The sequence below is a fragment of the Janibacter limosus genome, from assembly GCF_004295485.1.
GTDB lineage: Bacteria > Actinomycetota > Actinomycetes > Actinomycetales > Dermatophilaceae > Janibacter > Janibacter limosus_A.
Genome location: NZ_CP036164.1, coordinates 2,446,563 through 2,555,969, shown reverse-complemented (window position 1 = coordinate 2,555,969; position 109,407 = coordinate 2,446,563). Strand labels below are relative to the sequence as shown.

Annotated in this window: 125 protein-coding genes and 1 riboswitch (2 of these 126 running past the window's edge); of the genes, 90 read left to right on the top strand and 35 right to left on the bottom strand. The window is 69.8% G+C overall.

The features are described 5' to 3' along the window. The 3 genes from rplA to rplL form a co-directional block, all read left to right on the top strand. Positions 1 to 645, top strand: the 3' portion of a protein-coding gene (rplA, locus tag EXU32_RS12185) for a 50S ribosomal protein L1 (protein ID WP_130630147.1). 96 nt of this gene lie to the left of the window's left edge; the window shows 645 of its 741 coding nt (coding positions 97-741); its start codon lies beyond the left edge, outside the window; its stop codon occupies positions 643 to 645. A 334-nt stretch (positions 646 to 979) separates the two neighbouring features. Next, entirely contained in the window at positions 980 to 1,585 is a 606-nt protein-coding gene (gene rplJ / locus EXU32_RS12180) for a 50S ribosomal protein L10 (protein ID WP_130630146.1), read from the top strand. 70 nt (positions 1,586 to 1,655) lie between these two features. After that, entirely contained in the window at positions 1,656 to 2,042 is a 387-nt protein-coding gene (gene rplL / locus EXU32_RS12175; RefSeq protein ID WP_130630145.1) for a 50S ribosomal protein L7/L12, read from the top strand. A 130-nt stretch (positions 2,043 to 2,172) separates the two neighbouring features. On the opposite strand, the gene EXU32_RS12170 is transcribed toward rplL, so the two are convergent. After that, the gene (locus EXU32_RS12170) at positions 2,173 to 3,429 is read right to left on the bottom strand and encodes a phospholipase D-like domain-containing protein (protein ID WP_130630144.1); all 1,257 of its coding nucleotides are present in this window, start codon (positions 3,427 to 3,429) and stop codon (positions 2,173 to 2,175) included. A 358-nt stretch (positions 3,430 to 3,787) separates the two neighbouring features. Between EXU32_RS12170 and rpoB the strand changes: the two genes are divergently transcribed. From rpoB to tuf, 9 genes are all read left to right on the top strand, one after another. Continuing rightward, complete coding sequence (gene rpoB, locus EXU32_RS12165) at positions 3,788 to 7,270, top strand: DNA-directed RNA polymerase subunit beta (RefSeq protein ID WP_130630143.1); 3,483 nt, start codon at positions 3,788 to 3,790, stop codon at positions 7,268 to 7,270. A 138-nt stretch (positions 7,271 to 7,408) separates the two neighbouring features. Continuing rightward, on the top strand, positions 7,409 to 11,287 hold the full coding sequence (locus EXU32_RS12160) for a DNA-directed RNA polymerase subunit beta' (RefSeq protein ID WP_130630142.1): 3,879 nt from the start codon (positions 7,409 to 7,411) through the stop codon (positions 11,285 to 11,287). A 228-nt stretch (positions 11,288 to 11,515) separates the two neighbouring features. Beyond that, positions 11,516 to 11,791, top strand: coding sequence for an HU family DNA-binding protein (locus EXU32_RS12155; RefSeq protein ID WP_130630141.1), 276 nt, complete (start codon positions 11,516 to 11,518; stop codon positions 11,789 to 11,791). Positions 11,792 to 11,887: 96 nt separating this feature from the next. Further along, positions 11,888 to 12,169, top strand: a complete 282-nt coding sequence (locus EXU32_RS12150) for a hypothetical protein (RefSeq protein WP_130630140.1) — start codon at positions 11,888 to 11,890, stop codon at positions 12,167 to 12,169. Beyond that, positions 12,169 to 12,699 carry a GNAT family N-acetyltransferase gene (locus EXU32_RS12145; protein ID WP_130630139.1) on the top strand — a complete coding sequence of 177 codons (531 nt, stop codon included), beginning with the start codon at positions 12,169 to 12,171 and terminating at the stop codon, positions 12,697 to 12,699. The genes EXU32_RS12150 and EXU32_RS12145 overlap by 1 nt, the downstream gene beginning before the upstream one ends. 311 nt (positions 12,700 to 13,010) lie before the next feature. Beyond that, positions 13,011 to 13,385 carry a 30S ribosomal protein S12 gene (rpsL, locus tag EXU32_RS12140; protein ID WP_007930014.1) on the top strand — a complete coding sequence of 125 codons (375 nt, stop codon included), beginning with the start codon at positions 13,011 to 13,013 and terminating at the stop codon, positions 13,383 to 13,385. Beyond that, positions 13,385 to 13,855 (top strand): 30S ribosomal protein S7, encoded by a 471-nt coding sequence (gene rpsG / locus EXU32_RS12135; RefSeq protein WP_055996635.1) that lies wholly within the window; start codon positions 13,385 to 13,387, stop codon positions 13,853 to 13,855. Before rpsL ends, rpsG begins: the two co-directional genes overlap by 1 nt. An 88-nt stretch (positions 13,856 to 13,943) precedes the next feature. Further along, positions 13,944 to 16,067, top strand: a complete 2,124-nt coding sequence (gene fusA, locus EXU32_RS12130) for an elongation factor G (RefSeq protein WP_130630138.1) — start codon at positions 13,944 to 13,946, stop codon at positions 16,065 to 16,067. A gap of 111 nt (positions 16,068 to 16,178) precedes the next feature. Beyond that, the gene (tuf, locus tag EXU32_RS12125) at positions 16,179 to 17,375 is read left to right on the top strand and encodes an elongation factor Tu (RefSeq protein ID WP_130630137.1); all 1,197 of its coding nucleotides are present in this window, start codon (positions 16,179 to 16,181) and stop codon (positions 17,373 to 17,375) included. 175 nt (positions 17,376 to 17,550) lie between these two features. Here tuf and EXU32_RS17200 read toward each other — a convergent pair whose 3' ends face one another. Next, positions 17,551 to 18,213, bottom strand: coding sequence for a helix-turn-helix transcriptional regulator (locus EXU32_RS17200; RefSeq protein WP_165399663.1), 663 nt, complete (start codon positions 18,211 to 18,213; stop codon positions 17,551 to 17,553). A 16-nt stretch (positions 18,214 to 18,229) separates the two neighbouring features. On the opposite strand from EXU32_RS17200, the gene EXU32_RS17195 reads away from it, so the two are divergent. Next, positions 18,230 to 18,808: a helix-turn-helix transcriptional regulator gene (locus EXU32_RS17195; protein ID WP_165399662.1), complete on the top strand. Its 579-nt coding sequence runs from the start codon at positions 18,230 to 18,232 to the stop codon at positions 18,806 to 18,808. A 178-nt stretch (positions 18,809 to 18,986) separates the two neighbouring features. Next, positions 18,987 to 19,520 (top strand): hypothetical protein, encoded by a 534-nt coding sequence (locus tag EXU32_RS12110; protein WP_130630134.1) that lies wholly within the window; start codon positions 18,987 to 18,989, stop codon positions 19,518 to 19,520. Between the two features lie 98 nt (positions 19,521 to 19,618). Here the strand turns inward: EXU32_RS12110 and EXU32_RS12105 are convergent, their stop codons facing one another. From EXU32_RS12105 to EXU32_RS12090, 4 genes are read right to left on the bottom strand one after another with little or no spacing between them, the layout of a single operon-like run. Further along, entirely contained in the window at positions 19,619 to 20,332 is a 714-nt protein-coding gene (locus EXU32_RS12105) for an ABC transporter permease (RefSeq protein WP_130630133.1), read from the bottom strand. Then, positions 20,329 to 21,243, bottom strand: coding sequence for an ABC transporter ATP-binding protein (locus EXU32_RS12100; protein ID WP_130630132.1), 915 nt, complete (start codon positions 21,241 to 21,243; stop codon positions 20,329 to 20,331). The genes EXU32_RS12105 and EXU32_RS12100 overlap by 4 nt, the downstream gene beginning before the upstream one ends. After that, complete coding sequence (locus EXU32_RS12095; RefSeq protein ID WP_130630131.1) at positions 21,240 to 22,145, bottom strand: ABC transporter permease; 906 nt, start codon at positions 22,143 to 22,145, stop codon at positions 21,240 to 21,242. The genes EXU32_RS12100 and EXU32_RS12095 overlap by 4 nt, the downstream gene beginning before the upstream one ends. Then, positions 22,145 to 23,110, bottom strand: a complete 966-nt coding sequence (locus EXU32_RS12090) for an ABC transporter ATP-binding protein (RefSeq protein WP_130630130.1) — start codon at positions 23,108 to 23,110, stop codon at positions 22,145 to 22,147. The genes EXU32_RS12095 and EXU32_RS12090 overlap by 1 nt, the downstream gene beginning before the upstream one ends. Before the next feature lie 98 nt (positions 23,111 to 23,208). Between EXU32_RS12090 and EXU32_RS12085 the strand changes: the two genes are divergently transcribed. The 28 genes from EXU32_RS12085 (at position 23,209) to meaB (ending at position 42,474) form a co-directional block, all read left to right on the top strand. Continuing rightward, positions 23,209 to 24,300 carry a YihY/virulence factor BrkB family protein gene (locus tag EXU32_RS12085; RefSeq protein ID WP_130630129.1) on the top strand — a complete coding sequence of 364 codons (1,092 nt, stop codon included), beginning with the start codon at positions 23,209 to 23,211 and terminating at the stop codon, positions 24,298 to 24,300. A gap of 379 nt (positions 24,301 to 24,679) precedes the next feature. Then, complete coding sequence (gene rpsJ / locus EXU32_RS12080) at positions 24,680 to 24,988, top strand: 30S ribosomal protein S10 (RefSeq protein ID WP_007924661.1); 309 nt, start codon at positions 24,680 to 24,682, stop codon at positions 24,986 to 24,988. An 11-nt stretch (positions 24,989 to 24,999) separates the two neighbouring features. Beyond that, the gene (gene rplC / locus EXU32_RS12075; protein WP_130630128.1) at positions 25,000 to 25,656 is read left to right on the top strand and encodes a 50S ribosomal protein L3; all 657 of its coding nucleotides are present in this window, start codon (positions 25,000 to 25,002) and stop codon (positions 25,654 to 25,656) included. Position 25,657: 1 nt separating this feature from the next. Beyond that, positions 25,658 to 26,311: a 50S ribosomal protein L4 gene (gene rplD / locus EXU32_RS12070; RefSeq protein WP_130630127.1), complete on the top strand. Its 654-nt coding sequence runs from the start codon at positions 25,658 to 25,660 to the stop codon at positions 26,309 to 26,311. Continuing rightward, positions 26,308 to 26,625, top strand: coding sequence for a 50S ribosomal protein L23 (gene rplW / locus EXU32_RS12065; RefSeq protein ID WP_242612776.1), 318 nt, complete (start codon positions 26,308 to 26,310; stop codon positions 26,623 to 26,625). Before rplD ends, rplW begins: the two co-directional genes overlap by 4 nt. Before the next feature lie 22 nt (positions 26,626 to 26,647). After that, positions 26,648 to 27,484: a 50S ribosomal protein L2 gene (gene rplB, locus EXU32_RS12060; RefSeq protein ID WP_130630126.1), complete on the top strand. Its 837-nt coding sequence runs from the start codon at positions 26,648 to 26,650 to the stop codon at positions 27,482 to 27,484. 16 nt (positions 27,485 to 27,500) lie between these two features. Then, a complete protein-coding gene (gene rpsS / locus EXU32_RS12055; RefSeq protein WP_055996601.1) occupies positions 27,501 to 27,782 on the top strand; it encodes a 30S ribosomal protein S19 in 282 nt (93 codons plus the stop codon). Next, the gene (gene rplV / locus EXU32_RS12050) at positions 27,782 to 28,192 is read left to right on the top strand and encodes a 50S ribosomal protein L22 (protein ID WP_130630125.1); all 411 of its coding nucleotides are present in this window, start codon (positions 27,782 to 27,784) and stop codon (positions 28,190 to 28,192) included. Before rpsS ends, rplV begins: the two co-directional genes overlap by 1 nt. Further along, a complete protein-coding gene (gene rpsC / locus EXU32_RS12045) occupies positions 28,192 to 29,019 on the top strand; it encodes a 30S ribosomal protein S3 (protein ID WP_055996598.1) in 828 nt (275 codons plus the stop codon). Before rplV ends, rpsC begins: the two co-directional genes overlap by 1 nt. Before the next feature lies 1 nt (position 29,020). Further along, complete coding sequence (rplP, locus tag EXU32_RS12040) at positions 29,021 to 29,440, top strand: 50S ribosomal protein L16 (RefSeq protein WP_055996595.1); 420 nt, start codon at positions 29,021 to 29,023, stop codon at positions 29,438 to 29,440. Beyond that, positions 29,440 to 29,685: a 50S ribosomal protein L29 gene (gene rpmC / locus EXU32_RS12035; RefSeq protein WP_130630124.1), complete on the top strand. Its 246-nt coding sequence runs from the start codon at positions 29,440 to 29,442 to the stop codon at positions 29,683 to 29,685. The genes rplP and rpmC overlap by 1 nt, the downstream gene beginning before the upstream one ends. Before the next feature lie 77 nt (positions 29,686 to 29,762). Beyond that, positions 29,763 to 29,966: a 30S ribosomal protein S17 gene (rpsQ, locus tag EXU32_RS12030; RefSeq protein WP_272496136.1), complete on the top strand. Its 204-nt coding sequence runs from the start codon at positions 29,763 to 29,765 to the stop codon at positions 29,964 to 29,966. A gap of 107 nt (positions 29,967 to 30,073) precedes the next feature. Then, positions 30,074 to 30,442, top strand: a complete 369-nt coding sequence (rplN, locus tag EXU32_RS12025) for a 50S ribosomal protein L14 (RefSeq protein ID WP_055996586.1) — start codon at positions 30,074 to 30,076, stop codon at positions 30,440 to 30,442. Between the two features lie 3 nt (positions 30,443 to 30,445). After that, on the top strand, positions 30,446 to 30,784 hold the full coding sequence (rplX, locus tag EXU32_RS12020; RefSeq protein WP_055996582.1) for a 50S ribosomal protein L24: 339 nt from the start codon (positions 30,446 to 30,448) through the stop codon (positions 30,782 to 30,784). Between the two features lies 1 nt (position 30,785). Then, positions 30,786 to 31,361, top strand: a complete 576-nt coding sequence (rplE, locus tag EXU32_RS12015; RefSeq protein WP_130630123.1) for a 50S ribosomal protein L5 — start codon at positions 30,786 to 30,788, stop codon at positions 31,359 to 31,361. 1 nt (position 31,362) lies between these two features. After that, on the top strand, positions 31,363 to 31,548 hold the full coding sequence (locus EXU32_RS12010; RefSeq protein WP_056883307.1) for a type Z 30S ribosomal protein S14: 186 nt from the start codon (positions 31,363 to 31,365) through the stop codon (positions 31,546 to 31,548). 70 nt (positions 31,549 to 31,618) lie between these two features. Beyond that, positions 31,619 to 32,017 (top strand): 30S ribosomal protein S8, encoded by a 399-nt coding sequence (gene rpsH, locus EXU32_RS12005; protein ID WP_130630122.1) that lies wholly within the window; start codon positions 31,619 to 31,621, stop codon positions 32,015 to 32,017. Between the two features lie 12 nt (positions 32,018 to 32,029). Then, positions 32,030 to 32,566, top strand: coding sequence for a 50S ribosomal protein L6 (gene rplF, locus EXU32_RS12000; protein ID WP_130630121.1), 537 nt, complete (start codon positions 32,030 to 32,032; stop codon positions 32,564 to 32,566). Between the two features lie 3 nt (positions 32,567 to 32,569). Beyond that, entirely contained in the window at positions 32,570 to 32,944 is a 375-nt protein-coding gene (gene rplR / locus EXU32_RS11995) for a 50S ribosomal protein L18 (RefSeq protein ID WP_130630120.1), read from the top strand. A 34-nt stretch (positions 32,945 to 32,978) separates the two neighbouring features. Continuing rightward, positions 32,979 to 33,644 (top strand): 30S ribosomal protein S5, encoded by a 666-nt coding sequence (gene rpsE / locus EXU32_RS11990; RefSeq protein ID WP_130630119.1) that lies wholly within the window; start codon positions 32,979 to 32,981, stop codon positions 33,642 to 33,644. Beyond that, positions 33,644 to 33,826 carry a 50S ribosomal protein L30 gene (rpmD, locus tag EXU32_RS11985; protein WP_130630118.1) on the top strand — a complete coding sequence of 61 codons (183 nt, stop codon included), beginning with the start codon at positions 33,644 to 33,646 and terminating at the stop codon, positions 33,824 to 33,826. The genes rpsE and rpmD overlap by 1 nt, the downstream gene beginning before the upstream one ends. 2 nt (positions 33,827 to 33,828) lie before the next feature. Beyond that, positions 33,829 to 34,314, top strand: coding sequence for a 50S ribosomal protein L15 (gene rplO, locus EXU32_RS11980; protein ID WP_130630117.1), 486 nt, complete (start codon positions 33,829 to 33,831; stop codon positions 34,312 to 34,314). 202 nt (positions 34,315 to 34,516) lie between these two features. Then, on the top strand, positions 34,517 to 35,839 hold the full coding sequence (gene secY / locus EXU32_RS11975; RefSeq protein WP_130630116.1) for a preprotein translocase subunit SecY: 1,323 nt from the start codon (positions 34,517 to 34,519) through the stop codon (positions 35,837 to 35,839). Then, positions 35,839 to 36,402: an adenylate kinase gene (locus EXU32_RS11970; protein ID WP_130630115.1), complete on the top strand. Its 564-nt coding sequence runs from the start codon at positions 35,839 to 35,841 to the stop codon at positions 36,400 to 36,402. Before secY ends, EXU32_RS11970 begins: the two co-directional genes overlap by 1 nt. Before the next feature lie 4 nt (positions 36,403 to 36,406). Further along, on the top strand, positions 36,407 to 37,255 hold the full coding sequence (gene map, locus EXU32_RS11965) for a type I methionyl aminopeptidase (protein ID WP_130630114.1): 849 nt from the start codon (positions 36,407 to 36,409) through the stop codon (positions 37,253 to 37,255). A gap of 164 nt (positions 37,256 to 37,419) precedes the next feature. Next, a complete protein-coding gene (locus EXU32_RS11960) occupies positions 37,420 to 39,273 on the top strand; it encodes a methylmalonyl-CoA mutase family protein (protein WP_242612774.1) in 1,854 nt (617 codons plus the stop codon). Then, positions 39,270 to 41,480, top strand: coding sequence for a methylmalonyl-CoA mutase (gene scpA / locus EXU32_RS11955; RefSeq protein ID WP_130630113.1), 2,211 nt, complete (start codon positions 39,270 to 39,272; stop codon positions 41,478 to 41,480). Before EXU32_RS11960 ends, scpA begins: the two co-directional genes overlap by 4 nt. Continuing rightward, complete coding sequence (gene meaB / locus EXU32_RS11950) at positions 41,473 to 42,474, top strand: methylmalonyl Co-A mutase-associated GTPase MeaB (protein ID WP_130630112.1); 1,002 nt, start codon at positions 41,473 to 41,475, stop codon at positions 42,472 to 42,474. Before scpA ends, meaB begins: the two co-directional genes overlap by 8 nt. Positions 42,475 to 42,904: 430 nt before the next feature. Here the strand turns inward: meaB and EXU32_RS11945 are convergent, their stop codons facing one another. After that, entirely contained in the window at positions 42,905 to 44,338 is a 1,434-nt protein-coding gene (locus EXU32_RS11945) for a CPBP family intramembrane glutamic endopeptidase (protein ID WP_130630111.1), read from the bottom strand. A 166-nt stretch (positions 44,339 to 44,504) separates the two neighbouring features. Between EXU32_RS11945 and infA the strand changes: the two genes are divergently transcribed. From infA to truA, 8 genes are all read left to right on the top strand, one after another. After that, complete coding sequence (gene infA / locus EXU32_RS11940) at positions 44,505 to 44,726, top strand: translation initiation factor IF-1 (RefSeq protein WP_055996541.1); 222 nt, start codon at positions 44,505 to 44,507, stop codon at positions 44,724 to 44,726. Between the two features lie 105 nt (positions 44,727 to 44,831). Beyond that, positions 44,832 to 44,945, top strand: a complete 114-nt coding sequence (rpmJ, locus tag EXU32_RS11935; RefSeq protein ID WP_006592630.1) for a 50S ribosomal protein L36 — start codon at positions 44,832 to 44,834, stop codon at positions 44,943 to 44,945. A gap of 228 nt (positions 44,946 to 45,173) precedes the next feature. Next, complete coding sequence (gene rpsM / locus EXU32_RS11930; RefSeq protein ID WP_130630110.1) at positions 45,174 to 45,545, top strand: 30S ribosomal protein S13; 372 nt, start codon at positions 45,174 to 45,176, stop codon at positions 45,543 to 45,545. Positions 45,546 to 45,619: 74 nt separating this feature from the next. Then, complete coding sequence (gene rpsK, locus EXU32_RS11925; RefSeq protein WP_068265901.1) at positions 45,620 to 46,018, top strand: 30S ribosomal protein S11; 399 nt, start codon at positions 45,620 to 45,622, stop codon at positions 46,016 to 46,018. 29 nt (positions 46,019 to 46,047) lie between these two features. After that, positions 46,048 to 46,656, top strand: a complete 609-nt coding sequence (rpsD, locus tag EXU32_RS11920) for a 30S ribosomal protein S4 (RefSeq protein ID WP_130630109.1) — start codon at positions 46,048 to 46,050, stop codon at positions 46,654 to 46,656. A gap of 116 nt (positions 46,657 to 46,772) precedes the next feature. After that, positions 46,773 to 47,807 (top strand): DNA-directed RNA polymerase subunit alpha, encoded by a 1,035-nt coding sequence (locus EXU32_RS11915; RefSeq protein ID WP_130630108.1) that lies wholly within the window; start codon positions 46,773 to 46,775, stop codon positions 47,805 to 47,807. A gap of 60 nt (positions 47,808 to 47,867) precedes the next feature. Continuing rightward, positions 47,868 to 48,602, top strand: coding sequence for a 50S ribosomal protein L17 (gene rplQ / locus EXU32_RS11910; protein WP_130630107.1), 735 nt, complete (start codon positions 47,868 to 47,870; stop codon positions 48,600 to 48,602). 195 nt (positions 48,603 to 48,797) lie between these two features. Next, on the top strand, positions 48,798 to 49,631 hold the full coding sequence (gene truA / locus EXU32_RS11905) for a tRNA pseudouridine(38-40) synthase TruA (protein WP_130630106.1): 834 nt from the start codon (positions 48,798 to 48,800) through the stop codon (positions 49,629 to 49,631). 34 nt (positions 49,632 to 49,665) lie between these two features. Here the strand turns inward: truA and lepB are convergent, their stop codons facing one another. Both lepB and EXU32_RS11895 read right to left on the bottom strand, forming a co-directional pair. Continuing rightward, entirely contained in the window at positions 49,666 to 50,364 is a 699-nt protein-coding gene (gene lepB, locus EXU32_RS11900) for a signal peptidase I (protein ID WP_242612773.1), read from the bottom strand. 28 nt (positions 50,365 to 50,392) lie between these two features. Continuing rightward, on the bottom strand, positions 50,393 to 50,962 hold the full coding sequence (locus EXU32_RS11895) for an ArsR/SmtB family transcription factor (RefSeq protein WP_130630105.1): 570 nt from the start codon (positions 50,960 to 50,962) through the stop codon (positions 50,393 to 50,395). Between the two features lie 236 nt (positions 50,963 to 51,198). Between EXU32_RS11895 and rplM the strand changes: the two genes are divergently transcribed. Both rplM and rpsI read left to right on the top strand, forming a co-directional pair. Further along, positions 51,199 to 51,642 carry a 50S ribosomal protein L13 gene (rplM, locus tag EXU32_RS11890; protein WP_130630104.1) on the top strand — a complete coding sequence of 148 codons (444 nt, stop codon included), beginning with the start codon at positions 51,199 to 51,201 and terminating at the stop codon, positions 51,640 to 51,642. 29 nt (positions 51,643 to 51,671) lie between these two features. Then, entirely contained in the window at positions 51,672 to 52,187 is a 516-nt protein-coding gene (rpsI, locus tag EXU32_RS11885; protein WP_130630103.1) for a 30S ribosomal protein S9, read from the top strand. A gap of 203 nt (positions 52,188 to 52,390) precedes the next feature. Here the strand turns inward: rpsI and EXU32_RS11880 are convergent, their stop codons facing one another. Then, positions 52,391 to 53,530: a glutamate--cysteine ligase gene (locus tag EXU32_RS11880; RefSeq protein WP_130630102.1), complete on the bottom strand. Its 1,140-nt coding sequence runs from the start codon at positions 53,528 to 53,530 to the stop codon at positions 52,391 to 52,393. A 115-nt stretch (positions 53,531 to 53,645) separates the two neighbouring features. On the opposite strand from EXU32_RS11880, the gene glmM reads away from it, so the two are divergent. Then, a complete protein-coding gene (gene glmM, locus EXU32_RS11875) occupies positions 53,646 to 54,995 on the top strand; it encodes a phosphoglucosamine mutase (RefSeq protein ID WP_130630101.1) in 1,350 nt (449 codons plus the stop codon). Positions 54,996 to 55,185: 190 nt separating this feature from the next. Here the strand turns inward: glmM and EXU32_RS11870 are convergent, their stop codons facing one another. The 3 genes from EXU32_RS11870 to EXU32_RS11860 are packed head-to-tail and all read right to left on the bottom strand — an operon-like array spanning position 55,186 to position 57,171. Then, positions 55,186 to 55,539: a nuclear transport factor 2 family protein gene (locus EXU32_RS11870; RefSeq protein WP_130630100.1), complete on the bottom strand. Its 354-nt coding sequence runs from the start codon at positions 55,537 to 55,539 to the stop codon at positions 55,186 to 55,188. Continuing rightward, a complete protein-coding gene (locus EXU32_RS11865) occupies positions 55,536 to 56,606 on the bottom strand; it encodes a Glu/Leu/Phe/Val dehydrogenase dimerization domain-containing protein (protein WP_130630099.1) in 1,071 nt (356 codons plus the stop codon). The genes EXU32_RS11870 and EXU32_RS11865 overlap by 4 nt, the downstream gene beginning before the upstream one ends. Positions 56,607 to 56,655: 49 nt before the next feature. Then, positions 56,656 to 57,171 (bottom strand): beta-class carbonic anhydrase, encoded by a 516-nt coding sequence (locus tag EXU32_RS11860; RefSeq protein ID WP_130630098.1) that lies wholly within the window; start codon positions 57,169 to 57,171, stop codon positions 56,656 to 56,658. A 236-nt stretch (positions 57,172 to 57,407) separates the two neighbouring features. Here EXU32_RS11860 and EXU32_RS11855 point away from each other — a divergent pair, with 236 nt between their 5' ends. From EXU32_RS11855 to EXU32_RS11840, 4 genes are read left to right on the top strand one after another with little or no spacing between them, the layout of a single operon-like run. Beyond that, positions 57,408 to 58,718 carry an extracellular solute-binding protein gene (locus EXU32_RS11855; protein ID WP_347400277.1) on the top strand — a complete coding sequence of 437 codons (1,311 nt, stop codon included), beginning with the start codon at positions 57,408 to 57,410 and terminating at the stop codon, positions 58,716 to 58,718. Continuing rightward, entirely contained in the window at positions 58,715 to 59,662 is a 948-nt protein-coding gene (locus EXU32_RS11850) for a carbohydrate ABC transporter permease (RefSeq protein WP_130630097.1), read from the top strand. Before EXU32_RS11855 ends, EXU32_RS11850 begins: the two co-directional genes overlap by 4 nt. Positions 59,663 to 59,678: 16 nt before the next feature. Further along, positions 59,679 to 60,521, top strand: coding sequence for a carbohydrate ABC transporter permease (locus EXU32_RS11845; RefSeq protein WP_431603067.1), 843 nt, complete (start codon positions 59,679 to 59,681; stop codon positions 60,519 to 60,521). 32 nt (positions 60,522 to 60,553) lie between these two features. Beyond that, on the top strand, positions 60,554 to 61,804 hold the full coding sequence (locus EXU32_RS11840; protein WP_130630095.1) for an ABC transporter ATP-binding protein: 1,251 nt from the start codon (positions 60,554 to 60,556) through the stop codon (positions 61,802 to 61,804). 56 nt (positions 61,805 to 61,860) lie between these two features. Here EXU32_RS11840 and EXU32_RS11835 read toward each other — a convergent pair whose 3' ends face one another. Both EXU32_RS11835 and glpX read right to left on the bottom strand, forming a co-directional pair. After that, positions 61,861 to 62,808: a PfkB family carbohydrate kinase gene (locus tag EXU32_RS11835; protein ID WP_130630094.1), complete on the bottom strand. Its 948-nt coding sequence runs from the start codon at positions 62,806 to 62,808 to the stop codon at positions 61,861 to 61,863. A gap of 5 nt (positions 62,809 to 62,813) precedes the next feature. Continuing rightward, positions 62,814 to 63,830: a class II fructose-bisphosphatase gene (gene glpX / locus EXU32_RS11830; protein ID WP_130630093.1), complete on the bottom strand. Its 1,017-nt coding sequence runs from the start codon at positions 63,828 to 63,830 to the stop codon at positions 62,814 to 62,816. A 79-nt stretch (positions 63,831 to 63,909) separates the two neighbouring features. Here glpX and EXU32_RS11825 point away from each other — a divergent pair, with 79 nt between their 5' ends. Then, positions 63,910 to 64,587, top strand: a complete 678-nt coding sequence (locus tag EXU32_RS11825) for a DUF4245 domain-containing protein (RefSeq protein WP_165399660.1) — start codon at positions 63,910 to 63,912, stop codon at positions 64,585 to 64,587. Between the two features lie 26 nt (positions 64,588 to 64,613). Here EXU32_RS11825 and EXU32_RS11820 read toward each other — a convergent pair whose 3' ends face one another. From EXU32_RS11820 to xseA, 3 genes are all read right to left on the bottom strand, one after another. Then, complete coding sequence (locus EXU32_RS11820; RefSeq protein ID WP_130630091.1) at positions 64,614 to 65,021, bottom strand: NUDIX domain-containing protein; 408 nt, start codon at positions 65,019 to 65,021, stop codon at positions 64,614 to 64,616. A 4-nt stretch (positions 65,022 to 65,025) separates the two neighbouring features. After that, entirely contained in the window at positions 65,026 to 65,286 is a 261-nt protein-coding gene (locus EXU32_RS11815; RefSeq protein ID WP_242612772.1) for an exodeoxyribonuclease VII small subunit, read from the bottom strand. Positions 65,287 to 65,668: 382 nt separating this feature from the next. Further along, on the bottom strand, positions 65,669 to 66,901 hold the full coding sequence (gene xseA, locus EXU32_RS11810; protein ID WP_130630090.1) for an exodeoxyribonuclease VII large subunit: 1,233 nt from the start codon (positions 66,899 to 66,901) through the stop codon (positions 65,669 to 65,671). A 130-nt stretch (positions 66,902 to 67,031) separates the two neighbouring features. Between xseA and EXU32_RS11805 the strand changes: the two genes are divergently transcribed. After that, positions 67,032 to 68,084: a 4-hydroxy-3-methylbut-2-enyl diphosphate reductase gene (locus tag EXU32_RS11805; RefSeq protein WP_130630089.1), complete on the top strand. Its 1,053-nt coding sequence runs from the start codon at positions 67,032 to 67,034 to the stop codon at positions 68,082 to 68,084. A gap of 39 nt (positions 68,085 to 68,123) precedes the next feature. Here EXU32_RS11805 and EXU32_RS11800 read toward each other — a convergent pair whose 3' ends face one another. Then, the gene (locus tag EXU32_RS11800) at positions 68,124 to 68,864 is read right to left on the bottom strand and encodes an IclR family transcriptional regulator (protein WP_130630088.1); all 741 of its coding nucleotides are present in this window, start codon (positions 68,862 to 68,864) and stop codon (positions 68,124 to 68,126) included. A gap of 80 nt (positions 68,865 to 68,944) precedes the next feature. On the opposite strand from EXU32_RS11800, the gene hutH reads away from it, so the two are divergent. The 4 genes from hutH to hutI all read left to right on the top strand — a co-directional run bounded on the left by hutH (position 68,945) and on the right by hutI (position 74,380). Then, positions 68,945 to 70,513: a histidine ammonia-lyase gene (hutH, locus tag EXU32_RS11795; protein WP_130630087.1), complete on the top strand. Its 1,569-nt coding sequence runs from the start codon at positions 68,945 to 68,947 to the stop codon at positions 70,511 to 70,513. An 84-nt stretch (positions 70,514 to 70,597) separates the two neighbouring features. Next, the gene (locus EXU32_RS11790; protein ID WP_130631175.1) at positions 70,598 to 72,289 is read left to right on the top strand and encodes a urocanate hydratase; all 1,692 of its coding nucleotides are present in this window, start codon (positions 70,598 to 70,600) and stop codon (positions 72,287 to 72,289) included. Positions 72,290 to 72,291: 2 nt separating this feature from the next. Then, the gene (gene hutG, locus EXU32_RS11785) at positions 72,292 to 73,215 is read left to right on the top strand and encodes a formimidoylglutamase (RefSeq protein WP_130630086.1); all 924 of its coding nucleotides are present in this window, start codon (positions 72,292 to 72,294) and stop codon (positions 73,213 to 73,215) included. Positions 73,216 to 73,219: 4 nt separating this feature from the next. After that, on the top strand, positions 73,220 to 74,380 hold the full coding sequence (hutI, locus tag EXU32_RS11780) for an imidazolonepropionase (protein ID WP_130630085.1): 1,161 nt from the start codon (positions 73,220 to 73,222) through the stop codon (positions 74,378 to 74,380). A gap of 79 nt (positions 74,381 to 74,459) precedes the next feature. On the opposite strand, the gene EXU32_RS11775 is transcribed toward hutI, so the two are convergent. The 4 genes from EXU32_RS11775 to EXU32_RS17505 form a co-directional block, all read right to left on the bottom strand. Then, positions 74,460 to 74,930 (bottom strand): MaoC/PaaZ C-terminal domain-containing protein, encoded by a 471-nt coding sequence (locus tag EXU32_RS11775; RefSeq protein ID WP_130630084.1) that lies wholly within the window; start codon positions 74,928 to 74,930, stop codon positions 74,460 to 74,462. 84 nt (positions 74,931 to 75,014) lie between these two features. Further along, positions 75,015 to 75,638 (bottom strand): DUF664 domain-containing protein, encoded by a 624-nt coding sequence (locus tag EXU32_RS11770; protein WP_130630083.1) that lies wholly within the window; start codon positions 75,636 to 75,638, stop codon positions 75,015 to 75,017. Then, on the bottom strand, positions 75,635 to 76,789 hold the full coding sequence (locus EXU32_RS11765) for a DNA recombination protein RmuC (RefSeq protein ID WP_242612981.1): 1,155 nt from the start codon (positions 76,787 to 76,789) through the stop codon (positions 75,635 to 75,637). Before EXU32_RS11765 ends, EXU32_RS11770 begins: the two co-directional genes overlap by 4 nt. After that, positions 76,686 to 78,707, bottom strand: a complete 2,022-nt coding sequence (locus EXU32_RS17505) for an HNH endonuclease signature motif containing protein (protein ID WP_165399659.1) — start codon at positions 78,705 to 78,707, stop codon at positions 76,686 to 76,688. The genes EXU32_RS11765 and EXU32_RS17505 overlap by 104 nt, the downstream gene beginning before the upstream one ends. Before the next feature lie 83 nt (positions 78,708 to 78,790). On the opposite strand from EXU32_RS17505, the gene EXU32_RS11755 reads away from it, so the two are divergent. Genes EXU32_RS11755 through ychF form a run of 3 tightly spaced genes read left to right on the top strand, consistent with a single transcriptional unit; the run spans position 78,791 to position 80,754 of the window. Then, entirely contained in the window at positions 78,791 to 79,366 is a 576-nt protein-coding gene (locus tag EXU32_RS11755; RefSeq protein ID WP_130630080.1) for an NUDIX domain-containing protein, read from the top strand. Then, the gene (locus EXU32_RS11750) at positions 79,363 to 79,656 is read left to right on the top strand and encodes a hypothetical protein (protein WP_130630079.1); all 294 of its coding nucleotides are present in this window, start codon (positions 79,363 to 79,365) and stop codon (positions 79,654 to 79,656) included. The genes EXU32_RS11755 and EXU32_RS11750 overlap by 4 nt, the downstream gene beginning before the upstream one ends. Before the next feature lie 12 nt (positions 79,657 to 79,668). Then, positions 79,669 to 80,754, top strand: a complete 1,086-nt coding sequence (gene ychF / locus EXU32_RS11745; protein WP_130630078.1) for a redox-regulated ATPase YchF — start codon at positions 79,669 to 79,671, stop codon at positions 80,752 to 80,754. A 23-nt stretch (positions 80,755 to 80,777) separates the two neighbouring features. On the opposite strand, the gene EXU32_RS17700 is transcribed toward ychF, so the two are convergent. From EXU32_RS17700 to merA, 3 genes are all read right to left on the bottom strand, one after another. Beyond that, positions 80,778 to 80,939: a VOC family protein gene (locus tag EXU32_RS17700; protein ID WP_165399658.1), complete on the bottom strand. Its 162-nt coding sequence runs from the start codon at positions 80,937 to 80,939 to the stop codon at positions 80,778 to 80,780. Beyond that, a complete protein-coding gene (locus EXU32_RS17185; RefSeq protein ID WP_165399657.1) occupies positions 80,923 to 81,261 on the bottom strand; it encodes a hypothetical protein in 339 nt (112 codons plus the stop codon). The genes EXU32_RS17700 and EXU32_RS17185 overlap by 17 nt, the downstream gene beginning before the upstream one ends. Before the next feature lie 205 nt (positions 81,262 to 81,466). Continuing rightward, positions 81,467 to 82,891, bottom strand: coding sequence for a mercury(II) reductase (gene merA / locus EXU32_RS11735; protein WP_130630077.1), 1,425 nt, complete (start codon positions 82,889 to 82,891; stop codon positions 81,467 to 81,469). Positions 82,892 to 82,996: 105 nt separating this feature from the next. Here merA and EXU32_RS11730 point away from each other — a divergent pair, with 105 nt between their 5' ends. The 6 genes from EXU32_RS11730 (at position 82,997) to EXU32_RS11705 (ending at position 86,572) form a co-directional block, all read left to right on the top strand. Further along, positions 82,997 to 83,386, top strand: coding sequence for a heavy metal-responsive transcriptional regulator (locus EXU32_RS11730; RefSeq protein ID WP_130630076.1), 390 nt, complete (start codon positions 82,997 to 82,999; stop codon positions 83,384 to 83,386). A 248-nt stretch (positions 83,387 to 83,634) separates the two neighbouring features. Continuing rightward, a complete protein-coding gene (locus tag EXU32_RS11725; protein WP_130630075.1) occupies positions 83,635 to 84,957 on the top strand; it encodes an NtaA/DmoA family FMN-dependent monooxygenase in 1,323 nt (440 codons plus the stop codon). A 226-nt stretch (positions 84,958 to 85,183) separates the two neighbouring features. After that, positions 85,184 to 85,513, top strand: a complete 330-nt coding sequence (locus EXU32_RS11720) for a nucleotidyltransferase family protein (RefSeq protein ID WP_130630074.1) — start codon at positions 85,184 to 85,186, stop codon at positions 85,511 to 85,513. Beyond that, positions 85,510 to 85,845, top strand: coding sequence for a HepT-like ribonuclease domain-containing protein (locus tag EXU32_RS11715; protein WP_130630073.1), 336 nt, complete (start codon positions 85,510 to 85,512; stop codon positions 85,843 to 85,845). Before EXU32_RS11720 ends, EXU32_RS11715 begins: the two co-directional genes overlap by 4 nt. A 150-nt stretch (positions 85,846 to 85,995) precedes the next feature. Further along, positions 85,996 to 86,277 (top strand): type II toxin-antitoxin system RelE/ParE family toxin, encoded by a 282-nt coding sequence (locus EXU32_RS11710; protein WP_130630072.1) that lies wholly within the window; start codon positions 85,996 to 85,998, stop codon positions 86,275 to 86,277. Further along, the gene (locus EXU32_RS11705) at positions 86,252 to 86,572 is read left to right on the top strand and encodes a HigA family addiction module antitoxin (RefSeq protein ID WP_130630071.1); all 321 of its coding nucleotides are present in this window, start codon (positions 86,252 to 86,254) and stop codon (positions 86,570 to 86,572) included. The genes EXU32_RS11710 and EXU32_RS11705 overlap by 26 nt, the downstream gene beginning before the upstream one ends. 59 nt (positions 86,573 to 86,631) lie before the next feature. Here EXU32_RS11705 and EXU32_RS11700 read toward each other — a convergent pair whose 3' ends face one another. Beyond that, entirely contained in the window at positions 86,632 to 87,348 is a 717-nt protein-coding gene (locus EXU32_RS11700; protein WP_242612771.1) for a histone deacetylase, read from the bottom strand. A gap of 50 nt (positions 87,349 to 87,398) precedes the next feature. Here EXU32_RS11700 and EXU32_RS11695 point away from each other — a divergent pair, with 50 nt between their 5' ends. Continuing rightward, positions 87,399 to 88,184 carry a hypothetical protein gene (locus EXU32_RS11695; RefSeq protein WP_130630070.1) on the top strand — a complete coding sequence of 262 codons (786 nt, stop codon included), beginning with the start codon at positions 87,399 to 87,401 and terminating at the stop codon, positions 88,182 to 88,184. On the opposite strand, the gene EXU32_RS11690 is transcribed toward EXU32_RS11695, so the two are convergent. Beyond that, entirely contained in the window at positions 88,108 to 89,322 is a 1,215-nt protein-coding gene (locus EXU32_RS11690; protein WP_130630069.1) for a N(5)-(carboxyethyl)ornithine synthase, read from the bottom strand. The two genes, EXU32_RS11695 and EXU32_RS11690, sit on opposite strands and share 77 nt — an antisense overlap. Positions 89,323 to 89,532: 210 nt before the next feature. Between EXU32_RS11690 and EXU32_RS11685 the strand changes: the two genes are divergently transcribed. From EXU32_RS11685 to EXU32_RS11675, 3 genes are all read left to right on the top strand, one after another. Continuing rightward, positions 89,533 to 90,048 carry a DUF1877 family protein gene (locus EXU32_RS11685; protein ID WP_130630068.1) on the top strand — a complete coding sequence of 172 codons (516 nt, stop codon included), beginning with the start codon at positions 89,533 to 89,535 and terminating at the stop codon, positions 90,046 to 90,048. A 104-nt stretch (positions 90,049 to 90,152) separates the two neighbouring features. Then, entirely contained in the window at positions 90,153 to 90,350 is a 198-nt protein-coding gene (locus EXU32_RS11680; protein ID WP_130630067.1) for a type II toxin-antitoxin system VapB family antitoxin, read from the top strand. Further along, on the top strand, positions 90,347 to 90,718 hold the full coding sequence (locus EXU32_RS11675; RefSeq protein ID WP_130630066.1) for a type II toxin-antitoxin system VapC family toxin: 372 nt from the start codon (positions 90,347 to 90,349) through the stop codon (positions 90,716 to 90,718). The genes EXU32_RS11680 and EXU32_RS11675 overlap by 4 nt, the downstream gene beginning before the upstream one ends. A gap of 52 nt (positions 90,719 to 90,770) precedes the next feature. On the opposite strand, the gene EXU32_RS11670 is transcribed toward EXU32_RS11675, so the two are convergent. Then, positions 90,771 to 91,901: a PLP-dependent cysteine synthase family protein gene (locus EXU32_RS11670; protein WP_130630065.1), complete on the bottom strand. Its 1,131-nt coding sequence runs from the start codon at positions 91,899 to 91,901 to the stop codon at positions 90,771 to 90,773. A 64-nt stretch (positions 91,902 to 91,965) separates the two neighbouring features. Here EXU32_RS11670 and EXU32_RS11665 point away from each other — a divergent pair, with 64 nt between their 5' ends. From EXU32_RS11665 to EXU32_RS11635, 7 genes are all read left to right on the top strand, one after another. Then, a complete protein-coding gene (locus EXU32_RS11665) occupies positions 91,966 to 92,328 on the top strand; it encodes a zinc ribbon domain-containing protein YjdM (RefSeq protein ID WP_130630064.1) in 363 nt (120 codons plus the stop codon). 182 nt (positions 92,329 to 92,510) lie between these two features. Continuing rightward, on the top strand, positions 92,511 to 93,440 hold the full coding sequence (locus tag EXU32_RS11660) for an NADP-dependent oxidoreductase (RefSeq protein ID WP_130630063.1): 930 nt from the start codon (positions 92,511 to 92,513) through the stop codon (positions 93,438 to 93,440). Positions 93,441 to 93,505: 65 nt separating this feature from the next. After that, the gene (locus EXU32_RS11655) at positions 93,506 to 93,949 is read left to right on the top strand and encodes an SRPBCC family protein (RefSeq protein WP_130630062.1); all 444 of its coding nucleotides are present in this window, start codon (positions 93,506 to 93,508) and stop codon (positions 93,947 to 93,949) included. A 13-nt stretch (positions 93,950 to 93,962) separates the two neighbouring features. Beyond that, the gene (gene pcm / locus EXU32_RS11650) at positions 93,963 to 94,538 is read left to right on the top strand and encodes a protein-L-isoaspartate O-methyltransferase (protein WP_347400276.1); all 576 of its coding nucleotides are present in this window, start codon (positions 93,963 to 93,965) and stop codon (positions 94,536 to 94,538) included. A gap of 42 nt (positions 94,539 to 94,580) precedes the next feature. Then, positions 94,581 to 95,111 carry a DinB family protein gene (locus tag EXU32_RS11645; RefSeq protein WP_130630061.1) on the top strand — a complete coding sequence of 177 codons (531 nt, stop codon included), beginning with the start codon at positions 94,581 to 94,583 and terminating at the stop codon, positions 95,109 to 95,111. Next, on the top strand, positions 95,108 to 96,148 hold the full coding sequence (locus EXU32_RS11640; protein ID WP_130630060.1) for a tellurite resistance/C4-dicarboxylate transporter family protein: 1,041 nt from the start codon (positions 95,108 to 95,110) through the stop codon (positions 96,146 to 96,148). The genes EXU32_RS11645 and EXU32_RS11640 overlap by 4 nt, the downstream gene beginning before the upstream one ends. Next, positions 96,145 to 96,501, top strand: a complete 357-nt coding sequence (locus EXU32_RS11635; RefSeq protein ID WP_130630059.1) for a DUF488 domain-containing protein — start codon at positions 96,145 to 96,147, stop codon at positions 96,499 to 96,501. The genes EXU32_RS11640 and EXU32_RS11635 overlap by 4 nt, the downstream gene beginning before the upstream one ends. A 20-nt stretch (positions 96,502 to 96,521) precedes the next feature. Here EXU32_RS11635 and EXU32_RS11630 read toward each other — a convergent pair whose 3' ends face one another. The 3 genes from EXU32_RS11630 to thiD form a co-directional block, all read right to left on the bottom strand. After that, positions 96,522 to 96,965 carry a hypothetical protein gene (locus EXU32_RS11630; protein WP_130630058.1) on the bottom strand — a complete coding sequence of 148 codons (444 nt, stop codon included), beginning with the start codon at positions 96,963 to 96,965 and terminating at the stop codon, positions 96,522 to 96,524. A gap of 87 nt (positions 96,966 to 97,052) precedes the next feature. Next, complete coding sequence (locus EXU32_RS11625) at positions 97,053 to 97,814, bottom strand: helix-turn-helix domain-containing protein (protein WP_165399656.1); 762 nt, start codon at positions 97,812 to 97,814, stop codon at positions 97,053 to 97,055. Between the two features lie 36 nt (positions 97,815 to 97,850). Next, the gene (gene thiD, locus EXU32_RS11620) at positions 97,851 to 98,711 is read right to left on the bottom strand and encodes a bifunctional hydroxymethylpyrimidine kinase/phosphomethylpyrimidine kinase (protein ID WP_130630056.1); all 861 of its coding nucleotides are present in this window, start codon (positions 98,709 to 98,711) and stop codon (positions 97,851 to 97,853) included. Between the two features lie 29 nt (positions 98,712 to 98,740). Next, positions 98,741 to 98,850, top strand: a riboswitch (TPP riboswitch). On the opposite strand from thiD, the gene thiC reads away from it, so the two are divergent. The 4 genes from thiC (at position 98,846) to EXU32_RS11600 (ending at position 103,435) form a co-directional block, all read left to right on the top strand. Next, complete coding sequence (thiC, locus tag EXU32_RS11615) at positions 98,846 to 100,597, top strand: phosphomethylpyrimidine synthase ThiC (protein ID WP_130630055.1); 1,752 nt, start codon at positions 98,846 to 98,848, stop codon at positions 100,595 to 100,597. Its footprint overlaps the riboswitch before it by 5 nt. Continuing rightward, on the top strand, positions 100,594 to 101,931 hold the full coding sequence (locus EXU32_RS11610; protein WP_130630054.1) for an MFS transporter: 1,338 nt from the start codon (positions 100,594 to 100,596) through the stop codon (positions 101,929 to 101,931). Before thiC ends, EXU32_RS11610 begins: the two co-directional genes overlap by 4 nt. Beyond that, complete coding sequence (gene thiM / locus EXU32_RS11605) at positions 101,928 to 102,722, top strand: hydroxyethylthiazole kinase (protein ID WP_130630053.1); 795 nt, start codon at positions 101,928 to 101,930, stop codon at positions 102,720 to 102,722. Before EXU32_RS11610 ends, thiM begins: the two co-directional genes overlap by 4 nt. After that, positions 102,713 to 103,435 carry a thiamine phosphate synthase gene (locus EXU32_RS11600; RefSeq protein WP_130630052.1) on the top strand — a complete coding sequence of 241 codons (723 nt, stop codon included), beginning with the start codon at positions 102,713 to 102,715 and terminating at the stop codon, positions 103,433 to 103,435. The genes thiM and EXU32_RS11600 overlap by 10 nt, the downstream gene beginning before the upstream one ends. On the opposite strand, the gene EXU32_RS11595 is transcribed toward EXU32_RS11600, so the two are convergent. Next, positions 103,368 to 104,597 (bottom strand): MFS transporter, encoded by a 1,230-nt coding sequence (locus EXU32_RS11595; protein ID WP_130630051.1) that lies wholly within the window; start codon positions 104,595 to 104,597, stop codon positions 103,368 to 103,370. The two genes, EXU32_RS11600 and EXU32_RS11595, sit on opposite strands and share 68 nt — an antisense overlap. A gap of 71 nt (positions 104,598 to 104,668) precedes the next feature. Between EXU32_RS11595 and EXU32_RS11590 the strand changes: the two genes are divergently transcribed. After that, the gene (locus tag EXU32_RS11590) at positions 104,669 to 105,124 is read left to right on the top strand and encodes a deoxycytidylate deaminase (RefSeq protein WP_130630050.1); all 456 of its coding nucleotides are present in this window, start codon (positions 104,669 to 104,671) and stop codon (positions 105,122 to 105,124) included. 55 nt (positions 105,125 to 105,179) lie between these two features. Then, entirely contained in the window at positions 105,180 to 106,091 is a 912-nt protein-coding gene (locus EXU32_RS11585; RefSeq protein ID WP_130630049.1) for a universal stress protein, read from the top strand. 22 nt (positions 106,092 to 106,113) lie between these two features. Here EXU32_RS11585 and EXU32_RS11580 read toward each other — a convergent pair whose 3' ends face one another. Next, the gene (locus EXU32_RS11580) at positions 106,114 to 106,812 is read right to left on the bottom strand and encodes an alpha/beta fold hydrolase (protein ID WP_130630048.1); all 699 of its coding nucleotides are present in this window, start codon (positions 106,810 to 106,812) and stop codon (positions 106,114 to 106,116) included. Position 106,813: 1 nt separating this feature from the next. After that, positions 106,814 to 107,731, bottom strand: coding sequence for a pirin family protein (locus EXU32_RS11575; RefSeq protein WP_130630047.1), 918 nt, complete (start codon positions 107,729 to 107,731; stop codon positions 106,814 to 106,816). A 62-nt stretch (positions 107,732 to 107,793) separates the two neighbouring features. Between EXU32_RS11575 and malQ the strand changes: the two genes are divergently transcribed. Next, on the top strand, positions 107,794 to 109,407 hold the 5' portion of the coding sequence (malQ, locus tag EXU32_RS11570) for a 4-alpha-glucanotransferase (protein WP_165399655.1). It continues 480 nt past the right edge of the window; the window shows 1,614 of its 2,094 coding nt (coding positions 1-1,614); it begins with the start codon at positions 107,794 to 107,796; its stop codon lies beyond the right edge, outside the window.

The window sequence follows — 109,407 nt, the reverse complement described above, 5'->3', positions numbered from 1 at the left end:
GCCAAGAAGTCCTACGACGAGACCGTCGAGGTCGTCTTCCGTCTCGGCATCGACCCCCGCAAGGCCGACCAGATGGTCCGCGGCACGGTCAACCTGCCCCACGGCACGGGCAAGACCGCCCGCGTCCTCGTCTTCGCCAACGGCGACAAGGCCGACGCCGCCCGTGAGGCCGGCGCCGACTTCGTCGGCTCGGACGACCTGCTCGAGAAGATCCAGGGCGGGTGGATGGACTTCGACGCCGTCGTCGCCACCCCGGACCTCATGGGCAAGGTCGGTCGTCTCGGCAAGGTCCTCGGTCCCCGTGGTCTCATGCCCAACCCCAAGACCGGCACGGTCACGATGGACACGGCCAAGGCCGTCACGGACATCAAGGGCGGCAAGATCGAGTTCCGCAACGACAAGCACGCCAACCTGCACTTCATCATCGGCAAGGTGAGCTTCGACGAGACCAAGCTGGTCGAGAACTACCAGAGCGCGCTCGAGGAGATCCTCCGCCTCAAGCCCTCCGCCTCCAAGGGTCGCTACATCACCAAGGCCGTGCTGAGCACGACCATGGGCCCGGGCATCCAGCTCGACAGCACCCGCGTGAAGAACCTGCTCGACGAGGCCACCCCGGTCGCCGCCGACCAGGTCACCGGCGCCTGATCTGACGATCACCCAGCACCACGCTGGCTGAGGAGCTTGCGCAGCAAGCATCTCGAGGCCGAGGGGGCTGCTTCCCGCGAAGGGGGGCAGCCCCCTTCGTCGTCCACGATTTGGTCGGCGAGGTGTGGCTGCCGTACGCTGACCAACGACCATTGACCGCCGGTTGTCATCACTGCTCGCAGGGATGACTGAAGGTTCCGCGAGAGCGGGCGACCAGCGCAGGACACTGACACCGACGCTTCCCCTCGTGGAGGCGTCCCGGAGTCCCGTGCCTGCGCGGGGCTCCCTTTTTCGTCTCGGGCCCCGGTGGTACCACACGAGAAGGGAGGCCCGCATGGCGAACGCCGAGAAGGACGCCGCTATTGCCGACATGGCGGACAAGTTCCGCACGTCGACCGCGGCCGTGATCACGGAGTACCGCGGTCTGACCGTGGCGCAGCTCGGAGAGCTGCGGAGCAAGCTCCGTGGCAACGCGACCTACTCCGTGGTGAAGAACACGCTGACCGAGCGCGCTGCCAAGGAGGCGGGCGTCGAGTCCGCCTTCGAGGGCCAGCTCGTCGGACCCAACGCGATCGCCTTCGTCGAGGGCGACCCCGTCGAGGCCGCGAAGGGTCTGCGTGACTTCGCCAAGGACAACCCCCTCCTGGTGATCAAGGGTGGGCTCCTGGACGGGAACCCGCTCACGCCGGAGGACATCGAGAAGCTCGCGAAGCTTGAGTCGCGCGAGGTTCTCCTGGGCAAGCTTGCTGGGGCCATGAAGGCTCAGCTCACCCAGGCCGCTTACCTCTTCAACGCGCCGCTCGCGCAGACGGCTCGCGTCGTCGACGCGCTGCGCGCGAAGGTCGAGGAGCAGGGCCCGGTTTCGACCGACGCCCCGGAGGACGCAGCCGAGGCCGCGCCCGCCACCGAGTCCACCCCCGAGGGTGGCGACGAGGCCTGAGGCAACCCGCCTCGGACCGCAGTACACACACGCCACTCACGGCACAAACGTTTGCGAAAGGACGCCCATCATGGCGAAGCTCAGCACCGACGAGCTCCTTGAGGCCTTCAAGGAAATGACCCTCATCGAGCTCTCCGAGTTCGTGAAGCAGTTCGAGGAGACCTTCGAGGTCACCGCCGCGGCCCCGGTTGCCGTCGCGGGTGCCCCCGCCGCTGGTGGTGGCGAGGCCGCCGCCGAGGAGGAGCAGGACGAGTTCGACGTCATCCTGACCGCCGCTGGCGACAAGAAGATCCAGGTCATCAAGGAGGTCCGCGCGCTCACGAGCCTCGGTCTCAAGGAGGCCAAGGACCTCGTTGACGGCGCCCCCAAGCCCGTCCTCGAGAAGGTCGACAAGGACGCTGCCTCGAAGGCCAAGGAGGCCCTCGAGGGCGCTGGCGCCACCGTCGAGCTCAAGTGATCTTCGCCCGTCTCTGACGGGCACTGATCTGCCGAAGGGCGGGTCGCACCTCACGGTGCGACCCGCCCTTCGTCGTGCGGGCCTCTCACGCGCCCTGAGGAGGCGCGCCAGCGCCGTCTCGAAGGGCCGTCTACAGCAGCGGGCGCCAGGGGGAGAGAATCCCCTCGGAGACGCGAGCGGCGAGCGGGCGCCGCGTCCACTCGTCGAGCGTCAGCTCGGTGCAGTTGCCGGAGTCGAGGTCGAAGATCTCCTCCATGCGTCGGGCGACGTCGGCGTCGAGGATCTCCATGTTGACCTCGTAGTTGCCGGCCAGGCTCAGCCGGTCGATGTTGGCGGTGCCGATCGTCGACCAGATGCCGTCGATCGTGGCGGTCTTGGCGTGCACCATGGCGTTCTCGAAGCGCAGCAGCCGCACGCCTCCCTGCAGCAGGCGCTCGTAGGTCACCCGGCTGAGCCAGTCGGCGACGATGTGGTTGCTGAAGTGGGGGACGATCAGCCGGACGTCGACCCCGCGCTGCGCGGCCTGCACGAGGCTGCGGACGAAGGCGTCGTCGGGGATGAGGTAGGCGGTCGTGAGCCAGACGCGGGTGTCGGCGCGGTCGATCGCCTCGAGGTACATGTTGCGGATCGGGTAGACCATGTCGGCGGGCAGGTTGCGGTGCACCCGCATCTCGCGGCTCCAGGTGCGCCGGGCCGGCTGGGGGAGCGCGGGCCGGCCGCCGTAGTGGTTCCAGTAGTCGACGAAGGCATTCTCCAGCTCGACGACCATGTCGCCGCTGTAGCGCGCATGGGTGTCCCGCCAGCGGTTGGCGTAGTCCTGGCCGATGTTGTAGCCGCCGAGGTAGGCGGCCGTGCGGTCGACGACGAGCAGCTTGCGGTGGTTGCGGCCCCAGTGGCTCGGGAAGAGGAACTTCGCGCCACCGGTCACGAGGGGGTGGCGCCTGACGTGGATGCCCGTCGGGAGGCCCTTGTAGAAGTCCTTGGGCACGACGAGGTTGGCGAAGGTGTCGAAGACGATGTAGACGTCGACACCGCGCTCGTGGGCGTCGACCAGCGCCTGGCGGAAGCGTCGCCCCACGGCGTCGCCCTTCCAGATGTAGGTCTCGAAGTAGATGCGATCGGTCGCCGCCTCGATGTCGGCGAGCATGTCCTCGAAGAGGTGCTCGCCGAAGGTGTAGATGCGCACCTCGCCACCGTCGACCGGCACGGGCTCGCCGAGACGGTGGGGGAACTCCCGGTCGGGGCGGTCCTTGCGTCGCACGCTGTCGAAGACGAGCAGCCCTGCGACAGTGGCCAGCTGGGTGGTCAGCGCACCGGCGGCGGTCCGACGCACCATGCGACGGACGTCGCGGCGGCGACGACGGCGACGGACGGCACGGATCTCCATGGACACACCCTAGGACGAGACGAAGGGAGGTCCACAGGGCCGGATGAGGTTGCGACCCGCCGAGTGGGGGCCTTGACGTCGTCCGTCTCGTGATCCATTCTCATGGCGTCGATTGATCCGGCACCGTCACCACCCGTGACGAGGGGCCGTTGACCACCGTCGCGCCGTCGGCCCGACCGGGTTGGACACTTGTGTGTTTCTGGGACTATGCTGTCGCTTTGCGCTGCCTTAGTCCTGCCGTGACTCCGTCTGATCGCTCGAATCCCCTCAGTGCCGAGGTGTGTTGAGTGCCCGTCGGAGTGCGACCGGGAGCCCCGCAGCGCCGCCCGACCCTCAAGGCCCGTGGAAGGATCCATCCTTGGCTGCCTCGCGCACCGCTTCCCCGATGTCCACCGCACGGACGGCTTCTGGCCGTCTGTCCTTCGCGAAGATCCGCGAGCCTCTGGAGGTCCCCGACCTCCTGGCCTTGCAGACCGAGAGCTTTGACTGGCTCCTCGGAAACGAGAAGTGGCAGGAGCGCGTAGCCGCTGCTCTGGATGCCGGTCGACGTGACGTCCCCGAGCGTCCTGGACTGGAGGAGATCTTCGAGGAGATCTCCCCCATCGAGGACTTCTCCGGCTCGATGAGCCTCTCCTTCAGGGAGAGCCGCTTCGAAGAGCCCAAGTACTCCGTCGACGAGTGCAAGGAGCGGGACCAGACCTACTCCGCGCCCCTCTTCGTCACGGCCGAGTTCATGAACGCCGAGACCGGCGAGATCAAGAGCCAGACGGTCTTCATGGGCGACTTCCCGCTCATGACCGAGCGCGGCACCTTCATCATCAACGGCACCGAGCGCGTCGTCGTCTCGCAGCTCGTCCGCAGCCCGGGCGTCTACTTCGAGCGCAGCGCCGACAAGACGTCCGACAAGGACATCTACTCGACCAAGGTCATCCCGAGCCGCGGTGCGTGGCTCGAGTTCGAGGTCGACAAGCGCGACCTCGTCGGCGTGCGCGTCGACCGCAAGCGCAAGCAGTCGGTCACCGTCCTGCTCAAGGCGCTGGGCATGACAACCGCCGAGATCCTCGAGGAGTTCGGCGAGTACGACTCGATGCGCGCCACCCTCGAGAAGGACACGGTCGAGGACCAGGACGCCGCGCTGCTCGACATCTACCGCAAGCTGCGCCCCGGCGAGCCGCCGACGCGTGAGGCCGCGCAGAACCTGCTCGACAACCTCTACTTCAACCCCAAGCGCTACGACCTGGCCAAGGTCGGTCGCTACAAGGTCAACCGCAAGCTGGGCCTCGAGGCCGACCTCAGCTCCTCCGTGCTCACGCTCGAGGACATCGTCGCGACCCTCAAGTACCTGGTCGCGCTGCACGCCGACCAGCGCACCCTGCCGGGTGTGCGTGACGGCGAGCCCTTCGAGGTGCCGGTCGAGACCGACGACATCGACCACTTCGGCAACCGCCGGGTGCGCAGTGTCGGCGAGCTCATCCAGAACCAGGTGCGCACCGGGCTCTCCCGCATGGAGCGGGTCGTCCGCGAGCGGATGACCACCCAGGACGTCGAGGCCATCACGCCGCAGACCCTGATCAACATCCGGCCGGTCGTCGCCTCCATCAAGGAGTTCTTCGGCACCAGCCAGCTGTCGCAGTTCATGGACCAGAACAACCCTCTGTCGGGGCTGACGCACAAGCGTCGCCTCAACGCGCTGGGCCCGGGTGGTATCTCCCGTGACCGCGCCCAGATGGAGGTCCGTGACGTCCACCCGTCGCACTACGGCCGCATGTGCCCGATCGAGACCCCTGAGGGTCCCAACATCGGTCTGATCGGCTCGCTCGCGTCCTACGGGCGGATCAACCCCTTCGGCTTCATCGAGACCCCGTACCGCAAGGTGGTCGACGGTCGCGTCACCGACGACATCGACTACATCTCCGCGGACGAGGAGGACAAGGTCGTGGTCGCCCAGGCCAACGCCGTCCTGCTCGACGACGGCAACTTCGCCGAGGAGCGCGTCCTCGCCCGCACCAAGGGTGGCGAGGTCGACCAGATCCCCGCCGAGGACGTCGACTACATGGACGTCTCGCCGCGCCAGATGGTCTCGGCCGCGACGGCGATGATCCCCTTCCTCGAGCACGACGACGCCAACCGTGCGCTCATGGGCGCCAACATGCAGCGTCAGGCCGTGCCGTTGGTCCAGGCCGAGGCCCCCTACGTGGGCACCGGCATGGAGTACCGCGCCGCGCTCGACTCCGGTGACGTGGTCCGTGCCGAGAAGGCCGGCGTCGTCACCGAGGTCTCTGCCGAGCTCGTCACCGTCACGCAGGACGAGGGCGGCAGCAAGACCTACAAGATGATGAAGTTCACCCGGTCCAACCAGGGCAACAGCTACAACCAGCGCGTCATGGTGTCCGAGGGACAGCGTGTCGAGGCCGGTCAGCTCATCGCCGATGGTCCCGCCACCGACGGTGGCGAGATGGCGCTGGGTCGCAACCTGCTCGTGGCCTTCATGCCGTGGGAGGGCTACAACTACGAGGACGCGATCATCCTCAGCCAGCGTCTGGTGCAGGACGACGTCCTCTCCTCGATCCACATCGAGGAGCACGAGGTCGACGCCCGCGACACCAAGCTCGGCCCGGAGGAGATCACCCGGGACATCCCCAACGTCTCCGAGGAGGTCCTCGCGGACCTCGACGAGCGCGGGATCATCCGCATCGGCGCCGAGGTCCGCGACGGCGACCTTCTCGTCGGCAAGGTCACGCCCAAGGGCGAGACCGAGCTGACCCCGGAGGAGCGCCTGCTGCGCGCCATCTTCGGTGAGAAGGCCCGCGAGGTCCGCGACACGTCGATGAAGGTGCCCCACGGCGAGACCGGGACCGTCATCGCGGTCAAGGTCTTCGACAAGGACGAGGGCGATGAGCTGCCCCCGGGCGTCAACCAGCTCGTCCGCGTCTACGTGGCCAACAAGCGCAAGATCACCGACGGTGACAAGCTTGCCGGCCGCCACGGCAACAAGGGCGTCATCTCCAAGATCCTCCCGGTCGAGGACATGCCCTTCATGGAGGACGGCACGCCGGTCGACGTCATCCTCAACCCGCTCGGTGTCCCCGGTCGAATGAACATCGGCCAGATCATGGAGCTGCACTTGGGTTGGGCAGCCAGCCGCGGGTGGAAGATCGACGGCAACCCTGACTGGGCGGCGATGATCCCGCAGGACGCGCGTGAGGCTCCGGCCGACACTCGTGTCGCCAGCCCCGTCTTCGACGGTGCCGACGAGCACGAGATCGCGGGTCTGCTGGACTCGACGACGCCCACGCGTGACGGTGTCCGCCTGATCGACCGCTCCGGCAAGGCCAACCTCTTCGACGGCCGCACCGGTGACCCGTACCCGGCCCCGGTGTCCGTCGGCTACATGTACATCCTGAAGCTGCACCACCTCGTGGACGACAAGATCCACGCGCGCAGCACCGGGCCGTACTCGATGATCACCCAGCAGCCGCTCGGTGGTAAGGCCCAGTTCGGTGGTCAGCGCTTCGGCGAGATGGAGGTGTGGGCCCTCGAGGCCTACGGCGCCTCCTACGCGCTCCAGGAGCTCCTGACGATCAAGTCCGACGACGTGACCGGTCGCGTCAAGGTCTACGAGGCCATCGTCAAGGGCGAGAACATCCCGGAGCCCGGCATCCCTGAGTCCTTCAAGGTGCTCATCAAGGAGATGCAGTCCCTCTGCCTCAACGTGGAGGTCCTCAACTCCGAGGGCGGCACCATCGAGATGCGCGACAGCGAGGACGATGTCTTCCGCGCGGCGGAAGAGCTCGGCATCGACCTGTCCCGGCGCGAGCCGAGCAGCGTCGAGGAGGTCTAACGGTCCGGGGGGCTCGCGGGCACTGCCCCGCGAGCCCCCGGTCCGCTCCTCCCCACGGTCCGTGTGCTGGCGCATCGCCGCCGCACGGACAACAGAACTTATCGAGTCATCCTCGAGAACGAGAGAAGGAAGCACATCGTGCTGGACGTCAACTTCTTCGACGAGTTGCGCATCGGCCTGGCCTCCGCGGAAGACATCCGCAACTGGAGCCACGGCGAGGTCAAAAAGCCTGAAACCATCAACTACCGCACCCTGAAGCCCGAGAAGGAGGGCCTCTTCTGCGAGCGGATCTTCGGCCCCACCCGGGACTGGGAGTGCTCCTGCGGCAAGTACAAGCGGGTCCGCTTCAAGGGCATCATCTGCGAGCGCTGCGGCGTCGAGGTCACCCGCGCCGGCGTTCGCCGTGAGCGCATGGGTCACATCGAGCTCGCTGCGCCCGTCACCCACATCTGGTACTTCAAGGGCGTCCCGTCGCGCCTTGGCTACCTGCTCGACCTGGCGCCGAAGGACCTCGAGAAGGTCATCTACTTCGCCGCCTACATGATCACCAGCGTCGACGTGGACCAGCGCCACACCGACCTGCCCTCCCTCGAGGCGCAGATCGACGCGGAGAAGAAGGAGCTCGAGAACCGCCGCGACGCGGACGTCGAGACCCGCGCGCAGAAGCTCGAGAAGGACATCGCCGAGCTCGAGGCCGAGGGCGCCAAGTCCGACGCCAAGCGCAAGGTGCGTGACTCCGCCGAGCGCGAGATGAACCAGATCCGCAAGCGTGCCGACCTTCAGGTCGAGCGTCTCGCGCAGGTCTGGGACCGCTTCAAGAACCTCAAGGTCCAGGACCTCGAGGGCGACGAGGTCCTCTACCGCGAGATGCGTGACCGCTTCGGTCTGTACTTCGAGGGCGGCATGGGTGCCGCGGCGATCCAGAAGCGTCTGGAGACCTTCGACCTCCAGGCCGAGTCCGAGAAGCTGCGCGAGATCATCGCGACCGGCAAGGGGCAGAAGAAGACCCGCGCGCTCAAGCGCCTCAAGGTCGTCACCGCCTTCCTCACCACGGACAACAAGCCCGCGGGCATGGTCCTGGACGCCGTCCCGGTCATCCCGCCGGACCTGCGCCCGATGGTCCAGCTGGACGGTGGCCGCTTCGCGACCTCCGACCTCAACGACCTGTACCGCCGTGTCATCAACCGCAACAACCGTCTCAAGCGACTGCTTGACCTCGGCGCGCCCGAGATCATCGTCAACAACGAGAAGCGGATGCTGCAGGAGGCCGTCGACAACCTCTTCGACAACGGTCGTCGCGGTCGTGCGGTCACCGGACCGGGCAACCGTCCGCTGAAGTCGCTCTCCGACATGCTCAAGGGCAAGCAGGGGCGCTTCCGCCAGAACCTCCTCGGCAAGCGCGTCGACTACTCGGGCCGTTCGGTCATCGTCGTCGGCCCGCAGCTGAAGCTGCACCAGTGCGGTCTGCCCAAGGCCATGGCGCTCGAGCTCTTCAAGCCCTTCGTCATGAAGCGGCTCGTCGACCTCGACCACGCCCAGAACATCAAGTCGGCCAAGCGCATGGTCGAGCGTCACCGGTCCGTGGTGTGGGACGTCCTCGAAGAGGTCATCACCGAGCACCCGGTCCTGCTCAACCGCGCGCCCACGCTGCACCGTCTGGGCATCCAGGCCTTCGAGCCGCAGCTCATCGAGGGCAAGGCCATCCAGATCCACCCGCTCGTCTGCACCGCCTTCAACGCGGACTTCGACGGTGACCAGATGGCCGTGCACCTCCCGCTCAGCGCGGAGGCCCAGGCCGAGGCCCGGATCCTGATGCTCTCGAGCAACAACATCCTCAAGCCGGCTGACGGTCGCCCCGTCACGATGCCGACCCAGGACATGATCATCGGTCTCTTCCACCTCACCTCCGAGGTGCCGCTGGAGACCGAGCGTCCCCGCTCCTTCTCGTCGACGTCCGAGGCCCGCATGGCCTTCGACGCCGGTGAGATCAAGATCGGCACGCCGATCCGGGTCCGCCTCGAGGACATCGTCCCCCCGGCCGGCCAGCTGCCCGAGGGTGCCGAGCCCGACGAGCAGGGCCTGATCAAGCAGTGGACGGCCGAGACGACCCTGGGTCGTGCGGTGTTCAACGGCACGCTGCCGGAGGACTACCCCTTCGTCAACGAGCCGGTCGACCGCAAGCGTCTGTCGACGATCGTCAACGACCTCGCCGAGCGCTACACCAAGGTGCAGGTCGCAGCCTCCCTGGACGCCCTCAAGGAGGCCGGTTTCCACTGGGCCTCCCGCTCGGGCACCACGGTCGCGCTGTCCGACGTCGTGACCCCGCCGCGCAAGCCGGAGATCCTCGCGGTCTACGAGGAGAAGGCGACCAAGGTCCAGAAGCAGTACGAGCGCGGTCTGATCACCGACGACGAGCGTCGTCAGGAGCAGATCGAGATCTGGACCCAGGCGACCAACGAGGTCTCCACCGAGATGCAGGAGAACTTCCCGAAGGACAACCCGATCTATCGGATGGTCAGCTCGGGTGCTCGTGGTAACTGGTTCCAGCTGCGCCAGATCGCCGGTATGCGTGGCCTCATGGCCAACCCGAAGGGCGAGATCATCCCTCGCCCGATCCGCACGAACTTCCGTGAGGGTCTGTCCGTCGTCGAGTTCTTCATCTCGACGCACGGTGCTCGCAAGGGTCTGGCCGACACCGCCCTTCGTACCGCCGACTCCGGCTACCTGACGCGTCGTCTCGTCGACGTCTCCCAGGACGTCATCGTCCGCGAGGACGACTGCGGGACCGAGCGTGGTCTGACCATGCCGATCGCGCAGCACGACGAGCTGACCGGCACCCGTCGTATCCACGACGAGGTCGAGTTCACCGTCTACGGCCGGTGCGTCGCCGCTGCGGTCGAGCACGAGGGTGCAGTCCTGGCCGAGGCCGGGTCCGACCTCGGTGACGTCGTCATCGACCGGCTCTACCAGGCCGGCGTCGACGAGGTGAAGATCCGCTCGGTGCTCACCTGCGAGTCCAAGGTCGGCACCTGCGCCAAGTGCTACGGGCGCAGCCTGGCCACCGGTCAGCTCGTCGACATCGGCGAGGCCGTCGGCATCGTCGCGGCCCAGTCGATCGGTGAGCCCGGTACCCAGCTGACGATGCGTACCTTCCACACCGGTGGTGTGGCCGGTGACGACATCACGCAGGGTCTGCCGCGTGTCGTCGAGCTCTTCGAGGCGCGTACCCCCAAGGGTGTCGCCCCGATCGCCGAGGCCGACGGCCGCGTCACGATCGAGGAGACCGACAAGGGTCGTCGTCTGCTGCTCGTCGCCGACCGCGACGGCGAGGAGCACGCCTACCCCGTGAGCAAGCGTTCGCGCCTGCTCATCGAGGACGGCGAGCGCGTCACCGTCGGCACCCAGCTGACCCAGGGCGCCATCGACCCCAAGCAGGTCCTGCGCATCCTCGGCCCGCGTCACGCCCAGAAGCACCTCGTCGACGAGGTGCAGAAGGTCTACCGCCAGCAGGGTGTGTCGATCCACGACAAGCACATCGAGATCATCGTGCGGCAGATGCTGCGCCGGATCACGATCCTCGAGGCCGGCGACACCGGTCTGCTGCCGGGCATGCTCGCCGAGCGCGCCCGCTTCGAGATCGAGAACCGTCGCGTCGTGTCCGAGGGCGGTCGCCCGGCCTCGGGTCGCCCGGAGCTCATGGGGATCACCAAGGCCTCGCTGGCCACGGACTCCTGGCTCTCCGCCGCCTCCTTCCAGGAGACGACCCGCGTCCTCACCGAGGCCGCGATGGAGGGTCGCTCGGACCCGCTGCTGGGTCTGAAGGAGAACGTCATCCTCGGCAAGCTGATCCCCGCCGGTACGGGCCTGCCCCGCTACCGCAACGTGGACGTCGAGCCCACCGAGGAGGCCAAGGCCGCGATGTACTCGCTGCCCAACTACGACGAGTACGCGTACCCGGTCTTCGGTCCGGGGTCCGGCGAGGCGATCCGTCTCGACGACCTCGACCTGGACGTCTGAGCCGACTCGCTCGAGGGGGTGTCACCGCGATCGCGGTGGCACCCCCTTCGTCATGCTCCGACATCGCCGGGTGGTGCCAACGTGACGGATGTGGTCAATTTGGTGGCCGCACGCCGAAGATCGCCGGAAAATCAAGGGAAACACGCCGAGGTTCAAGTCGACGATGGCCCCGTGTTCGTGGTTGATTGGCCTTGTTCGACCTACGAACTTCACAGATGGAGATCCCACATGAACAAGTCTGAGCTCGCCAGCGCCGTCGCCGAGAAGGCCGGTGTGTCCGCTTCCGCGGCGTCCGAGGTCATCACTGCCCTCCAGGCGGTCCTGTCCGACAACGTTGCCAAGGGCGAGAAGGTCACCGTCCCCGGTTTCTTCAGCCTCGAGCGCGTCGAGCGTGCCGAGCGCAAGGGCCGCAACCCGCAGACCGGCGCCGAGATGACCATCCCCGGTGGCTACGCCGCCAAGCTGTCCGCCGGCAGCGCCCTCAAGGCCGCGGCCAAGGGCTGATCGTCAGCACCAGCACGAAGGGGGTCGGTCGCCGCGATGGCGACCGACCCCCTTCGTCATGCACGCACGAGCGCAACCATGGGAGAGGATGTGCCCATGACCGGGGACCAACGTGACCAGCCGATGTCGGTGCGCGCCACCGCGGCGCGCTGGACGCTGGGCGCGGTCCTGGCCGTCGGGGCGCTGGTGCTGCTGCTGAAGCCCGGTGGTGTGTCCAAGCTGCTGGCGCTGGTCCTCGCGGCCGCCGCGGTGACCACCTTCGCGCGGCGCTCCCGCAGCGACGCCACCATCGTGACCGTCGTCCTGCTCGTGGTGGCCGCGGTCTACCTCGGGGCCTTCCTGAGTGGCAACAGCCACTGGATCACGGACCGGTACTGATGCGCGACGACCTGATCATCCGCCGGGAGAGCCCGCGCGACGCGCGCGCGACCCAGGAGCTGCACGACGCCGCCTTCGGCATTCCACAGGGGCGAAGGGAGTCCGTCGAGCGCGAGTTGATCCGCGGCCTGCGCTCCGACGGCTCGGTCATCGACGAGCTGACCTTCGTCGCCGAGCTCGACGGTGAGATCGTCGGCCACGTGGTCTGCAGCCGCGCGAGCCTCGACGGTGCACCGTCGGTGGGGCTCGGCCCGATCTCGGTCCGACCCGATCACCAGCAGCAGGGCATCGGTGCCGCCTTGGTCATGTCCGTCGTCGCCAGCGCCGAGCAGGCCGCCGAGCCCGTCGTCGTGCTCCTCGGCGACCCGGAGTACTACGGGTTCTTCGGCTTCGTCCCGGCGTCCCGGCTGGGCATCGGCTCCCCGGGGGACTGGGAGGACCGCTACTTCCAGGCGCTGACCCTGCGCGCCTGGCGACCCGAGATGGCCGGCGACTTCAGGTACGCGCAGGCCTTCGACCGCATCGTCTGACGACCGATCGCGCCACCGGGCCGGAGGGGCCCGGGGATACCGATTTGTGACGCTGCGGGGCGCGCCGGTATCGTTGGTCAGCGTGCGTGGCATGGCTGTGCCGTGACGCGCGTCGAGGAGGGTCGCAGATGACCGTTCTCGCACCTCTCGCCGGGCGCCTTGGCGCGATCCAGTTGATCGCGCAGGGGAGTGCAGGGGGGAGCACCACCAGCGACACGCCCGAGTGCGGGGGTCGCAGGTGGCATCCAAGGAGTACCGGTCGGGTCCGCCCGTCCGGTGCAGACAACATCAACGACGTACGGAGACACAGGTTGCCTACCATCAACCAGCTGGTGCGCAAGGGCCGGCAGGACAAGCCGTCCAAGGCCGCCACGCCTGCCCTCAAGGGCTCGCCGCAGCGCCGTGGAGTGTGCACGCGTGTGTACACCACCACCCCCAAGAAGCCGAACTCCGCCCTTCGTAAGGTCGCCCGCGTGCGCCTGACGAGCGGCATCGAGGTCACCGCCTACATCCCGGGCGTCGGTCACAACCTGCAGGAGCACTCCATCGTGCTCGTGCGCGGTGGCCGAGTGAAGGACCTCCCCGGTGTCCGTTACAAGATCGTCCGCGGGTCCCTCGACACCCAGGGTGTCAAGGGTCGTCAGCAGGCCCGCAGCCGTTACGGCGCCAAGAAGGAGAAGAAGTAATGCCTCGCAAGGGTCCCGCCCCGAAGCGGCCGCTCGTCATCGACCCGGTCTACCAGTCCCCGCTGGTGACCCAGCTGGTCAACAAGATCCTCCTCGATGGCAAGAAGTCCATCGCCGAGGCCATCGTCTACGACGCCCTCGAGGGTGTCCGTGAGAAGACCGGCACCGACCCCGTCCAGACGCTCAAGCGCGCCCTGGACAACGTCCGCCCGTCCCTGGAGGTCAAGTCCCGCCGTGTCGGTGGCGCGACCTACCAGGTGCCGATCGAGGTCAAGCCGGGCCGCGCCACGACCCTGTCGCTGCGCTGGCTCGTCGGGTACTCGCGTCAGCGTCGTGAGAAGACGATGACCGAGCGCCTCATGAACGAGATCCTCGACGCGAGCAACGGCCTCGGTGCCGCGGTCAAGCGTCGCGAGGACACGCACAAGATGGCCGAGTCCAACAAGGCCTTCGCGCACTACCGCTGGTGACAGCAGGTCGGGGCCGCCATCCGCGGTGGCCCCGACCCCACCGCCCTCCCGGGCAGACACGACCGCAACGAGCGAGATGAGATAACGAGTGGCACAGGACGTCCTGACGGACCTGACCAAGGTCCGCAACATCGGCATCATGGCGCACATCGACGCCGGCAAGACGACGACGACTGAGCGCATCCTTTTCTACACCGGCGTCAACCACAAGCTGGGCGAGACGCACGACGGTGCCTCCACCACGGACTGGATGGAGCAGGAGAAGGAGCGCGGCATCACGATCACGTCCGCCGCGGTCACCTCCTTCTGGGATGACACCCAGATCAACATCATCGACACCCCGGGTCACGTCGACTTCACGGTCGAGGTCGAGCGCTCCCTGCGCGTCCTCGACGGTGCCGTCGCCGTCTTCGACGGCAAGGAGGGCGTCGAGCCCCAGTCGGAGACGGTCTGGCGTCAGGCGGACAAGTACGACGTCCCCCGCATCGCCTTCGTCAACAAGATGGACAAGCTGGGCGCCGACTTCTACTTCACCATCGACACGATCAAGGACCGCCTCGGTGCGGAGCCCCTGGTCATGCAGCTGCCGATCGGTGCCGAGAACGACTTCATCGGGGTCGTCGACCTCATCCAGATGAAGGCGCTCGTGTGGCCCGGCGACGCCAAGGGTGACGTCACCCTGGGTGCGTCCTACGAGGTTCGTGAGATCCCCGAGGACCTGCAGGACAAGGCCGTCGAGTACCGCAACGCCATCATCGAGCGCGTCGCCGAGTCCGATGACGAGCTCATGGAGAAGTACCTCGGTGGCGAGGAGCTGACCAACGACGAGCTGAAGGCGGGCATCCGCAAGCTCACGGTCAACTCGGAGCTGTACCCGATCTTCTGTGGTTCCGCCTTCAAGAACCGTGGCGTCCAGCCCGTGCTCGACGCGGTGCGCGACTACCTGCCCAGCCCCCTCGACGTCCCCGCCATGGAGGGCCACGCCCCCGGCAACGAGGACGAGGTCGTGCTGCGCAAGCCGAGCACCGAGGAGCCCTTCTCGGCCCTCGCGTTCAAGATCGCGTCGCACCCCTTCTTCGGGACGCTGACCTTCATCCGCGTCTACTCGGGTCGTCTCGACCCGGGCACCCAGGTCATGAACTCGACCAAGGGCAAGAAGGAGCGCATCGGCAAGCTCTTCCAGATGCACGCCAACAAGGAGAACCCCGTCGGTGAGGCCATGGCTGGTCACATCTACGCGGTGATCGGTCTCAAGGAGACCACCACGGGTGACACCCTGTGTGACGTCAACAACCAGGTCATCCTCGAGTCGATGTCCTTCCCCGCCCCGGTCATCCAGGTCGCCATCGAGCCCAAGACCAAGGGCGACCAGGAAAAGCTGGGTGGCGCCATCCAGCGTCTCGTCGCCGAGGACCCGACCTTCCAGGTCTCCCTCGACGAGGAGACCGGACAGACGATCATCGCCGGCATGGGCGAGCTCCACCTGGACGTCTTCGTCGACCGGATGAAGCGCGAGTTCAAGGTCGAGGCCAACATCGGCAAGCCGCAGGTGGCCTACCGCGAGACGATCCGCAAGGCCGTCGTCAAGCTGGACTACACGCACAAGAAGCAGACCGGTGGTTCGGGTCAGTTCGCCAAGGTGCAGCTCACCTTCGAGCCCCTGGAGACGACCGAGGACAACGAGGGCGAGCTCTACGAGTTCAAGAACGCCGTCACCGGTGGTCGCATCCCGCGTGAGTACATCCCCAGCGTCGACGCGGGCATCCAGGACGCGATGCAGTACGGCGTCCTGGCCGGTTACCCCGTCGTCGGTGTCAAGGCGACGCTGCTCGATGGCGCGTACCACGACGTCGACTCCTCGGAGATGGCGTTCAAGATCGCCGGTTCGATGGCCTTCAAGGAGGCCGCCCGCAAGGCCGACCCGGTGCTCATGGAGCCGATGATGAAGGTCGAGGTGCGTACCCCCGAGGACTACATGGGCGACGTCATCGGCGACATCAACTCGCGCCGTGGCCAGATCCAGTCCATGGAGGACGTGAGTGGAGCCAAGGTCGTCACCGGCCTCGTCCCGCTGTCCGAGATGTTCGGCTACGTCGGCGACCTGCGGTCGAAGACCCAGGGCCGCGCCAACTACTCCATGGAGTTCGACTCCTATGCAGAGGTCCCCAAGGCTGTCGCCGAGGAGATCATCAAGAAGATCCGGGGCGAGTGACCGGTAGCATTACCGTCGGTCCCGACACGGAACATCCCAACTACCCCAAAATCGACGCCACCCTGCCGGGATAAGGCGTAACCGAGAAGACGTCCTGAGGAGGACACAACAGTGGCGAAGGCAAAGTTCGAGCGGAGCAAGCCGCACGTCAACATCGGCACCATTGGTCACATCGACCATGGCAAGACGACGCTGACTGCCGCGATCTCCCGCGTGCTGCACGACAAGCTCCCTGACCTCAACGAGGCCTCGGCGTTCGACACGATCGACAAGGCTCCTGAAGAGAAGCAGCGTGGGATCACGATCTCGATCTCCCACATCGAGTACCAGACGGAGTCGCGTCACTACGCGCACGTCGACTGCCCCGGTCACGCTGACTACGTGAAGAACATGATCACCGGTGCGGCTCAGATGGATGGCGCGATCCTCGTGGTCGCCGCCACCGACGGCCCCATGCCGCAGACCAAGGAGCACGTGCTCCTGGCCCGCCAGGTCGGCGTTCCCTTCATCGTCGTTGCCCTCAACAAGGCCGACATGGTGGACGACGAGGAGATCATGGAGCTCGTCGAGATGGAGGTCCGCGAGCTGCTGTCCTCCTACGAGTTCCCGGGCGACGACGTCCCGGTCGTCAAGGTCTCGGCGCTCAAGGCGCTCGAGGGTGACGCCAAGTGGGGCGAGTCGATCATGGAGCTCATGGACGCCGTGGACTCCTACATCCCGGAGCCCGAGCGCGACCTGGACAAGCCCTTCATGATGCCGGTCGAGGACGTCTTCACGATCACCGGTCGTGGCACCGTCGTCACCGGTCGTATCGAGCGCGGCATCCTCAACGTCAACGAGGACGTCGAGATCGTCGGCATCCACGAGGGCCCCGCGGCCAAGACCACGGTCACGGGCATCGAGATGTTCCGCAAGCTGCTCGACGAGGGTCGCGCCGGTGAGAACGTCGGTCTGCTCCTTCGTGGCACCAAGCGCGAGGACGTCGAGCGCGGGCAGGTCATCTGCAAGCCGGGCTCGATCACCCCGCACACCGAGTTCGAGGCGCAGGTCTACATCCTGTCGAAGGAGGAGGGTGGCCGTCACACGCCGTTCTACGACTCCTACCGTCCGCAGTTCTACTTCCGGACCACGGACGTCACCGGCGTCGTCACGCTGCCCGAGGGCACCGAGATGGTCATGCCCGGCGACAACACCGACATGAAGGTCGAGCTCATCCAGCCGATCGCCATGGAAGAGGGCCTGAAGTTCAACATCCGCGAGGGTGGCCGCACCGTCGGCGCCGGTCGCGTCACCAAGATCCTCAAGTGATCCTGGGCTGACCTCGGTCAGCGACCACGAAGGGCCCGTCTCCCCGTCAGGGGAGGCGGGCCCTTCGTCGTGCCGATACCCGCACCCCGCACCCGCTCCCGCACCCGCTCCCGTACCCCCGCTCCCTGAGGAGCTTGCGCAGCAAGCGTCTCGAAGGGAAAGCGTCTCGAAGCCCTCAGGGCCGCCCGGCGTCGATCCACACCTGCTGCTCGAGCGCCCAACCGTCGGCGACCAGGGCGCGGCGCAGAGCAGCCCGGTTGTTGGTCAGGACCCCCGCGGCCCGGTAGCGCGCTCGTCCCCGCTCGAGGTGGCTGCGGATGGTCTCGGTGCGAAGGGAGAGCACCTGCCCCAGGTGCGCGGGGGTGTGGCCGCGGGCGGTGACGTAGAGGGCGAGCACCTGCAGCTCTCGGTCGGTGAGGTGGGCGAGCGGTGGGTCGGCGGGGTCGATGCGCGTGTCAGGTGGCGGGCTGCCGAGCGCGATCTGGCGGATGGCTTCGGCGGTGGCGGCGAGCCCGGCCGTCGGCTCGATCCAGGCCACGGCCCCCTCGGCGCCCGAGCGGCGGGCGGCTGGCAGATCGCGGCCGGGCCCGAGGACGACGGTCTGCGAGCCCAGGCGGGTGAGGGCGCGCACCTTGAGGGGGAGTGGTACGTGGTCGTCGAGCAGGGCGTCCAGCACGACGACCTCACCAGCGAAGTCCCACTCCCGCTGGAAGTCCGACCACGAGTGGACGCTCGTCGTGACGTGGACGGCCTGGGGGCCGGCGCTCAGCGCGTGGCGCAGTGCCGTGGACACCACCGGGGAGGTGTGCACGAGGTCCAGACGCGGGAGGGTGGTCATCGGGCACGATGCTCCCATGCCCCCACCGCCCGCCGTCGCCGTGTGGTCACGGTGGCGCCTGCACGCCGATGCGGTGGCCGTGGTGCTGACGGAGCACGGCATCTCGTCCGAGGTCGTCGACGACCCGGTGGCGACAGCGGGCCTGCTCGTCGCTGAGCTGGTGGCGGTTGGCGACCTCCACGTGCTCGAGGCGAGGCGAAGGGGGGACCGGCCCACCGTGGTCTGGGGCGGCACCCTGCCCGTGCCCCGCGTGGCAGCGCTGAGGGACGCCGGAGCCTCTGCCTATGTCAGCGGACTCCACGCCCCACGAGAGCTGGTGGCCGTGGTCCGCCAGGTGGATGGCGGTCAGCGGGTCGCGTGGCCGGGGGCTGCGGTGCCGGTGGAGGTCCTGACCGGCCGGGAGCGGGATGTGGCTCAGGCGTATCTGGTGCAGTGGGCCGATCGGACCCGAGCCGAGGTGGCGACGCGGCTCGGGATGAGCGAGCGGACGCTCAAGGTGCACATCGCCAACATCCGGGCGAAGGCCGGCCATCGTGGGACGGCGACGCGTGACGGACTCCTGCGGACGCTCACCGTGCGCGGCTGGATCGGCTGATGGTCATCAGCGTCTAGTCCTTTTGCAGGCATCTGGCCGAATTCCGTTCAGGAAACTCTAAGGTCGCTCGTGGCGGGGTCGACAGGGAACCTGCCGCCGGGGAGGACCCGCCCATCGCGTCGCCGCGACAGAGCTCGGCGCACCGTCTGCAGCGCCTGTCCGCAGAAAGAATCGCCTCGTGTCGAAGGACATCACCACCTCGGGCCCGTCCCGCCGCTCCATCGCGAAGGGCGCCGCCTGGGCCGTCCCCGCGATCTCCGTCGCCGCCGCCGCCCCTTCGCTCGCCGCCTCCGACCTCCCGGTCTGCGCGGCCGGCACTGCTCTCGACATCACGGTTGAGAGTTGCGACATCGTGGGCCTGCTGCAGCCGACGACCTACTTCCGAGTCACGAACCCGGCCGATTCCGGTTGCACCCTGCCGATGGGTGTGCCTTTGACGCTCGCCACTTCGGGGGTTGCGGGCATCGACGTTGCTGGACTCACACTCATCAACGCCGACGTGCTGTTCACGTCGACCGGTGCCGCTACGACGCAGAAGGCGCTTGCGCCCGGTGAGTACGTTGATGTTCGAGTCATCACGGCGGGCATCAACGTGAGCTTGCTTGGTCGGTGGACTCTTTCTACACCGGGTTCGGCGCCGGCATCCTTTACGCAGACGGCGAACGTCAGCCTCAGCGGCGAGGCTATCGCGAGCATCTGCGCCACCCTCTGAGCCACGTTCCACCCGCCCGCCCGCCCGCCATTCGCCCACGGATGGCGGGCGTTGGCGTCTTTGGATCCGCTGTCAGAGGGCCAACGGCTGGGTCTGCCTCACACCTCCGAGATCGTCACCCGCGCCAGCCGCCACCCGGCCAGAGCCGCACCAGCCACGAGCACGACCACCGCAGCAACCACCGCGAACCACGCCGCAGGATGCGCCTCCAGCCCCATCGCCGCGTGCGTGACGCTTCCGCCGTACGCCCGGGCTGACAGGTACTGCGCCGGCCGCAGGACCGTGGTGAGCAGCGCCTCCCAGACGAGCCAGTAGAGCAGGCAGCCGGTGACGCTCCGCTTGACCATGATCGCGAGCAGGGTGAAGGCCCCGGTGTACGCCACCGCAGAGGTCGTCCCGCCGAGCAGGGCGCTCCACCACAGCCCGCCGTCGGTGCCCACCATGAGCAGCGCGGCCAGCGCCATGGGGACCACGGCGAAGACGAGCGAGCTGCCGAGGATGACGAGCATCTTGCTGGCGACGATGACCCAGCGGGGGAGCGGCTTGCTGAGCAGGTAGATGATCGAGCCGTCGTCGATCTCCGAGGTGATGAGTGTCGTCGTCCCGATGAGGGTCACGACCGGGACGACGATGCCGATGCCGAAGGTACGCACCAGGTCGAGCGGCGCGCCGGCCGGGTCGAGCGCCCCCGTGGGAGCGAGCCGGATGGCCACGGCGAGCCCGACGAGGGCCAGCGCCATGGCGGCGAGCACGAGGACCCGCGCGCGTCCGAGGAGGGAGCGCACGGCCAGCCGGATGATCGCGGGGCTCATCGGCTCACCAGGTAGCCGAAGATGCTCTCGAGCGACTCGTCCGTCGGTGTCAGCTCCAGGATGCGGATGTCGTGCTCCCGGGCCACCCGGGGCACGATGCGCGCGAAGCCGCCGAAGTCGTCGGCCTCGAGCTCGAGGTGGCGGTCACCGTGCAGCCGCACCCCTCGCACGCTGGCGCCGGCCATGAGCGCGGCCGCCAGGCGGCGGTTGTCGCTGCTGCGGATGCGGTACTGGTTGGGCCGGTCGGTCATCAGCCGCCGGATGGCGGTGCGGTCACCGGAGGCCGCGTGCCGTCCCGAGACGATCACCTCGATCTGCCCGGCCAAGGACTCCACCTCCTCGAGGATGTGCGAGCTGAAGACGATGGTGCGCCCCTGCGTTGCGTAGTCCGCGAGCAGCGTGGCCATGGCGTGCCGCTGGATCGGGTCCATGCCGTTGAAGGGCTCGTCGAGCAGCAGGACCTGGGGGTCGTGCACCAGGGCCGACGCCATCTTGACCCGCTGGCGCATCCCCTTGCTGAAGGTCGAGATCTTGCGGTCGGCGGCCCCGACGAGGTCAACGAGTTGCAGGGCGTGGTCGGTCGCCGCTCCGGCCGAGGGGATCTTGTGCAGGTCGGCGTTGAGCCGCACCAGCTGCCGCGCGGTGAGGAAGTCGTAGACCGACTCCTGCACGGGGACCAGACCGATCTGGCGGTAGACCGACGTGTCCTGACGAAGGGGGTGCCCGTCCAGTGTCGCGGTGCCCGCCGATGGCGACAGCAGGCCCGCCATGATCGACAGGACCGTCGACTTGCCGGCGCCGTTGGGCCCGAGCAGCCCGGTGATGCCCTGCCCCACCTCCATCGTCACGTCGTTGACCGCGACGACATTGCCGTACCAGCGCGACACGGAGTCCAGGCGCAGCGTGCTCACAGCGACGCCACCGATCGGATCCGGGCGACGAGCGCGAGGACCGGCAGGAGGACCCAGGCCACGCAGACGGCCACGGCGAACCCGATGAGCCAGCCGTGGGGCTGGGGGATCGTCGGGTTGACCGGAGGGTCACCGAAGATCCCCGACACGAGCAGGGCGACGGCGGTGAAGGGGTGGGCCGACGCGATGAGCTGGCCGACGCCGTCGTTGTCGAGCTGGGTCGTGATGGCCAGGGCCATGGTGATCATCGCGGAGGGCACCATGAGCACGACGATGATCGCCGCGAGGGCCAGACCCGACTTGGTCGCGAGGGTGGAGACGAGCCCGGCCAGCGCGGCGAGCACCAGCGAGAGCACGGCGACGCCCACGACGGCAGCCCCGAAGCGCTGCGCGTGCAGCCCGCTCTCATGGCCTGTCGAGAGGGCGCAGGCGAACCAGACGAGCATCGGCCCGACGATGACGACGAAGATCGCCGTGGTCAGGGCCGCCAGACGGGTGAGGACGAAGCGAGTGCGCGAGACCGGCCGGGCGAAGTACAGGACGATCGTGCGGTACCGCAGGTCCCGGGCGAAGAGCACCGGGGCCTGGGTCGCCACGAAGATCGTGATGAGCAGCTGGGTCCAGTACGGGTACGCGAAGTAGGTGGACGGCGCCCCCATCTCGGCCTCGGGGGGAGCCTGGCCAGCCTGGATGCTGATGGCGCCCAGCACCACGGCCGGCACGGCCATCAGCAGGATCACCAGCCACGGCATGATCTTGGCCTTGCCCGAGCGCCCGATCCCGAAGGCCTGGGCCACGGAGTTGCGGTAGAGCTCGAGCGTGATGGCGCCGTCGCCGAGCCGGCGGCCGTCGAAGCCCCGGTAGCCCAGGTCGTGGATGACGCCACGCGGTGGGGTGCTCATCAGGGGTGGCCTCCTGCATGCGTCTCGAGGGCGGGGGACGAAGGGGGAGGAAGGAAGACCTCGTCGAGGGTGTGCCGCCGCTCCTGCAGGCGGACGAGCCCCAGATCGAGGTCGACCGCGGCGTCGCGGATCGCGTCCAGGACCTCGGGCCGGTCCACCCGGACCTCGACGTCGCCGCCGACCGGCCAGGCGCCGATGCCCCGGTCGAGGAGCGCCTGCCCGAGGAGGCGGTCGCTGCCCTCGGGCCCGAGCACCTCGACGAGGACGGTGCCGGTGGTCTGGGTGAGGTCCGAGGTGGACGAGGCGCGCAGCAGTCGTCCGCTGTCCAGCACGACGATCCGGTCCGCGGTCCGCTCGAGCTCGCCCAGCAGGTGGCTGGTCACGACGACGGAGATCCCGAAGTCCGTGTGCACGCGGGCGATCAGGTCGAGCATGTCGTCCCTGGCACGTGGGTCCAGCCCGCTGGTCGGCTCGTCGAGGAAGACCAGCGCCGGGTCGTGCACGAGGGCCTGGGCGAGCTTGGCCCGCTGCTTCATGCCCGTCGAGTACCCACCCATGGCCCGGTGGCGCTCCTCGTCGAGGCCGACGTGGCGCAGCACGTCCGATGCGCGCTCCCGGCTGGCCTGCCGCGGGAGGCCGGACATGGTGGCCATGTGCAGGACGAAGTCGGCAGCCGTGACGTCGGCTGGCAGGCAGTCGTGCTCGGGCATGTAGCCGACGAGGGCCCGGATGTCCCTGGCCGACGACCGAGGATCCATCCCGAGTACCCGCACCGAGCCCGACGTCGCCGGGAGCAGCCCGAGCAGGATCTTGATGAGCGTGGACTTCCCGGCACCGTTGACACCCACCACGCCGGTGATCCCCGGACTGATCTCGAGGGAGAGCTCGTCGAGCGCCGTCACGCCGGCGTACTGCTTGGTCAGGCCCTGGGTGGCGACCACCTGCTGATCCGCAGCCACATCCATCCTCCCGCTCGTCCCCCTAGTGTCTGCGCCACACCCTAGGGGGCACTGGCCTAGGGTGTGGACGACAGCCGCAGTCGACCACGGGGAGAGCCCGCCGCATGGCCACCGACGACACCACGCAGAGCGACACCGCACTGGAGGACGCCGGGCTGGACGAGGAGGCCAAGCCCTCCCTTCGCCAGCTCAAGAGGCGCAGCTGGACCTTCGCCTTCAAGCGGGCGCTCAAGGAGTTCAGCGCGGACGGCTGCACGGACCTCGCTGCGGCGCTCACCTACTTCTCCGTGCTGTCGATCTTCCCGGCCATGCTGGCGCTCGTCTCCATCCTCGGTCTGGTGGGGGAGCCGGAGAAGACCAAGACCACCATCCTCGACGTGCTCGAGCAGCTGGGCACGGGCAGCGTCGGCACGACGCTGGAGGGTCCGTTGGACCAGATGGTCAACTCGCCGGCGGCCGGGCTCGGTCTCTTCGTCGGTCTCGCCGGTGCCCTCTGGTCCGCGTCCGGGTACGTCGGCGCCTTCGGCCGCGCTCTCAACCGGATCTACGAGGTGCCGGAGGGGCGCGGCTTCGTCAAGCTGCGCCCGATGCAGCTGGTCGTCACCGCGATCCTGCTGCTGCTGGCCGCGGCCATCATCCTGTCGGTCGCCGTCAGCGGTGAGCTGGCCAGGGCCATCGGTGACGCGATCGGTCTCGGCGACGCGGCCGTCATGACCTGGAACCTCGCCAAGTGGCCGGTCATCCTGCTCGTCGTCATCTTCATGGTCGGCCTGCTCTACTGGGCGACGCCCAACGTGCGCCAGCCGAAGTTCCGCTGGCTGACGCCCGGCGCCGCCGTGGCCATCCTCGTGGCGATCATCGCCTCGGTGGCCTTCGGCTTCTACGTCTCCAACTTCGGCTCGTACAACAAGACCTACGGCTCGCTGGCCGGCGTCATCGTCTTCCTCCTGTGGCTGTGGATCGTCAACAACGTGCTGCTGCTCGGGGCCGAGATCGACTCCGAGGTCGAGCGCTCGCGCCAGCTGCAGGCCGGCATGGCCGCGGAGGAGGAGCTGCTGCTCCCCCTTCGGGACACGACGAAGTCCGATGCGGCGCAGGAGGCGCAGGAGGGCGTGCTCGAGGAGGCCCGCGCGCTGCGGATCCAGGGGCTGCACGACCAGGGCCGCTCCACGGCGGACCTCGCCGACCAGGACTGACGGCCACACCAGGACGAAGGAGGGAGCCTCCCCCCTTCGTGCTCGTGTCAAGCACCGCCCCACCCCGATTTGGACTGGGGCGCCGGCCTCTGGCACACTGTTCAGGTTGCTAGTTGAGCGGTGACGCGACGATCGGCCTTTGCCCCGATTGCTCGCGTTTTCGCCATCCCGATGACAACGCACCGAACCGCTTCAGGCGGGGCGACACATCGGACCACAGCACGATCCGGTTGATCCGGGTCGAAGACCAAGACCGACGACCAGCCATATGGCGTGTCGTCGGGCCGCGGAGCGGGTGCGACACACCCGACCGCGTGGGTCGGAGACCAGGCACTCGACACAGACCAGGCAAGACGGCGAGAGAGAGACGGACACACAGATGGCGGGACAGAAGATCCGCATCCGGTTGAAGTCGTATGACCATGAGGTCATCGACAACTCGGCGCGAAAGATCGTCGACACCGTGACCCGTGCCGGCGCGACGGTGGTTGGCCCCGTGCCGCTGCCTACGGAGAAGAACGTGTTCTGCGTCATCCGGTCGCCGCACAAGTACAAGGACAGCCGAGAGCACTTCGAGATGCGCACCCACAAGCGCCTCATCGACATCATCGACCCGACGCCCAAGGCCGTCGACTCGCTGATGCGACTCGACCTCCCGGCTGACGTCAACATCGAGATCAAGCTCTGAGGCGCATCGAGATGACTACAACTGCCACCAAGACCGTCAAGGGCGTTCTCGGCGAAAAGCTCGGCATGACGCAGGTCTGGGACGCGGAGAACCGCCTCGTCCCCGTCACCGTCATCCAGGCTGGCCCGTGCGTCGTCACCCAGGTCCGCAATGTCGAGACCGACGGGTACGACGCCGTCCAGATCGCCTACGGCGCCATCGACCCCCGCAAGGTGAACCAGCCCAAGAGCGGTCACTTCGCCAAGGCCGGTGCCACCCCGCGCCGTCACCTCGTCGAGCTCCGCACCGCGGACGCCTCCGAGTACTCGCTCGGCCAGGAGGTGACGGTCGACCTGTTCGAAGGCGGACAGGAGATCGACGTCACCGGCACCACCAAGGGCAAGGGCTTCGCCGGCGTCATGAAGCGTCACGGCTTCCACGGCGTCAGCGCCTCCCACGGTGCCCACCGCAACCACCGCAAGCCCGGCTCGATCGGTGGCTGCGCCACCCCGGGTCGCGTCTTCAAGGGGATGCGCATGGCCGGCCGCATGGGCGGCGTGCGCCAGACCACCCAGAACCTCACGATCCACGCGGTCGACGCTGACAAGGGCCTGCTGCTCGTCAAGGGTGCCGTTCCCGGCCCCCGTGGCGGCGTCGTCCTCGTCCGCTCCGCGGTGAAGGGAGCCTGACGTGCCGACCATCGACATCATCAGCCCTCAGGGCGCTGCCACCGGCAGCGTCGAGCTGCCCGCCGAGATCTTCGACGTGCAGGTCAACGTCCCGCTGATCCACCAGGTCGTCGTCGCCCAGCTCGCCGCAGCGCGGCAGGGCACGCACTCGACCAAGACCCGCGCCGAGGTGCGTGGCGGTGGGCGCAAGCCTTACCGCCAGAAGGGCACCGGCCGCGCCCGTCAGGGCTCGACCCGTGCACCGCAGTTCGCCGGCGGTGGCGTCGTCCACGGCCCGCAGCCGCGTGACTACGCCCAGCGCACCCCCAAGAAGATGAAGGCCGCCGCCCTGCGCGGTGCCCTCTCGGACCGGGCCCGCAACGGTCGCATCCACGTGCTCAGCTCACTCGTCGAGGGCGACACCCCGTCGACCAAGACCGTCGCCACCGTCCTCGGTGCGATCAGCGAGCGCAAGAACCTGCTCATCGTCATCGAGCGGGACAACGACTCCGCGTGGAAGTCGGTGCGCAACCTCGCCGACGTGCACGTTCTCGCTGCCGACCAGCTCAACACGTACGACGTGCTGTGCTCGGACGACATCGTCTTCACCCAGGCGGCTCTCGAGGCATTCCTCGCCGGGCCCAAGCCCAAGACCACTGAGGAGACGGGCAAGTGAACCAGTCCATTTCAAGTGCGTCCCAGCTCAAGGACCCGCGCGACATCCTGATCCGTCCCGTCGTGTCCGAGAAGTCGTACGGCCTGCTCGACGAGGGTAAGTACACCTTCATCGTCGACCCGCGGGCCAACAAGACGGAGATCAAGATCGCCGTCGAGAAGGTCTTCGGCGTCAAGGTCGACTCCGTCCACACCATGAACCGTGTCGGCAAGACCCGACGCACGCGGTTCGGCACCGGTAAGCGCAAGGACACGAAGCGCGCGATCGTCTCTCTCCGCGAGGGCACGATCGACATCTTCGGCGGCCAGGGCTGACGGAGAGGACAAGGAAGAACCAATGGGTATCCGTAAGTACAAGCCGACAACCCCGGGTCGTCGCGGCAGCTCTGTCGCCGACTTCGTCGAGGTCACGCGCTCCACGCCTGAGAAGTCGCTGGTCCGCCCGCTCACCAAGTCCGGTGGCCGCAACTCCACCGGTCGTATCACCACCCGTCACATCGGTGGTGGCCACAAGCGTGCCTACCGCGTCATCGACTTCCGTCGCCACGACAAGGACGGCGTTCCGGCAAAGGTCGCTCACATCGAGTACGACCCCAACCGCACCGCCCGCATCGCGCTGCTGCACTACGCAGACGGCGAGAAGCGCTACATCCTGGCGCCCAACAAGCTCGCGCAGGGCACGATGATCGAGAACGGCCCGTCCGCCGACATCAAGGTGGGCAACAACCTGCCGCTGCGCAACATCCCCAACGGCACGACGATCCACGCTGTGGAGCTTCGTCCCGGTGGCGGCGCCAAGATGGCCCGCTCCGCCGGTGCCAGCATCCAGCTGCTCGCCAAGGAGGGTCCCTACGCCACGCTGCGCATGCCCTCCGGTGAGGTCCGTCGCGTCGACGTGCGCTGCCGCGCCACGATCGGCGAGGTCGGCAACGCCGAGCAGTCCAACATCAACTGGGGCAAGGCCGGCCGTATGCGCTGGAAGGGCAAGCGCCCGACCGTCCGTGGTGTCGTCATGAACCCGGTCGACCACCCGCACGGTGGTGGCGAGGGCCGGACTTCCGGTGGCCGTCACCCCGTCTCTCCCTGGGGCAAGCCCGAGGGTCGTACCCGGCGTCCCGGTAAGGCGAGCGACAAGCTCATCGTCCGTCGTCGCCGCACCGGCAAGAAGCGCTGATAGGAGCCTCAAGGACATGCCTCGTAGTTTGAAGAAGGGCCCCTTCATCGACGACCACCTTCAGAAGAAGGTCGACGTCCAGAACGAAGCGGGCACCAAGAACGTCATCAAGACCTGGTCGCGTCGTTCGGTGGTCTCACCGGACATGCTCGGCCACACCTTCGCCGTCCACGACGGCCGCAAGCACGTCCCGGTGTTCGTCACCGAGGCGATGGTCGGCCACAAGTTCGGCGAGTTCGCACCGACCCGCACCTTCCGCGGTCACGTGAAGGACGACAAGAAGGGACGTCGTCGCTGATGCCTGCAACCGAGATCACCGAGCAGGAGACGCTGGCTGCCCGCGCCTCGGCGCGCAACCTGCGCGTCACGCCGCAGAAGGCCCGTCGCGTCGTCAACATGATCCGTGGCAAGGACACGCAGACCGCGATCGCGACCCTGCAGTTCGCGCCGCAGGGTGCGGCCGAGCCCGTCCTGAAGGTCGTCCACAGCGCGATCGCCAACCTTCGGGTCAAGGCGGACGAGGCCGGGGAGCCCTTCGACGAGCGCAACCTCGTCATCTCCACGGCATTCGTCGACGAGGGCCCCACGATGAAGCGTTTCCGTCCGCGGGCCCAGGGCCGCGCCGGCCGGATCAACAAGCGCACCAGCCACATCACCGTCCTCGTGACGAGCAAGCCTGAGAAGGCCGCGAAGGGAGGGACCCGCTGATGGGTCAGAAAATCAACCCGCACGGCTTCCGTCTGGGCATCACCACCGACCACAAGAGCCGCTGGTTCGCCGACTCCAACAAGGAGGGTCAGCGCTACCGCGACTACGTCAAGGAAGACGTCGCGATCCGCAAGCTCATGTCCACGGGCATGGAGCGCGCCGGTATCGCCCGCGTCGAGATCGAGCGGACCCGTGACCGCGTGCGTGTGGACATCCACACCGCGCGTCCCGGGATCGTCATCGGTCGCCGTGGCGCCGAGGCCGACCGCATCCGCGGCGAGCTCGAGAAGCTCACGGGCAAGCAGGTGCAGCTGAACATCCTCGAGGTCAAGAACCCCGAGATCGAGGCTCAGCTGGTCGCCCAGGGCATCGCCGAGCAGCTCGCTGCTCGCGTCACCTTCCGTCGCGCCATGCGCAAGGGGATGCAGTCCTCCCTTCGCGCCGGTGCCAAGGGCATCCGGATCCAGTGCTCCGGCCGCCTCGGTGGTGCCGAGATGTCCCGCTCCGAGTTCTACCGTGAGGGCCGCGTTCCGCTGCACACCCTCCGCGCGAACATCGACTACGGCTTCTACGAGGCCCGCACGACCTTCGGCCGCATCGGCGTCAAGGTCTGGATCTACAAGGGCGACATGACCGAGAAGGAGTTCGCGGCCCAGCAGGCGACCGCAGCTCCCCGTGGTCGTGGTGGCCCGCGTCGCGACCGCGACGACCGTCCCGCCCGCGCCCGTCGTGGTGGCGACCGCAACGAGGCTCCGGCTTCGGCCGCGGCCCCCGCTGCGGAGGCTCCCGCCGCTTCGGCGCCGGCCAAGACCGAGGGAGAGTCCTGAGATGTTGATCCCCCGACGGGTCAAGCACCGCAAGCAGCACCACCCCAAGCGTTCCGGCATGGCCAAGGGCGGCACCACCGTCGCCTTCGGTGACTACGGGCTCCAGGCACTCTCGCCGGCCTACGTCACCAACCGTCAGATCGAGGCCGCTCGTATCGCCATGACGCGCTTCATGAAGCGTGGCGGAAAGGTCTGGATCAACATCTACCCGGACCGTCCGCTCACCAAGAAGCCGGCTGAGACCCGCATGGGTTCCGGTAAGGGCTCGCCCGAGTGGTGGGTGGCCAACGTCAAGCCCGGCCGGATCATGTTCGAGATCTCCGGCGTGGACGAGGAGACCGCTCGCGAGGCCATGCGCCTGGCGATGCACAAGCTGCCGATGAAGTGCCGCTTCGTCGTGCGTGAGGGTGGTGGCAACTGATGGCAGTCGGATCCAAGGACCTGACTCCGGTCGAGCTGCGTGAGCTGACCGACGACCGTCTGGTCGACGAGCTGCGCAAGGGCAAGGAGGAGCTGTTCAACCTCCGGTTCCAGTCGGCCACCGGTCAGCTCGAGAACCACGGCCGCCTCCGTGCGGTCCGCAAGGACATCGCCCGGATCTACACCGAGATGCGCGAGCGCGAGCTTGGCATCGGGAGCAGCATCGGTTCAGGTGAGGCGAAGTGAGCGAGAACGTGAAGGAAGACACCGTGACCACCCGTAACGACCGCAAGTCGCGCCGCGGCTACGTCGTCAGCGACAAGATGGACAAGACCGTTGTCGTCGAGGTCGAGGACCGCGTCAAGCACGCGCTGTACGGCAAGGTCATCCGCAAGACCTCCAAGGTCAAGGCGCACGACGAGGACAACGCTGCCGGTATCGGCGACCACGTCCTCATCATGGAGACCCGACCGCTGTCCGCCAGCAAGCGCTGGCGCATCGTCGAGATCCTCGAAAAGGCCAAGTAAGGCCACCCCGGAGCGAAGGGGGCACACGCCCCCTTCGCCCGCGTAGACCACATCAGTTCGGCCAGGCTCGCCCTGAGCGAGAACCAGCACGACGACAGGAGTGAGAAGTGATCCAGCAGGAGTCGCGACTGCGCGTCGCCGACAACACCGGTGCCAAGGAGATCCTGTGCATCCGTGTGCTCGGCGGCTCCGGCCGCCGGTACGCCGGTGTCGGTGACACGATCGTCGCCACCGTCAAGGACGCCATCCCCGGCGGCAATGTCAAGAAGGGTGACGTCGTCAAGGCGGTCATCGTTCGCACCAAGAAGGAGCGCCGTCGCAACGACGGTTCCTACATCAAGTTCGACGAGAACGCTGCCGTCATCCTCAAGGCTGACGGCGAGCCTCGCGGGACCCGCATCTTCGGCCCGGTCGGTCGCGAGCTGCGCGACAAGAAGTTCATGAAGATCGTCTCGCTCGCACCGGAGGTGATCTGATCCATGGCAAAGCTCAAGATCAAGAAGGGTGACCTGGTCCAGGTCCTGTCCGGCAAGGACAAGGGCCTTCAGGGCAAGGTCATCTCGGTCAACACCGAGACCCAGCGCGTCGTGGTCGAGGGTGTCCAGCGGGTCACCCGCCACACCAAGGCCGGCTTCGGCGGTCAGGCCGGCGGCCTGGTCGTCTCCGAGGCGCCGATCCACGTGAGCAACGTGGCCATCGTCGACCCGGAGGACAACAAGCCGACCCGCATCCGCACCCGCGTCGAGACCGTCGAGCGTGACGGTCGCACCAAGGCGAGCCGTACCCGCGTCGCGGGCCGCTCGGGCAAGGACCTCTGAAGTGACTGACACCATCGAGACCCCCGCCGTCGAGGCCCCGCGCCTCAAGGCCAAGTACGCCGACGAGATCGTGCCTGCTCTCCGGGAGCAGTTCGACTTCTCCAACGCGATGCAGGTTCCCCGCGTCGTCAAGGTCGTCGTCAACATGGGCGTCGGTGACGCCGCCAAGGACAGCAAGCTGATCGAGGGCGCCATCCGCGACCTCACGGCCATCACCGGTCAGAAGCCGCAGGTGACCAAGGCTCGCAAGTCCATCGCCCAGTTCAAGCTGCGCGAGGGCATGCCGATCGGCTGCCACGTCACCCTGCGCAATGCGCGCATGTGGGAGTTCCTCGACCGGCTCACGTCGGTCGCGCTGCCCCGCATCCGCGACTTCCGCGGCCTGAGCCCGAAGCAGTTCGACGGCAACGGCAACTACACGTTCGGCCTGAACGAGCAGTCGATGTTCCACGAGATCGACCAGGACAAGATCGATCGCGTCCGGGGCATGGACATCACCGTGGTCACGACCGCGAAGAACGACGACGAGGGCCGCGCGCTGCTGAAGCAGCTGGGCTTCCCCTTCAAGGAGAACTGACATGGCGAAGACCGCCCTGGTCAACAAGGCCAACAAGAAGCCGAAGTTCAAGGTCCGCGGTTACACGCGGTGCCAGCGTTGCGGCCGGCCCCACTCGGTCTACCGCAAGTTCGGCCTGTGCCGTGTGTGCCTTCGCGAGATGGCCCACCGCGGCGAGCTCCCCGGCGTGACCAAGTCCAGCTGGTAACCACCTTTTTCAACACCACGACACCGAAGGTCCTGATGGAAACCGCGGTGAGAAGGGGCAGGCAGAGCCCATGACCATGACCGACCCGATTGCGGACATGCTGACCCGCGTCCGGAACGCCAACTCGGCGCACCACGACGAGGTCTCCATGCCGTACTCAAAGCTCAAGTCGCACATCGCGGAGATCCTCCAGGCGGAGGGTTTCATCGCGGGGTGGGAGGTCGCAGAGGCGACCGTTGGCCAGACGCTGACGATCAACCTCAAGTACGGCCCCAACCGTGAGCGCTCCATCGCGGGCGTGCGCCGGGTGTCCAAGCCCGGTCTGCGCGTGTACGCGAAGTCCACCAACCTTCCGAAGGTTCTCGGCGGCCTCGGCGTGGCGATCATCTCCACGTCCTCTGGCCTCCTGACCGACCGGCAGGCCGCAACCAAGGGTGTGGGTGGGGAAGTCCTCGCCTACGTCTGGTAAGGGGAAGCAGACATGTCGCGTATTGGACGACTCCCGGTCGCCATCCCCAGCGGTGTCGACATCGCCATCGAGGGCCAGACCGTCAAGGTCAAGGGTCCCAAGGGCGAGCTGCAGGTCATCGTGACCGAGCCGATCACGGTCGCCAAGACCGAGAACGGCGTCGAGGTCTCCCGCCCCAACGACGCGCGCGAGTCGCGGTCGCTGCACGGCTTGACCCGCAGCCTCATCAACAACATGGTCATCGGTGTCACCGAGGGCTACGAGAAGAAGCTCGAGATCCACGGCACCGGTTACCGCGTGCAGAACAAGGGCGGCTCCCTGGAGTTCGCTCTCGGTTACAGCCACCCGATCGTGATCGAGGCCCCCGAGGGGATCAGCTTCAATGTCGAGAATCCGACGCGCCTGAGCGTGGCCGGCATCGACAAGCAGCTCGTCGGCGAGACGGCTGCCAACATCCGCAAGCTCCGCCGGCCCGACCCGTACAAGGGCAAGGGTGTCCGGTACGAGGGCGAGCACATCCGTCGCAAGGTCGGAAAGGCTGGTAAGTAAGCCATGGCCAAGATCATCAAGCGTGCCAAGGGCAAGAGCGCAGCGCGCGGTCGTCGCCACCTGCGTCTTCGCAAGAAGGTCAGCGGGACCGCTGTGCGGCCCCGTCTGGTCGTCAGCCGCAGCAGCCGCCACGTCTTCGTCCAGGTCGTCGACGACACGGTTGGCAAGACCGTCGCGTCCGCGTCGACCATGGAGGCCGACGTGCGTGCCCTCGACGGTGACAAGACTGCCCGGGCCAAGAAGGTCGGTGAGCTCGTCGCCGAGCGCGCCAAGGCCACTGGCGTCGAGGCCGTCGTCTTCGACCGGGGTGGCAACCGCTACCACGGTCGCGTCGCCGCCATTGCGGATGGCGCTCGTGAAGGGGGTCTGACCCTGTGATGCAGGCCCAGAACGTTGAGAAGAGGAACATCTGATGCCCGGACCACAGCGTCGAGGCGCAGCCGGTGCCGCAGGCACCAACGAGCGCTCCAGCAACAACCGTGGCGACAACCGCGGTGGCCGTGACAACCGCGGCGGTGGCCGCGACCGCAACGAGAGCCAGTTCATCGAGCGCGTCGTGACCATCAACCGTGTCTCCAAGGTCGTCAAGGGTGGTCGTCGCTTCAGCTTCACCGCCCTGGTCGTCGTCGGTGACGGTGACGGCACCGTGGGTGTCGGTTACGGCAAGGCCAAGGAGGTGCCCGCGGCGATCGCCAAGGGTGTCGAGGAGGCGAAGAAGAACTTCTTCACCGTCCCCCGCATCCAGGGCACCATCCCGCACCCCATCCAGGGTGAGGCCGCCGCCGGTGTCGTCATGCTTCGTCCGGCCTCCCCGGGTACCGGTGTCATCGCCGGTGGTCCGGTGCGCGCCGTCCTCGAGGCCGCTGGCATCCACGACGTGCTGTCCAAGAGCCTCGGCTCCGACAACGCGATCAACATCGTCCACGCGGCAGTCGCGGCCCTGCAGGGTCTCGAGCGTCCGGAGCAGGTCGCGGCTCGCCGCGGTCTGCCCCTGGACCAGGTCGCTCCGGCAGCCATGCTGCGCGCCCAGGCAGCTGGTCGCGCCGAGGCCGCCGAGAAGGCAAAGGCGGGTGCGTGATGGCTCGACTGAAGGTTGTCCAGACCCGTTCCGAGATCGGCGGCAAGCAGAACCAGCGCGACACGCTGCGCAGCCTCGGTCTGAAGCGCATCGGCGACGTCGTCGTCAAGGAGGACCGCCCGGAGATCCGCGGCATGGTCCAGACGGTTCGCCACCTGGTGACCGTCGAGGAGGTTGACTGATCATGGCTGACTCCAAGGCCAACGCCACCGACGAGCAGGGCAAGACCCACGCTCTGAAGGTGCACCACCTGCGTCCCGCCCCGGGTGCCAAGACCGCGAAGACCCGTGTGGGTCGCGGTGAGGGCTCCAAGGGCAAGACGGCCGGTCGCGGTACCAAGGGCACCAAGGCCCGGTACCAGGTGCCGGAGCGCTTCGAGGGTGGTCAGACGCCGCTGCACATGCGTCTGCCCAAGCTCCGCGGCTTCAAGAACCCGTTCAAGACCGAGTACCAGGTCGTGAACCTCGACCGCATCTCCTCCCTCTTCCCCGAGGGCGGCGCTGTCGGTGTCGAGGAGCTCGTCGCCAAGGGAGCCGTCCGCGACGGCCACCCGGTCAAGGTGCTCGGGTCCGGCGAGATCACGGTCAAGGTGGACCTCACGGTCGACGCCTTCTCCGCGAGCGCCAAGGACAAGGTCGAAGCGGCCGGCGGCAGCATCACTGCCCGCTGACCCTTTGGTCACTGCCTGGAGGCCGTCCCGTTCATCGGGGCGGCCTCGAGGCGTCTGACGACCGTCGTCGTCCTCGAAGGCGACGCGGGTCACGTCGCGACCATGTGGTCGCGGCAGGTATCGTCAATCAGGTTGTGCCGCCAGCAGGCGGCCCCGCCAGCAGCTCACATCTGCACCCCGGCACCGTCCTGGAGGAACCCACGTGCTGACCGTCTTCACCCGGGCGTTCAAGACTCCCGACCTGCGGCGCAAGCTGCTCTTCACGTTGGGCATCATCGTGCTCTTCCGCCTCGGCTCCCACGTGCCGACGCCGAATGTGAACTACAGCGCCGTGCAGGCCTGCATCGCCGGTGCCCGACAGGACGGCGGCAACAACTTCCTGGGCATGGCCAACCTCTTCAGTGGGGGCGCGCTGCTCCAGCTGTCGATCTTCGCGCTGGGGATCATGCCGTACATCACCGCGAGCATCATCGTGCAGCTCCTCACGGTCGTGATCCCACGCTTCGAGGCGCTGAAGAAGGAGGGGCAGACCGGTCAGGCCAAGATGACGCAGTACACGCGCTACCTGACGATCGCGCTGGCCGTCCTCCAGTCCGCCACCTTCATCACCTTCGCGCGCAACCCTGCGGCGCTGTTCAACAACGCCGACTGCGGACCGATCCTCTACCGCGAGTCGATGTTCTCCATCGTCTTGATGGTCCTGACGATGACGGCCGGCACCGGCCTGATCATGTGGCTCGGTGAGCTCGTCACGGACAAGGGCGTCGGCAACGGCATGTCACTGCTGATCTTCACCTCGATCACCGCGACCTTCCCCAGCTCGCTGTGGGCCATCCAGCAGCGCGACGGCCGCTGGGACCTCTTCCTCCTGGTGATCGCGATCGGGTTCCTCATCATCGCTGCCGTCGTCTTCGTCGAGCAGAGCCAGCGCCGGGTCCCGGTGCAGTACGCGAAGAAGATGGTCGGTCGCCAGATGTACGGCGGGACGTCCACGTACATCCCGATCAAGGTCAACATGGCCAACGTGATCCCGATCATCTTCGCCAGCTCGATGCTGGCCCTGCCGCAGATGCTGGCGCAGTTCCAGTCCGACCCCGCGGGCAACAACCCCGCCTGGGTCGACTGGATCAACACCTACCTCGTGCGCGGTGACCACCCCATCTACATGGCGGTCTTCACCATCCTGATCCTCTTCTTCACCTTCTTCTACGTCTCGATCACCTTCAACCCCACGGAGGTCGCTGACAACATGAAGAAGTACGGGGGATTCATCCCCGGTATCCGCGCCGGGCGACCCACGGCCGAGTACCTCCAGTACGTGCTCACCCGCATCACCGTGCCGGGAGCCATCTACCTCGCTCTGATCTCGTTGATCCCGCTGATCGCATTCGTGTGGATCGGGGCCAACCGGGACTTCCCCTTCGGCGGTGCGTCTATCCTCATCATGGTGGGCGTCGGTCTGGAGACGGTGAAGCAGATCGAGTCCCAGCTCCAGCAACGCCACTACGAAGGATTCCTCCGCTGATGCGTCTCATCATCTTGGGCCCCCCCGGGGCCGGCAAGGGCACCCAGGCCACTCGGATCGCCGAGCACTACGGCATCCCCGCCGTGTCGACCGGTGACATCTTCCGCGCAAACATCAAGAACGAGACGGAGCTCGGACTCCAGGTCAAGGAGATCCTCGCCACCGGCGGGTACGTCTCCGACGACATCACCAACGCGATCGTCGAGTCCCGGCTCGACGAGGACGACGCTGCGTCCGGCTTCTTGCTCGACGGGTACCCGCGCACCACGGCGCAGGTCACCGCGCTCGACGCGATGCTGGCCAAGAGCGACCAGTCGATCGACAAGGTGCTCGAGCTCGTCGTCGACGACGAGGTCGTCGTGCAGCGCCTGCTCAAGCGGGCCGAGCTCGAGGGCCGCGCGGACGACACCGAGGAGGTCATCCGCGAGCGGATGGCCATCTACCACCGCGAGACCGAGCCGCTGTCGGCCGCCTACGACGAGCGCGGGCTGCTGGTCAAGGTCGACGGCGAGGGCCAGGTCGACGAGGTCGCCGAGCGGATCGTCGCCGCCCTGGGCGCCTGACCTCTTGTCACTCTTCGCACGCGAGCGGGTCCGCCCGCGCACCCCGGACCAGCTCCGGGCGATGCGCGTGGCGGGCCTTCTCGTTGGTCAGACCCTGGAGATGCTGCGCGCGCAGGTGCGTGCCGGCGTCACGACGGGCCAGCTCGATGCCCTCGCTGAGGACTTCATCCGCAGTGGCGGCGGCATCCCAAACTTCCAGCTCGTGCCGGGCTACGTCAACACCCTGTGCACCTCCGTCAACGACGAGATCGTCCACGGGATCCCCGGGGACCGGGTCCTGCGCGACGGCGACCTGCTGAGCATCGACTGCGGCGCCGAGGTCGACGGGTGGAACGGCGACTCCGCCATCACCCTCGTCGTCGGCGGCGACGAGGCCGGCGACCCGGCCGCGGTCCGCCTGTCCGAGATCACCCGGCGCTCCCTGTGGGCGGGGCTCGCCGCCCTTCGTCCCGGGGGAGACCTCAACGACATCGGTGGGGCGGTCGAGGACTCGATCCGTGCGGATGCCCGCGCCGACGGCGTGGCCTACGGCATCGTCGAGGACTACACCGGTCACGGCATCGGCGAGCACATGCACCTGCCGCCCAATGTCCCCAACTACCGGGTGCGCGGCCGGGTCCCGCAGACCCCGACCGGCGCCACCCTCGCCATCGAGCCGATGGTGACGCTCGGCGACCAGGCCAACCACGTCCTCGACGACGACTGGACCGTCGTCACCGACGACGGTGCCCCCGCAGCCCACTGGGAGCACTCCGTGGCCCTCACCGAGCACGGGATCTGGGTGCTCACCGCGCTCGACGGCGGCGAGGCCGAGCTGACGGCGCGCGGCGCTCCCTTCGGCCCCCTGGTCTGAGCCGGCTGCCCCCCTCACCCTGTAGCGCCCCCGGGGCAATGCAGGCGATGTGGCGCACGTGACGTGGACGCCCCCTTCTCCTGCCGTGGACGCTCGGTAGGGTGCGAGGTCAGTCATGCCGTCGGCCTGCGCCGGCGTCCGGGTCGATGAGGAGCGCTACGAGGATGACCCTTCCCCCTGCCGAGCACGAGACGATGGGACTGGCTGCGGGATTCCCGCGGACGAGCCCCGACGAGTGGGCGCAGCTGGCCGCTGGCGTGGTCAACAAGTCGCGACCCGAGGACCGCAAGGTCGACGCGGCGGGTGCCCGTGAGGCACTGACCAGCCACCTGCCCGGTGGCGTCGACATCGACCCGATCTACTGGCCGCAGCCGGGGACCGCGCTGGGCCTGCCGGGCGCGATGCCCTTCACGCGCGGCCGCGGCCCGCGCAACCCGGACCTGCCGTGGGACCTGCGCCAGCTGCACGACGACCCGGACGCGACCGTCAGCCGCACCGCGGTCCTCGCCGACCTCGAGCGCGGGGTCAGCTCGGTCTGGCTGCACGTCGGCGCCGACGGCATCGCCGCAGCCGACGTCAGTGAGGTCCTCACCGACGTCCAGGTCGACCTGGCGCCGGTCGTCGTCAGCTCCGTCGACGACCAGCCCGCAGCCGCTGCGGCCCTCGTCGCGGCCTGGGAGGCGAAGGGGGTCGACCCCGCCGTCGTGCGCGGCAGCCTCGGCCACGACCCCATCGGCCAGGCGGCGGTCCGCGGCGGCACGCCGGACCTCGGTGCGCTGGCGGGCGCCGTCGCCACCTGTCGCGACCGCTTCACCGGCGTGCGGGCCATCACCGTCGACTCGCGGGTACACCACGACGCCGGGGCGAGCGACCAGGACGAGATCGCGCTGGCCCTGGCCACCGCGCTGGAGTACGTGCGCCACCTGTCCGATGCCGGCGTCGAGCCGGCCGAGTCCTTCCGCCGCATCGCCTTCCGCGTCGCTGCCACGGCCGACCAGTTCGCCACGATCGCCAAGCTGCGCGCGCTGCGTCGCACCTGGGCGCGGATCGGCGAGGTGCTCGAGGTGCCCGAGGCCGACCGCGGCGCGTGGATCCACGCCGTGACGTCCTGGCGCATGCAGACCCGCACCGACCCGTGGGTCAACCTGCTGCGCGACACGATCGCCTGCTTCGGCGCGGCCGCCGGCGGCGCCGACGCGATCACCGTCCTGCCCTACGACCACGCGCTGGGGCTGCCGACGGCCTTCTCCCGCAGGGTCGCCCGCAACACCCAGTCGCTGCTCGCCTCCGAGTCCAATGTCGCCAGGGTCGCCGACCCGGCGGGCGGATCGGCCTATGTCGAGTCCCTGACCGACCAGCTGGCGCGGGCCGCCTGGAGCTGGTTCGGCGACCTCGACGCTGCCGGCGGGGCCACCGCCGGGCTGGCGTCCGGTGCGATCGCCGAGCGGCTGGCCGCCACCCGCGCCGAGCGCGACGAGGCGCTGGCCACGCGCGCGCAGCCGATCACCGGCACGTCGACCTTCCCCCTCGCGGGGGAGACCCTGCTGGAGCGCACCGCTCGCGCCCAGCTCCCCGGCGAGGGGCTCCCGCGCCGTCGCGACGCCGAGGTCTTCGAGGCGCTGCGCGAGCGGACCGCCGCCGGCGACGTCAGCATCCCCGTCCTGGCCCTCGGCGCGGCCCGTGAGCACACCGCCCGGCTGGGCTTCGTCAGCAACCTGCTCGGCGTCGCCGGCATCCGGCCCGACGTCGTCGAGGTGACCGACGCCGACGCGATCCCCGCGCAGAGCGGCCCGGTCGCGATCATCGCCTCCTCGGCCAAGGGGTACGCCGCCCTCGCGGAGGCGAGCGTCGCCTCCCTTCGGGCAGCAGGCGTGGAGCGCATCCTCGTCGCCGGCTCCGCCAAGGAGCTCGGCGACACCACTGTCGACGCAGAGGTGCGCGACGGCATGGACGTCGTCACCTTCCTCGACGACCTCCTCACCACACTCGGTGCACCGCAGGCAGGAGCCCAGGCATGAGCACGCAGATCCCCACCTTCGACACGGTCGACCTCGGCGAGGGAGCCCCCGCCGCCGACGGCGCCGCCCTGTGGCAGGAGGCCCTCGCGGCCGTCCCCGGCGCGGCCGACGGCTGGGAGACGCCCGAGGGCATCGACGTCGCCCCGGTCTACACCGAGGCCGACACCGCAGACCTGGACTTCCTCTCCACGGCCCCGGGGGCCGCTCCCTTCCTGCGTGGTCCCTACCCGACCATGTACGTCAACCAGCCGTGGACGATCCGGCAGTACGCGGGCTTCTCGACCGCAGAGGAGTCCAACGCCTTCTACCGGCGCAACCTCGCGGCGGGGCAGAAGGGCCTCTCGGTGGCCTTCGACCTCGCGACCCACCGTGGCTACGACAGCGACCACCCGCGCGTCTCCGGTGACGTGGGCATGGCCGGTGTCGCCATCGACTCGATCTACGACATGCGCACGCTCTTCGGCGGCATCCCGCTGGACCGGATGAGCGTGTCCATGACGATGAACGGCGCGGTCCTGCCGATCCTCGCCCTCTACGTCGTCGCGGCCGAGGAGCAGGGGGTGAGCCCGGAGCAGCTGAGCGGCACCATCCAGAACGACATCCTCAAGGAGTTCATGGTCCGCAACACCTACATCTACCCGCCGACGCCGTCGATGCGGATCATCTCCGACATCTTCGCCTTCACCAGCCAGAAGATGCCGCGCTTCAACTCCATCTCGATCTCCGGGTACCACATGCAGGAGGCCGGGGCGACGCAGGACCTCGAGCTCGCCTACACCCTCGCCGACGGCATCGAGTACATCCGGGCCGGCAAGGAGGCCGGCATGGACGTCGACTCCTTCGCGCCGCGACTGTCCTTCTTCTGGGCCATCGGGATGAACTTCTACATGGAGGTCGCCAAGCTCCGGGCCGCGCGCCTGCTGTGGGCCCGCCTGGTCAAGGAGAACTTCGAGCCGACCAACCCCAAGTCGCTCTCCCTGCGCACCCACTCGCAGACGTCGGGCTGGTCGCTGACCGCCCAGGACGTCTACAACAACGTCTCGCGCACCTGCATCGAGGCGATGGCCTCGACCCAGGGGCACACGCAGAGCCTGCACACCAACGCCCTCGACGAGGCGATCGCGCTGCCGACCGACTTCTCGGCGCGCATCGCCCGCAACACCCAGCTGGTGCTGCAGCAGGAGTCCGGCACGACCCGCGTCATCGACCCGTGGGGCGGCAGCGCCTATGTCGAGCGGCTGACCCACGACCTCGCGCAGCGGGCCTGGGCCCACATCGACGAGGTCGAGAAGGCCGGCGGAATGGCCAAGGCCATCGAGGCCGGCATCCCCAAGATGCGCATCGAGGAGGCGGCCGCCCGCACCCAGGCGCGCATCGACTCCGGCAAGCAGCCGGTGATCGGCGTCAACACCTACCCGGTCACCGAGAGCACCGTCGACGAGGCCATCGAGATCCTCAAGGTCGACAACGCCGCGGTCCGCGCCTCGCAGATCGCCCAGCTCGAGCGGCTGCGGTCCGAGCGGGACGAAGGGGAGGTCCGCGCGGCCCTCGCAGCCCTCACCGAGGCGGCCCGGGCCGAGGGTGGCTCCATGGAGACCAACCTGCTCGCGCTCGCGATCGACGCCGGCCGGGCCAAGGCGACGGTCGGTGAGATCTCCTCGGCGCTCGAGGAGGTCTACGGCCGCTACACCGCGCAGATCCGTACGATCTCCGGTGTGTACCGGGACGAGGCAGGCAAGGGCGGGGCCGTGGACGAGGTCCTGGCCAAGGTCGAGGAGTTCGAGCAGGCCGAGGGCCGGCGACCGCGCATCCTCGTGGCCAAGATGGGCCAGGACGGGCACGACCGCGGGCAGAAGGTCATCTCGACCGCCTTCGCCGACCTCGGCTTCGACGTCGACGTGGGTCCGCTCTTCCAGACCCCCGGCGAAGTCGCTCGCCAGGCCGTCGAGGGCGACGTCCACGTCGTCGGCGTGTCCTCGCTCGCCGCGGGTCACCTGACCCTCGTGCCGGCACTGCGGGCCGAGCTCGACGCACTCGGGCGCGAGGACCTCATGATCGTCGTGGGCGGGGTCATCCCCGACCAGGACTTCGAGGAGCTGCGCGCCGCTGGCGCAGACGACATCTACCCGCCCGGCACCGTCATCGCCACGGCCGCCGGTCGCCTCGTCGACCGGCTGCGGGAGCGGGCCGCCGGCTCCGATGGCTGAGTCGGTCGCCGACCTCGCGCAGGGGATCCGTGATCGCTCGAGGGCGCACGTCGCCCGTGCGATCACGCTCGTCGAGTCCTCGCGCCCCGACCACCGGGAGCGGGCCCGCGAGCTGCTCGCGCTCATCGCGCCGGACACCGGTCACGGGCTGCGCGTCGGCATCTCGGGCATCCCGGGGGCCGGCAAGTCGACCTTCATCGACGCCCTCGGGACACGGCTGATCGAGCAGGGGCACCGGGTGGCCGTCGTCGCGGTCGACCCGAGCAGCTCACGCACCGGCGGGTCGGTCCTGGGGGACCGCACCCGGATGGCGCAGCTGACGGCCAGCGAGGACGCCTTCGTGCGTCCCTCGCCCTCGGGCGCGCACCTGGGTGGGGTCGCCCGCGCGACCCGCGAGGGGATGCTCGTCCTCGAGGCGGCCGGCCACGACGTCGTGCTCGTCGAGACGGTCGGTGTCGGTCAGTCCGAGGTCGCCGTCGCCGAGATGGTCGACACCTTCCTGCTGCTGGCGCTCGCCCGCGGTGGCGACCAGCTGCAGGGCATCAAGCGCGGCATCCTCGAGATGGCCGACATCATCGCGGTCAACAAGGCCGACGGTGAGCACGCGGGCGATGCCCGGGTCGCTGCCCGCGAGCTCTCCGGAGCGATGCGGCTGATGAACTCCGACCCCGACGCCCGCCGCCCCCCGGTGCTCACCTGCAGCGCGTACACCGGTGACGGCCTCGACGACGTGTGGGCGGCCGTGCTCGAGCACCGCGCCCACCTCGAGGAGCAGGGGTCGCTGCAGGGGCGCCGCGCGGAGCAGCAGCGAGAGTGGATGTGGGCGATGGTCGACGCCGAGCTGCGCGACGCCGTGCGGCGCTCGCCGCGCGTGCGGGAGCTGCTCGGTGGGCTCACGCCGCAGGTGCGCTCCGGGGAGGTCAGCGCCGTCGACGGCGCGGCCCGGATCATCCAGTCCTTCTCCGCCGACCTGAGCGAGCGGTTGGGCGACTGAACCCCACGCCCACCTGAGTCGGTCAGGTCACGCCCGACGACGCGGACGCAGCACGAGGAACCCGGCATGGGCCGCCAGCCCACCCAGGGCCACCGGGCCGACGGGGGAGTGCTGGGCCGGACCGTCCGACTGCACGACTGCACGACTGCACGACTGCACGACTGCACGACTGCACGACTGCACGACTGCACGACTGCACGACTGCACGAACCACGGGCGTCGCGGCGCCGGAGATGCCGGGGATCGTCACCCGGTCCTGACCCAGGCCACACAGGTCCACGACGGTGGGCGCCGTGGGGATGCAGGGCGGGCTCGTGCCACGCCGGCTGACGGGGGGCCGGGGCTCGAGTGGCGGAGCGTCTGCAGTCAGACCTCGGTACCGGGTGCTCGGATCATAGGGGGTTGGGGTCGCATTGACCACACCCGTCCCTCACCGCTGCGTCGCGGGCACCTCGGCAGAGAGCGCCGGGGCGCCGAATGCCTTGGGCGCGATGCCCGAGCGCCGCGCCAGCCACAGCAGGACCGCCGTCATGATCGCGGTCGCGACCACGCTCAGCCCGGCTGTGCCCAACGTGCTCGTCGTCTGGTCGGTGACGTAGGCGTCCTGGATCCCACCGAGCAGCGTCAGCCCGATGGTGATGACCATGTTGTTGACGACGTGCAGGACGATCGCGGCCTCGAGCCCGCCGGTGCGCCAGGTGAGGTAGCAGCACGCGACGGCCATGGTGGCCAGGTCGAGCAGCACCCACGGGTCGAGCGAGGTGTGCGCGAGGGCGAAGGTCGCTGCCGACAGCACGGTGCTCACCACGAGCGCGAGGACCGGACGCCTGATCCACGCGCCGACGCCCTGCATGAGCCCCCCGCGGAAGGCGACCTCCTCACCGGCGGCCTGGAGGGGAGTGGTGAGCACGGTGATGAGGAGCAGCCAGCCCCAGTGGTCGGGGCGCGCGGTGGGTTGCTCGCCCGACAGCACCCACGTGAGGGCGAGGTAGGTGCCCCACAGCAAGGTGGTGACGAGGGCCGCCCGGGTGAGCCAGCCCCAGCGGATGCGACCCGCCACCGACCAGATCTTGCCCATCGGTCGCCAGTGCCCGATCCGGGTGGCCACGAGGGTGGCGGGGATGAGCGCGGCCAGCATGAGGTTGCCGATGAGCATCGTCACCGGGTCGACCGGGTCGAAGTCGGACGCCTCGGTCATCTCCAGGGCCGACGGGTCCAGCACGAACCACAGCAGGCTCAGCACCAGCATGAGGGTGAGGAAGGTGGCGGTCCCCATCACGAGCGCCAGCACGGGGCGCCACCAGCGGCTCCGGGCCGTGCGCATCTGGTGAACATAGCTGCGCGGCCGGTCGTCGGCGAAGGGGGTGAAGGTGCCCCCGGTCGTGGGGGCCGGGTGCCGGCGGGCGCTCGCGTGGTGGCGCGCCGCGTCGACGAGGCCGATCGCCGCGGGGTGGATGCCGGCCGCGGACGCCAGGGGCAACACCGACAGGACCGCGAAGGGAGAGCCCCCGGACCGGATCGTCGTGTCACCGGCGGTGCCGGTCGGGCGGTCCGTCGACCACGTCGTCCCGGGAGCGGTGAGGAAGTCGTCGGCCGGGCGGGCACCCCCTTCGTCATCGGCGAGGGGTCCGATCACCGGCAGGCCGTGGTGGAGGGCCCACGAGATCGTCGGGTCGTGGACGGTGCCCGGGTGGCCGGCGGGCGCGCGCAGGACCCAGACCCCGTCGAGGTCAGGGGTGGGTGCCGACCCGAGCGGCAGCTCGACCACCTGCGCGTCGGGGGCCAGCGCGGCCAGGGCTCGTCGGGCGTGGCGGGCGTCAGGCAGGTCCGACGCTCCGACGAGTGCGATCCTCAGGCCGGTCATGGGGCGAGCCTACGAGCCGTTGGCGATTTCCCTCCGGGCGGGCCCGGGCGGTATCGTTGATCGTCGGTCACGTGTGTGCTGCCTTCCCGGTCTCCGGGGAGGCGACTTCGCGTGCCGCCCACGGTCGCTTCCACCCAGGAGGCGACCACCAACGGATTGAGAGGGTATGGCCAAGAAGGACGGTGTCATCGAGGTCGAGGGCACGATCGTCGAAGCGCTCCCGAACGCAATGTTCCGGGTTGAGCTGACCAACGGTCACAGGGTTCTCGCCCACATCTCGGGCAAGATGCGGCAGCACTACATCCGGATCCTCCCCGAGGACAAGGTTGTCGTGGAGCTCAGCCCGTACGACCTGACCCGCGGCCGGATCGTCTTCCGTTACCGCTGATCGAGGAGGTCGCCGCTTGCCGGCGACCGACGAGAGAAGCACTCACAGCACGACTCGTCGCCCACATCCGGGTGGCGGGACAGATCGAGAAGATGCGAGACGGCAATGAAGGTTCAGCCGAGCGTCAAGAAGATCTGCGACAAGTGCAAGGTGATCCGCCGCAACGGTCGGGTCATGGTGATCTGCGAAAACCTGCGCCACAAGCAGCGCCAGGGCTGATTCGCAGGCCATCACGGCCACGTACGGCGGGGACCCGGGTTTTGTCGCCCAGATCCTCGAGCAACGCCAGCAGACGAAGTACGCACCACCCGGCCCTTGCCCCTTCGGGAGCAGGACGTCACCCCCGGCTCGGAGGCCGGGGACCGAGCGGCCCGTTCACCTGATCGGGAGCAACCGCCGGACCGGTGGTGCACCAGACCTCCGAGTACATGAAGAGGAAGCCAGCACATGGCACGACTTGTTGGAGTCGACCTGCCGCGCGAGAAGCGCGCCGAGGTCGCCCTGACCTACATCTTCGGTGTGGGACGCACGACCGCACAGAAGGCTCTCGCCGCCACCGACATCGACTCGAGCGTCCGCGTGAAGGACCTGAGCGACGAGCAGCTCGTCGCCCTTCGCGACTACCTCGAGGCCAATGTCCAGCTCGAGGGTGACCTCCGCCGCGAGGTCGCTGCCGACATCCGCCGCAAGGTCGAGATCGGTACCTACGAGGGCCTGCGGCACCGCCGTGGTCTCCCGGTTCGCGGTCAGCGCACCAAGACCAACGCTCGGACCCGCAAGGGCCCCAAGCGCACCGTCGCAGGCAAGAAGAAGGCCTGAGACACCTCGGCATCGCACGCGTGTCACATCACGCGTCGTGATCACCACACACCGAAGAACTTCGTAGGAGAAACATGCCCCCCAAGACCCGCACCGGCGCCAAGGTGCGCCGCAAGGTCAAGAAGAATGTTGCTGTGGGCCAGGCCCACATCAAGAGCACGTTCAACAACACGATCATCTCGATCACCGACCCCACCGGTGCCGTGATCTCCTGGGCCTCCGCCGGCCAGGTCGGCTTCAAGGGTTCGCGGAAGTCCACCCCGTACGCCGCCCAGATGGCTGCCGAGGCCGCCGCGCGTCGCGCCATGGAGCACGGCATGAAGAAGGTCGACGTCTTCGTCAAGGGCCCGGGTTCCGGTCGCGAGACCGCCATCCGCTCCCTGACCGCCGCTGGCCTCGAGGTCGGCGCCATCCAGGACGTCACGCCCAGCCCGCACAACGGTGTCCGCCCGCCCAAGCGCCGTCGCGTCTGAGCAGCAGAGATACGGGAGACAGATAACACATGGCTCGTTACACCGGCCCCATCACCAAGAAGTCCCGCCGCCTCAAGCTCGACCTCGTCGGCGGCGACAAGAACTTCGAGCTCCGTCCCTTCCCGCCCGGCCAGCACGGCCGTCGGCGGATCCAGGAGAAGGAGTACCTCACCCAGCTGCAGGAGAAGCAGAAGGCCCGCTTCACCTACGGCGTCATGGAGAAGCAGTTCGTCCGGTACTACAAGGAGGCGGCCAACCGCCCCGGCCAGACCGGTCACAACCTGCTGACCATCCTCGAGTCGCGCCTCGACAACGTGATCTACCGTGCGGGCCTGGCCCGCACGCGTCGTCAGGCTCGTCAGCTCGTCACGCACGGTCACTTCGAGCTCAACGGCGTGCGCATCGACGTGCCCAGCGCCCGCGTCTCGCAGTACGACATCATCACCGTGCGCAAGCAGTCGGTCGAGGCCTTCCCGATCCAGGTCGCCCGCGAGTCCTTCGGCGAGCGCATCGTCCCGGCGTGGCTGCACGTCATCCCGGGCAGCCTGAAGGTCCTCGTGCACCAGCTGCCGACCAACGAGCAGATCGACAGCCCGCTCAGCATGCAGCTGATCGTCGAGCTCTACTCCAAGAACTGATCCAGTTCTGCTGAGGGTGGCTCCCGCGGACCGATGCGGGAGCCACCGTCGGGGTCACACCCCGGCACCTTCACGAGGCGTCATATAGCGGTCGCCCGTGGGAAGGAAGAATCACCGTGCTCATCGCACAGCGTCCCAACCTCAGCGAAGAGGTCCTCGCCGACAACCGCTCGCGGTTCGTCATCGAGCCCCTCGAGCCTGGCTTCGGCTACACCATCGGCAACTCCCTGCGTCGCACCCTGCTCTCGAGCATCCCGGGCGCCTCGCTCACCTCGATCCGGATCGACGGAGTGCTCCACGAGTTCTCCACGGTCCCCGGGGTCAAGGAGGACGTCACCGAGATCATCCTCAACATCAAGTCCCTCGTCGTCTCCAGCGAGAACGACGAGCCGGTCGTGATGTACCTGCGCAAGTCGGGTGCCGGCGCGGTCACCGCTGCCGACATCAACCCCCCGGCCGGTGTCGAGGTCCACAACCCGGACCTGCACATCGCGACGCTCAACGACAAGGGCTCCATCGAGATGGAGCTGACCGTGGAGCGTGGCCGTGGCTACGTCTCCGCGCAGCAGAACAAGTCCGGTGACCAGGAGATCGGCCGCATCCCGGTCGACTCCATCTATTCGCCCGTGCTGGCCGTGACCTACAAGGTCGAGGCCACCCGTGTCGAGCAGCGCACCGACTTCGACCGCCTGGTCGTCGACGTCGAGACCAAGAACTCGATGCCTCCCCGCGACGCGCTGGCCTCGGCCGGCAAGACGCTCGTCGAGCTCTTCGGCCTGGCCCGTGAGCTCAACGTCGAGGCCGAGGGCATCGACATGGGCCCGTCGCCGACCGACGCCGCCATCGCGGCCGACCTGGCGCTGCCGATCGAGGACCTCGACCTGACGGTCCGCTCCTACAACTGCCTCAAGCGCGAGGGCATCCACACCGTGGGTGAGCTCGTCGGTCGCAGCGAGGCGGACCTGCTCGACATCCGCAACTTCGGTGCGAAGTCGATCGACGAGGTCAAGGCCAAGCTGCACGAGATGGACCTGGCCCTCAAGGACAGCCCCCCCGGGTTCGACCCGACGGCCATCCCCGGCTACGGCGAGGACGACTACGACGAGTCCGGCGACGAGGATGCCTCGTTCGCCGAGGACGAGCAGCTCTGACCCACCGCTTCACGACCTGACCGCTGACGCGGTGAGGTCAGAACTTCCAAGGAGAACACCATGCCCACCCCCACCAAGGGACCCCGTATCGGTGGCGGCCCGGCTCACGAGCGCCTCATCCTCGCGAACCTGGCCACCGCGCTCTTCGAGCACGACCAGATCACGACGACGCAGGCCAAGGCCAAGCGTCTGCGTCCGCTGGCCGAGCGCCTGATCACCTTCGCCAAGCGGGGTGACCTGCACGCTCGTCGCAAGGTCATGACGACCATCCACGACAAGGGTGTCGTCCACCGTCTCTTCGTCGAGATCGCGCCCGACGTGGCCGACCGTCAGGGCGGTTACACCCGGATCACGAAGATCGCGCCGCGCAAGGGCGACAACGCCCCCATGTGCGTCATCGAGCTCGTGCGTGAGCCGGTCAATGCCAAGCCCAAGCGCGCCGTCGTCGCCGAGGCGGAGGCCGCCACCAAGCGCTCCGCCAAGGACGAGGCCGCCGAGGCCCCGGTCGAGGAGACCACCACCGAGGCTCCGGCCGAGGAGACCTCCGAGGCCGCTGCTCCGGCAGCCCTCGCCGACCTGCCCGAGGGTGCCGTTGCGGCGCTCGAGGACGGTGCGGCTCCGAGCGACGAGTACACGGTCAAGGGCAACCGCGACTCGAGCAAGTACCACGTCGCCGGCTCGCAGTGGTACGACGCCACCGTCGCCGAGGTCTGGTTCAAGTCCGTTGACGACGCCAAGTCCGCAGGCTTCGAGCCCGCGGGCGGCGAGGCCAAGCAGCAGGTCGACGAGGCCTGAGCGCCCGTACCGACTGACGAAGGGAGTCGCACCCATCACGGGTGCGGCTCCCTTCGTCGTCGCCGGGCGGTGGGGAGGGCCGGCCCCGCGAAGCCAACCGTGGGTCAACCAGTGCCGCCCGAACGCGAATCTGCCCGGGCACGTTCGGACAGGCGCGAATCTGCCCGCGCACATGGGTCGCCTACGCTGACCGGCATGCGGCTGCGCCTCGACCTCGCCTACGACGGGACCGACTTCCACGGGTGGGCGATGCAGCCGGGCGGACTGCGGACCGTCGAGGGTGAGCTGAGCGCGGCGGTCGCGACCGTCCTGCGGCTGGACGAGCCCGCGAGGTTGACCGTGGCCGGGCGCACCGACGCCGGGGTGCACGCGATGGGCCAGGTCGTCCACGTCGACCTCGACCCCGAGGACCTCGCCTCGGCACGGGGCCGCTCCGACCGCACGCCGGAGCAGGCCCTGCTCACCCGTCTGCGGGGGGTGCTTCCGCCCGACGTGGTCCTCCACCGGGTGGCCGAGGCCCCCCACGGCTTCGACGCGCGCTTCTCGGCGCTCAGCCGGCGCTACCGCTACCTCATCAGTGACGACCCGGCGCGGCTGGACCCCCTTCGTCGTCGCGAGGTCGTCACCCTGCGCACGCCACTCGACGTCGACGCCATGAGCTCCGCGGCCGAGCAGCTGCTCGGCCTGCGCAACTTCGCGGCCTTCTGCAAGAAGCGGGAGGGGGCGACCACCACGCGCACGCTGCTGCGCTACGACTGGCGCCGCCGCGGCGACGGTCTGCTCGAGGCGACGGTCCTCGCGGACGCCTTCTGCCACTCGATGGTCCGCGCGCTGATCGGCGCGCTCGTGCCCGTGGGGGAGGGGCGCCAGGGGATCGGGTTCCCGGTCGAGGTGCTCACCGCGCGCTCGCGCGACCCCCGCGTCAAGGTGATGCCGGCCCATGGGCTGTGCCTCGTCGAGGTGAGCTACCCACCGAGCGATGCGCTGGCTGCCCGCGCGCTGGAGGCGCGGGCCCGTCGGGAGGAGTGACCAGCTGGGAGGAGTGATCAGCTGGGAGGAGTGATCAACTGCGTTCGGCGCTGCCGGGCGGGAGCGGCCACCACCGCCAGCCGAGCGTCCCGACCACCTGGTCGAAGCGGACGAAGCGGGGGGTGCAGCTCGTCCCGGACAGGCCGCGGCACCCGGCGACCGAGTCGGAGCTGTTGGCCCGGTTGTCACCCAGGACGAGGTAGGAGCCGGCAGGGACGGTGATCTCGGCGAAGCAGCGGGTGCTCGGCGTGCCGCCGTCGCACTCGGAGCCGGCGGGCATGGGCAGGTCGTTCTTGACATAGGGCTCGTCGATCGGTGCGCCGTTCACGAGCAGCCGCCCCTGGGTGTCGCAGCAGGAGACCGTGTCGCCGGGCAGGCCGATGACCCGCTTGACCGTGTGCGAGCGATGGCTGGGGCCGGTGCCGAGCACGTCCCCGACGTAGCGCAGCGCATTGGCGACCGGGTTGGGCTCGTCGATCGTCGCGTCGGCCCACGTGGCCCCGTGGCCGAAGACGACGATGTCACGGCGCTCGAGGTTTGCCTCGTCGACGCCGATGACCTTGGCGAAGACCCGGTCGCCGGTCATCAGCGTGGGCTCCATCGACCCCGACGGGATGACGAAGGGGCGCACGAGCGTGTGCGTGATGAGGGCCAGGACGGCGAAGGCGATGAGGATCCGGGCGATGATCCCCAGGATCCAGTGGCGCTCTGGGCGCCTGTCGGGAGTGCTCACCGGCACAGCCTAGGTCCGGGGCGGGGGTCTACGACCGCCGAGGAAGGGGGGTGAGCGCCACGACGGCAGTCACGCGTCGGGCGCCGGGCGTGCCGGCACCACGCCGCCGGTACCGGTCGAGCACCGCGCCCAGCTCCGCGCGCAGGGCGGCCAGCTGGGTCTCGTCGACGAGGACCTCGCGGTCGTCGATGCCGCACTCCTCCTGCCACACGAGCGGCCAGGCCACCTGCGCGTCGATCCAGCCGTGCTGGCGCTGCGCATGGTGGTCGACGACGTCATGAGCCAGCCAGAGTGCGTCGGCGAGCTCGTCGGCGTCGTCGATGGCGCTGACGGCGACCGAGGTGTCCACGCCGTCCCGATCGTCCGCCTGGGCAGCGGCCCACACGCGTGAGCGCCCGTCACCCAGGCCGGTGTCCTCGACCAGTCCGGCCTGCGCGAGGACGCGCGCGTGGTAGCTCGTGGCGCCGGTGTTGGTGCCCAGCGCGCGGGCGAGCTCCGCGGCGGTCGAGCCCCCGTGCAGGCGCAGGTGAGCCAGGATGCGCGAGCGAAGGGGGTGCGCCAGGAGTCGCCAGGTCGCCGGCTGTGGTGTCTCGGTCACCCGACCACGATTGCACAAGTATTGTGCAATCGTCACGCTGGTGGCGCCGACGGTGAGGTTGTGGGTCCCGAGATCCCCGGTCTCCCAACGGTTTTGGCGGGTCCGTGCCGATTTCGGGCACCCGGGTGCGCTTCCGTAGAATGGATCCCAGCGGCGCCCCGTCCACGAGGATGAGCGGCGCCACCCCTTCGCTCCCGAAGGGGTCAGTCATCACGACGAGCAGTAAGGCTTCACACATGCGTACGTACACCCCCAAGGGCGGTGACATCACCCGTCAGTGGCACATCATCGACGCCACGGACGTCGTGCTCGGCCGCCTTGCGAGCCAGACCGCCATCCTGCTGCGGGGCAAGCACAAGACGACCTTCGCCCCCCACGTGGACATGGGCGACTTCGTCATCATCATCAACGCGGACAAGATTGCGCTCACCGGCTCCAAGGCCACCAAGAAGCTCTCTTACCGTCACTCGGGCTTCCCGGGCGGTCTGTCCTCGATGAACTACACCGAGATGCTGGCCAAGCACCCGACCCGCGCGGTCGAGAAGGCCATCCAGGGCATGCTCCCGCGCAACACCCTCGGTCGCCAGCAGCTGAGCAAGCTGAAGGTCTACGTCGGCACCGAGCACCCGCACGCAGCCCAGCAGCCCGTCCCCTACACGATCTCGCAGGTCGCGCAGTAAGCGCGGCGAGAAGAAACTGAGGCAATATCGTGGCTGACACCACCGACAACACCGAGGTCCTCGAGGGCGACGAGCCCGAGCTGAGCTCCTACACCTCCGAGTCCGACGGCCCCGTCGCCGACTCCACCGGCGAGCCCGTCCGTCGCCCCTCGGCTTCCGCCCCCGGCGCGGCCACCGGTCGTCGCAAGCAGGCCATCGCCCGCGTCCGGATCGTCCCGGGCACCGGCGAGTGGAAGGTCAACGGGCGCACGCTCGAGGAGTACTTCCCCAACAAGGTCCACCAGCAGATCGTCAACGAGCCCTTCACCGTGCTCGAGCTCGACGGCGCCTACGACGTGCTCGTGCGCGTCCACGGCGGTGGCCCCTCCGGCCAGGCCGGCGCCGTGCGCCTCGGCGTCGCGCGCTCGCTCAACGGAGTCGACGAGGAGCTGAACCGCGCCACGCTGAAGAAGGCCGGCTTCCTCACCCGTGACGCCCGCGTCCCGGAGCGCAAGAAGGCCGGTCTCAAGAAGGCCCGCAAGGCTCCGCAGTACAGCAAGCGCTGATCCAGCCACCCGCTGGTCCGGTCCCACGTTCGCGTGGGCGGAGCTTGCGCAGCAAGCGTCTCGAGACCACGAAGGGCGGTGCTCACCTCACGGTGGGTACCGCCCTTCGTCATGTCCGGAGCCTGGGTGGAAGGGGGCTCGCCGGCGAATCGTCGGCGGGTTCACCTCCACCCGGGGCGGGGCGGGGCGGGGCGGGGTCGAGGTCAGGGGAGGGGGAGCGGGTGGCCGGCGCGCATCTCGGCCACGAGCGAGCGGGCCACCTCGACGAGGTCGCCGCCGTGCTGCGTCGCGACGGCCTGCTGGCGCTGGTAGCTGGCGCCGACGCGGATGATGTCCTCGACCTGGCGCAGCTCGCTCTCGCAGCCCAGCCGTCGGGCGATCGGCGACAGCCGCTCGAGCAGGTCGTGCAGCTCGTCGGTGACGAGGCGCTCCCGGTTGCGCCCGTCGAGGATGATGATCGCGTCCATGCCGTAGCGGGCGGCGCGCCACTTGTTCTCCTGCACGTGCCACGGGGGGAGCGTCGAGATCGTGCCGCCGTCGGTGAGGCGGTCGTCGAGGTGGACGAGCAGGCACTGGGTGAGGGCGGTGAGTGCGCCGATCTCGTGCAGCGTCGGCACCCCGTCGCAGACCCGGACCTCGAGGGTGCCCAGGTGGGGCGCCGGGCGCAGGTCCCACCGCACCTCCTTGAGCTCGTCGATGACACCCGTGACGAGCAGGTCGTCGACATAGCCCTCGTACTGGGCCCAGGTGTCGAACTGGAAGGGCAGGCCGGCCGTCGGCAGCTGCTGGAACATCTGCGCGCGGTTGCTCGCGTAGTCGGTCGGGACGCCGCCCCACCACGGGGACGACGCGGACAGGGCCTGCAGGTGGGGCGCATAGGTGAGCATGCCCGAGAGCAACGGCAGGACCTTGTCGCGGTGGGTGACGCCGATGTGGGTGTGCACGCCGTAGATGACCATCTGCCGGCCCCACCAACGGGTGCGGTCGATGAGGGTGGCATAGCGTGCGCCCTCGCTGACCTGCTGGGTCTCCCACCGGGCGAAGGGGTGGGTGCCGGCGCTCATCAGCTCCAGACCGAGGCCGTCGGTGATCCCCCGCAGCCGCGAGAGGCTCTCGGACAGGTCGGCGACGACCTCGGGGACGTCGCGGCAGATGCCGGTGACGATCTCGACGGTGTTGGTGAGCAGCTCGCGGTGGACCTTGGGCGCCAGGCCCTCGTCGGCCGTGAGCGGCTCGACCACGCTCTCGGCGAGCGGTACGAGGTCCTGGGTCCGGGCGTCGACGAGGGCCAGCTCCCACTCGACACCCAGCGTGGGCCCGTCGGACGGGCTGAACTCGATCATGATGGCCTCTCGACGCCCGTACCTGCGGTGTCACAGCCTAACCAGCCGGTATCGTCACTGGCGCCCGTCCTGCATGCGACATGCGGTCGGTCCCAAACGGAAGGTTGCTTGACCCATGTCCCGACTCTTCGGCACCGACGGTGTCCGTGGCCTCGCCAACGGCGACGTCATCACTGCTGACTTCGCCCTACGACTGGCCCAGGCCGCGGCCGGCGTCCTGCGCGATCCCGAGGGCACCGAGGGGCGACGCCCCGTGGCCGTCGTCGGGCGCGACCCGCGAGCCTCCGGCGAGTTCCTGTCGGCGGCAGTCGTCGCCGGCCTCGCGAGCAGCGGCATCGACGTGCTCGACGCGGGTGTCGTGCCGACCCCGGCCGTCGCCTTCCTCACTGCCGAGGTCCACGCCGACTTCGGCGTGATGCTCTCCGCCTCGCACAACGCGATGCCGGACAACGGCATCAAGTTCTTCGCCAACGGCGGGCACAAGCTGCCCGATGTCGTCGAGGACGCCATCGCCGCCGCCATGGACGAGGAGCCGACGCGTCCGACCGGTGTCGACGTCGGTCGCGTGACGGTGATGGACGACGCCGGCACGCGCTACGTGCGCCACCTCCTCGACGCGGTGGAGCCGCAGCTCGAGGGTCTGACGCTCGTCATCGACGCCGCCCACGGTGCCGCCAGCGAGGTCTCGCCCGAGGTCTTCCGTCTCGCCGGGGCCACAGTGCACGTCATCGGCGCCCGGCCCGACGGGCTCAACATCAACGACGGCGTCGGCTCGACCCACCTGGGCCCGCTCAAGGAGGCCGTCGTGGCCCACGGCGCCGACCTCGGCATCGCGCACGACGGTGACGCCGACCGGTGCCTCGCTGTCGACGCCGACGGCAACGAGATCGACGGTGACCAGATCATGGCGATCCTGGCCGTGGCGCTCAAGGAGCACGGCGAGCTCGTGGACGACACGCTCGTCGCCACGGTCATGAGCAACCTCGGTCTGCTGCGTGCGATGGAGGCCGCGGGGATCCGGGTCGTCCAGGCCGGGGTGGGGGACCGCTACGTCCTCGAGGAGATGCGCAAGGGCGGCTTCAGCCTCGGTGGCGAGCAGTCGGGGCACGTCATCCTCTCCGAGCACGCGACGACCGGCGATGGCGTCCTCACCGGGCTGATGCTGGCCGCGCGCGTCGCCGAGACCGGTCGCACGATCGCCGAGCTCGGCGCCGTCATGACCCGCATGCCGCAGGTGCTCATCAACGTCCAGGGCGTCGACAAGAACCGCGTCGAGGGTGACGAGGGCGTCCAGGCAGCGGTCGGCGAGCTCGAGACCGCGCTGGGTGACCAGGGCCGGGTCCTGCTGCGCAAGTCGGGTACGGAGCCGGTCGTGCGCGTCATGGTCGAGGCCGACACCCACGAGCGCGCCCAGGCGTCCGCCGAGAGCCTGTCGATCGTGGTCAAGGAGCGCCTGGCCCTCTGAGTCACACCCCCCTCGCATCTCCTTGAGGTCGTGCGCCTTTTATGAGGTACCCCCCTTCGCATCTCCTTAAGGTCGTGCGCTTTTTTTGAGGTACGACCTTAAGGAGATGCGATTCCTGAGGTACGACCTTAAGGAGATGCGGTTTCTGGAGCACGACCTCAAGGAGATGTGATGTCTCGACGGCCCCGGGTCACACGGCCGGGGTGTCGAAGAAGGAGTGCCGGGTCACGGCCTGCTCCTGCTCGTCGAGCACCCAGAAGTCGGCGAACCCGACCCGGGCGGCGCTGCCGTCCTTGAGCGTGCCGACGAAGCGCCCGTGCACCGCGACCCGGGAGCCGTCGACGACGACCTCGTCGAGCTCGTGCCGACCGTCGGCGATCACCCGCTCGCCGCCGTAGAAGTCCGTGAGGGCCGCGCGCCCGGCCATCTGCTCGTAGCCGGGCCGGTGGTAGACGGCGTCGTCGGCGAAGCACGCCACGACGCCCGCGACGTCCCCGGCGTCGACGAGGTCGTAGTAGTGGCGCACGGCCGTCTCGCTGCTCACGCCGAGATCTCCCGGCCGAGGACCGTGGAGGCCCGCTGCAGGGCGGCCGCGAGCGGGGTGATCCCGTGCTCCTGCGCGCTCTCGAGCAGGCCGGTCACCCGCCCGCCGATGCGGTCGACCGCCGCGAGGGTCTCCTCGTCGCTCCATCCGACGACACCGCCGTGCACCTGGATGACGCCGCCGGCGTTGGCGACGAAGTCGGGCACGAAGGTGATGCCGGCCTCGCGCAGGGCCTCGGCGCAGCCGGGGTCGTCGAGGGTGTCGTTGGCCGCGCCGGCGATGATCCGTGCCGGGATGCGCGCGATGTTGTCGTGCGTGACGACGCGCGCGATCGCGCAGGGGGAGAAGACGTCAGCCTCGTGGAAGGCCGCCTCGTCGGCAGCGACCGTGTCGCCACCGAGCTCGCGGGCGAGCTCCTGCGCGCGGGCCGTGTCGACGTCGGCGACGGTCAGCCGCGCGCCGTCGGTGTGCGCGAGCCGGGCGACCTCCGCGCCGACGCTGCCGACGCCCTGGACGACGACGTGGAGGCCGGCCAGGCCCCCTTCGCCGTGGTGGTGGACTGCGGCCGCCCTCATGGCCTGGTACACGCCGCGGGCGGTGAAGGGGGAGGGGCTCACCTCGTCGCAGAAGGCCCGTGCCCCACCGTCGTCGCGGATGGTCTGCATGTCCTCCAGCAGGGTGCCCATGTCGACCCCGGGCACGTAGTAGCCGGCGGTGCGGGCGATCATCTCGCCGAAGCGGGCGAAGAGCGCGCGCCGCTGCGGGGAGCCCGGAGCGGGGGCGGGGCCGTCGAGCATGACGACGGACTTGGCGCCGCCGTAGGGCAGCTCGGCCAGCGCGTGCTTGAGGGTCATCGCGGCGGCGAGGCGCTGGGCCTCGCGCGCGGCGGCCTCGGTGGACGGGTAGGTGCGCAGGCGCACCCCGCCGAACCCGGGGCCGAGCGTCGTGTCGTCGATCGCGATGACGGCACGCAGGCCGACGCGGTCGTCGCGGCAGGTGATCGTCTGCTCGGTCGCCCAGGGTTCGGCGATGGAGTCGGACGGGACAGGGGTAGTGACTGTAGTCATCCGCCCATGGTGACAGGGGTCGTGTGACCCCCGTCACCGGGGTGGGGCCTCAGAACTTCTGGTCGAGCAGGCCCGTGTCGACGTCGTAGACGAAGCCGCCGACCTTGGCGCGGTCGGCGATGAGCGGGTGCGTGCGCACGGCCGCGATGTCCTGGCGGAGGGCGTCGAGCTGGTCGTGCACGACGTGGAAGCCCTGCCACGACGCGTCCTGGCCGGCGGAGGCGCCGACCTTGGCGCGGAACTCGTCCTCGGTGGCGCTACCCATGGCGCAGCGGGTGTGCGGGATGACCAGGATGCGCTCGACCTCGAGCAGGTGCACGCCGAGGACGAGCGCCTCGAGCGCGGCGGTCGTGATGCGGCCGCCGGGGTTGCGGAAGGTCTTGGCGTCGCCGGGCTTGAGGCCGAGCATGCCGAGGGGGTCGATGCGGCTGTCCATGCAGGTGACGATGGCGACGCCCGCCCGGGCGATGCCGTCGAAGCCGCTGAGGGCGAAGCTCTCGGAGAAGGTCTGGTTGGCTGCCAGGAGGTCGGCGAAGTCCTCGGGAGCGGATCGGGTAGCGGGCATCAGGGTCCTTTCGATGTGGTTCTTGCAGATTAGCCCCGAGCCTGCGGCCCCCTTCGTCGGCGTCCGTGAGCGGTCGATCACGCAGCCTGCGACCACGCTGCCGATCACGAACCGGTCGCGACACGAAGTCGTGGGCCCGTATGTGTGTCATGGACCACATCCGCGGTGTAGACAGACCATTGGGAGGCGACGTCGGCGACCCCGCCTGCGTCGCGTCCTCGGACGAAGGGAGCGACGTGGAGACACGACGACGACGGCGGATCGCCTTCATGGCGGCCGCGGCGACTGCCGCCAGCCTCGGTCTGGCGGCGTGCGGTGACGGTGGCACGGGCGACAGCGCGTCCCAGCTGACGTGGTACATCAACCCCGACGGTGGCGGCTCCGACCCGGCGGGTGGCGGTCAGGCCCAGCTGGCCAAGGAGTGCTCCGACGCATCGGGTGGCGCGTACACCATCGGTGTCCAGCTCCTGCCCAACAGCGCCAGCGACCAGCGCCAGCAGCTCCTGCGACGTCTGGCGTCCCAGGACAAGGGCGTCGACATCATGTCGATCGACCCGGTCTTCGTCGCGGAGTTCGCCGAGGCCGGCTTCCTCGCCAAGGTCCCGGCCGACAAGAAGTCCGAGCTCAGCGGTGACGCGGTCGACCCGGCCGTCACCAACGCGAGCTGGAAGGGCGAGATGTACGCGGCTCCCTTCTGGGCCAACACGCAGCTCCTCTGGTACCGCAAGTCCGTCGCCGAGAAGGCCGGGCTCGACATGACCAAGCCGGTCAGCTGGGACCAGGTCATCAAGGCCGCGCAGAAGACTGACACCGACATCGGCGTGCAGGCCTCGCGCTACGAGGGCTACATGGTGTGGATCAACGCGCTCGTCGAGGGCGGCGGTGGCCACATCGTCGAGAACCCCGGAGCCGATGGCAAGGAGCTGAAGTTCGGCCTCGACTCCGAGGGCGGCAAGAAGGCCGCCGCCATCATCCAGTCCGTCTCCAAGGACGGCGTGGGTGGTCCCGCGCTCGGCTCGACCGACGAGACGACGACGCTCGACATGTTCCAGAACGAGCGGGCCGGCTTCATGGTCAACTGGCCCTACGTCTACGCGGCGCTCAAGGGCGCCGAGGTCCCCTGGATGAGCGACCTGGCCTGGGCCCGGTACCCGCAGACCACGCAGGGCACCGACTCCAAGCCACCGCTGGGCGGCATCGAGATGGGCGTCTCGGCCTCCTCGACCAAGCAGGACAAGGCCTGGGACGCGGTGGCCTGCCTGACCTCCAAGGAGAGCCAGAAGGCCTACATGCTCGGCACCGGCAACCCGGCCGCGCGCAAGGCCGTCTACGACGACCCCGAGGTCAAGAAGGACTTCCCGATGGCGGCGCTCATCCGTGAGTCCCTCGACGCGAGCGGTCCCAGGCCGCTCACGCAGTACTACGGCGACGTCTCCAGCGGCATCCAGCGGGAGTACAGCCCGCCGGGGGCGGTCAACCCGTCGACGACGCCGCAGCAGACCACCACCCTCCTCCAGGACGTGCTGAAGGGAGATGCGTTGTTGTGAGCACCGTGACCGACTCCCCCAAGACCCCCACGACGAAGGGGGGCAAGCCTCGCCTGTCCGACCGGGCCAAGGCCGAGCAGCGGCTCGGCTGGAAGCTGGCGATGCCCGCCTTCGTCGTCATGCTCCTGGTCACCGCCTACCCGATCCTGCAGGCGGTGTGGAACAGCTTCTTCAACTACCGGCTGACCGACCCCGCCAACAAGGAGTTCGTCGGGCTCAACAACTACATCGTCTCCTTCAGCGACTCCGTCTTCTGGAGCGCGATGTGGGCGACGGTGATCATCACGGTCATCACGGTGGTCGTCGAGCTGGTCCTCGGCTTCATCATCGCCCTGGTGATGCACCGGATCGTCCTGCCGCGGCGCACCCTGCGCACCGTGGTGCTCATCCCGTACTCGATCATCACCGTGGTCTCCGGCTTCACCTGGCTCTTCATGTACCAGACCGACACCGGCTTCGTGAACCGCTGGACCAACTGGATCCCGGGCGTGAGCGACAACTACGACTGGTTCGGCAGCTTCTGGCCCTCGATCTTCGTCATCTGCCTCTCCGAGATCTGGAAGACGACCCCCTTCATGTCGCTGCTCCTGCTGGCCGGTCTGGCGCAGGTGGACACCTCGATGGAGGAGGCCGCCAAGGTCGACGGCGCGTCCTGGATGCAGGTCCTCTACAAGGTGGTCCTGCCCAACATGAAGCCGGCGATCATGGTGGCGCTGCTCTTCCGCACGCTCGACGCCTTCCGCATCTTCGACAACATCTTCATCATGACCGGGGGCGCCAACGGGACCAACTCCCTCTCCGGGCTCATCTACCGGCAGACCATCGACAGGACAGAGATCGGGCTCGGCTCTGCACTGTCGGTGATCCTCTTCCTCTGCGTGCTCGTCATCGCGGCGGTGTTCGTCCGAGGATTCAAGGTCGACCTTACGCAGGGGAGGAGCTGACATGGCCAAGGAGTCGATGAAGGGCACGGGCGTGTGGACCACGCTCGCCGTCCCGATCATGGTCTGGACCGTCCTGCCGTTGCTGTGGATGCTCTCGCTCTCCCTCAAGAGCGCGGACACCCTGGCCAACCCGGACGCGGCGTACTTCGGCAACTTCTGGCCGAAGGACCCGACGCTGGACAACTACCGGCTGATCTTCACCGGTGGGGCGAGCAACCTCTTCATGCCGGCCCTGCGCAACTCGCTGATCGTGTGCGTGATCGCGACCTTCATCTCCGTCGTCCTCGCGATGTTCTGCGCCTACGCGATCTCGCGGCTGGAGTTCCGGGGCAAGAAGATGATCCTCACGACGGCGCTCGCGGTCAGCTTCTTCCCCGTGGTCGCCATGGTGACGCCCCTCTTCGAGGTCTGGAGCAAGACCGGGCTCTTCGACACGATCCCCGGCCTGGTCATCCCCTACCTCGCCCTGACCCTGCCGCTGTCGATCTGGACCATGTCGGCCTTCTTCCAGCAGATCCCGTGGGAGATGGAGCAGGCCGCCCAGGTCGACGGCGCGAGCAGCTGGCAGGCCTTCCGCAAGGTGATCATCCCGCTGGCCACCCCCGGTGTCTTCACCACGGCGATCATCACCTTCTTCACCGCGTGGAACGACTTCGTCTTCGCGATCTCGCTGACCTCCGACCAGGCGCGCACGGTCCCCGCCGCGCTCGCCTTCTTCACCGGAGCCAGCCAGTTCGAGCAGCCGACGGGCGCGATCATGGCGGCCTCGGTCGTCGTCACCATCCCCGTCGTGATCCTCGTGCTGATCTTCCAGCGCCGGATCGTCGCCGGCCTGACCTCGGGCGCCGTCAAGGGCTGACCCCCGCCTCACGATGAACTGGAGAAACTCCCATGGCTGAGATCACCCTCAACAACCTCGTCAAGAAGTACGGGGACGGCTTCCCGGCGGTCAACGACGTGAGCCTGGACATCAGGGACGGCGAGTTCATGATCTTCGTCGGCCCCTCCGGGTGCGGCAAGTCGACCCTGCTGCGCATGGTCGTCGGGCTGGAGGACATCACGAGCGGCGAGCTGCTCATCGACGGCAAGGAGGTCAACGACCTCTCGCCCAAGGACCGCAACCTGTCGATGGTCTTCCAGAACTACGCCCTCTACCCGCACCTGACGGTCTACGAGAACATCGCCTTCCCCCTTCGCCTGGCCAAGGGGAAGTTCACCAACGACGAGATCGACTCCAAGGTGCGCATGGCCAGCACGATGCTGGAGCTGGACGAGCACCTCGAGCGCAAGCCGGCCAACCTCTCGGGCGGCCAGCGCCAGCGCGTGGCGATGGGGCGGGCGATCGTGCGCGAGGCGGACGCCTTCCTCTTTGACGAGCCGCTGTCCAACCTCGACGCCAAGCTGCGCGGGCAGATGCGCACGGAGATCGCGCGCATGCAGCGCCGCATGGGCACGACGACGATCTACGTGACGCACGACCAGACCGAGGCCCTCACCCTCGGTGACCGCGTCTCCGTGCTGAAGAAGGGGGTGCTGCAGCAGTGCGCCAGCCCCCGCGAGCTCTACGACCAGCCGGTCAACCTCTTCGTCGCCGGGTTCATCGGCACCCCGCCGATGAACTTCCTGCCGGCCCAGGTCGAGGGCGACGAGCTCGTGCTGCCCTTCTGCCGCGTCCCCATGCCGGCTGCCGTGCGGGAGCGCGCCAGCGGCAAGGAGCTGCTCATCGTCGGGATCCGGCCGGAGCACATCAAGGACGCCGACCTGGGTGATGTCCCGGCCAACGCGGTCCGGTTCCAGGCGCCCGTGGACCAGGCGGAGTGGCTCGGCAACGAGCAGTACGCCTACGTCCCCTTCGCCGTCGAGGGTGCCGTCAAGGACAAGCTCGACGAGCTCGACAAGGAGCTCGACGGTGAGGGCATGCGCACGCAGATGGTCATCAACCTCGACCCGCGCTCGCGGGTGCGCGAGGGCGATGACGCCAACTTCGTCTTCGATCCCGACACCATGCACGTCTTCGACCCGGAGTCGGGTGACTGCCTGACCCGTGACGATGCCAAGGCGGCCGAGCTCGCCCAGCAGTCCGAGGAGGACCGGCAGCGGGCCCTCGAGCGGGCCCGGGCACGCGAGACGCAGAGCGCGTGAGCCACGCTCCCTGAGGAGCGGACGTCATCTCGAAGCGCCGTCGAGCCGCGCCGACCCTAGAGGTCGGCGCGGCTCGGTGGTTGCGCCCCGGCCCGCGCGACGGTGAAGGAGGCGGCCGCGATGGCGCGCTCGACCGCGGACGTCAGTGCCTGGCCACGGGAGCGGCGTAGTCGGGTCTTGGCGTCGGCGCCACCGAGGAGGCCGGCGTCGAGGAGGCCCGACAGCAGGCCGGACATGAAGGAATCGCCCGCACCGACGGTGTCGACGACCTCGACGGCGCGGCCCGGCAGGGTGACGAGTCGGCCCGAAGGGAGGATCGCCAGCGCCCCTCGTGGCCCGAGCGTGCACACGGCCAGCACGGGGCCGAGGGCGCGCCACGACCGCAGCTGGTCGGCCAGCTCGTCGTCGTCGAGAGGACGGCCCGCCAGCCACTCGAGGTCCTCGTCGCTCGCCTTGACGACGTCGCTGACGGCCACGCGCCGCTCCACCTCGGTGATCGCGGTCTCGCGGTCGGGGAAGAGGTCGGGTCGCACGTTGGGGTCGTAGGAGACCGTGTGGGACCGGGCCGCGCCGGCCATGGCCGAGAGCACGTCGACCCCACCGGGCCGCATGATCGCACCGATCGACCCGGTGTGGAGGTGACCGGGCACGTCGGGCAGCTCGGGCACCCGCCAGGCGATGTCGAAGGAGTACGACGCGGACCCCGCCGCGTCGAGCGTGGCGGTGGCCGTCGAGGTGTCCAGAGCGCTGTCGCTGCCCGGGGTGAGCACGACGCCCGCGTCCGCGAGGTGCTCACCGATGACGGCGCCCCGGGCGTCGCGGGCGAGGTGCGTGGCCAGGCGGACCGGGTGGCCGAGACGCGCCAGGCCGACGGCGACATTGAGCGGGCTGCCGCCGACGTGCTCCTCGCGTGCCCCGTCCGCACCCACGACGATGTCGACGAGGGACTCGCCGATGACCAGAGTGGAGGCCGGTGCGGGGGAGCGGCGGAGCAGGCCCGGCATCGGACTCAGGCGCTCGGCTGGGGGAAGAGCCTCTGGACCTTGGTGAGGTTGTGGTGCGCCTCGACGACTCGGATGGTCCCGGACTTGCTGCGCATGACGAGCGACTCGGTGGTCGCGCCACCGGCGCGGTAGCGCACCCCGCGCAGCAGCTCACCGTCGGTGATGCCCGTGGCGACGAAGTAGCAGTTGTCCGTCGCCACGAGGTCGTCGGTGGTGAGGACCCGGTCGAGGTCGTGCCCCTCGTCGATGGCGTGCTGGCGCTCCTCGTCGTCGCGGGGCCACAGCCGGCCCTGGATGACGCCGCCGAGGCACTTGATCGCGCAGGCGGTGATGATCCCCTCGGGGGTGCCGCCGATGCCGAGGAGCAGGTCGATGCCGGTGCCCGGCCGGGCGGCCATGATCGCGCCCGCGACGTCGCCGTCGGAGATGAAGCGGATGCGGGCGCCGGCCGCGCGCACCTGCTCGGCGAGCTCGTGGTGGCGGGGACGGTCGAGGATGATGACCGTGACGTCCTCGGGCTGCTCGCCCTTGGCCTTGGCGACGCGCTTGATGTTCTCGGCGACGGGCAGGCGGATGTCGACGACGTCGGCTGCCTCGGGGCCGGTCACGAGCTTGTCCATGTAGAAGACGGCGCTCGGGTCGTACATCGAGCCGCGGTCCGCGACGGCGAGGACGGAGACTGCGTTGGTCATCCCCTTCGCCGTCAGGGTCGTGCCGTCGATCGGGTCGACGGCCACGTCGCAGGCGGGACCCTCGCCGTCGCCGACCTGCTCGCCGTTGTAGAGCATCGGGGCCTCGTCCTTCTCGCCCTCGCCGATGATGACGGTGCCGTCCATCCGGACGCTGGAGATCATCGAGCGCATGGCGTCGACGGCCGCGCCGTCCGCGGTGTTCTTGTCACCGCGGCCCACCCACCGGCCACCGGCCAGGGCCGCAGCCTCGGTGACCCGGACCAGCTCCATCGCGAGGTTGCGGTCGGGGTGCATGACCCCGACGCTCGGGCTGGACTGGGACTGGGTCATGGCTCTCCTCGCGTGGCAACGTGCTCGTCGGGCCTGAGCCTATCTGTCGCACCCATTTGCGCGTGCGACCATGTCACCCATGAGTTCCACCCCCGGCGACCAGGCCGAGACCGCATCTCGCACCGCTCCCCTCCGCGAGCCGACGCCCGCCGAGCTGGCGGCGCAGCAGGGTGTGCCCGCGCGTGGCGCCAGCCACTACGCCAAGGGCAGCGCGGCCAACATGGCCCGCTCCATGGCCGTGATCGTCGCGATCGCGCTCGGACTCTTCTTCATCGCCGGTCGGCCCAACAGCACGACGCCGCAGTCGCTCGACGTCCCCGGGACGGCGCAGTTCCGCGCCCAGCAGGCCGGTCAGCCCTTCGCCTACCCCACGGGGCTCCCCGACGGCTGGGCCGCCACCAACGTGCGCTACGTGCGCTCCAAGGGCGATGTCATGGTGTGGAACGCCGGGTACACCACCCCCGACGGTCAGTACGTCTCGGTGCAGCAGGCGCTCGACCCGGGCCAGGGCTGGGTCGACACCCAGACCAACAACGGCGCCCGCGTCGGCACCCTCACCACCGAGGACGGCCGGGTCTGGGCCAAGCGTGACCGCGAGGGCAAGGTCCAGCGGAGCCTGGTCGACGTCCCCAAGGACTCCACGAAGCTGACGACGCTCGTCACCGGGACCGGCTCGTGGGCCCAGCTCAAGCAGTTTGCCGACCGGTTGACCCCGGCCAAGATCACCAAGGCCAGTCCCAGCTCCAACCCCGGCTGAGCCCGAGCACTCGACCAACGGTCAGGTCAGGCGAGGGCGGCGGCGGCGAGATCGCGCAGGGCGGGGTGCGCCAGACGCAGGGCGGCCAGCTCGTCGAGGGTGAACCACCGCAGGTCGTCGTGCTCCTCGGGCGCGAGGTTGGTCGGCGTGCCCGACCACGCCTCGACGACGAAGGCGTGCAGCTCGAGATCGTCGATGCGTGTCGTCAGCGCGAGCCTGGCGTCGGTCACCGCGACGCCGATCTCCTCGTGGCACTCCCGTACGAGCGCCTGCTCGGGCGACTCGCCGGTCTCGATGTGGCCGCCCACGGCGTCCCAGCAGTCGGGGTAGTGCTCCCGCTCGGGATGGCGGTGGCCGAGCAGGACCCGGCCGCCCGCGACGAGGAGCCCCGCGGCGACCCGGTGCGCGGCGCCGTCGTGCGCGGCGCCGGTCACTCGCTCACCCGTCGGCAGAGGCGGACCCGGCCTCGGAGCCGGCCGCGACGTCGCCCGGCCCACCGTCGGGCGACAGGCTCGCCTCGGCCTTGTCCAGCCAGGACTCGCAGTGCGCGGCGAGGGCCTCGCCCCGCTGCCACAGCTGCATCGACTCCTCGAGGCCGGCCTGACCCCCTTCGAGGCGGGCGACGAGCTCGATGAGCTCCTGCCGGGCCTCCTCGTAGCCGAGGTCGGCGACGTCGGTCTGCTCCTGCTCATCTGCCATGGCGCCCACTCTAGGGGCGTCTCGCTCCGGGGCCGGGCTCGGCGCAGGCGCCCGCAGCGCCGACCTACCTGCGGGTACGACGTGCACCTGTCTGCCACGACTCTGGATGAGGCCCGGTAATCCGGGGTTGTCGTGCGCGGAAGCCGGGAAGTGCACGTCGTACCCGCAGGTAGATTCCCGCAGCTCCCGGGGGCGCCCCTTCGAGGCGCTTGCTTCGCAAGCTCCTCAGGGAGCGTCGGGCACGAGTAGGCAGTACGCCGGGTTGGCACGGTGCCACCTGGTCCGCGCTCGGCGCAGGCACCGGCAGCGCCGGTCGTGGGCGATGCACGGCTCGTCGGAGGCAGCGCCGTACTCGATGAGGGCGGCGCTGGCCCCGGATCCCTCAGGAGTCCGTGACCCGGACCGCGAAGTCGCCGTCGGCCACGGTCACCCGCAGCAGGTCCTCGATGGCCAGCCCCTCCCGGGAGGCGATGACCTCGCCCTCGGGACGCTGGACGATCGCGTAGCCCCGCTCGAGCGTCGAGGCGGGGGAGAGGACCCGCGCCTGGGCGCGGAGGTGGCCGATCCGGTCGCGCTCGCGGTGCAGCCGCGCCTCGACCCGTCCGTGGGCCCGGCGCCGCAGCGACTCGACGACCTCGCGCTGGGCACGGACGAAGGCGGTGCGGTCGGCCAGCACCGGCCGGCTCGTCAGGTGGACCAGCCCGCGGCGCTCGCGCTCGACGAGGCCCGCCAGCGCGGCGCGTGCCCGGGCACGCGAGTCGACGACCCCCGCGCGCTCCGCAGCAGCATCGGGGCAGACGAGCTTGGCGGCGTCGGTGGGGGTGGAGGCGCGCACGTCGGCGACCAGGTCGAGGATCGGGGTGTCGACGTCGTGACCGATGGCGCTGACCACGGGTGTGCGGGCCTCGGCCACGGCACGCACCATCGTCTCGTTGCTGAAGGGCAGCAGGTCCTCCACGGACCCACCGCCCCGGGTGACGATGATGACGTCGACGTCGTCCATCGCGTCGAGCTCGCGGATGGCGGCGGTCACGTCGGTGACGGCCGTCGGTCCCTGCACGGCGACCTGCTTGATGGCGAAGGGCAGGCCCGGCCAGCGGCGGTGCGCATTCTCCACGACGTCCCGCTCGGCGGCGCTGGCCCGACCGCAGACGAGCCCGACCCGGCGGGGGAGGAAGGGGAGGGGTCGCTTGCGCGAGGCGTCGAAGAGGCCCTCGGAGCGCAGGTTCTGCTTGAGGTACTCGATGCGGGCCAGCAGCTCGCCGACGCCGACGGGGCGGATCTGGCGCACGTCCATCGACAGCGACCCGCGCTGGGTCCAGTAGCTCGGCTTGGCCTGCACGACGACCCGGGCACCCTCGCCGAGGGGTGCGGCCATCGCCTCGAGGGCGTTGACCCGGACCATGCACGACAGCGACATGTCGACGTCGGGGTCACGCAGCGTCAGCCACGCGGTGCGGGCCCCCGGACGGCGGGTGAGCTGGACGACCTGCCCCTCGACCCAGGTGACCGACATCTTGTCGACGTAGTCGGCGATCTTCATGCTGAGCAGCCGCACCGGCCACGGCTGCTCGGCGGTGGTGTCCGCGGCCTTGTCGGGCAGGGGCGAGGTCATGGGGCCAGCGTACGAGGCACCCCCGACTCGCTGGGTGCCCTTTGACCTCGCTGGGTGCCATCGACACGGCATCGGCCGCGTGCAGCACGGGGGTCAGGGCCCGTACAGGCCGCTCGCCTACGATTGGGGCATGAGCACCACAACGACCCCGTCCGCCGACTCCGACGCCCAGCAGGGCGCCAAGCGCGTCCTGCTCGCGGCCCCCCGCGGCTACTGCGCAGGGGTGGACCGAGCCGTCGTCACCGTCGAGAAGGCCCTCGAGCTCTACGGCCCTCCGGTGTACGTCCGCAAGGAGATCGTCCACAACAAGCACGTCGTGACCACCCTCGAGGGGATGGGCGCCATCTTCGTCGAGGAGACCGACGAGGTGCCCGAGGGCGCGACCGTCGTCTTCTCGGCGCACGGCGTCGCCCCCGTCGTCCACGAGGAGGCCAAGGCCCTCAGCCTCAAGACGATCGACGCGACCTGCCCGCTGGTCACCAAGGTGCACCGTGAGGCGGTGCGCTTCGCCGACGACGACTTCGACATCCTGCTCATCGGCCACGAGGGTCACGAGGAGGTCGTCGGCACCTCCGGCGAGGCGCCGGAGCACATCACCCTCGTCGAGGGCCCCGACGACGTCGCCAATGTCGAGGTCCGTGACCCCGACAAGGTCGTGTGGCTCTCGCAGACCACGCTGTCCGTCGACGAGACGATGGAGACGGTGCGCCGCCTGCGGGAGAAGTTCCCCAAGCTGCAGAACCCCCCGAGCGACGACATCTGCTATGCCACGCAGAACCGCCAGCTGGCCGTCAAGGAGATGGCCAAGGACTGCGACCTGATGCTCGTCGTCGGCTCGCGCAACTCCTCCAACTCGGTGCGCCTCGTCGAGGTCGCCGTCGAGCACGGCGCCCGCGACGGTCACCTCGTCGACTACGCCGACGAGATCGACGAGGCCTGGCTCGAGGGGGTGCAGACCGTCGGGGTGACCTCCGGTGCGTCCGTGCCCGAGATCCTCGTGCGGGGGGTCCTCGACTTCCTCGCCGAGCGGGGCTACGGCGACGTCCGGCCGATCACCGCGGCCGAGGAGAGCCTGCTCTTCTCCCTTCCCAAGGAGCTGCGCAAGGACCTCAAGGCGGCCGGCATGGACGACAAGATGAAGCACGACGCGGGCTCCCTCGAGGACGCGGGCCAGCTGCACTAGCCCATCCAGACGGTCGCTGGACGACCTCCTCAGGGTCCGTCACAACCGCCCAGTCACCAGCTCGGCGGTACGCCGTGCCGCCTGCGCGAGGCGAGCCAGGCTCCCTTCGTCGACCTCGTCGTGTCGGAAGGTGATCGCCACCGCCGCCACGGGGTGCCCGTCCCGGTCGAGCACCGCGGACGCGACGGACGACAGCTCGGGGGAGACGCTCCCTTCCTCCACGGCGTAGCCGCGGGCCCGCACGTCCACCAGCTGGCGCCGCAGGGCCGACGGGGTGGCGGGGCCGTCGCTCACCATGACCGCCGCCGACGGGTAGAGCGCGGTGACCTGCCGGCGCGGCAGGGCCGCGAGCATCGCCAGGCCGCTGGCGGTCACGGTGGCGGGCAGCCGCACCCCCACGTCGGTGACGAGCGAAGGGCGACCCGCTGCACGCTCCTCGATGACGTAGAGGACGTCACGTCCGGACAGCACGGCCAGGTGGGCGTTGTGCGTCGTGCTGTCGACGAGCCGCTCGACGAGTGGGCGGGCGAGCCGCTGCAGCGGGTCCTGGCGCTGGTAGCCGGCGCCGAGCTCGTGCACCGCGGCCCCGATGCCGTAGGTGCGCTCGTCCTCGTAGTGGACGGCATAGCCGTGCTCCACCAGCACGGCGAGCAGGTGGTAGGTGCTGCTGCGCGGCAGCCCGAGGGCTCGCGCGAGATGGGCCGCGGGGATCGGCTCGGCGCGGCTGGCGAGGTGGGTCAGCGCACGCAGGGCGTGGCCGGCAGCGGTGGCATTGGCCATGAGGCTCCTTGTCTGGTATCCGAGACACTACCGTCGGTCAGGTGCTCCCGCAGCGGGGCGAAGGGGGGTTGCATGGAGTCATGAGCACCGCCACCACGACCGACACGACCACCGTCGTCCTCGGCGACCGTCCCCTCACCATCGACGAGGTGGTCGCCGTCGCCCGCCACCACGCGCCCGTCGCCATCAGCGATGCCGCCTGGGAGCGCGTGCGCGCCGCCCGCAGCATCATCGAGGGACTGGCCGAGGACTCCGTGGCGCACTACGGGGTCTCGACCGGCTTCGGCGCCCTGGCCACGACCCACATCCCGCTCGACAAGCGCGCCCGCCTGCAGCGCTCGCTCGTGCGCAGCCACGCGGCCGGGGCCGGCCCCGAGGTGGAGGAGGAGGTCGTCCGCGCGCTCATGCTGCTGCGCGTGCAGACCCTCGCCACGGGCCGCACCGGCATCCGCGAGGAGACCCTGCGCCTCTACCTCGCCCTGCTGCAGCACGGGATCAGCCCCGTCGTGCACGAGTACGGGTCCCTCGGGTGCTCAGGCGACCTGTCACCGCTCAGCCACTGCGCGCTGACCCTCATGGGCGAAGGGAGGGTCCGCGTCGGTGGTGGCGACGAGACCGATGCCGCAGCTGCGCTCGCCGACGCGGGGCTGGCCCCCGTCGAGCTGCACGAGAAGGAGGGGCTGGCCCTCATCAACGGCACCGACGGCATGCTCGGCATGCTCTGCCTGGCCGTCCACGACCTGCGCCACCTGCTGGCGGCCGCCGACATCGCCACCGCGATGAGCGTCGAGGGCCTGCTCGGGACCGACGACGTCTTCGCCGCGGACCTGCAGGCGCTGCGCCCGCAGCCCGGACAAGCGCTGTCGGCAGCCAACATGCGAGCAGTCTTGTCCGACAGCGCGATCCGCGACAGCCACCGCGACCCCGCAGCCTGCACCCGGGTCCAGGACGCCTACTCGCTGCGCTGCGCGCCGCAGGTCCACGGCGGCGCCCGCGACACCGTCGAGCACGCCGCGACCATCGCCGGGTACGAGCTGGCCGCGGCCATCGACAACCCCGTCGTCACCCTCGACGGGCGGGTCGAGTCCAACGGCAACTTCCACGGCGCACCGATCGCCTATGTCCTGGACTTCCTCGCGATCGTCGCCGCGGACGTCGCGAGCATGAGCGAGCGGCGCACCGACCGATTCCTCGACGCCAAGCGCAGCAACGGACTTCCTCCCTTCCTCGCGGAGGACCCCGGCACCGACTCGGGTCTGATGATCGCCCAGTACACCGCCGCCGGGATGGTCTCTGAGATGAAGCGACTGGCCGCCCCCGCCAGCGTCGACTCGATCCCGAGCAGCGCCATGCAGGAGGACCACGTGTCGATGGGCTGGGGCGGGGCGCGCAAGCTGCGCCGCAGCGTCGACGCCCTCTCGCGGGTCATCGGCATCGAGCTCTACACCGCCGCGCGGGGGATCGCGCTGCGGGCCCCCCTTCGTCCTGCGCCGGCCACCGCCGCCGTCATCGCGACGCTCGCCGAGCACGGGGTCGGCGGTCCGGGACCGGACCGATTCACCTCGCCCGACCTCGCCGCCGCCCACCTTGCCGTCGTCGACGGGTCGGTCCGCGCCGCGGCCGAGTCCGTCACCGGCCCGCTGAACTAGTCCAGGACATCGCCCCCGTCGAGACGCCCTTCGAGACGCTTGCAGCGCAAGCTCCTCAGGGATCGTGAAAAGAAAGAGAGTGTGATCACCATGGACGGAGCCCGTCCCGTGCGTGCCCCCCGAGGCACCGAGCTCACCGCCCGCAGCTGGCAGACCGAGGCGCCGCTGCGCATGCTGATGAACAACCTCGACCCCGAGGTCGCCGAGCGGCCCGACGACCTCGTCGTCTACGGCGGGACCGGTCGCGCCGCGCGGTCGTGGGCGGCCTACGACGCCATCGTCGCGACCCTCACGGACCTCGAGGACGACGAGACCCTGCTCGTCCAGTCGGGCAAGCCGGTCGGTGTGCTGCGCACCAACCCGTGGGCGCCGCGCGTGCTCCTGGCCAACTCCAACCTGGTCGGCGACTGGGCGACGTGGCCGGAGTTCCGCAAGCTCGAGGCCGAGGGTCTGATGATGTACGGCCAGATGACCGCTGGGTCGTGGATCTACATCGCGACGCAGGGGATCCTCCAGGGCACCTACGAGACCTTTGCCGCGGTGGCGCGCAAGCGCTTTGAGGGAACGCTCGCCGGGACCTTCACGCTCACCGGTGGTTGTGGCGGCATGGGTGGCGCCCAGCCGCTCGCCGTCACGCTCAACGGTGGCGCCTGCCTGATCGTCGACGTCGACATCACCCGGCTGGAGCGCCGGCGGTCCAAGCGCTACCTCGACGAGGTCGAGACCGATCTCGACGTCGCCCTGGCCAAGGTCATGGCGGCGAAGGGAGAGAGCCGCGCCCTGTCCGTCGGTCTCGTCGGCAACGCCGCCGAGGTCTTCCCCGAGATCCTGCGCCGTCACCGCGCCGGCGAGATCGCGGTCGACATCGTCACCGACCAGACGAGTGCGCACGACCCGCTGAGCTACCTCCCGGCAGAGGTCGCGCTCGAGGACTGGACCCGTGAGGCCGAGGCCGACGAGGAGGGCTTCACCAAGAAGGCGCGGGAGTCGATGGCCGCGCAGGTCCAGGCGATGGTCGAGTTCCAGGACGAGGGCGCCGAGGTCTTCGACTACGGCAACAGCATCCGTGACGAGGCCCGGCAGGCCGGCTACACAAGGGCCTTCGAGTTCCCCGGCTTCGTCCCGGCGTACATCCGCCCGCTCTTCTGCGAGGGTCTGGGTCCCTTCCGCTGGGTGGCCCTGTCGGGTGACCCGGAGGACATCGCCGTCACCGATGCGGCGCTCAAGGAGCTCTTCCCCGACAACGAGCACCTGCACCGCTGGCTCGACGCCGCGGGCGAGCTCGTCGACTTCGAGGGACTGCCCGCGCGCATCTGCTGGCTCGGCTACGGCGAGCGGCAGAAGGCCGGGCTGCTCTTCAACGAGCTGGTCCGTGACGGCAAGGTCAAGGCGCCGATCGTCATCGGCCGCGACCACCTCGACTCCGGCTCCGTGGCCTCGCCCTACCGCGAGACCGAGGCCATGCTCGACGGCTCGGACGCGATCGCCGACTGGCCGCTGCTCAACGCGCTCACCGCTGCCAGCTCCGGCGCGACCTGGGTGTCGATCCACCACGGTGGTGGCGTCGGCATCGGCCGCTCCATCCACGCCGGGCAGGTGGGCGTGGCCGACGGCACCGACCTGGCCGCGCAGAAGCTCGAGCGACTGCTCACCAACGACCCCGGCATGGGCGTGCTGCGGCATGTCGACGCGGGGTACTTGCGGGCAGCGCAGGTCGCCAAGGAGCGCGGCGTGCGGGTGCCGATGGAGCCGAAGATCCGCGACGGCAAGGAGTGAGCATGAGCGCCGCATTCGAGTGGGTCGGTCGTGAGGACGGACCCGGGCCGGAGCACCGGCGGTTCTTCCGCACGGTGAGTGCTCCGGGACCCGGGGTGCGTCCGGATGCGGCGCTCATCGGATTCGCCAGCGACGAAGGGGTGCACCGCAACAAGGGGCGGGTCGGCGCGGTCGACGGGCCGACCGCCCTTCGCTCGGCACTCGCCTCGCTGGCGGTGCACGGCGAGCTCACCGTCGTCGACCACGGTGACATCGCCGTGGAGGGGACCGACCTCGAGGACGGTCAACGCCGGCTCGGGGCCGTCGTCGAGGCCGCGCGCGAGGAGGCCCCTCTGACGGTGGTGCTCGGTGGCGGCCACGAGACCGCCTACGGCAGCTACCTCGGACTCGGCCAGCGACCGAGGTTGGGCGTGCTCAACCTCGACGCACACTTCGACCTGCGGCAGGAGGACCGGCCGACCTCGGGGACCCCCTTCCTGCAGATCGCCCGGGACCGCCAGGCGCAGGGTCTGGACGTGCACTACGCGGTCCTCGGGGTGAGCCGGGCGAGCAACACCGGTGTCCTCTTCGACACCGCGGCGGAGCTCGATGCGCCGTGGCTGCTGGACGACGACTGCCAGGAGGTCGCGGGACCGGTCGCCTTTGTCGAGCAGTTCCTCGCGGGCGTCGATGAGCTGTACCTGTCGATCGACCTCGATGTGTTGCCCGCTGCCAATGCTCCGGGCGTGAGCGCGCCTGCGGCACTGGGGGTTCCGCCCTTCGTCATCCAGGCGGTGTGCGATGCCGTCGCCGACAGCGGCAAGCTGATCCACCTCGACGTCACCGAGCTCAGCCCACGCTTCGACACCGATCAACGCACGGCCAGGATTGCCGCTCGTCTGATCCATCGCGTCATCACCCGCGCTGCTGCACGCAGGAAGGCCTGACCCCATGAGCACTCTCGTCACCAACATCGGTGAGCTCGTCACCTGCGACGGGACGGGCGAAGGGGGAGCCGGCCTGCGGTCCGACATGGCGCTCGTGGTCGTCGGCAACCGGATCGCCTGGGTCGGCGAGGCCTCGGCCGCACCCGCCGCGGACTCGGTGATCGACCTCGAGGGGCGTTGTGTCACACCGGGGTTCGTCGACTCCCACGCACACCTCGTCTTCGCTGGCGACCGGTCGGAGGAGTTCGCCGCGCGGATGGCCGGGCAGGCCTACGACGGTGGGGGGATCGGTGTCTCGGTCGCGGCCACCCGTGCGGCCGATGATGACTGGCTGCGCGCCGCCCTCGCCGCGCGCATCGCCGAGATGCGCGCCCAGGGCACGAGCACCGTCGAGGTGAAGTCCGGTTACGGACTCACGGTCGCCGACGAGGAGCGCGCGCTGCGGCTGGCCGCCGAGGTGACCGACGAGGTCACCTACCTCGGCGCGCACGTCGTGCCGGCCGAGATGCGCGAGGACCGTGCTGCCTACGTCTCGCTCGTCACGGGGGAGATGCTCACGGCCTGCGCGCCGCACGCGCGGTGGATCGATGTCTTCTGCGAGCCGCACTCGCCCCACGCCTTCACCGGTGAGGAGTCGCGGGAGGTGCTGCTCGCCGGTCGGGCCGCGGGACTCGGGCTGCGCGTGCACGGCAACCAGCTCGGGCACGGGCCCGGCGTGCAGCTGGCCTGCGAGCTCGGGGCCGCGAGCGTCGACCACTGCACGTACCTGTCGGCCGCGGACGTCGATGCACTGGTGGGGGCGGCCGGGACGACGACCGCCACACTCCTGCCGGGCGTGGAGTTCTCCACCCGCTCGCCCTACCCGGACGCGCGGGCCCTGCTCGACGCCGGTGTCTCGGTGGCGCTGGCCAGCGACTGCAACCCCGGGACCTGCTACTCCAGCTCGATGCCCTTCGTCATCGCGCTCGCCGTCCGCGAGATGGGGATGACCCCGAGCGAGGCGGTCGTCGCCGCGACCCGTGGTGGCGCCAGCGCCCTGCACCGCGACGACATCGGCCGCATCGAGGTCGGTGCACGCGCTGACCTCACGGTGCTCGAGGCGCCCAACCACCTGCACCTGAGCTACCGGGCCGGTGTGCCGATCGCGCGGGTGCTGGAGGTCTGAGGGGCGGGGGATGAGACGCGAGGCGCGAGGTGTGACGGGTCGAGCGGGAGGGTTGAGGCGCGAGGCGCGTGGGGTGAGGTCAGGCCTGGCGGCGCGCGACCATCAGGCCGATGCTGCCGCGCTGGACGACCACGTCGTCCTGGTTGGTGAGCACGAGGTCACGCTCGAGGATGCCGGCGTCGCCCTTGCTCGTGGCCCGGGCCCCGGTGATGGTGACGGTGCACCGGACTGTGTCGCCGACGACCACGGGAGCCTCGAACCGCCAGCCGTCGATGCCGAGTAGGGCGATCGAGCAGGCCTCGAAGATGCCCAAGCGGGAGAGCAGACCCATCGCGACGGAGAGGCCCAGGACACCGTGGGCGATCGGCTCGCCGAATCGCCCGCCGGCGGCGCTGACTGCGTCGGTGTGCACCGGGTTGGTGTCCCAGCTCCACCCGGCGAAGCTCACGATGTCGCTCTCCGTGATGGTGCGGCCCTGGGTGCGGAAGACCTGACCCACGGCGAAGTCCTCGAAGTACCAGCTGGCCGGTGATGGCATCTCCTGCGTCATGCGTCGATCATGGCGCACGCTCGCGGCCTCACGGAGGGGCTGCCCTGTGGGGGTTGGGAGCCGGAGCGCCCACGCACGGGGGACTCATCGGTCCCAGGGGGTGACCCACTCCTCGTCGGGGTCCTCGCCCACGCGCCCGTCGACGGCCTCGCGCAGCAGGTCGGCGTGACCGGTGTGCCGGCCGTACTCCTCGAGGAGGTCGAGCAGCAGCCGGCGCAGGTTGGCGTGACCCACCTCGGGGATGCCCATGTGCACCGATTGGTCGAGACCACCGTCGGCGAGGGCGGCTGCGTAGCGGCGTCGGGCCGCACCGACCACCTCGTCGTAGAGCGCGTAGAGCTCCTCGGGCGACTCCCTCGGGGTGAAGTCGGAGTCCTCGTCGGCGACGACCTCGTCCCAGCGGGAGTCGAGGGGCGTGCCGGACAGGCGGGTGCTGGAGTAGTAGTCCTCGACGAGGGCGAGGTGCATGAGCAGACCGCCGAGCGTCAGCCGTGAGGCGCCGAAGCGTGACCCCAGGCCCGCGGCGTCGAGGCCGTCGGCCTTCCACCGGAAGGTGGCGCGCTGCCGGTCGAGCGCCGCTACGATCTGCTCGGCGTCAGTACCGGCCAGTGGCGGCTCCCATGAGGGCGGGCGCTCGGCAGCCGCTCCGGGTCCCTGGGAAGCGGTCCCGGGCTCGGTGCCGCGTTCGGTGTCGGATGTCTGGCTCATGACGCCTCCTCGCGTCGGGGATGCTGGCCATCCTGCTCCTGATGAGGTTGACGTGTCAGCCCGAGATCGAGCTCGGGCCGGGCGTGGTCGGCGGCGATGGTGTCGAGGAGCTCGGGCGCGGTGAGCGGCCGAGGAGCGGTCGTCACGGGAGCCACCTCCTCCAGCTCGTCGGGGCTGATCCCGATCTCGCTCATCCGTCGGGCGCTGACGAGCACACGGGACTCGAGCGAGCCGACGAGGCGGTTGTAGTCCTCGACGGAGCGCTGCAGCGAGCGGCCCATCCGGGTGGCGTGCTCGCCGAGCGTCCCCAACCTCTCGTAGAGCTCGCGTCCGATGGTGAGCAGCTCCTGGGCGTCGCGGGTCACGGACTCCTGCTGCCAGGCGTAGGCCACGGTGCGCAGCAGGGCGAGCAAGGTGCCGGGGGAGGCGATCACGACCCGCTCGGCCATCGCCTCCTCGTGCAGCCCGGGCGCGCGGGAGAGGGCGGACGCCAGCGTCGCGTCGGACGGGACGAAGCACACGACCATCTCGGGGGAGGGGTCGAAGGCGGTCCAGTAGGCCTTGCCCGCCAAGGTCGTCGCGTGCGAGCGGAGGGAGGCAGCGTGCGCCTCGAGCAGACGGTCGTGCTCGGACGGGTCGATCTCCTCGGCCTGGGCCTGCAGCCAGTGACTCATCGGTGCCTTGGCGTCGATGACGAGGTGCTTGCCGCCGGGCAGGTTGACGACGACGTCGGGACGCACGTCGCGTCCGGTGGAGGCCTCGCCACGTGCCTGCTCGTCGAAGTCGCAGCGGGCGAGCATGCCGGACACCTCGAGCACCCGGCGCAGCTGCACCTCGCCCCAGGCCCCGCGCACGGAGGAGATGCGCAGGGACGAGGCCAGTGATGATGCCTCGCGCCCCACACGGGTCGTCGAGTCCTCCACGCGGCCCAGCGCGTCACGCACCGAGGCGTACTGGCTCACCCGGTCGCGCTCGAGCTGCTCGACCTTGGCCGAGACCCGGCGCAGGGTCTCGCCGAGGGGCACGAGCGCGGCGGCGGTCCGGTCGTCATCCTCGGTCGCGATCTCGTGGTCCTCGAGCCGCTCGCGCAGGCCGTCGCGCTCGGCGCGCAGACCGGCGACCTCGGCGCGGCCCGCCAGCCAGGCGACCACCCCTGCGAAGAGGGCGCCGACCAGGAGTCCGATGAGCAGGCTCGTGATGTCCATGGCTCCAGACAACCAGCCAGTACCGACAGCGTGGGTCAGAAGGGCGGCAGCTCATCAGTCGTGAGCTCGTTGGTCCCCGTGGATGGGGACGAAGGGGGGCCGCTCGGCTCGTTGGTCCCCGTGGCCGGGGACGATGGGAGGTCTGCCGGCTCGTTGGTCCCCGTGGCCGGGGACGAAGGGAGGTCCTCGGCTCGTTGGTCCCCGTGGATGGGGACGAAGGGTGATCACCATCGTCGTCGACCGCGTGGACGGGGAAGGTGAAGGCCACGGTGCCTCCTGGCGTGACCCATTCGGTGGATCCGTTGGCATCGAGCCGGTGGGTCCACCGACGGGAGTGCTTGACCAGGTGGTGGTGTCGGCACAGGTCCGACAGGTTGCACGGGCTGGTGTCGCCATCCGGCCACGGGATCGCATGGTCCACGTCGGCCTGCCACCCCAGGCGGGTCGAGAGCGCAGGCCGATCGCAGCCCCGCATCCGGCACTTCCCGTCACGGGCGGCGACGAACTCACGCTGCGCCTTGGGGATCGCGTAGCTGGAGGTCGACGTCTCGAGGAGCGTGCCGGTGCGGGCATCGAGCAGGGCCCGGCCCACCTTGGTGTCGAGGCGGCCGATGATCGCCGCCACCACGTCCGGCGGGACGAAACCGACCCCTGGGATGGTCGTCCCCGAGACCCACGGGGCGTCGCCCCCTTCGCCCGCGCGGACCTGCGTGGTGACGTCAGGGAGCCACTCCTCCGACAGCACGTCCACCTCGTCCGGGCCCGTTCCGGCGACGATCCGGACGGTCTCCGTCGTCGCCCGCTCGTACTCGACGTCGTCGGCGAGCAGCTCGCGGACCTCGGCATCGGTCATGTCGCGCGGTCCGGTGGACGTCCCTCTGAAGCCGGGGCAGCTCGGCCGCACGGGAGCGAAGGTCAGTCGCGACGCCGCCGAGGCGATCACCGGGATGCCCAGCCGGACCTCTGCCGACACCTCGACGCCGCAGAGTGCGAGGTCGGCCAGACCGAGCGCCCGAGCGGTGCCGACCGGCATCGACGGGTCCGCCTCGAGGTGGGGCTTGGCAGCCGCGTCGACGGCCGCCTTGAGAGCCGCAGCCATCTCGCTCGGCAGGGTCGCCGTCAGATAACTGGTGCCGACCGGCCCCGGCTCCGAGCGGACGTCGAGTCGGGTGGCGCGATTGGCATCCGCGCGCGCCTGCATGAGCTCGGGCTCGAGGCGGTTGATCAACCGACGACAGGTCTTGGCGACCTCATGAGGCTCCATCCCGGTGATGCGGATGGAGCCGGGCTGCCCACGTCGCTCGCCGAGCAGGTGCTCGACCATGGCCTGCGTCGTCTCCGGGTCCGTGTCCCGCGTGTGCTTGCGCACCTGCTCCAAGGCTCGGCGGCTCACGCGACCGCTCGCGAGGAGGGCGGTCAGATCGGCCAGGTCGGTGGAGGCGCGGGCGGCCAGATCGCATCGCCGAGCGGCCTCCGTCGGTCCCACGCCGATCGCCAGCGCCACCGCATCGGGTGCCATGTCGGCCACCTGCCCCTCGGCCAGTCGACGATCGCGATAGAGACCGTCGGCGCCGCGCTCCTCGCCCCGTCGGTTGACCTCGGCAACGAGGGCCAGCTCCAACGCGTCGACGGCGCGACGGGCCGTCTCCGTGGCCCGCAAGCCGCCCTCGAGCTGCGCATCATCACGGGACGCGGCGGAGGCCATCGTCGTGTCACGCGCATGCTGCACGAGGCGGAGTACGTGGCCCAGCACCCCTTCGACCTCGTCGTCGGGCGCTGGGCACCCGGCGAACCTGTCCGTGCACGGCTCCGTCCACCGATCCGTGTCCCTCGCGGTGTCCCGCTCCGATTCGATGACGTCCATGTCATCCCCCTTCGTCCTCATTGACGACCCATGACTCATCCTCTCGTCGACCACTGACAGCGCTGACGGATAGCCTCGAGGCCATGACGAGCGACGAGCCCACCGAGGACCAGGTCAAGGCCTCCACGACTCGGCCCAACCTCGCGACCGAGGCGGGGCGCCTCGCCTTCAACAAGATCCTCAACGCCCGGATGCCCCGCAAGCGCCTCATCGCCCAGGGGATCCTGCGCACCGACGGCGACCGCATCGCCCTGTGCGAGCTGACGTACAAGAAGGACTGGGACCTGCCCGGCGGCATCGTCGACCCGGGGGAGTCGCCTGCCCACTGCGTCGTGCGTGAGGTCAAGGAGGAGCTCGGCCTCGACGTCGCTGTCCGCAGCCTGCTCGCGGTCAACTGGCTGCCGCCCTACCGCGGGTGGGACGACGCGCTGCTCTGCCTCTTCGACCTCGGCCACGTCCCGGAGGACTTCCTCGAGAGGGCTTCGCTCGAGGCCCGCGAGATCAAGGCGGTCCACTGGGCCGACGCAGCGACGGTCGCCGAGCGGGTCGCGCCCTACACCGCCCGCATGGTCGCCGAGGTCCTCGCCCGCGTCGAGGGCACGGTGTACCTCGAGAACTCCGCGGACCCACAGGGCCCGACTGCCGCTGAGGGGCCGTGAGCGACCCCCTCGACGACCTGCGGCTGCCGCGCCGTCGGCCGACCAGCCGGGTCATGCTCTGGTCGATGTGGGGTCGCGAGACGATCAAGGACTTCGCGCTGGTCTTCGCCGCGGTCCCGGTGCTGTGCACCCTGCTCTACGTCCCCGTGCTCGCCACCTCCGGTGGATCGTGGTGGCGCCTCCTCGGGCTGCTCGTGCTCTTCGTCGCGATCTGGTGGTCGTTGCGCCACCTGCTCCGTCGCTGGGTGGCCGCCGGGGACCGGGGCGGGGATCCCCCTTCGCCCGGTTAGACTCTTGTCCCCGTGGCACTCTCCATCGGAATCGTCGGGCTCCCCAACGTCGGCAAGTCGACGATGTTCAACGCCCTGACCAAGAACAACGTCCTGGCCGCGAACTACCCCTTCGCGACCATCGAGCCCAATGTCGGCGTCGTCCCGCTGCCGGACGTCCGGCTGAAGCGGCTCGCCGAGATCTTCGGGAGCGAGAAGATCCTCCCCGCGACGGTCTCCTTCGTCGACATCGCCGGCATCGTCCGCGGTGCGAGCGAAGGGGAGGGGCTGGGCAACAAGTTCCTCGCCAACATCCGCGAGTCGGACGCGATCTGCCAGGTGGTGCGCGCCTTCGTCGACGACGACGTGACCCACGTCGACGGCCGCATCGACCCGGCCTCCGACATGGAGACCATCAACACCGAGCTCGTCCTCGCTGACCTGCAGACCCTCGAGAGCGCCATCCCGCGGCTCGAGAAGGAGCTCAAGGGCAAGAAGATCGACAAGGCCGTCCTCGACACGGCCGTCGCCGCCCGCGAGGTGCTCGAGGCAGGCGACACCCTCTCTGCGAAGGGAGCGGCCGCCGGGGTCGACATGGAGCTGGCCGCGGGGCTGGGTCTGCTCACCACCAAGCCCTTCATCTACGTCTTCAACGTCGACGAGGACCAGCTGACCGACACCGACCTGCAGGAGCGCATGCAGGCGCTCGTCGAGCCGGCCGAGGCGATCTTCCTCAACGCCAAGCTCGAGTCCGAGGTCGCCGAGCTCGAGGACGACGAGGCGCGCGAGCTGCTCGAGTCCGTGGGCATCGACGAGCCGGGCCTGGACCAGCTCGCGCGCAAGGGCTTCAACACCCTCGGTCTGCAGACCTACCTCACCGCCGGCCCCAAGGAGTCGCGCGCGTGGACGATCCACCGCGGGGACAAGGCTCCCCAGGCGGCGGGCGTCATCCACACCGACTTCGAGCGAGGGTTCATCAAGGCCGAGGTCGTCTCCTTCGACGACCTCGACGCGCTGGGCTCGATGGCCGATGCCAAGGCTGCAGGCAAGGTGCGCATGGAGGGCAAGGAGTACGTCATGGTCGACGGCGACGTGGTGGAGTTCCGCTTCAACGTGTAGTCGCGTTTCGGTTCAACGTCTCGTCAGCTCGTGGCTTGGACAACCTGCACCAGGTGGCCGTCCGGGTCCTCGACCCAGACGATCAGTAGACGATCGAGCCAGGGCTCTGGCGACTTGACGGGCGTTGCGCCGAGCTCGATGAGTCGCTCGTAGCCTGAGGGAACGTCGTCAGTCCACAGGATCACCGCTGCCCGCGACCATCGGCGACCGGGTCGAGACCGTGGTCATCGCGGGTGCTGGTTTCGGTGGCGAGGCCGAGCCGGTATCCGTCGAGGACAAGGTCGACGTGGATAGGCGTTCCTGCGCGCTGGTGAGGGCGCGTACCTGCACGGCGAGTCCGTGCTGGCGTTGTTCGGCCTCGCTGATGTGAATCCCCGACGAATCAATGTTGCCGTCCCCAGGCGCGCAAGGCCTAACCTGCCAGCGTTCGTCGAACTGACGCGGGTTCGGGATGCGATGAAAACGACGCCGTACGAAGCGCTCGAGTCTCAGACGGTTGCTGGTCACCGCCGGGAGGCCCATCGATGACGCGGCGAAGCGAGCAGACTGAAGGCAAGTTGGCCGAGACCGGCTTGCTTCCTGGCCGGACGGCGAGGTCGACCTGCGCGGTCGCGCGTGGTGATCATTGAGAGGTTGGTGTCTGCCGGAAATCGGTGGAGTTCCGTTCTGCGCTTCAACCTCTGGTGTCCATTCGCTGGCTCAGGCCATGCCTTCACGCACAGCACGACAGCATCGACGGGTCGGTGGTGAAGGCCTTGGCGGCGATCCGGATGCCTTCAGCCATGGTCAGGTAGGGGGCCCACGCGTCGGCGACCTCGGCGACCTTCTTGCCGAGCACGTGGACCCCTGCGGCGGCGAGTTCCCCGGCGTCCTTGGCGACGGCGGTCATGCCGAGGATCTCGCTCGTGTCGGCGTTCACGACGATCTTGATGAAGCCGCGGGTGTCGCGGTTGACCAGCGCGCGGGGCACGTGGTGCAGGGGCAGGACGCGGCAGTCACAGCGGATCCCCGAGGCGACGACCTCCTTCTCCGTCATGCCGACCGCCCCGATCGCCGGGCTGGTGAACGTCACTCTCGGCAGCCGGGCGTAGTCCACCGCCCGGTCGGCTTCAGCGAAGGCGTTCTCGGCGACCAGGGTGCCGTGGTGGGCGGCGACGTAGACGAACTCGGGGTGCCCCGTCACGTCGCCCGCGGCCCAGATCCGTGGGTTGGAGGTCTGCATCCGGTCGGAGACGACCACCTCGCCGAAGCCGCCGGTCTTCACCCCGACCGGGCCGAGATTCAGCCCGTCGGTGACCGGGCGGCGTCCGAGCGCCACCAGGACCTGGTCGGTGCGGAACTCCTGCTCGCCGCCCGACACGTCTGCGGTCACCAACACCTGCCCGGTCGCTGCTTCCCGGGACACTCGGGTGGGCAGCGCGCGGCGCACCACGCGGATCGCCTCGTCGGCGAACACCTGCTGAAGTGTCCTGGACACCTCTGGCTCCTCCTTCGACGCCAGCCGGGACCGCGCCAGCACGGTGACCTGGGAACCGAGACGCGCGAACAGCTGCGCCTGCTCCAGGGCGACGTAGCCGCCGCCGAGCACCAGCAGCGACTCGGGGACCTGGTCCAGCTCCATCGCGGTGGTCGACGTCAGGTACCCCGCCTCGTCCAGGCCGTCGATCGGCGGAGCCCACGGCCGAGACCCCGTGGCGACCAGGTAGTGCTCCGCCTCGATCGCCTGGACCGTCCCGTCGGTGGCTGCGACCTCCAGCATCGGCGCGTCGAAGGTGCCCGCGAACGCGGCGTCTCCTTGCCACACCGGCCAGCCGTAGGAGTCGGCGACGTCGGCGTACTTCTCGCCGCGCAGCGACTCGACCAGCGACTGCTTCCCGGCAATCAGGGCGGGCATGTCCACCTGCTCCGCGGTCATCGCGATCCCCGGGAACTGGGCCGAGGCGTCCGCGGCGACGTGTCGCGCTTCGGCGGCGGCGATGAGCGCCTTCGAAGGCACGCACCCGGTGTTCACGCAGGTCCCGCCGAGCGTGCCGCGCTCGATCATCACCACTGACTTGCCGAGCGTGGTCGCGCGGATCGCCGCGGCGAACGCACCGCCACCCGATCCGATGATGGCGAGGTCGTACTTCGTAGGCATCGCAGCTCCTGTCAACGCTTGGACTTCTCTTCCTTCTCAGCCATACTGGACCTTCCAGTACAGGGGAAGGTCAAGAGTGCTCCTGACGCATGGATGGAGGCTGCGATGCGCATCGGGGAACTCGCCGAGGCTGCGGGCACGACGGCGAAGACGCTGCGGTTCTACGAGGAGCAGGGCCTGCTGCCCCCGGCCGTGCGCACCCCGTCTGGCTACCGCGACTACGCGCCCGACGCCATCGCCCGGATCGACTTCGTCCACCGAGGGCAGGCCGCCGGCCTCAGCCTCGCCCAGATCCGCCAGATCCTCGACATCCGAGACGGTGGTCACGCGCCCTGCGAGCACGTGCGCGATCTCCTCGACGCACGCCTGGCCGAGATCGAGCAGCAGATCGCCAGGCTCACCGCATTGCATGCCACCCTTGCCGACCTCAGGCGCGACGCCGCGCATCCGGACCCCGACACGTGCGGAGCGGACAGGGTGTGCCGCTACCTGTAATTCGGTATAGCGGGAGAATTCAGAGGTTGGCATCTGCCGGAACTCGGTGGAGTTCCGCTTCAACGTGTAGTCGCTCCCCATTGACTTCTCGCGAGACCACGGAATGTGCTGGAGTTCCTGTTCATCGTCTGAGAATGAGTGCTACAAGAACATGATGCGAACCCGGTGGCCGGCAGCGCTCTCGTGGCAGCTGCGTCAGGGCTCGAAGCAGTTGCGCCCTTGACCCCCGCCACGACGGAGGACCACTCATGAGTCAGAAGATGATGTTGCTCAGTGCCACCTTGAGCAGCGGTTACGGGGTGCAGGGGCAGGCGTGGCGCGCTCCGGAGAACGACACGAGAAACTTGACCGATGTCGAGGTTCAGGTGAAGTTGGCGCAGACCGCCGAGCGGGGGAAGTTCGCGTTCCTGTTCGCTCCGGACTTCCCGGGGGCTCGCGGGGACATGGAGAACCAGGCCCCTGCGTCCACGCTGGATCCGATCGTGACGCTCTCGGTCCTCGCGCACGAGACCACGCGGGTCGGTTTCATCGCCACCGGATCGACGACCTACAACGAGCCCTACAACCTGGCCCGCCAGTTCAAGGCGCTTGATGTGCTCAGCCGCGGGCGCATGGGCTGGAACGCCGTCACCACGAGCGACCCGATTGCTGTGGCGAACTATGGCGAGCAGGTACGGCCGCGTGCGGAACGCTATGAGCGCGCCCACGAGATGATCACCATCGTGCAGGCGCTCTGGGGCAGCTGGGGCGAGGATGCGTGGGTCGGCGATGTCGATACCGGCCAGTTCCTGGACATGGACCAGATCCAGCCGATCAACCTGGGCGGCAAGCATATCGCCTCCCGCGGGCCGCTGGTCATCCCGCCCTCGGAGCAGGGCCAGCCTGTCGTCGCCTCCGCTGGTGGCGGCGAGTACGGCTTAGGGCTTGCCGGCCGCTACGCCAGCGTCGCGGTGGGATCGTCCACGTACGACTTCGCGACCACTCGCCAGGAGCGGGAGATGTACCGATCCGCCGCACACCAGGCTGGTCGCGACGCGGACGAACTGAAGTATTTCACGGGATTCATGCCGATCATGGGCAGCACCGTAGAGGAGGCGATCCGCAGGCGCATGCAGATGGACGAGCACCTCGCGCCGCAGCGGGTGCCGATGCTCGGACAGATGCTCGGTCTGAGCCTGGATGCGTCGCGGGCCGACCAGCCTCTGAGCGGACCGCAGCTCGAGAGTGCGCGGGCGAACCCGGCTGATCCTCGCTCGTCCCGTGCGCTGGAGATTGCGTACCAGGGCTGGACCCCGCGCGAGATCCTGGCCCACGGCGTCATCGACTATGCCCCTAGCCCGGTCGGGCCTCCCGAGGCGATCGCCGACTACTTGCAGGACGCGTTCGAAGCCGGGATCGCGGACGGCTTCTGGCTCCAGCAGGCCACGTACGCGATCGCGGACGACTTCGTCGACGAGGTCGTCCCGATCCTGCAGAAGCGGGGACTTTACCACCGCGACTACCAGGGTTCCACGCTGCGCGAGCACCTGGGGGTGCCGCGGCAGTATGGCCAGGACCCCCGCGTCAGCTGATTCGAGTTCCGCCATCAGAGTCGCTGTCACCAAAGGTTGTTCGGCCACAGAACGCGGTGGAGTTCCGCTTCAACGTGTAGGACACGCATACTGTCCTCCCTCCGCGGCAGCCGGTCAGCCGACGCCGTATGAGGCTTGGCCAGGTAGCTCAAACCGTCGGGCCTCATCAGTTCAGATCGTCGGCGGAACAGCCGTGCTAATCCGCACTCGCAGGTATCCTGACGACATGCCTGAGATCACCATGACACCCGAGACGCTCGCCCTGCGCGAGCTCCTCGACGCGCATCGTGATGAGTTCCTGGCGATCCTGGACCGGTACGGCGCAACCAGCCCGAAGCTGTTCGGCTCCATTGCCCGGGGCACTGCGCGCCCAGGTTCGGACATCGACATCTTGGTCGAGATGGACCCTGCGGAGGGGAATCTGCTCATGCGGGCCTCGGGGCTGATGGAAGACACCCGAGCGCTCTTCGGCCGCGACGACATCGACGTGTTTCCCGTCCAGCTGCTCAAGCGGCCGATTTCGGCCTCGGCACTCATCGACGCGGTCGCGCTGTGAGCCGAGACCCTGCTCAGCGCATCGCCGATGTCCTCGAGGCCATCGAACGATGCCAGCGATATGTCGTCGCTCTTGAGGGCGATGCGGGCACGGTGGAGATGGCAATGGATGCGATCGAGCGCAATCTACAGATCATCGGCGAAGCCGTGAACCATCTCCCTGCCGAGATCACAGATGCGCATCCGGATATCCCCTGGCCGCAGATCCGGGGCTTCCGCAACATCCTCGTCCACCAGTACTTCGGAGTCGCCGCCGATGTCGTCCGCGATGTCGTGGAGACGCATCTCCAGCCGCTCGCCGAGGCACTGCGAAGCCACATCACCACCGACTGATCTCGTCTCGCACGGCCACCGGCGTGCTTGGTGCTCCGACCTGAGGATGGTGCGCAGTCTGAGGACAGTGATGGCCGTGCGTGCCGGAACGTGGTCGGGTTTGGGTTTAACGTCTAGCGTTAATGACGGTGTCCGTTATATGCTGGTCTCGTGATCAGATCGTTCGGCAGCAAGGACACCGAGCGCATCTGGCATGAGCAGTACGTCAAGCGCGTCGACCGGACGGTGCAGAGGGCGACCTTGCGGAAGCTCGAGCTGATTCACGCGGCGAAGGATGTCGAGGACCTCAGGGTCCCGCCAGGCAACCGCCTGGAGCGTCTGGTCGGCGACCGACGCGGGCAGCACAGCATCCGCGTGAACGCGCAATGGCGTCTCTGCTTCGTCTGGAGAGAGGGAGGTGCGGACAATGTCGAACTCGTCGACTACCACTGAGAACGACCTGATCGAGCCGATCCACCCGGGAGAGATCCTGATGGAGGATTTCATCGAGGGCTTCGGGATCACGCAGAACAAGCTTGCCGTGTCCATCGGTGTTCCGCCGCGCCGGATCAACGAGATCGTGCACGGCAAGCGGGGGATCACCGCCGATACGGCGATCCGTCTGGCGCGCTACTTTGGAACGTCCGAGGAGCTCTGGATGAATCTGCAGTCGAACTACGAGCTCCGGCTCGAGCGCCGTGCACTGCGCGACAAGGTTGCCGCGATCACGCCGTTGCATGTCGCATGACGGGGCAGCGTGAACGAAGCCCCGCGTGGGCGGTGTGGGGACCGTCCCGCCCAGCCCGTTCAGGGATTCCCTTGCCGGTCCGGCCGCAGTGCTGACTCCTCGCGGCTGCCCGCGAAGTCGGGGTCCTGCGCCATCGCGTCCAGCGCGGCACGGTCGTGCGAAGGGGGAGCCGCCGGGCTCCCTTCGTCCTCACCGCGGATGACGGCAGCGAAGTACGCGCCGATCTGCTCCGTGTCCCAGCCGTGCGCCTCGCGCAGGCCCTCGGCCAGCATCGCGAGGTAGGCGGGACGCGGCGGCGTGTGGGGTACCGCGGTCAGTCCGTGGGGAGCGGTGAAGGTCAGCATCGGCAGACCGTCGTGCCGGCCCACCTCGATCAGGGTCTCGTAGACGCCCGGGCCTGCCTGGTGGCGGGCACCGTCTAGTCCGTTGAGCAGCACGGCCTCGAGCGGGTCGCCCGGGTCGGGGATGCGGTGCATCTCCTGGGCCGCGATGTCGACGAACTGGCTGACGGTGACCCGGTAGGCGCGGGCCGCGGTGGCGCCGGGGGAGTCGTGGTCGTAGAAGGCGACCCCGCCGCCCCACGTGCGCGACTCGCCCGCGAAGTACAGGCTGCCGGGGAGGGTGACGGCCATGTCGGCGAGCGGCATCGTCGTGTCACGCGCACCGACGTAGGTCACCGCCGAGCCGGGCGGTCGGCCCCCTTCGATGTAGGAGCCCAGCCGCCGACGAGACATGTTGGAGCCATAGGACACGTACCAGAGGTCTGTCGTACTCATTGCGTCCATTGTCCCCCAGCCCGGTGATCGCGTGTCCGTAGGATCCCGGCATGAGCGACCGCAGCGGCGAGCACCATGTCGACGACTCGGCGAGGGTGGTCATCCGCTACGAGTCCGGACGCGCGGCCCGCCAGCTCGTCGGGTTCGGTGTGGCGGCGCTGATCATGATCGCGCTTGCCGCACTGGGCATCGTGATGATCGTCGCGTCCCTGAGGCAGATGGAGCTCGCGGGCAAGGTCATCGGCTGCGGGTTCGGGATCTTCTTCGTCCTGGTCGCACTCGTGAGCCTGGTCAGTGCGGCGGAGGTCCTCACGCGCATTGTCCGGTGGTCGCGTCAGAGCGAGCCGCTCGTGAGCATCGACGACGAGGGAGTCGACGGGCTCTTCGTCGTCGATGGGGCGGTCGGCGCCGGGCAGCCGCACCTCACGTGGAGCGAGATCTCCTCGATGCGACTTGACAGCCATCTCCCTCGGGCCCGCAGGACCAACGCTCTGGCGCAGCTCGACGCCGAGCACCTCGCGCGTCAGGCGGTGCGGCGTGGCCTCGACCGGTCGGCGGGTGTGAAGCTCGGGATGCGCGATGGCCGCCGCTCGATCGGGCTCGAGCTCCTCGATGGGCGCACGGCCCACCGCGACCTCACCCTGCCGCTCGGGCCCGAGTCCTTCGGCGCGGTGGTACCCCGGGTCTTCGACCTCGCCAGCACCCACGGCCTGGACGTCGAGCTCCACGGCACCTCCTCGCCTGAGTCGCGACGCGGCGTCAGGACACCCGAGCAGTCCGGGCGTGGGGGTGGTCGGCCTCGCGACCCTGGAACTCCAGGATGTCCGGGTTCTTGATGACTCCGTCGTGGATCTCGATCGCCTTGGAGATGGTCAGGCTCCTCGACCACGCCGACGGGCCCTCCATCACCGTGCGGAGGAAGGGCAGGAGGGCCTCGCTGATCTCCCAGGTGGCGGAGTTCCACAGGTACGACGGGCTGTGGTCGACGGCGTAGTAGTTCACTCCCTGCCCGACGACGAACATCGGGTCCTCGAACTCCGTGGGCCGCGCCCACTCGAACCCCATCCCCTCGTCGCAGGAGACGTCGATGATCAGGCTGCCCGGGGAGAACTCCTCGAGGTCCACGGTCCGCAGGTAGGTCATCGGTGCCAGTGGGTCCTGGAGGGTGCAGTTGATGACGATGTCGTGCGACGCGAGGAAGGTCGGGAGCAGGACATCGCCGTCGTCCGTGACCACCGTGCTGAGGTGGGTCGGGCCGTCGGCGGTGTTCAGCTGGGTGAGGTGCGCGCTGTGGATCGGCGCGCCGACCGCTGAGGCGCCTCGCTGGGTGAGGACCTGGATGTCGTGGATCCCGTGGGCCTTGAGCGCGGTGACCGCGCCGCGCGCGGTGGCCCCGAACCCGATGACGACCGCACTCATCCGGGGCCCGTAGTTGCCCGTCGACCCGCGCAGGCTGAGCGCGTGCAGCACGGAGCAGTAGCCGGCCAGCTCGTTGTTCTTGTGCAGCACGTGCAGGCTGAAGTCGCCCTGACGGCTCCAGTGGTTCATCGCCTCGAAGGCGATGAGCGTGAGCCCGCGATCGATCGCGGTCTGGGTCATCTGCGCGTCCTGCACGCAGTGCGGCCACCCCCACAGGACCCGCCCCTGCGGGATCGCGGTCACGTCCGCAGCCTGCGGCTTGGGCAGCAGCAGGACGTCCGCGGACTCGATCACCTCGGAGCGATCCGCGACTCGTCCCACCCGCGACTCGATGTACCCGGGCTCCAGCTGGAAGTCCGTGGCGTATCCGCGCTCCACGATCATCTTGGCTCGCAGGTCGGGGTCGATCCGGTCCAGGTGGTGGGGGTGCAGCGGGAGTCGTCGCTCGTTCTCCATCGACGACCCTGCAAGCAGACCGAGGGTGAGGAGCGAGTCCGCAGCGTTCGTGCCTGACGAAGGGGGGACAGCTGAGGTGTGTTGAGCGGTGCCGGACATCCGGACTCCCATGGTTGGGGAACCCGAGTCAGCTCCTCCTTGGACTGTACGCCGAAGGATCTCGTCACCGGTCCGTGTCCACACCGTCGGGTGAGCTCAGCGCCGCGTGCTGCGGCTCTGCTCATCCACACGGCACGTCCCGTCCAAGGGCACGTCCACAGGACGGGTTTCAGCTCTGTGGGACCACGTCGCCGAGACGAGGCTGGCGCCATGGGAATCCGGTACTACGCATTCGCCTTCGATCGTGACCAGACGGAGCAGGCCCTGAGCGACCCCGACAACATCATGTCGGACGATCCGCTGGCCGACGCCTGGGGACTGGTGCCCCGCCGAGCCATGGCCAGCACGATCACCGGGGTTCAGACGCTGCCGCAGCGCGACATGCTCTACCTCGACAAGGCATGGCGGCATCTGCAGGTGCTCACCGGGCAGCTGGACGACTCGGCTGCGCGACCGGCATACCGCATGTTCGAGGGGGAGGTGACCTGGACCGAGCGGGGGCATCGGCGGTGGGTTCGCACGCTCAGACCCGGCGACATCCCCGAGATCGCCCACGACCTGTCGGCCATCGGCGCGGACGAGCTCGCCCGTTTGCCAGAGCTCGGGTTCGGTCATCGCGATCCGCAGGAGGAGATCTCCTACGTCGGTCATTTCCTCGGGCGAGCCCGCGCCTTCATGACCACACTCGCCGAGGACGGGCGCGGCATGGTCTACACGATCGGGTGAGCGCCATCCACCCCGGCCCGGGCGTCACCGCCGGTGGCCATGCCCATGACCACCTGTCATCATGTGGAGCATCAACAGATGCTCATGATGATGTGGAGGCTTCCATGCGCACGACGGTGACGATCGACGATGAGCTCATGGCCAGGGCGACGGAGCTGACGGGGATCGTGGAGCGTTCGGTCCTGCTGCGCGAGGGACTCGAGACGCTCATCCGGGTCGAGAGCGCTCGCCGACTGATTGCCCTCGGCGGTGCAGACCCCCATGCCACGGCGGCCCCACGGCGTCGAGGCGCGCCGGAGTGATCCTGGTCGACACCTCGATCTGGATCGACCACCTCCGTGCGGAGGAGCCCGAGCTCGTCGCGCGCCTGCAGGACGACGCGGTGGGTTGCCACCCCTACGTCATCGAGGAGCTGGCTCTGGGGTCCATCCGAGAGCGTGACCGAGTCGTGGGCCTGCTCGCTGACCTGCACACGTTCCCTGTCGTGACGCACCGCGAGCTCCTCGAGCTGGTGGACAGACGCCGCCTCTGGGGGCGTGGTCTCAGCGCTGTCGACACGCACCTGCTCGGGTCGGTCGCGCTGGTCCCCGGTGGGCGGCTGTGGACTCGCGACCGGCGTCTGCTCGCCGCCGCCCGGGATGTCGGGGTCCGCTGTCACGACACCCTGTGACGTCTCGGCTGTTCACCAGCGCGAGCCACCACCTCATGCCATCCACACCGCGTCAGGCCAACGAGCCCGAGCGCATGAAGTCCTCGAGGCGCCTCTGGAAGGGCGCGATGTCGATCTGCTGCTCCTGCAGCCACGCCGCCGAATAGTACTTGTCGAGATAGCGCTCACCCGGGTCGCAGATCAACGAGACGATGCTCCCCTTCGTCCCTGCCTGCACCATCTCGGAGACGATGCGCAGCGCGGCCCACAGGCTCGTCCCCGTGGAGGCGCCCGCCCGCGTGCCGAGCAGCTGCTCCAGGAGCAGGACCGAGGCGATCGAGGCCGCGTCAGGCACGCGCATCATCCGGTCGATGCTCGACGCGATGAAGCTCGACTCGACCCGCTGCCGTCCGATGCCCTCGATGCGTGATCCCACGTCCGTCGTGACCGTCGGGTCGTGGTCGCGCCACCCCGGGAAGAAGGCCGAGTTCTCCGGGTCGGCCACGCAGATGCCCGTGGACCGTCCGGTGTAGCGGACGTACCGGGCCAGGGTCGCCGAGGTGCCACCGGTCCCGGCGGTCGCGACGATCCAGGCCGGCTCCGGGTGCTCCTCCATCGACATCTGCTCGAAGATCGACTCGGCGATGTTGTTGTTGCCGCGCCAGTCGGTGGCCTGCTCGGCGTAGGTGAACTGGTCCATGTAGTGACCGCCGGTCTCCTCCGCGAGTGCCGTGGCCACCGAGTAGACCTCGTGGGCGTTGTCGACGAAGTGGCAGGTCCCACCGTGGAACTCGATGAGCTCCACCTTCTGCCGACTCGTCGAGCGTGCCATGACCGCGTAGAAGGGGACGCCGATCAGCGAGGCGAAGTAGGCCTCGGACACGGCGGTCGACCCGCTGGAGGCCTCGATGACCGGCCTGCCCGGGTGGATCCACCCGTTGCACAGGGCATGGAGGAAGAGGGAGCGGGCCAGCCGGTGCTTCAGGGACCCGGTGGGGTGCACCGACTCGTCCTTGAGGTAGAGGTCCACGCCCCACTGCGCGGGCAGCGGCACCCGGACCAGGTGCGTGTCCGCCGACCGGTTGGCGTCGCTGCGCACCCTGCGGATCGCCGTCTCGAGCCACTGGCGGTAGTCGGGGTCGTAGCGGTTGACGTCCTCCTCGGCGGCGACGGTGGTCGTGGGCGGAGTGGTGTGACTAACCATGCTCGTACGATGTCACCCGGTCGCAGCCTGCGTCCGCGTGACGGCCCCCAGTGAGGTAGATGTGATGTCTGACGACCAGCTCCCCCCGTGCCCCGAGTGCGCCAGCGACCTCACCTACGAGAGCGGCGGGTTCCTCGCCTGCCCCATGTGCGCCCACGAGTGGACGCCGGGCGCGCAGGACACCGACGCCGCTGACGCCGAGCCGGTCACCCGTGACGCGGTCGGCAACCTGCTCGTCGACGGCGACACGGTGACGATCGTCAAGAGCCTCAAGGTCAAGGGATCGGGCGGCAGCTCGCTCAAGATCGGCACCAAGGTGAGCGGGATCCGGATGATCCCCGACAGCGGTGACGGCCACGACATCGAGGCCAAGGTCGCCGGCTTCGGCGAGATCCTGCTCAAGTCCAGCGTCGTCAAGAAGGCCTGACCGCGGGTCTGCCGTGGGCGGGTGCGTGTGCTTGGCCATGATCGGTGTCGCCCGCTCGGCCACCCATCGCTGCGAGTCCGTGGGTGCGTCGCGAGGGGTGTCCATCCGTCGAATCCACGTGCGGTGCAGAGCCATTGGTTCGCCGGTGGAATGACCTGCCCGACGTGCCTGTTGTCCCCACCATGCGTGCGATGACCTATGACCGGTACGGCGACGACGACGAGCTGCGGATGACCGACCGCCCGGTGCCCAAGGTCGGGCCAGGCGAGGTCCGCATCCGGGTGACGAGGGCGGCGGTCAACCCCGTGGACTGGAAGGTGATGTCCGGGGGCCTCGACGGCCTCATGGACGCGACCTTCCCCGCCATCCCCGGGTGGGACGTCGCCGGCGTCGTCGACGCGATCGGCCCCGACACCCCGGAGTTCACCCCCGGCGACCGGGTGGCCTCCTACGCCCGCAAGCAGGTCGTCTCCGGCGGCACCTTCGCCGAGTACGTGACGGTCATGGCCGACGACGTCGCGGCCGTGCCCGACGGGGTGGGCGACGACGTCGCCGCGGCCCTCCCGCTCACCGGGCTCACCGCCCTTCGCGTCCTCGAGACGCTCGCCGTGACCAAGGGGGACACCCTCCTGGTCCACGCCGCGTCCGGTGGGGTCGGCCACCTCGCCTCGCAGCTGGCCGTGGCCGCCGGAGCGACCGTGGTCGGCACTGCCTCCCCGGCCAACCACGACAAGCTGAGCTCGATCGGCGTGACCCCGGTGGCCTACGGCGACGGCCTGCAGGAGCGCCTGCGCGACGTCGCCCCCGACGGCTTCGACGCCGTGGCCGACCTCGTCGGTGGCGTCCTCGACGTCTCCCTCGACGTCCTGCGCGAAGGGGGCCGGATCGCCTCGATCGCCGACCCGACGGTCGAGGAGCACGGTGGTCGCTGGGTGTGGGTGCGACCCGACGGCGAGCGCCTGTCGCAGCTGCTCGAGGAGGTCGCCGCTGGGCGACTCGAGGTCGAGATCGACCGCAGCCTGCCTCTCGAGCAGGTCGCCGAGGCTTTCGCGCTCAGCCGCAGCGGCTCGGCCAACGGCAAGATCGTCATCGAGGTGACGGCCGGGAGCTGATCGCCACGTCATCGGAGCTCGGTTGGGTCTTGCCAGTGGGAGGCGCGTGCCCGAGGCTGGTCGTCATGGATGAGACGAAGATCGTGAGCGCCAGCACCGTCATCGCTGTCCCTGCGGAGACGATCTTCGAGGAGATCGCGGACCCCGCGCGTCAGCCCGCGTGGGACGGCAACGACAACCTCGCCGAGGCACCCCCGGGACAGCGCGTGCACGCCGTCGGCGACGTCTTCGTCATGGCCCTGACCAAGGACGGCGTGCTGCGCGACAACCACGTCGTCGAGTTCGAGGAGGGGCGGCTCATCGCCTGGCGCCCCTCGGAGCAGGGGAGCCCGCCCCCCGGCCACCTGTGGCGGTGGGTGCTGCGGCCCCTCGACGGCGGGCGCACCGAGGTCACGCACACCTACGACTGGACCGACCTGAGCGACGAGACCCGCCTGCCCCGCGCCCGTCGCACCACCAGCGAGCGCCTGCAGGACTCCCTCGACCGTCTCGCCGCGCTCTTCGGCTGACGGAGGAGACGTCGTGAGCGAGCGTGGCGACCCCGTCGAGGAGGCCATGCGGGCCTGCCCGCGCACGAGGTTCCTGCCGCTCGAGCTGCGCAGCGAGGCGGGCGAGGACGCCCCCGTGCCCATCGGGCACGAGCAGACCAACTCCCAGCCGAGCACCGTCGCCGCCATGCTGCGCCTGCTCGACGTGCGACCGGGCCACCGCGTGCTCGACGTCGGCAGCGGCTCCGGCTGGACGAGCGCGGTCCTCGGCGAGCTCGTCGGGCCAGCGGGCCGCGTCATCGGGGTCGAGCGCGTGCCCGAGCTCGTGGACCGGTCCCGGCGGGCGCTCGCCGAGGCACCACGGCCGTGGGTCGAGGTGCGCCAGGCGCAGGGTGACGTCCTCGGGATGCCCGAGCTCGCTCCCTTCGACCGCATCCTCGTCTCCGCCGCACCGACCGCGCTCCCGCAGGCGCTCGTCGACCAGCTGATCGAGGGTGGCGTCATGGTCATCCCCGTCACCGGCGAGATGCTCCGGGTGACGCGCGGCCCGGACGGCGCGCAGACCACCCGCCACGGCCCCTACAGCTTCGTCCCCCTCGTCGAGGGCTGACCGCACCCTGCCGCCGCGTCCGGCGGTGGCACCATGGCAGGTATGGACGCCACGCCTCCGCCACCTGCCGAGCACGACACCACGGACTGGGCCTTCGTCGTCGACGACGGCTGCGCCGAGTGCGGGTACACCACCCACGACCCGGTCCTGACGAGCGAGCGCCTGCAGGCCACCGTCCCGCGCTGGGCGAGCGTCCTCGAGCGCCCCGGTGCCACGCAGCGCCCGGCGCCCGCGGTGTGGTCGCCGCTCGAGTACGCGAGCCACTCCCGTGACCTCGTGCGGGTGCTCGGCGAGCGCGTGACGATGATGCTCGCGCAGGAAGGGGCTCCCTTCGCCGACTACGACGGGGAGGCCGAGGCCGTCCGCCAGGAGTTCTGGGCCGGCGACCCGCAGACCGTGGCCGGGGAGATCGCGGCAGAGACGCAGCGCACCGTCGACGTCCTGGGCGGGGTCCGGGGCGAGGCCTGGGAGCGCACGGGTCTGCGAGGTGACGGTCAGCCCTTCACGGTCGCCCAGCTGAGCCGCTACCTGCTGCACGACATCGAGCACCACCTGCACGACGTCGACGGATGACTCCCATGGGCCGGATCGGCGCCGCCGTCGCCGGCCTGCCACCGGGGGCCTTCGCCTTCGTCATGGCGACCGGCATCGTCTCGGTGGGGTTGGACCAGCAGGGTCTGTCGGCTGCCTCGAACGTGCTGCTGGTGGTGGCCGTCGTGGCATACGTGCTCCTGGTCCTCGCCCTCGTCGGCCGGCTCGTGGGCCACCGCGAGCGCGCCGTCGCCGACCTGCACGACCCGCGGCGGGCCTTCGGGTACTTCACCGTGGTCGCCGGCTCCGGGGTCCTCGCGGTCCGCCTCCTGGAGGTGCAGCCGACGGTGAGCACAGTCCTCCTCGCCGTCGCGAGCGTGGTGTGGCTGGTCCTCGGGTACGCGGTGCCGTGGGCGGCGGTGCTCTCCCGTGCGCAGCGCCCCGTGCTCACCGAGGCCAACGGCACGTGGTTCATCTGGGTCGTCGCGAGCCAGTCGGTCGCGACGGCGTCCGCGGGTCTGGAGCCGCTCGTCGACACGGGGCAGGACGCGCTCGCGGTCCTCGCCGTCGTCGCGTGGTCGGTGGGCGTCGTGCTCTACGCCGCCTGCGCGGTCTTCGTCGCGCTGCGCCTGGTGCAGTACCCGCTGACGCCGGAGGACCTCGACCCGCCGTACTGGGTGTCGATGGGTGCCGTGGCCATCACGGTGGTCGCCGGCGCCAAGATCGTGGAGATGACCTCGACACCGATGGTCGACGCGACCTCGGGGCTGATCGCCGGCCTTGTCGTCCTGTGCTGGGCCTGGGCCACCTGGCTCATCCCCGTCCTCGTCGCCGTCGGCGTCTGGCGGCATGTCGTGCACCGCCTCCCGCTGCGCTACGAGTCGACGTGGTGGAGCATCGTCTTCCCCCTCGGCATGTACGCCGTCGCCGGGATGTACCTCGGCCGGGCCGACTCCCTGCCCCTCGTCGAGAGGATCGGCTCGGCCTGGCTGTGGGTCGCGGTCGTCGCCTGGGCATGCGCGGCGGCGGCGATGGTGCTCGGCCGGTTGCCCTCCGTCCGGCATACGGTCGAAGCATGAGCACCACGCGACAGGTCCACGTCCGCTCGGTCCGCGACGAGCCGGCGAAGGGGGATGGTCACCGGGTCCTCGTCGACCGCCTCTGGCCCCGGGGCGTGAGCAAGCAGGACGCAGCAGTCGACGAGTGGCTCAAGGAGGTCGGCCCGTCCACGCAGCTGCGGACGTGGTTCGGTCACGACCCGGAGCGCTTCGAGGAGTTCGCCCGTCGGTACGAGCATGAGCTCGAGGACTCCGACGCGTGGCAGCACCTGCAGGAGGTCGTCGCCGACCACGGCCGCGTGACCCTGCTCTTCGGTGCCTCGGACCGGGAGCACAACCAGGCGGTCGTCCTGCAGGCGCTGCTCACTCGCTGACCATGAGCCGCTGAGTGCGATCAGGCGCCCTGGTCGGCCATGCACTGATCGATGGCCATGCCCAGGCCCTCCTCCAGGATCGCGTAGTCGGAGTCCTGCAGGTAGGCGAAGGGCTTGACGGTCTTGCCCTGGTACGCCGCCCCGCTCCCGACGGTCGCCCTGGAGTGGATGAGCGGCTCCGAGGTGGCGCCGGTCTCGGCCATCCAGTGGTCGACGGCGACGGAGGCGTAGCTCGCGCACTGGGGCAGGCCCGCGCCGTCCGGGGCCGGGGCCGAGATGATCATGGCTCCCATGGAGCTGAGCGGCATCCACGCGGTGTTGCCGCTCATGTGGTTGGCATAGGCGTTGGGGTTCCAGTCGACCTTGTAGCAGTGGTGCGCGGAGGCGGCCGTCGCCGCGCCGACGGTCAGCGCAGCCGTGCCGGCGGCGACCGCCAGGCTCCTGCGCCAGATGTGGTGTGCCATGGAGTGCTCCTTCGAGGGGGCCGCCGGCCCGCCCGGCGACGACCCCTCCAGCAGACTCCTGACGGGTGGCCCTCGCCATGCGTAGATCTACCCATGGCGGACGAGCGACGGGGTGTGCTCGAGGAGCCCGATCTCCTGGGCCCTGACGACGGCGCTGAGCCGGTCGCCCACGTCGAGCTTGTCGTAGATGTTGGACAGGTGCCGGTGCACCGTGCGCTGGGAGCACCCGGCGCGGTGGCCGGTGGCGGAGGCCTTGTGCCCGTCCGCGAGGAGCCGGAGCACCTGCAGCTCGCGAGCAGTCAGCTGGGCGATGTGCAGGGAGCTGCGGGGCAGGTCGTGCGGCTCCAGCATGCTGACCAGGCCGGCGACGGCCGGCTGGACGGTGCGCAGCCGGTCCAGGTCGGCATCCGAGTAGTCCGCACCTCGGCGGCCGACGAGGAAGGCGACGAACTGCTCCCCGCTGCGCACCGGCAGCGCCGCGACCTGGTCGATGCCCCAGATGTCGATGCTGCCGAGGCACTTGGCGCTCGCCTGCCAGGCCTCCTGCCCGCCGTAGGCGCGACCGGCGGTGGTCGGCGTGAGGTCACCCGAGCGGAAGGTGTCGAGCAGGGGGTCGGGGCCGGCCGTGATGCGCAGCTCCTCGCTCAGGCGTGACTGCGCGTCGTGGGTGGCCCCGTGGCCGAGCGCACGGACCTCGTAGCCGTCCGGGGCGCCGTGCACCATCAGGCCGGTGGGCGAGTCGAGCAGCTCGATCAGCAGGTCGCTCATGGTGACCAGCCGGCCGTCGACGTGCGCAGGCGCCTCCGCGACCCTCGTGATGAGCTCGACGACCGCGCGATATGGATCCATGCCCTGCCCCGACACGAGCCCCATTGTCCTCCGCGATCAGCGGTTGGCAACCCTCCCGGTCGACAGCGGTGCCTGCCACCGCGACTGCTCGTGGAAGTGGTGCACCGGGCCGGGCCCTCCGCCGATGTCCAGGCTGTCACCGTGGCGCAGTGCCTCGGTGAGCCAGGCCTTGGCCTCGAGCACTGCCGAGAGCCAGTCCTCGTGCCGAGGGCGAAGGGCGGCGATCGCCGAGCTGAGCGTGCAGCCGGTGCCGTGCGTCGAGCTCGTCGCGATGCGGGGAGCCTCGATCGGCACGGACCCGCCCGCGTCGGCCCACAGGTCGACCGACGCGTCGCCCTCGAGGTGCCCGCCCGTGAGCAGCACCCGTCGGGCGCCGAGGTCGAGCAGCCGCTGGGCCTGCCCGCGCAGGCCGTCCACCGTCCCCACGGTGTCCTCGCCGAGCAGCACGGCGGCCTCCGGGAGGTTGGGGGTGATGACGTCGGCCCGGGGCAGCAGGGCCCGCACGGCGGCCACCGCGTCCGGGGCGAGCAGACGTGAGCCCGAGGTCGATACCATCACCGGGTCGAGCACGACCGGCACCGTGGCCAGGGGCCCGGTGACGAGCAGCTCGTGCACCATCTCGACGATCGCTACGGAGGCGAGCATGCCGAGCTTGACCACCTCGACGTGCACGTCCGCCACGAGGGTCTCGACCTGTGCCCGCACGATCTCGGTGGGGACCTCGTGCACATGCGTGACGCCCCGCGTCGACTGTGCTGTCAGGGCCGTGATGACGCATGTGCCATAGGCGCCGAGCGCGCTGCAGGTCTTCAGGTCGGCCTGGATCCCGGCCCCTCCCGAGGGGTCCGACCCGGCGATCGAGAGGACCACGGGTGGACGGGGGAGAGGGGCTGCCATGCCGCAACCGTAGCCATGTGGTTGTATCGGAGGACCCCCACGGGAGCTCGGGCACGAGCTGAGATCGGACTGTTGCCGTCCGGACCGTCTGAACCTGTCCGGATCATGCCGGCGAAGGAAGAGGAGGCGCAGACATGCGCGCTACCCATGAGCTCGAGGTCCACCCCCAGCATCGTCGTGAGGAGCTCGTCGACCCCCACGACCCGTCCGTGCGGGTCCCGGTCACGGCCATCGCGCTGGCCGACAGCCCCGACGGGACTCCCAACGAGGAGGTGCACGTCTACCGCACGATGGGACCCGGGGCGGACCCGCACACGGGCCTCTCGCGTGGACGCGCGGACGGCATCGCCGGCCGTGGTGACGTCGAGACCTATGACGGGCGGCCTCGGGACCTGACCGACGACGGCCGGGCGGCCGTGCGGCGGGGCGAGGCATCGCTCGCGTGGAAAGGGGAGCGGCACGCCCCCCTTCGTGCCGTCGAGGGGGCAACCGTCACCCAAATGCACTACGCGAGGCGGGGGGAGATCACCGCGGAGATGCGCTACGTCGCTCTGCGAGAAGGCTGCTCGCCCGAGCTGGTCCGCGACGAGGTCGCCGCGGGACGGGCCATCATCCCCGTCAACGTCAACCACCCCGAGTCCGAGCCGATGATCATCGGCCGGGCCTTCCTGACGAAGATCAACGCCAACATCGGCAACTCCGCGGTGACCAGCTCGATCGCCGAGGAGGTCGACAAGCTGACGTGGGCCACCCGCTGGGGCGCCGACACGGTCATGGACCTGTCGACCGGCGATGACATCCACACCACCCGCGAGTGGATCATCCGCAACTCTCCCGTCCCGATCGGCACCGTGCCGATCTACCAGGCGCTGGAGAAGGTCGACGGGCAGGCCGACGCTCTCACCTGGGAGGTCTTCCGAGACACCGTCATCGAGCAGTGCGAGCAGGGCGTGGACTACATGACGATCCACGCGGGCGTCCGGCTGGCCTTCGTGCCGCTCACCGCCGACCGGGTCACCGGGATCGTCTCGCGGGGCGGCTCGATCATGGCCGGGTGGTGCCTGGCGCACCACCGGGAGTCCTTCCTCTACGAGCACTTCGACGACCTGTGCGAGATCTTCGCCCGCTACGACGTCGCCTTCTCGCTCGGTGACGGGCTGCGGCCGGGGTCGATCGCCGATGCCAACGACGAGGCCCAGCTCGCCGAGCTGCGCACCCTCGGTGAGCTGACCCAGCGGGCCTGGGCGCACGACGTGCAGGTGATGGTCGAGGGGCCGGGCCACGTGCCGCTGCACCTGGTCAAGGACAACGTCGACCTCGAGCAGGAGTGGTGCCACGGCGCTCCCTTCTACACGCTCGGCCCGCTCGTCACCGACATCGCGCCGGGCTACGACCACATCACCTCCGCGATCGGCGCCGCGGAGATCGCCCGCCACGGCACCGCGATGCTCTGCTACGTCACCCCCAAGGAGCACCTCGGGCTGCCGGACCGTGACGACGTCAAGACCGGGGTGATCACCTACAAGATCGCCGCGCACGCCGCCGACCTGGCCAAGGGGCACCCTCGCGCCCGAGAGCGCGACGACGCACTGAGCCGGGCCCGCTTCGAGTTCCGGTGGCACGACCAGTTCGCGCTCTCGCTCGACCCGCAGACCGCGATGGCCTTCCACGACGAGACACTGCCCGCGGAGCCGGCCAAGACCGCGCACTTCTGCTCGATGTGCGGCCCGAAGTTCTGCTCGATGCGGATCAGCCAGGACATCCGTGACGCCTACGGGTCGGCCGCCGCGCAGCGCGCGGTCGTGGAGGCAGGCATGGCGGCGAAGTCACGGCAGTTCGTCGAGCTCGGCTCCAGCGTCTACGTGACCGAGGAGCCCGGCCGATGAGCCTCGTCCCGGGGTTGCCGCCCACAGGGCGGGCCGCGGTCCGCGCCGGCGTCGTGGGCAACTACGTCGACCAGGTCAACATCTTCCTGCCGGTCGTCGCGCTCGCGCCGGCGCTCACGACGCTGGCCGGTCCGCACGTCGGCGTCACCGCTGGCGCCGTCGTCATCGTCGCCACGCTCCTCGGACGACCCATCGGCTCGATGGTCTTCGGGCGGATCTCGGACCGGGTCGGTCGTACCCGCACTACCAAGGTGGCCATCGCCGGTACGGCCGTGTGCACCCTGGCCATCGCCGCCGTGCCCACCCACGACAGCATCGGGGCGGCCGCGATCGCCGCGGTCGTCCTCCTGCGCTTCGCCGGCGGGATCTTCCTCGCGGGTGAGTACACCTCGGCCATCCCCCTCGCCATGGAGTGGTCGCAGCCGCGCCGCCGCGGCCTGGTCTCCGGGCTCATCATGTCGATGGCCCCGTGGGCCCAGTCCAGCATCGCCTTCGCCACCGCCGGTCTCGTCGCGCTCCTCGGACCGCGCGAGTACGCCGAGTGGGGCTGGCGACTGGCCTTCGTCGCCGGCGGGTGCGCGAGCCTCGCGCTGCTGCGCTACTACTCCGCCCGGGTGGCCGATGCGCCGCACGTGGCGAGGCAGCACGACCAGCGCGAAGGGAGCGCTCCCGCCTCCCTCGGGCTGCGCGCCGTGCTCGGCGGTGCCCACGCCGGGGCCTTCTGGCAGATCTTCGGGCTGATGAGCGGGCTGTGGCTGATGACCAACATGGTCGTGATCCTCGCGACCGGGCGGCTCGCGGCGGACCACGGGCTCCCGGGCGGCGAGGTCGCGGTCGTCATGGGCGTCGCCGCCATCGCCCAGGCCGTCGTGATGTCGCTGACCGGCCACTGGTCCACGCTCCTCGGGCGCCGGCGCTTCTTCGTCGCCTGGGGTGCCGTCGCCGCGGTACTCGCCCCCGCACTGTGGCTCGCCACGATGAGTGCCGGCGTCCTCCCCTTCGTCGTGGGGATCGCGCTGCTCCAGGTCGTGACGGTGTGTGGGTACGGACCGGTGGGCGCCTACCTCTGCGAGCGCTTCCCCTCGCCGGTGCGCGCGACGGGCTACGGCACCGCGTACTCGCTCTCGATCGTCCTGCCCGCCCTGTGGCCGTGGTGGCTGCCGACGCTGGAGTCGCTGATCGGCCCCGACGTCGCCGTCGCCGCAGTCCTGGCCGTCGGTGGCCTGCTCGTCGCGGGGTGTGGTGCGCTGGGGCCGCGTCTGGCGCCTGCACACCTCGAGCGCGGTGTGGAGGACCTGGCGCTCGCGTCACCCGACCCGGTGCCCTCCCGATGAAGGAGCTGCGCGCGGGGATCCGCGACTCGATCGACGCGATGCGCATGCGGGGGCCGTTGGTGCACGGCGCCACGGGCTCGGTGACCCGGGCGCTGGTCGCCGACGGCCTGCTCGCCGCCGGCGCCCGGCCCATGCTCACCGAGAGCGAGCAGGAGGCACCCGTCCTCGTGACCATCGCCGACGCCCTCCTGGTCAACCTCGGGTCGCTCGGCGCGGACGGGATGGCCGGCATGCTCCCCACCGCGCGGGTCGCGGTGTCCGCAGGCATCCCGTGGGTGCTCGACCCGACGGCGATCGGGCTGGCGCCGGTGCGCACCCGGATGGCTCACGAGCTGCTCGCGCTGGGACCGACAGCGGTGCGCGGCAACGGCTCGGAGGTCGTCACGTTGGCGGGTGGTGCGGGTGGTGGGCGTGGCGCGGACAGCACGCTCGCTCCCGACGCCGCGGCGGCTGCGGCACGCGAGGTCGCTGTGCGACACGGGTGCGTCGTCGCCGTCTCGGGGGCCGTCGACGTCATCACCGACGGTGGTCGCACGACCCGGGTCGACTCCGGGTCACCCACCCTCACCAGGGTCACGGGGACCGGGTGCCTCCTCGGCGCCCTGACGGCGGCCCACCTGGCGGCGGCACCTCCCTTCGTCGCGACCGTGGCGGCCACCGCGCTGCTCACGGTGGCCTCCGAGCGGGTCACGCACCCGGGGCCCGGCAGCTTCCGCGTCGCCCTGCTCGACGCGCTCGACGCGGTCACGCCCGCCGAGGTGGCGCAGGAGGTGCGGCTGTCATGGGGCTGATCGACTGGCGGTTGTACCTCGTCACGTCGGGGCACGGTCCGTCGACGGTGGCCGCGGCCGCGGCTGCCGCCGCGGCCGGTGCGGGGGTCGTCCAGGTCCGCGCCAAGCACCTGCTCGCAGGAGACCTGCTCGACCTCGTCCTCGCCGTGGCCGAGGCCGTGGAGGCTGTCGCGCCGGCCACCCGGGTGCTCGTCGACGACCGGGCCGACGTCGCCCGTGCCGCGCGCCGCCGCGGCGCTGCGGTCCACGGGGTGCACCTCGGCCAGGCCGACCTCCCGGTGGCCGAGGCGCGGGAGCTGCTGGGGCCGGAGGCCGTCGTCGGGCTCACCGCCGGGACGCTGGAGCACGTCCGGGCGGCAGACGCCCGCACAGGCAGGTCCCGTCCCGACTACCTGGGCAGCGGGCCCTTCCGCCCGACCCCCACCAAGGACGTCGGGCGCCCACCCGTGGGGCTCGCGGGGTACCCCCTTCGTGCTGCCGCCACCGACCTGCCGGTCATCGCGATCGGCGACGTCACGCTCGCCGACATCCCGCTCCTGTCGACGACCGGCATCGCCGGGGTCGCCGTCGTGCGCGAGATCATGGGGGCGCCCGACCCGGGTGCCGCGGCCGCCTCCTGCCTGCGGCAGTGGCGGCGACGCGACGTCAGCGTCGAGCCGCGATCTCGTCGTCCACCCACACCGGTCGCGCGACCCGCAGGCCCGCCAGCGTGATCCCGAGGCCGGTCGTCGCTGCGAGCAGCACGAGGACCAGCGTCCAGCCACCGGTCGCCTCGTGCAGCAGGCCGACCAGGAGGGGGCCGATCCCCGCGAGCAGGTACCCGACCGGCTGGACGAAGCCCGACAGCTGCGCCGTGACGTGCGGGTCGCGGGTGCGCGCGGTGATCAGGGCGATGGCGGTGGGGAAGGCGAAGCCCGACAGGCCGAGCAGCACGGCCCACAGCCACGGCAGCGTGGCCGGGGCCAGCAGCAGGCCGAGGTAGCCGGCGACGGACAGGCCACCAAAGCCGATCATCCACACGGACAGGTCCCTGCTGCGGGCGATGACGGTCGGCATGATCAGGCCACCGATGATCCCGAGCGCCGCGAGGATCGACGTGAGGACCCCAGCGGTCGTGGCCGAGAGGCCCGCGTCGCGGTAGATCTGCGGGAGCCAGCCGAACTGCACGTAGGCATTGGTGGACTGCACCCCGAAGAGGACTGTCAGCGCGATGGCGGTCGGGGAGTGCCGGATCCGTGAGGTCGGACGCTCGCCGGCGGCGCGGCGGTGCACGCGGTCCTTGAGCGAGATGACGACCCAGGGGACGAGGGCGGTCAGGGCAACCACGCCCCACAGGCCGAGCGCCCCTCGCCACTGGCCCGGGGCAACCGCTGCGATCGGTGCCGCGAGCAGCGGACCTGCCGTGCCCCCGACCGTCAGGCCCATGCCGTAGATCGTCATCAGCCGGACGCCGCCGTCGCTGGAGTGCGTCTTGATCCACGCCGGGACCAGCACATTGCCCAGGCCCATGCCGGCGAGGCCGAGGGCGGTGAGCACGAGGAAGAGGGCCGAGGAGTCGGTCAGCACGCGGGCGACGAGCGTGACCACCACGCCGGCGACACCGAGGGTGATGCCGGCCGACAGGCCGACCTTGCGCGCCAGCCCGACGGCGAGCCCGCCGGCGACGGCGAAGGCGAACCCCGGCAGCGCCGTGAGCAGACCTGCCAGCGTCCCGCCCAGACCGAAGGAGGTGCGCACCTCCTCCAGGAGGGGACCGAGGGACGTGGCCCCCGGGCGCAGGTTGACCGAGATCAGCGCGACCGCGGTGACGATGAGGACGGGGCCGAAGGGGGGAGTCCGCCGGGTCGTCATGGACGGGCTCTCGTGGGTACTCACCACCGTGGTCTATCACTGGTGGGCGCTGCGCGTCCCATCGTGTTCCGTGCGGCGATGCCTAGGATCGGTCCATGCCTGCCGAGACCGACCCTGCCCCGAGCGTGCCGAGCTGGGACGACTACTTCCTCGGCATCGCCGGCGCAGTCGCGGCGCGTGCCAAGTGCACCCGCCGTCGCGTGGGCGCCGTGCTGACGATCGACCACCGGATCATCGCCACCGGTTACAACGGTGCGGCGCCGGGGGAGGCCGACTGCCTCCAGGGAGCCTGCCCGCGTGGACAGCTCGACTACGAGGCCGTCCCCGGGCTCGGCGACTACGACCGGCCGGGGAGTCCCGGCTTCTGCATCGCGATCCACGCAGAGGTCAACGCCCTGCTCTTCGCGACGCGCGACACCAAGGGCGCGACGGCCTACATCACCGATCCGCCCTGCCCCGGGTGCCGCAAGGCGCTCGCGGCCGCGGGCATCGTCCGGGCGGTCTGGCCGGGTGGCGCGCACGACCGCGCCGGGCTGACGACCTGGACCTGAGCACGCTCTGGCGCGCCCCCCTTCACCCGGCGGTGCTTCATGGGGACAATGGGGCATGAGCACCGACGCCAGCACCCACGACACACCCACCCCCGCCGACGCCGTGGTCGCGGCGGTCGACGGCAGCCACCGCGATGCCGCGGTGATCGAATGGGCGGGTGCAGAGGCGGTCGCGCTCTCCGCCCCGCTCCACCTCGTGCACGCCGTGGACCTCGGGACGCCGCTGTCCGCCTATGGCGAGCTGCTCACCAGCCCCGAGATCGTCGACCGCGTCGAGCAGGAGTCGGTGCGGGTCGTCACCGAGGCGCGCGCCACGGCCGAGGCGGCGCGACCCGGCCTCGCCGTGACCACCGCGCTGCCGACCGGGTCGCCGTCAGGTGCCCTGCTGGCGGCCGCCGAGGGGGCCAGGGTCCTCGTCGTGGGGTCCGCCCGCAAGAACCGCGCCGAGCGCATCGTGCTCGGCACGACGTCGATGAGCGTCGTCGCCCACGCCCCGTGCCCGGTGGTCCTCGTCCCCGAGAACGCTGACGCCACGGGTGACGGCCGCGTCGTCGTCGGCATCGACGGCAGCGAGCACAGCACCCTCGCCTTCCAGCACGCGCTCGACGCGGCCGCCCGGCGCGGCAAGAAGGTGACGACCGTGACCTCGTGGAATGTCGAGGTCGTGGGCGGCGTCGTCGTCACCGAGCCGGGGACACCCGAGTGGGAGACGGTCGACGCCCGCTACCGCGACATGGCCGAGCGCACCATCGCCGCCGACCGGCAGGCCCACCCCGAGATCGAGGTCGACGTGCAGGTGGTCCACGGCCGGGCCGCTGACTCGCTCGTGGAGGTGGCCGAGGGCGCGGACCTGCTGCTCGTGGGCTCGCGCGGCCGAGGTGGCTTCCGCGGGATGCTCCTGGGCTCGGTCTCGCAGCGCGTCCTCGCCCTGGCGACCTGCCCGGTGGCGATCCTGCACAAGCAGTAGTCCCCGGGGCGGGGGTGGTGGGTCAGGCCGAGTGGTCCGACTGCCACCGGCAGATCGCGGCCAGACCCTCGTCGGCGTCCTGCGGTCGGTGGCCCGTGCCGGGCACGGCACTGACGGTCGCGCCCTGCGCCTCGAGCGCGGCCGCGACCTCGGTGTACATCGGGGCGGCGTCACCCGTGAGCACGAGGGTGGGGACGAGGTGCGGTGTGTCCGTGCGCAGGGCGATCTCCCACGGCGCCGGGGTCGCGCGGATGCGTGCCGCGACCGCCTCGCAGGTGCCCGCGTCGAGGGCTGGTGGGTCCGCGCCCATGCCCGCGGCGAACCTCGCGAGGAAGTCCTCGCCACCCACTCCCGGGTCGTCGGCGACGGCGAAGACCGGCGCCATCGCGCTGATGTGCTGCTCGACGCCGCGCCCTCCCCGGGCGAGGTCGTAGCAGGCCGGCTCGATCAGCACGAGGCTGCGCACCATGTCCGGGCGACGTTGTGCCGCAAGCATCGCCGTGACCGCACCGTAGGAGTGCCCGACAAGGTGGCCGCGACCGCCGAGGGCCGCGATGGCCCGGTCGGCGTCGCGCTCGGGCTGGTCCGCGGCGCAGGTCCGCTGGAGGAAGACGTGGTCCGGGCGCTGGAGCTGCGCGATGAGCGGCCAGGCGTCGGGTCCGCTGCGGCCCCGGCCGTGGATGAAGACCGTGCGTGCGGGAGGTGCGTTGAGCAGGCCCATCTCAGCCCCTCGGCCGGAGTCGTCCGCCGGGCAGCGCCGGAGCGGGAAGGGGGGCGGCCTGTCCCTCGGGGAAGGGGCCGAAGCGCCCCGCGTCGCCGGTGGGGCCACCGATCTCGGCCATCCACTGCTCGCGCGCCGCGACGACCTCGTCGTGGCTGCCGCCGATGAAGTTCCACCACATGACGATCTGCTCGCCGAGCGGCTCGCCGCCGATGAGCACGACGCGGGCGCCGGTGGCCGACCGGAGGGTGATCGTGCGCCGGCCGGGCGCGAGGTACCCCAGCTCGCCGCTCCCCAGCGGGGCGCCCTCGAGCGTGATGTCACCGTCGTCGAGCAGGACCGCGTGCTCGTGCCCCTCGGGGACCTCGATCTGCGTCACGGCGTCGGCGTCGAGGATGATCTCTGCGCCGGTGAGGGGTGTAGGGGTGGCCACGGGCGAGACCACACCGAAGAGCTCGCCGAGGAAGACCCGGGCGATCCCACCGGGCACGTAGACCGGCTCCGGGACGTGGTGGTCGAAGGACGGGTCGGTGCCACGGGACCGCGTCGGGAGGGCGAACCAGAGCTGGACGCCGTGCAGCGTGCTCGTCTTCGGCGTGGAGAACTCCGAGTGGCTCACCCCGCGACCTGCCGTCATGAGGTTGAGCTCGCCGGGCCGCACGATCGCGTGCGCGCCGGTGGAGTCACGGTGCTCGATCTCGCCGGTGAAGAGCCAGGACACGGTCGCCAGCGAGGTGTGCGGGTGGCGCGGCACGACCATGCCGCCGGTCGCGGCGACGTCGTCGGGTCCGTAGTGGTCGAGGAAGCACCACGCGCCGACGAGGCTGCGCTGGCGCGAAGGGAGGGTCCGCCGCACCGGCATGGCGCGGGGACCGCCGAGCGGCACCTCGCGGGGGATCAGGATCTGCACGTCGTCCACTCCTGCGACGCTACCCCGATCCCGGTGGACAGGTGCGGTCCGTCTCCTGAAGGGTGACCCCCGTGACCGATGCCACCGCCCTGATCGTCGACCTTGCCCGCGCGAAGGGGGTCGACACCCACTGGTGGGACTGGCGCGGTGAGCACCGTGAGGTGCCCGAGACCTCGCTGCGGGCGGTCCTCGAGGCCCTGGGCGAGGACACGTCGAGCGAGGAGTCGCTGGCCGCAGCCCTCGAGCGCACCCGCACCGCGCCCTGGCGTCGCTCCCTCCCCCCGACCGTCGTCCAGCGTGAGGGGGACCCCCTTCGCCTCCTCGTGCACGTGCCGCACGGCAGCGCGGTCCGGGTCCACGTCGTCCTCGAAGGGGGCGAGCGCCGCGACCTCGAGCAGGTGGAGCACGTCGTCGACCCGCACGACGTCGACGGCCGGCTCGTCGGTGAGGCCGGCTTCGAGGTGCCGGCCGACCTGCCGCTCGGCTGGCACCGGCTCGTGGCCGAGACGGACGGCGACGCGCTCCCGGACGGTGGCGAGCGAGCGGTCCTGGTCACCGTGCCGCAGCGGCTCGAGCTGCCGGCCGTGCTCGAGGAGGAGCCCCGCACCGGCCTGATGACGCAGATCTACCAGGTGCGCAGCTCGGGCAGCCAGGGCATCGGTGACCTGGGTGATCTGGCGACCCTGGGGGAGTGGGCCGTGCGGGAGCACGATGCGCACTTCCTCCTCGTCAACCCGCTGCACGCTGCCGAGCTGGTCGCGCCGATGGAGCCCTCCCCGTACCTGCCGACGTCGCGCCGCTTCCTCAACCCGGTCTACATCGACCTGCGGCTCCTGCCGGGGCTGGCGGACCTGCCCGAGTCGGCACGCGCTCGGGTGGAGGACCTCGCTGACCGGGCGCGCGAGCTCAACGCCGCCGACACGATCGACCGCGACGCCGCGTGGGCGCTCAAGGACGCGGCGCTGCGGATCGCCTTCCGCCATCTCGGGCCGGCCCAGGCGGAGGAGGTCGCGCGGCTGCACCGCGACGAGGGCCAGCCGCTGGTGGACTTCGCGACCTGGTGCTCGCTGAGCGTGACGTACGGCACCCTCTGGCAGACCGACTGGCCGGAGGAGCTGCACGACCCCGCGTCGGCTGCCGTCGAGGCGCACCGCGAGGCCCACCGTGACGAGATCTCCTACGTCGTGTGGACCCAGTGGGTGGTGCGCCGTCAGCTCGCCCGGGCCCAGCAGCGGCTGCGGGCCGCGGGCATGACGATCGGCGTCATCGCGGACCTCGCCGTGGGCATCCACCCCGAGGGCGCTGACGCCTGGGCGCTCGGTGACGCTCTCGCTCGCGGCATCGACGTGGGCGCCCCGCCGGACCAGTTCAACCAGCTGGGGCAGAACTGGTCCCAGCCACCGTGGCGGCCGGACCGGCTCGCGGAGCTCGGGTACGCCCCCTTCCGGGACATGCTGCGCGCGGTGCTCGCGGACGCCGGGGGACTGCGGATCGACCACATCATCGGCCTCTTCCGCCTGTGGTGGGTACCCGAGGACGCGTCGCCCGGTGACGGCGCCTATGTGCGCTACGACCACGAGGCTCTCATCGGGATCCTCGCCCTCGAGGCCCGGCGCGCCGGCGCGGTCGTCATCGGCGAGGACCTCGGCGTCGTCGAGCCCTGGGTGCGTGACCACCTCGTCGAG

Coding starts and splice junctions, on each gene's coding strand:
- rplJ (WP_130630146.1), top strand. CDS start 980: ATGGCGAACGCCGAGAAGGACGCCGCTATTGCCGACATGGCGGACAAG.
- rplL (WP_130630145.1), top strand. CDS start 1,656: ATGGCGAAGCTCAGCACCGACGAGCTCCTTGAGGCCTTCAAGGAAATG.
- EXU32_RS12170 (WP_130630144.1), bottom strand. CDS start 3,429: ATGGAGATCCGTGCCGTCCGTCGCCGTCGTCGCCGCCGCGACGTCCGT.
- EXU32_RS12155 (WP_130630141.1), top strand. CDS start 11,516: ATGAACAAGTCTGAGCTCGCCAGCGCCGTCGCCGAGAAGGCCGGTGTG.
- EXU32_RS12150 (WP_130630140.1), top strand. CDS start 11,888: ATGACCGGGGACCAACGTGACCAGCCGATGTCGGTGCGCGCCACCGCG.
- EXU32_RS12145 (WP_130630139.1), top strand. CDS start 12,169: ATGCGCGACGACCTGATCATCCGCCGGGAGAGCCCGCGCGACGCGCGC.
- rpsG (WP_055996635.1), top strand. CDS start 13,385: ATGCCTCGCAAGGGTCCCGCCCCGAAGCGGCCGCTCGTCATCGACCCG.
- EXU32_RS17200 (WP_165399663.1), bottom strand. CDS start 18,213: ATGACCACCCTCCCGCGTCTGGACCTCGTGCACACCTCCCCGGTGGTG.
- EXU32_RS17195 (WP_165399662.1), top strand. CDS start 18,230: ATGCCCCCACCGCCCGCCGTCGCCGTGTGGTCACGGTGGCGCCTGCAC.
- EXU32_RS12105 (WP_130630133.1), bottom strand. CDS start 20,332: ATGAGCCCCGCGATCATCCGGCTGGCCGTGCGCTCCCTCCTCGGACGC.
- EXU32_RS12095 (WP_130630131.1), bottom strand. CDS start 22,145: ATGAGCACCCCACCGCGTGGCGTCATCCACGACCTGGGCTACCGGGGC.
- EXU32_RS12090 (WP_130630130.1), bottom strand. CDS start 23,110: ATGGATGTGGCTGCGGATCAGCAGGTGGTCGCCACCCAGGGCCTGACC.
- EXU32_RS12085 (WP_130630129.1), top strand. CDS start 23,209: ATGGCCACCGACGACACCACGCAGAGCGACACCGCACTGGAGGACGCC.
- rpsJ (WP_007924661.1), top strand. CDS start 24,680: ATGGCGGGACAGAAGATCCGCATCCGGTTGAAGTCGTATGACCATGAG.
- rplC (WP_130630128.1), top strand. CDS start 25,000: ATGACTACAACTGCCACCAAGACCGTCAAGGGCGTTCTCGGCGAAAAG.
- rplB (WP_130630126.1), top strand. CDS start 26,648: ATGGGTATCCGTAAGTACAAGCCGACAACCCCGGGTCGTCGCGGCAGC.
- rpsS (WP_055996601.1), top strand. CDS start 27,501: ATGCCTCGTAGTTTGAAGAAGGGCCCCTTCATCGACGACCACCTTCAG.
- rplV (WP_130630125.1), top strand. CDS start 27,782: ATGCCTGCAACCGAGATCACCGAGCAGGAGACGCTGGCTGCCCGCGCC.
- rpsC (WP_055996598.1), top strand. CDS start 28,192: ATGGGTCAGAAAATCAACCCGCACGGCTTCCGTCTGGGCATCACCACC.
- rplP (WP_055996595.1), top strand. CDS start 29,021: ATGTTGATCCCCCGACGGGTCAAGCACCGCAAGCAGCACCACCCCAAG.
- rpmC (WP_130630124.1), top strand. CDS start 29,440: ATGGCAGTCGGATCCAAGGACCTGACTCCGGTCGAGCTGCGTGAGCTG.
- rpsQ (WP_272496136.1), top strand. CDS start 29,763: ATGGACAAGACCGTTGTCGTCGAGGTCGAGGACCGCGTCAAGCACGCG.
- rplX (WP_055996582.1), top strand. CDS start 30,446: ATGGCAAAGCTCAAGATCAAGAAGGGTGACCTGGTCCAGGTCCTGTCC.
- EXU32_RS12010 (WP_056883307.1), top strand. CDS start 31,363: ATGGCGAAGACCGCCCTGGTCAACAAGGCCAACAAGAAGCCGAAGTTC.
- rpsH (WP_130630122.1), top strand. CDS start 31,619: ATGACCATGACCGACCCGATTGCGGACATGCTGACCCGCGTCCGGAAC.
- rplF (WP_130630121.1), top strand. CDS start 32,030: ATGTCGCGTATTGGACGACTCCCGGTCGCCATCCCCAGCGGTGTCGAC.
- rplR (WP_130630120.1), top strand. CDS start 32,570: ATGGCCAAGATCATCAAGCGTGCCAAGGGCAAGAGCGCAGCGCGCGGT.
- rpsE (WP_130630119.1), top strand. CDS start 32,979: ATGCCCGGACCACAGCGTCGAGGCGCAGCCGGTGCCGCAGGCACCAAC.
- rpmD (WP_130630118.1), top strand. CDS start 33,644: ATGGCTCGACTGAAGGTTGTCCAGACCCGTTCCGAGATCGGCGGCAAG.
- rplO (WP_130630117.1), top strand. CDS start 33,829: ATGGCTGACTCCAAGGCCAACGCCACCGACGAGCAGGGCAAGACCCAC.
- EXU32_RS11970 (WP_130630115.1), top strand. CDS start 35,839: ATGCGTCTCATCATCTTGGGCCCCCCCGGGGCCGGCAAGGGCACCCAG.
- EXU32_RS11960 (WP_242612774.1), top strand. CDS start 37,420: ATGACCCTTCCCCCTGCCGAGCACGAGACGATGGGACTGGCTGCGGGA.
- scpA (WP_130630113.1), top strand. CDS start 39,270: ATGAGCACGCAGATCCCCACCTTCGACACGGTCGACCTCGGCGAGGGA.
- meaB (WP_130630112.1), top strand. CDS start 41,473: ATGGCTGAGTCGGTCGCCGACCTCGCGCAGGGGATCCGTGATCGCTCG.
- EXU32_RS11945 (WP_130630111.1), bottom strand. CDS start 44,338: ATGACCGGCCTGAGGATCGCACTCGTCGGAGCGTCGGACCTGCCTGAC.
- infA (WP_055996541.1), top strand. CDS start 44,505: ATGGCCAAGAAGGACGGTGTCATCGAGGTCGAGGGCACGATCGTCGAA.
- rpmJ (WP_006592630.1), top strand. CDS start 44,832: ATGAAGGTTCAGCCGAGCGTCAAGAAGATCTGCGACAAGTGCAAGGTG.
- rpsM (WP_130630110.1), top strand. CDS start 45,174: ATGGCACGACTTGTTGGAGTCGACCTGCCGCGCGAGAAGCGCGCCGAG.
- rpsK (WP_068265901.1), top strand. CDS start 45,620: ATGCCCCCCAAGACCCGCACCGGCGCCAAGGTGCGCCGCAAGGTCAAG.
- rpsD (WP_130630109.1), top strand. CDS start 46,048: ATGGCTCGTTACACCGGCCCCATCACCAAGAAGTCCCGCCGCCTCAAG.
- rplQ (WP_130630107.1), top strand. CDS start 47,868: ATGCCCACCCCCACCAAGGGACCCCGTATCGGTGGCGGCCCGGCTCAC.
- truA (WP_130630106.1), top strand. CDS start 48,798: ATGCGGCTGCGCCTCGACCTCGCCTACGACGGGACCGACTTCCACGGG.
- rplM (WP_130630104.1), top strand. CDS start 51,199: ATGCGTACGTACACCCCCAAGGGCGGTGACATCACCCGTCAGTGGCAC.
- EXU32_RS11880 (WP_130630102.1), bottom strand. CDS start 53,530: ATGATCGAGTTCAGCCCGTCCGACGGGCCCACGCTGGGTGTCGAGTGG.
- glmM (WP_130630101.1), top strand. CDS start 53,646: ATGTCCCGACTCTTCGGCACCGACGGTGTCCGTGGCCTCGCCAACGGC.
- EXU32_RS11865 (WP_130630099.1), bottom strand. CDS start 56,606: ATGACTACAGTCACTACCCCTGTCCCGTCCGACTCCATCGCCGAACCC.
- EXU32_RS11860 (WP_130630098.1), bottom strand. CDS start 57,171: ATGCCCGCTACCCGATCCGCTCCCGAGGACTTCGCCGACCTCCTGGCA.
- EXU32_RS11845 (WP_431603067.1), top strand. CDS start 59,679: ATGAAGGGCACGGGCGTGTGGACCACGCTCGCCGTCCCGATCATGGTC.
- EXU32_RS11840 (WP_130630095.1), top strand. CDS start 60,554: ATGGCTGAGATCACCCTCAACAACCTCGTCAAGAAGTACGGGGACGGC.
- EXU32_RS11835 (WP_130630094.1), bottom strand. CDS start 62,808: ATGCCGGGCCTGCTCCGCCGCTCCCCCGCACCGGCCTCCACTCTGGTC.
- glpX (WP_130630093.1), bottom strand. CDS start 63,830: ATGACCCAGTCCCAGTCCAGCCCGAGCGTCGGGGTCATGCACCCCGAC.
- EXU32_RS11825 (WP_165399660.1), top strand. CDS start 63,910: ATGAGTTCCACCCCCGGCGACCAGGCCGAGACCGCATCTCGCACCGCT.
- EXU32_RS11815 (WP_242612772.1), bottom strand. CDS start 65,286: ATGGCAGATGAGCAGGAGCAGACCGACGTCGCCGACCTCGGCTACGAG.
- xseA (WP_130630090.1), bottom strand. CDS start 66,901: ATGACCTCGCCCCTGCCCGACAAGGCCGCGGACACCACCGCCGAGCAG.
- EXU32_RS11805 (WP_130630089.1), top strand. CDS start 67,032: ATGAGCACCACAACGACCCCGTCCGCCGACTCCGACGCCCAGCAGGGC.
- EXU32_RS11800 (WP_130630088.1), bottom strand. CDS start 68,864: ATGGCCAATGCCACCGCTGCCGGCCACGCCCTGCGTGCGCTGACCCAC.
- hutH (WP_130630087.1), top strand. CDS start 68,945: ATGAGCACCGCCACCACGACCGACACGACCACCGTCGTCCTCGGCGAC.
- hutG (WP_130630086.1), top strand. CDS start 72,292: ATGAGCGCCGCATTCGAGTGGGTCGGTCGTGAGGACGGACCCGGGCCG.
- hutI (WP_130630085.1), top strand. CDS start 73,220: ATGAGCACTCTCGTCACCAACATCGGTGAGCTCGTCACCTGCGACGGG.
- EXU32_RS11775 (WP_130630084.1), bottom strand. CDS start 74,930: ATGACGCAGGAGATGCCATCACCGGCCAGCTGGTACTTCGAGGACTTC.
- EXU32_RS11770 (WP_130630083.1), bottom strand. CDS start 75,638: ATGAGCCAGACATCCGACACCGAACGCGGCACCGAGCCCGGGACCGCT.
- EXU32_RS17505 (WP_165399659.1), bottom strand. CDS start 78,707: ATGGACGTCATCGAATCGGAGCGGGACACCGCGAGGGACACGGATCGG.
- EXU32_RS11755 (WP_130630080.1), top strand. CDS start 78,791: ATGACGAGCGACGAGCCCACCGAGGACCAGGTCAAGGCCTCCACGACT.
- merA (WP_130630077.1), bottom strand. CDS start 82,891: ATGCCTACGAAGTACGACCTCGCCATCATCGGATCGGGTGGCGGTGCG.
- EXU32_RS11730 (WP_130630076.1), top strand. CDS start 82,997: ATGCGCATCGGGGAACTCGCCGAGGCTGCGGGCACGACGGCGAAGACG.
- EXU32_RS11725 (WP_130630075.1), top strand. CDS start 83,635: ATGAGTCAGAAGATGATGTTGCTCAGTGCCACCTTGAGCAGCGGTTAC.
- EXU32_RS11720 (WP_130630074.1), top strand. CDS start 85,184: ATGCCTGAGATCACCATGACACCCGAGACGCTCGCCCTGCGCGAGCTC.
- EXU32_RS11705 (WP_130630071.1), top strand. CDS start 86,252: ATGTCGAACTCGTCGACTACCACTGAGAACGACCTGATCGAGCCGATC.
- EXU32_RS11700 (WP_242612771.1), bottom strand. CDS start 87,348: ATGAGTACGACAGACCTCTGGTACGTGTCCTATGGCTCCAACATGTCT.
- EXU32_RS11695 (WP_130630070.1), top strand. CDS start 87,399: ATGAGCGACCGCAGCGGCGAGCACCATGTCGACGACTCGGCGAGGGTG.
- EXU32_RS11690 (WP_130630069.1), bottom strand. CDS start 89,322: ATGTCCGGCACCGCTCAACACACCTCAGCTGTCCCCCCTTCGTCAGGC.
- EXU32_RS11685 (WP_130630068.1), top strand. CDS start 89,533: ATGGGAATCCGGTACTACGCATTCGCCTTCGATCGTGACCAGACGGAG.
- EXU32_RS11680 (WP_130630067.1), top strand. CDS start 90,153: ATGCGCACGACGGTGACGATCGACGATGAGCTCATGGCCAGGGCGACG.
- EXU32_RS11670 (WP_130630065.1), bottom strand. CDS start 91,901: ATGGTTAGTCACACCACTCCGCCCACGACCACCGTCGCCGCCGAGGAG.
- EXU32_RS11665 (WP_130630064.1), top strand. CDS start 91,966: ATGTCTGACGACCAGCTCCCCCCGTGCCCCGAGTGCGCCAGCGACCTC.
- EXU32_RS11660 (WP_130630063.1), top strand. CDS start 92,511: ATGCGTGCGATGACCTATGACCGGTACGGCGACGACGACGAGCTGCGG.
- EXU32_RS11655 (WP_130630062.1), top strand. CDS start 93,506: ATGGATGAGACGAAGATCGTGAGCGCCAGCACCGTCATCGCTGTCCCT.
- EXU32_RS11645 (WP_130630061.1), top strand. CDS start 94,581: ATGGACGCCACGCCTCCGCCACCTGCCGAGCACGACACCACGGACTGG.
- EXU32_RS11640 (WP_130630060.1), top strand. CDS start 95,108: ATGACTCCCATGGGCCGGATCGGCGCCGCCGTCGCCGGCCTGCCACCG.
- EXU32_RS11635 (WP_130630059.1), top strand. CDS start 96,145: ATGAGCACCACGCGACAGGTCCACGTCCGCTCGGTCCGCGACGAGCCG.
- EXU32_RS11630 (WP_130630058.1), bottom strand. CDS start 96,965: ATGGCACACCACATCTGGCGCAGGAGCCTGGCGGTCGCCGCCGGCACG.
- EXU32_RS11625 (WP_165399656.1), bottom strand. CDS start 97,814: ATGGATCCATATCGCGCGGTCGTCGAGCTCATCACGAGGGTCGCGGAG.
- thiD (WP_130630056.1), bottom strand. CDS start 98,711: ATGGCAGCCCCTCTCCCCCGTCCACCCGTGGTCCTCTCGATCGCCGGG.
- thiC (WP_130630055.1), top strand. CDS start 98,846: ATGCGCGCTACCCATGAGCTCGAGGTCCACCCCCAGCATCGTCGTGAG.
- EXU32_RS11610 (WP_130630054.1), top strand. CDS start 100,594: ATGAGCCTCGTCCCGGGGTTGCCGCCCACAGGGCGGGCCGCGGTCCGC.
- thiM (WP_130630053.1), top strand. CDS start 101,928: ATGAAGGAGCTGCGCGCGGGGATCCGCGACTCGATCGACGCGATGCGC.
- EXU32_RS11600 (WP_130630052.1), top strand. CDS start 102,713: ATGGGGCTGATCGACTGGCGGTTGTACCTCGTCACGTCGGGGCACGGT.
- EXU32_RS11590 (WP_130630050.1), top strand. CDS start 104,669: ATGCCTGCCGAGACCGACCCTGCCCCGAGCGTGCCGAGCTGGGACGAC.
- EXU32_RS11585 (WP_130630049.1), top strand. CDS start 105,180: ATGAGCACCGACGCCAGCACCCACGACACACCCACCCCCGCCGACGCC.
- EXU32_RS11580 (WP_130630048.1), bottom strand. CDS start 106,812: ATGGGCCTGCTCAACGCACCTCCCGCACGCACGGTCTTCATCCACGGC.